Origin of the sequence: Pedobacter africanus, assembly GCF_040548825.1 — a bacterium.
Taxonomy (GTDB): domain Bacteria; phylum Bacteroidota; class Bacteroidia; order Sphingobacteriales; family Sphingobacteriaceae; genus Pedobacter; species Pedobacter africanus_A.
The window spans coordinates 1,787,571-1,902,913 of record NZ_JBEPSL010000001.1 but is presented as its reverse complement, the minus strand read 5'-3'; the positions used below and the strand labels follow the sequence as shown (position 1 = coordinate 1,902,913).

108 protein-coding genes are annotated in these 115,343 nt (G+C 43.9%); 69 read left to right on the top strand and 39 right to left on the bottom strand.

The window, feature by feature from the left end; translation table 11 throughout:
• Both ABIE26_RS07770 and ABIE26_RS07765 read right to left on the bottom strand, forming a co-directional pair.
• The gene (locus ABIE26_RS07770; RefSeq protein ID WP_310138237.1) at positions 1-969 is read right to left on the bottom strand and encodes a hypothetical protein; all 969 of its coding nucleotides are present in this window, start codon (positions 967-969) and stop codon (positions 1-3) included.
• A 170-nt stretch (positions 970-1,139) separates the two neighbouring features.
• Positions 1,140-1,358, bottom strand: a complete 219-nt coding sequence (locus ABIE26_RS07765; RefSeq protein ID WP_310138239.1) for a DUF6965 family protein — start codon at positions 1,356-1,358, stop codon at positions 1,140-1,142.
• 108 nt (positions 1,359-1,466) lie between these two features.
• Here ABIE26_RS07765 and ABIE26_RS07760 point away from each other — a divergent pair, with 108 nt between their 5' ends.
• The gene (locus tag ABIE26_RS07760) at positions 1,467-1,877 is read left to right on the top strand and encodes a DUF3606 domain-containing protein (protein WP_310138241.1); all 411 of its coding nucleotides are present in this window, start codon (positions 1,467-1,469) and stop codon (positions 1,875-1,877) included.
• Positions 1,878-1,893: 16 nt separating this feature from the next.
• Positions 1,894-2,292, top strand: a complete 399-nt coding sequence (locus ABIE26_RS07755; protein WP_310138244.1) for a tetratricopeptide repeat protein — start codon at positions 1,894-1,896, stop codon at positions 2,290-2,292.
• A gap of 110 nt (positions 2,293-2,402) precedes the next feature.
• Here ABIE26_RS07755 and ABIE26_RS07750 read toward each other — a convergent pair whose 3' ends face one another.
• The gene (locus ABIE26_RS07750) at positions 2,403-3,929 is read right to left on the bottom strand and encodes a PAS domain-containing sensor histidine kinase (RefSeq protein WP_310138245.1); all 1,527 of its coding nucleotides are present in this window, start codon (positions 3,927-3,929) and stop codon (positions 2,403-2,405) included.
• Positions 3,930-4,280: 351 nt separating this feature from the next.
• Here ABIE26_RS07750 and xth point away from each other — a divergent pair, with 351 nt between their 5' ends.
• Positions 4,281-5,069 (top strand): exodeoxyribonuclease III, encoded by a 789-nt coding sequence (gene xth, locus ABIE26_RS07745; RefSeq protein WP_310138248.1) that lies wholly within the window; start codon positions 4,281-4,283, stop codon positions 5,067-5,069.
• Between the two features lie 50 nt (positions 5,070-5,119).
• Entirely contained in the window at positions 5,120-7,261 is a 2,142-nt protein-coding gene (locus ABIE26_RS07740) for a PAS domain-containing sensor histidine kinase (protein ID WP_310138250.1), read from the top strand.
• Here ABIE26_RS07740 and ABIE26_RS07735 read toward each other — a convergent pair.
• Positions 7,236-7,610 carry a response regulator gene (locus ABIE26_RS07735; protein WP_310138253.1) on the bottom strand — a complete coding sequence of 125 codons (375 nt, stop codon included), beginning with the start codon at positions 7,608-7,610 and terminating at the stop codon, positions 7,236-7,238. The two genes, ABIE26_RS07740 and ABIE26_RS07735, sit on opposite strands and share 26 nt — an antisense overlap.
• Before the next feature lie 187 nt (positions 7,611-7,797).
• On the opposite strand from ABIE26_RS07735, the gene ABIE26_RS07730 reads away from it, so the two are divergent.
• From ABIE26_RS07730 to ABIE26_RS07715, 4 genes are all read left to right on the top strand, one after another.
• On the top strand, positions 7,798-8,172 hold the full coding sequence (locus ABIE26_RS07730; protein ID WP_310138256.1) for a nuclear transport factor 2 family protein: 375 nt from the start codon (positions 7,798-7,800) through the stop codon (positions 8,170-8,172).
• A 164-nt stretch (positions 8,173-8,336) separates the two neighbouring features.
• Positions 8,337-9,092, top strand: coding sequence for a sulfite exporter TauE/SafE family protein (locus ABIE26_RS07725; protein ID WP_310138258.1), 756 nt, complete (start codon positions 8,337-8,339; stop codon positions 9,090-9,092).
• A gap of 54 nt (positions 9,093-9,146) precedes the next feature.
• Positions 9,147-9,626 (top strand): TlpA family protein disulfide reductase, encoded by a 480-nt coding sequence (locus ABIE26_RS07720; RefSeq protein ID WP_354375536.1) that lies wholly within the window; start codon positions 9,147-9,149, stop codon positions 9,624-9,626.
• Positions 9,627-9,715: 89 nt separating this feature from the next.
• On the top strand, positions 9,716-9,907 hold the full coding sequence (locus ABIE26_RS07715) for a hypothetical protein (RefSeq protein WP_310138260.1): 192 nt from the start codon (positions 9,716-9,718) through the stop codon (positions 9,905-9,907).
• Between the two features lie 133 nt (positions 9,908-10,040).
• Here ABIE26_RS07715 and ABIE26_RS07710 read toward each other — a convergent pair whose 3' ends face one another.
• On the bottom strand, positions 10,041-10,214 hold the full coding sequence (locus tag ABIE26_RS07710) for a hypothetical protein (RefSeq protein ID WP_310138262.1): 174 nt from the start codon (positions 10,212-10,214) through the stop codon (positions 10,041-10,043).
• 1,301 nt (positions 10,215-11,515) lie between these two features.
• Entirely contained in the window at positions 11,516-12,064 is a 549-nt protein-coding gene (locus tag ABIE26_RS07705) for a hypothetical protein (RefSeq protein ID WP_310138263.1), read from the bottom strand.
• A gap of 166 nt (positions 12,065-12,230) precedes the next feature.
• Here ABIE26_RS07705 and ABIE26_RS07700 point away from each other — a divergent pair, with 166 nt between their 5' ends.
• The 5 genes from ABIE26_RS07700 to ABIE26_RS07680 all read left to right on the top strand — a co-directional run bounded on the left by ABIE26_RS07700 (position 12,231) and on the right by ABIE26_RS07680 (position 17,163).
• Positions 12,231-12,392, top strand: coding sequence for a bacteriocin (locus ABIE26_RS07700; RefSeq protein ID WP_310138265.1), 162 nt, complete (start codon positions 12,231-12,233; stop codon positions 12,390-12,392).
• Positions 12,393-12,503: 111 nt separating this feature from the next.
• Entirely contained in the window at positions 12,504-13,166 is a 663-nt protein-coding gene (locus ABIE26_RS07695; RefSeq protein ID WP_310138268.1) for a TetR/AcrR family transcriptional regulator, read from the top strand.
• Between the two features lie 128 nt (positions 13,167-13,294).
• Positions 13,295-13,639 carry a hypothetical protein gene (locus tag ABIE26_RS07690; protein WP_310138270.1) on the top strand — a complete coding sequence of 115 codons (345 nt, stop codon included), beginning with the start codon at positions 13,295-13,297 and terminating at the stop codon, positions 13,637-13,639.
• 61 nt (positions 13,640-13,700) lie between these two features.
• Positions 13,701-14,495: a GLPGLI family protein gene (locus tag ABIE26_RS07685; protein WP_310138272.1), complete on the top strand. Its 795-nt coding sequence runs from the start codon at positions 13,701-13,703 to the stop codon at positions 14,493-14,495.
• Positions 14,485-17,163 (top strand): TonB-dependent receptor, encoded by a 2,679-nt coding sequence (locus ABIE26_RS07680; protein WP_310138274.1) that lies wholly within the window; start codon positions 14,485-14,487, stop codon positions 17,161-17,163. The genes ABIE26_RS07685 and ABIE26_RS07680 overlap by 11 nt, the downstream gene beginning before the upstream one ends.
• A gap of 71 nt (positions 17,164-17,234) precedes the next feature.
• Here ABIE26_RS07680 and ABIE26_RS07675 read toward each other — a convergent pair whose 3' ends face one another.
• Positions 17,235-18,257 carry a GntR family transcriptional regulator gene (locus ABIE26_RS07675; protein ID WP_310138275.1) on the bottom strand — a complete coding sequence of 341 codons (1,023 nt, stop codon included), beginning with the start codon at positions 18,255-18,257 and terminating at the stop codon, positions 17,235-17,237.
• A gap of 172 nt (positions 18,258-18,429) precedes the next feature.
• Between ABIE26_RS07675 and ABIE26_RS07670 the strand changes: the two genes are divergently transcribed.
• Genes ABIE26_RS07670 through ABIE26_RS07655 form a run of 4 tightly spaced genes read left to right on the top strand, consistent with a single transcriptional unit; the run spans position 18,430 to position 26,550 of the window.
• On the top strand, positions 18,430-19,758 hold the full coding sequence (locus tag ABIE26_RS07670; protein WP_310138276.1) for a glycoside hydrolase family 16 protein: 1,329 nt from the start codon (positions 18,430-18,432) through the stop codon (positions 19,756-19,758).
• Positions 19,758-22,841 carry a SusC/RagA family TonB-linked outer membrane protein gene (locus ABIE26_RS07665; RefSeq protein WP_310138278.1) on the top strand — a complete coding sequence of 1,028 codons (3,084 nt, stop codon included), beginning with the start codon at positions 19,758-19,760 and terminating at the stop codon, positions 22,839-22,841. The genes ABIE26_RS07670 and ABIE26_RS07665 overlap by 1 nt, the downstream gene beginning before the upstream one ends.
• Before the next feature lie 17 nt (positions 22,842-22,858).
• Positions 22,859-24,484: a RagB/SusD family nutrient uptake outer membrane protein gene (locus ABIE26_RS07660; protein ID WP_310138281.1), complete on the top strand. Its 1,626-nt coding sequence runs from the start codon at positions 22,859-22,861 to the stop codon at positions 24,482-24,484.
• Positions 24,481-26,550, top strand: a complete 2,070-nt coding sequence (locus ABIE26_RS07655) for a glycoside hydrolase family 2 protein (protein WP_310138284.1) — start codon at positions 24,481-24,483, stop codon at positions 26,548-26,550. Before ABIE26_RS07660 ends, ABIE26_RS07655 begins: the two co-directional genes overlap by 4 nt.
• Before the next feature lie 7 nt (positions 26,551-26,557).
• Here the strand turns inward: ABIE26_RS07655 and ABIE26_RS07650 are convergent, their stop codons facing one another.
• The 13 genes from ABIE26_RS07650 to ABIE26_RS07590 form a co-directional block, all read right to left on the bottom strand.
• Positions 26,558-27,661: a D-TA family PLP-dependent enzyme gene (locus tag ABIE26_RS07650; RefSeq protein ID WP_310138287.1), complete on the bottom strand. Its 1,104-nt coding sequence runs from the start codon at positions 27,659-27,661 to the stop codon at positions 26,558-26,560.
• The gene (locus ABIE26_RS07645; protein WP_310138289.1) at positions 27,658-29,022 is read right to left on the bottom strand and encodes a hypothetical protein; all 1,365 of its coding nucleotides are present in this window, start codon (positions 29,020-29,022) and stop codon (positions 27,658-27,660) included. The genes ABIE26_RS07650 and ABIE26_RS07645 overlap by 4 nt, the downstream gene beginning before the upstream one ends.
• A gap of 26 nt (positions 29,023-29,048) precedes the next feature.
• On the bottom strand, positions 29,049-30,131 hold the full coding sequence (locus tag ABIE26_RS07640; RefSeq protein WP_310138291.1) for a dipeptidase: 1,083 nt from the start codon (positions 30,129-30,131) through the stop codon (positions 29,049-29,051).
• Position 30,132: 1 nt separating this feature from the next.
• Complete coding sequence (locus ABIE26_RS07635; RefSeq protein ID WP_310138293.1) at positions 30,133-31,071, bottom strand: 3-hydroxyacyl-CoA dehydrogenase NAD-binding domain-containing protein; 939 nt, start codon at positions 31,069-31,071, stop codon at positions 30,133-30,135.
• An 11-nt stretch (positions 31,072-31,082) separates the two neighbouring features.
• Positions 31,083-32,393: an aspartate aminotransferase family protein gene (locus ABIE26_RS07630; protein ID WP_310138296.1), complete on the bottom strand. Its 1,311-nt coding sequence runs from the start codon at positions 32,391-32,393 to the stop codon at positions 31,083-31,085.
• Between the two features lie 4 nt (positions 32,394-32,397).
• The gene (locus tag ABIE26_RS07625; protein WP_310138297.1) at positions 32,398-33,378 is read right to left on the bottom strand and encodes a 3-hydroxyacyl-CoA dehydrogenase family protein; all 981 of its coding nucleotides are present in this window, start codon (positions 33,376-33,378) and stop codon (positions 32,398-32,400) included.
• A complete protein-coding gene (locus ABIE26_RS07620; protein ID WP_310138300.1) occupies positions 33,375-33,773 on the bottom strand; it encodes a RidA family protein in 399 nt (132 codons plus the stop codon). Before ABIE26_RS07620 ends, ABIE26_RS07625 begins: the two co-directional genes overlap by 4 nt.
• Before the next feature lie 11 nt (positions 33,774-33,784).
• Positions 33,785-34,525, bottom strand: coding sequence for a glucosamine-6-phosphate deaminase (locus ABIE26_RS07615; protein ID WP_310138302.1), 741 nt, complete (start codon positions 34,523-34,525; stop codon positions 33,785-33,787).
• 20 nt (positions 34,526-34,545) lie between these two features.
• Positions 34,546-37,764: a hypothetical protein gene (locus ABIE26_RS07610; protein ID WP_310138305.1), complete on the bottom strand. Its 3,219-nt coding sequence runs from the start codon at positions 37,762-37,764 to the stop codon at positions 34,546-34,548.
• Entirely contained in the window at positions 37,754-39,517 is a 1,764-nt protein-coding gene (locus ABIE26_RS07605; RefSeq protein WP_310138307.1) for a RagB/SusD family nutrient uptake outer membrane protein, read from the bottom strand. Before ABIE26_RS07605 ends, ABIE26_RS07610 begins: the two co-directional genes overlap by 11 nt.
• A gap of 55 nt (positions 39,518-39,572) precedes the next feature.
• The gene (locus ABIE26_RS07600) at positions 39,573-42,746 is read right to left on the bottom strand and encodes a SusC/RagA family TonB-linked outer membrane protein (protein ID WP_310138308.1); all 3,174 of its coding nucleotides are present in this window, start codon (positions 42,744-42,746) and stop codon (positions 39,573-39,575) included.
• A 168-nt stretch (positions 42,747-42,914) separates the two neighbouring features.
• Positions 42,915-44,828, bottom strand: a complete 1,914-nt coding sequence (locus ABIE26_RS07595; protein ID WP_310138310.1) for an FAD-dependent oxidoreductase — start codon at positions 44,826-44,828, stop codon at positions 42,915-42,917.
• A 44-nt stretch (positions 44,829-44,872) separates the two neighbouring features.
• Positions 44,873-45,832 (bottom strand): hypothetical protein, encoded by a 960-nt coding sequence (locus tag ABIE26_RS07590; RefSeq protein WP_310138312.1) that lies wholly within the window; start codon positions 45,830-45,832, stop codon positions 44,873-44,875.
• Between the two features lie 163 nt (positions 45,833-45,995).
• On the opposite strand from ABIE26_RS07590, the gene ABIE26_RS07585 reads away from it, so the two are divergent.
• Positions 45,996-48,056, top strand: a complete 2,061-nt coding sequence (locus ABIE26_RS07585; RefSeq protein WP_310138315.1) for an alpha/beta hydrolase family protein — start codon at positions 45,996-45,998, stop codon at positions 48,054-48,056.
• A 13-nt stretch (positions 48,057-48,069) separates the two neighbouring features.
• On the opposite strand, the gene ABIE26_RS07580 is transcribed toward ABIE26_RS07585, so the two are convergent.
• Positions 48,070-48,486, bottom strand: coding sequence for a MarR family winged helix-turn-helix transcriptional regulator (locus ABIE26_RS07580; RefSeq protein WP_310138317.1), 417 nt, complete (start codon positions 48,484-48,486; stop codon positions 48,070-48,072).
• A gap of 47 nt (positions 48,487-48,533) precedes the next feature.
• On the opposite strand from ABIE26_RS07580, the gene ABIE26_RS07575 reads away from it, so the two are divergent.
• Positions 48,534-50,801 carry an excinuclease ABC subunit UvrA gene (locus ABIE26_RS07575; RefSeq protein ID WP_310138319.1) on the top strand — a complete coding sequence of 756 codons (2,268 nt, stop codon included), beginning with the start codon at positions 48,534-48,536 and terminating at the stop codon, positions 50,799-50,801.
• A 4-nt stretch (positions 50,802-50,805) separates the two neighbouring features.
• On the opposite strand, the gene ABIE26_RS07570 is transcribed toward ABIE26_RS07575, so the two are convergent.
• Positions 50,806-51,357, bottom strand: coding sequence for a dihydrofolate reductase family protein (locus ABIE26_RS07570; RefSeq protein WP_310138321.1), 552 nt, complete (start codon positions 51,355-51,357; stop codon positions 50,806-50,808).
• A gap of 382 nt (positions 51,358-51,739) precedes the next feature.
• On the opposite strand from ABIE26_RS07570, the gene ABIE26_RS07565 reads away from it, so the two are divergent.
• Entirely contained in the window at positions 51,740-52,912 is a 1,173-nt protein-coding gene (locus ABIE26_RS07565; protein ID WP_310138323.1) for a fibrobacter succinogenes major paralogous domain-containing protein, read from the top strand.
• Between the two features lie 367 nt (positions 52,913-53,279).
• Here the strand turns inward: ABIE26_RS07565 and ABIE26_RS07560 are convergent, their stop codons facing one another.
• On the bottom strand, positions 53,280-53,714 hold the full coding sequence (locus ABIE26_RS07560; protein WP_310138327.1) for a cold-shock protein: 435 nt from the start codon (positions 53,712-53,714) through the stop codon (positions 53,280-53,282).
• Positions 53,715-53,925: 211 nt separating this feature from the next.
• Here ABIE26_RS07560 and ABIE26_RS07555 point away from each other — a divergent pair, with 211 nt between their 5' ends.
• Positions 53,926-54,075, top strand: a complete 150-nt coding sequence (locus ABIE26_RS07555; protein WP_310138329.1) for a hypothetical protein — start codon at positions 53,926-53,928, stop codon at positions 54,073-54,075.
• Here the strand turns inward: ABIE26_RS07555 and ABIE26_RS07550 are convergent.
• Positions 54,058-54,771: a hypothetical protein gene (locus ABIE26_RS07550; protein ID WP_310138330.1), complete on the bottom strand. Its 714-nt coding sequence runs from the start codon at positions 54,769-54,771 to the stop codon at positions 54,058-54,060. The genes ABIE26_RS07555 and ABIE26_RS07550 overlap by 18 nt on opposite strands.
• A 174-nt stretch (positions 54,772-54,945) precedes the next feature.
• Entirely contained in the window at positions 54,946-55,998 is a 1,053-nt protein-coding gene (rsgA, locus tag ABIE26_RS07545) for a ribosome small subunit-dependent GTPase A (protein WP_310138333.1), read from the bottom strand.
• Between the two features lie 312 nt (positions 55,999-56,310).
• Here rsgA and ABIE26_RS07540 point away from each other — a divergent pair, with 312 nt between their 5' ends.
• On the top strand, positions 56,311-56,877 hold the full coding sequence (locus ABIE26_RS07540) for a DUF1572 family protein (protein ID WP_310138335.1): 567 nt from the start codon (positions 56,311-56,313) through the stop codon (positions 56,875-56,877).
• 3 nt (positions 56,878-56,880) lie between these two features.
• On the opposite strand, the gene ABIE26_RS07535 is transcribed toward ABIE26_RS07540, so the two are convergent.
• Together ABIE26_RS07535 and ABIE26_RS07530 are read right to left on the bottom strand one after the other, a co-directional pair.
• The gene (locus ABIE26_RS07535) at positions 56,881-57,399 is read right to left on the bottom strand and encodes a hypothetical protein (RefSeq protein ID WP_310138337.1); all 519 of its coding nucleotides are present in this window, start codon (positions 57,397-57,399) and stop codon (positions 56,881-56,883) included.
• 62 nt (positions 57,400-57,461) lie between these two features.
• Positions 57,462-58,301 carry a chromate resistance protein ChrB domain-containing protein gene (locus ABIE26_RS07530; RefSeq protein WP_310138339.1) on the bottom strand — a complete coding sequence of 280 codons (840 nt, stop codon included), beginning with the start codon at positions 58,299-58,301 and terminating at the stop codon, positions 57,462-57,464.
• Positions 58,302-58,716: 415 nt separating this feature from the next.
• On the opposite strand from ABIE26_RS07530, the gene ABIE26_RS07525 reads away from it, so the two are divergent.
• The 8 genes from ABIE26_RS07525 to ABIE26_RS07490 all read left to right on the top strand — a co-directional run bounded on the left by ABIE26_RS07525 (position 58,717) and on the right by ABIE26_RS07490 (position 63,481).
• Positions 58,717-59,274 carry a putative glycolipid-binding domain-containing protein gene (locus ABIE26_RS07525; RefSeq protein WP_310138341.1) on the top strand — a complete coding sequence of 186 codons (558 nt, stop codon included), beginning with the start codon at positions 58,717-58,719 and terminating at the stop codon, positions 59,272-59,274.
• 55 nt (positions 59,275-59,329) lie between these two features.
• The gene (locus tag ABIE26_RS07520) at positions 59,330-59,869 is read left to right on the top strand and encodes a YfiT family bacillithiol transferase (RefSeq protein WP_310138344.1); all 540 of its coding nucleotides are present in this window, start codon (positions 59,330-59,332) and stop codon (positions 59,867-59,869) included.
• A gap of 77 nt (positions 59,870-59,946) precedes the next feature.
• A complete protein-coding gene (locus tag ABIE26_RS07515) occupies positions 59,947-60,534 on the top strand; it encodes an FMN-dependent NADH-azoreductase (protein ID WP_310138347.1) in 588 nt (195 codons plus the stop codon).
• Between the two features lie 6 nt (positions 60,535-60,540).
• Entirely contained in the window at positions 60,541-60,885 is a 345-nt protein-coding gene (locus ABIE26_RS07510; RefSeq protein ID WP_310138349.1) for a YciI family protein, read from the top strand.
• Positions 60,878-62,134 carry an RNA polymerase sigma factor gene (locus tag ABIE26_RS07505; protein ID WP_310138352.1) on the top strand — a complete coding sequence of 419 codons (1,257 nt, stop codon included), beginning with the start codon at positions 60,878-60,880 and terminating at the stop codon, positions 62,132-62,134. The genes ABIE26_RS07510 and ABIE26_RS07505 overlap by 8 nt, the downstream gene beginning before the upstream one ends.
• A 132-nt stretch (positions 62,135-62,266) precedes the next feature.
• On the top strand, positions 62,267-62,497 hold the full coding sequence (locus tag ABIE26_RS07500) for a hypothetical protein (RefSeq protein ID WP_310138354.1): 231 nt from the start codon (positions 62,267-62,269) through the stop codon (positions 62,495-62,497).
• A gap of 27 nt (positions 62,498-62,524) precedes the next feature.
• Positions 62,525-62,983, top strand: coding sequence for a low affinity iron permease family protein (locus tag ABIE26_RS07495; RefSeq protein WP_310138357.1), 459 nt, complete (start codon positions 62,525-62,527; stop codon positions 62,981-62,983).
• Between the two features lie 135 nt (positions 62,984-63,118).
• A complete protein-coding gene (locus ABIE26_RS07490) occupies positions 63,119-63,481 on the top strand; it encodes a response regulator transcription factor (protein ID WP_310138359.1) in 363 nt (120 codons plus the stop codon).
• Position 63,482: 1 nt separating this feature from the next.
• Here the strand turns inward: ABIE26_RS07490 and ABIE26_RS07485 are convergent, their stop codons facing one another.
• From ABIE26_RS07485 to ABIE26_RS07470, 4 genes are all read right to left on the bottom strand, one after another.
• Positions 63,483-63,851, bottom strand: a complete 369-nt coding sequence (locus ABIE26_RS07485) for a YccF domain-containing protein (RefSeq protein WP_310138361.1) — start codon at positions 63,849-63,851, stop codon at positions 63,483-63,485.
• A gap of 119 nt (positions 63,852-63,970) precedes the next feature.
• Positions 63,971-64,297, bottom strand: a complete 327-nt coding sequence (locus ABIE26_RS07480) for a nuclear transport factor 2 family protein (RefSeq protein ID WP_310138363.1) — start codon at positions 64,295-64,297, stop codon at positions 63,971-63,973.
• Positions 64,298-64,302: 5 nt separating this feature from the next.
• On the bottom strand, positions 64,303-64,677 hold the full coding sequence (locus ABIE26_RS07475) for a nuclear transport factor 2 family protein (RefSeq protein WP_310138365.1): 375 nt from the start codon (positions 64,675-64,677) through the stop codon (positions 64,303-64,305).
• 84 nt (positions 64,678-64,761) lie between these two features.
• Positions 64,762-65,547 carry a methyltransferase domain-containing protein gene (locus tag ABIE26_RS07470; RefSeq protein ID WP_310138368.1) on the bottom strand — a complete coding sequence of 262 codons (786 nt, stop codon included), beginning with the start codon at positions 65,545-65,547 and terminating at the stop codon, positions 64,762-64,764.
• 66 nt (positions 65,548-65,613) lie between these two features.
• On the opposite strand from ABIE26_RS07470, the gene ABIE26_RS07465 reads away from it, so the two are divergent.
• Entirely contained in the window at positions 65,614-66,705 is a 1,092-nt protein-coding gene (locus ABIE26_RS07465; protein ID WP_310138370.1) for a DNA alkylation repair protein, read from the top strand.
• A 10-nt stretch (positions 66,706-66,715) separates the two neighbouring features.
• Here ABIE26_RS07465 and ABIE26_RS07460 read toward each other — a convergent pair whose 3' ends face one another.
• On the bottom strand, positions 66,716-67,180 hold the full coding sequence (locus ABIE26_RS07460) for a hypothetical protein (protein ID WP_310138373.1): 465 nt from the start codon (positions 67,178-67,180) through the stop codon (positions 66,716-66,718).
• A gap of 91 nt (positions 67,181-67,271) precedes the next feature.
• Here ABIE26_RS07460 and ABIE26_RS07455 point away from each other — a divergent pair, with 91 nt between their 5' ends.
• From ABIE26_RS07455 to ABIE26_RS07405, 11 genes are all read left to right on the top strand, one after another.
• Entirely contained in the window at positions 67,272-68,654 is a 1,383-nt protein-coding gene (locus ABIE26_RS07455) for a hypothetical protein (RefSeq protein ID WP_310138377.1), read from the top strand.
• Positions 68,655-68,795: 141 nt separating this feature from the next.
• On the top strand, positions 68,796-69,626 hold the full coding sequence (locus ABIE26_RS07450; RefSeq protein ID WP_310138380.1) for a COG1470 family protein: 831 nt from the start codon (positions 68,796-68,798) through the stop codon (positions 69,624-69,626).
• Between the two features lie 5 nt (positions 69,627-69,631).
• Positions 69,632-70,579 (top strand): ABC transporter ATP-binding protein, encoded by a 948-nt coding sequence (locus ABIE26_RS07445; protein WP_310138382.1) that lies wholly within the window; start codon positions 69,632-69,634, stop codon positions 70,577-70,579.
• A gap of 5 nt (positions 70,580-70,584) precedes the next feature.
• Positions 70,585-71,550 carry an ABC transporter permease gene (locus ABIE26_RS07440; protein WP_310138385.1) on the top strand — a complete coding sequence of 322 codons (966 nt, stop codon included), beginning with the start codon at positions 70,585-70,587 and terminating at the stop codon, positions 71,548-71,550.
• 86 nt (positions 71,551-71,636) lie between these two features.
• Positions 71,637-72,728: an acyltransferase family protein gene (locus ABIE26_RS07435; RefSeq protein WP_310138389.1), complete on the top strand. Its 1,092-nt coding sequence runs from the start codon at positions 71,637-71,639 to the stop codon at positions 72,726-72,728.
• Positions 72,716-73,021, top strand: a complete 306-nt coding sequence (locus ABIE26_RS07430; protein ID WP_310138391.1) for a hypothetical protein — start codon at positions 72,716-72,718, stop codon at positions 73,019-73,021. The genes ABIE26_RS07435 and ABIE26_RS07430 overlap by 13 nt, the downstream gene beginning before the upstream one ends.
• Positions 73,005-73,772: a DUF2931 family protein gene (locus ABIE26_RS07425; protein ID WP_310138393.1), complete on the top strand. Its 768-nt coding sequence runs from the start codon at positions 73,005-73,007 to the stop codon at positions 73,770-73,772. Before ABIE26_RS07430 ends, ABIE26_RS07425 begins: the two co-directional genes overlap by 17 nt.
• A 42-nt stretch (positions 73,773-73,814) precedes the next feature.
• Entirely contained in the window at positions 73,815-74,234 is a 420-nt protein-coding gene (locus tag ABIE26_RS07420) for a GNAT family N-acetyltransferase (RefSeq protein ID WP_310138396.1), read from the top strand.
• A gap of 103 nt (positions 74,235-74,337) precedes the next feature.
• On the top strand, positions 74,338-75,798 hold the full coding sequence (locus ABIE26_RS07415; protein ID WP_354375310.1) for a DUF3375 domain-containing protein: 1,461 nt from the start codon (positions 74,338-74,340) through the stop codon (positions 75,796-75,798).
• Entirely contained in the window at positions 75,795-76,367 is a 573-nt protein-coding gene (locus ABIE26_RS07410) for a DUF4194 domain-containing protein (RefSeq protein WP_310138401.1), read from the top strand. The genes ABIE26_RS07415 and ABIE26_RS07410 overlap by 4 nt, the downstream gene beginning before the upstream one ends.
• Complete coding sequence (locus ABIE26_RS07405; RefSeq protein WP_310138404.1) at positions 76,360-79,761, top strand: ATP-binding protein; 3,402 nt, start codon at positions 76,360-76,362, stop codon at positions 79,759-79,761. Before ABIE26_RS07410 ends, ABIE26_RS07405 begins: the two co-directional genes overlap by 8 nt.
• Before the next feature lie 50 nt (positions 79,762-79,811).
• Here the strand turns inward: ABIE26_RS07405 and ABIE26_RS07400 are convergent, their stop codons facing one another.
• Entirely contained in the window at positions 79,812-80,198 is a 387-nt protein-coding gene (locus ABIE26_RS07400; RefSeq protein ID WP_310138407.1) for a VOC family protein, read from the bottom strand.
• 102 nt (positions 80,199-80,300) lie between these two features.
• On the opposite strand from ABIE26_RS07400, the gene ABIE26_RS07395 reads away from it, so the two are divergent.
• From ABIE26_RS07395 to ABIE26_RS07370, 6 genes are all read left to right on the top strand, one after another.
• Positions 80,301-80,819: a hypothetical protein gene (locus tag ABIE26_RS07395; RefSeq protein ID WP_310138410.1), complete on the top strand. Its 519-nt coding sequence runs from the start codon at positions 80,301-80,303 to the stop codon at positions 80,817-80,819.
• Positions 80,820-80,860: 41 nt separating this feature from the next.
• Positions 80,861-81,523, top strand: coding sequence for an epimerase (locus ABIE26_RS07390; protein WP_310138412.1), 663 nt, complete (start codon positions 80,861-80,863; stop codon positions 81,521-81,523).
• Positions 81,524-81,554: 31 nt separating this feature from the next.
• Positions 81,555-82,595 (top strand): NAD(P)-dependent alcohol dehydrogenase, encoded by a 1,041-nt coding sequence (locus ABIE26_RS07385; protein ID WP_310138414.1) that lies wholly within the window; start codon positions 81,555-81,557, stop codon positions 82,593-82,595.
• A gap of 4 nt (positions 82,596-82,599) precedes the next feature.
• Positions 82,600-83,757 (top strand): hypothetical protein, encoded by a 1,158-nt coding sequence (locus ABIE26_RS07380; RefSeq protein ID WP_310138415.1) that lies wholly within the window; start codon positions 82,600-82,602, stop codon positions 83,755-83,757.
• Positions 83,758-83,763: 6 nt separating this feature from the next.
• On the top strand, positions 83,764-84,753 hold the full coding sequence (locus ABIE26_RS07375; RefSeq protein WP_310138416.1) for a hypothetical protein: 990 nt from the start codon (positions 83,764-83,766) through the stop codon (positions 84,751-84,753).
• Positions 84,754-84,835: 82 nt separating this feature from the next.
• A complete protein-coding gene (locus ABIE26_RS07370; protein ID WP_310138417.1) occupies positions 84,836-85,159 on the top strand; it encodes a hypothetical protein in 324 nt (107 codons plus the stop codon).
• A gap of 10 nt (positions 85,160-85,169) precedes the next feature.
• On the opposite strand, the gene ABIE26_RS07365 is transcribed toward ABIE26_RS07370, so the two are convergent.
• Both ABIE26_RS07365 and ABIE26_RS07360 read right to left on the bottom strand, forming a co-directional pair.
• Positions 85,170-86,585, bottom strand: coding sequence for a PLP-dependent aminotransferase family protein (locus ABIE26_RS07365; protein ID WP_310138418.1), 1,416 nt, complete (start codon positions 86,583-86,585; stop codon positions 85,170-85,172).
• A gap of 27 nt (positions 86,586-86,612) precedes the next feature.
• Positions 86,613-86,993: a hypothetical protein gene (locus tag ABIE26_RS07360; protein WP_310138420.1), complete on the bottom strand. Its 381-nt coding sequence runs from the start codon at positions 86,991-86,993 to the stop codon at positions 86,613-86,615.
• A 271-nt stretch (positions 86,994-87,264) separates the two neighbouring features.
• Here ABIE26_RS07360 and ABIE26_RS07355 point away from each other — a divergent pair, with 271 nt between their 5' ends.
• From ABIE26_RS07355 to ABIE26_RS07330, 6 genes are all read left to right on the top strand, one after another.
• Positions 87,265-87,846 (top strand): RNA polymerase sigma factor, encoded by a 582-nt coding sequence (locus ABIE26_RS07355; RefSeq protein WP_310138422.1) that lies wholly within the window; start codon positions 87,265-87,267, stop codon positions 87,844-87,846.
• Positions 87,847-87,944: 98 nt separating this feature from the next.
• Complete coding sequence (locus ABIE26_RS07350) at positions 87,945-88,916, top strand: FecR family protein (RefSeq protein WP_310138424.1); 972 nt, start codon at positions 87,945-87,947, stop codon at positions 88,914-88,916.
• Positions 88,917-88,963: 47 nt separating this feature from the next.
• Positions 88,964-92,362: a SusC/RagA family TonB-linked outer membrane protein gene (locus ABIE26_RS07345; protein ID WP_310138425.1), complete on the top strand. Its 3,399-nt coding sequence runs from the start codon at positions 88,964-88,966 to the stop codon at positions 92,360-92,362.
• 22 nt (positions 92,363-92,384) lie between these two features.
• The gene (locus tag ABIE26_RS07340; protein ID WP_310138427.1) at positions 92,385-93,890 is read left to right on the top strand and encodes a RagB/SusD family nutrient uptake outer membrane protein; all 1,506 of its coding nucleotides are present in this window, start codon (positions 92,385-92,387) and stop codon (positions 93,888-93,890) included.
• Positions 93,891-93,906: 16 nt separating this feature from the next.
• Complete coding sequence (locus ABIE26_RS07335) at positions 93,907-94,737, top strand: endonuclease/exonuclease/phosphatase family protein (protein WP_310138428.1); 831 nt, start codon at positions 93,907-93,909, stop codon at positions 94,735-94,737.
• 9 nt (positions 94,738-94,746) lie between these two features.
• Positions 94,747-96,783: a BACON domain-containing protein gene (locus ABIE26_RS07330; RefSeq protein WP_310138429.1), complete on the top strand. Its 2,037-nt coding sequence runs from the start codon at positions 94,747-94,749 to the stop codon at positions 96,781-96,783.
• A 258-nt stretch (positions 96,784-97,041) separates the two neighbouring features.
• On the opposite strand, the gene ABIE26_RS07325 is transcribed toward ABIE26_RS07330, so the two are convergent.
• Entirely contained in the window at positions 97,042-97,233 is a 192-nt protein-coding gene (locus ABIE26_RS07325) for a cold-shock protein (RefSeq protein WP_084240152.1), read from the bottom strand.
• A gap of 115 nt (positions 97,234-97,348) precedes the next feature.
• Between ABIE26_RS07325 and ABIE26_RS07320 the strand changes: the two genes are divergently transcribed.
• The 7 genes from ABIE26_RS07320 to ABIE26_RS07290 all read left to right on the top strand — a co-directional run bounded on the left by ABIE26_RS07320 (position 97,349) and on the right by ABIE26_RS07290 (position 103,981).
• Positions 97,349-97,906: an NADPH-dependent FMN reductase gene (locus tag ABIE26_RS07320; RefSeq protein WP_310138431.1), complete on the top strand. Its 558-nt coding sequence runs from the start codon at positions 97,349-97,351 to the stop codon at positions 97,904-97,906.
• Positions 97,907-97,976: 70 nt separating this feature from the next.
• Positions 97,977-98,486, top strand: coding sequence for a DinB family protein (locus ABIE26_RS07315; protein ID WP_310138432.1), 510 nt, complete (start codon positions 97,977-97,979; stop codon positions 98,484-98,486).
• A gap of 122 nt (positions 98,487-98,608) precedes the next feature.
• Entirely contained in the window at positions 98,609-99,340 is a 732-nt protein-coding gene (locus tag ABIE26_RS07310; protein ID WP_310138434.1) for a hypothetical protein, read from the top strand.
• Positions 99,341-99,512: 172 nt separating this feature from the next.
• Positions 99,513-101,837 carry a TonB-dependent receptor gene (locus ABIE26_RS07305; protein ID WP_310138435.1) on the top strand — a complete coding sequence of 775 codons (2,325 nt, stop codon included), beginning with the start codon at positions 99,513-99,515 and terminating at the stop codon, positions 101,835-101,837.
• Positions 101,838-101,842: 5 nt separating this feature from the next.
• Positions 101,843-102,655 (top strand): DUF4249 domain-containing protein, encoded by an 813-nt coding sequence (locus tag ABIE26_RS07300; RefSeq protein WP_310138436.1) that lies wholly within the window; start codon positions 101,843-101,845, stop codon positions 102,653-102,655.
• A gap of 88 nt (positions 102,656-102,743) precedes the next feature.
• Positions 102,744-102,983, top strand: coding sequence for a hypothetical protein (locus tag ABIE26_RS07295; RefSeq protein WP_310138437.1), 240 nt, complete (start codon positions 102,744-102,746; stop codon positions 102,981-102,983).
• A 101-nt stretch (positions 102,984-103,084) separates the two neighbouring features.
• Positions 103,085-103,981: an NAD(P)/FAD-dependent oxidoreductase gene (locus ABIE26_RS07290; protein WP_310138438.1), complete on the top strand. Its 897-nt coding sequence runs from the start codon at positions 103,085-103,087 to the stop codon at positions 103,979-103,981.
• 4 nt (positions 103,982-103,985) lie between these two features.
• Here ABIE26_RS07290 and ABIE26_RS07285 read toward each other — a convergent pair whose 3' ends face one another.
• The 3 genes from ABIE26_RS07285 to ABIE26_RS07275 all read right to left on the bottom strand — a co-directional run bounded on the left by ABIE26_RS07285 (position 103,986) and on the right by ABIE26_RS07275 (position 106,509).
• A complete protein-coding gene (locus ABIE26_RS07285; RefSeq protein WP_310138439.1) occupies positions 103,986-104,696 on the bottom strand; it encodes a murein L,D-transpeptidase catalytic domain family protein in 711 nt (236 codons plus the stop codon).
• A gap of 217 nt (positions 104,697-104,913) precedes the next feature.
• Positions 104,914-105,273, bottom strand: a complete 360-nt coding sequence (locus ABIE26_RS07280; RefSeq protein ID WP_310138440.1) for a hypothetical protein — start codon at positions 105,271-105,273, stop codon at positions 104,914-104,916.
• 192 nt (positions 105,274-105,465) lie between these two features.
• Positions 105,466-106,509 carry a hypothetical protein gene (locus tag ABIE26_RS07275; RefSeq protein ID WP_310138441.1) on the bottom strand — a complete coding sequence of 348 codons (1,044 nt, stop codon included), beginning with the start codon at positions 106,507-106,509 and terminating at the stop codon, positions 105,466-105,468.
• Between the two features lie 147 nt (positions 106,510-106,656).
• On the opposite strand from ABIE26_RS07275, the gene ABIE26_RS07270 reads away from it, so the two are divergent.
• The 8 genes from ABIE26_RS07270 (at position 106,657) to ABIE26_RS07235 (ending at position 115,204) form a co-directional block, all read left to right on the top strand.
• Entirely contained in the window at positions 106,657-107,667 is a 1,011-nt protein-coding gene (locus ABIE26_RS07270; RefSeq protein WP_310138444.1) for an LLM class flavin-dependent oxidoreductase, read from the top strand.
• 83 nt (positions 107,668-107,750) lie between these two features.
• Complete coding sequence (locus tag ABIE26_RS07265) at positions 107,751-108,353, top strand: phosphatase PAP2 family protein (protein ID WP_310138446.1); 603 nt, start codon at positions 107,751-107,753, stop codon at positions 108,351-108,353.
• A gap of 258 nt (positions 108,354-108,611) precedes the next feature.
• Positions 108,612-109,955, top strand: coding sequence for a deoxyguanosinetriphosphate triphosphohydrolase (locus tag ABIE26_RS07260; protein ID WP_310138448.1), 1,344 nt, complete (start codon positions 108,612-108,614; stop codon positions 109,953-109,955).
• A gap of 93 nt (positions 109,956-110,048) precedes the next feature.
• Positions 110,049-111,503 carry an aminoacyl-histidine dipeptidase gene (locus ABIE26_RS07255; protein WP_310138449.1) on the top strand — a complete coding sequence of 485 codons (1,455 nt, stop codon included), beginning with the start codon at positions 110,049-110,051 and terminating at the stop codon, positions 111,501-111,503.
• A gap of 55 nt (positions 111,504-111,558) precedes the next feature.
• Positions 111,559-112,371, top strand: coding sequence for a serine O-acetyltransferase EpsC (gene epsC, locus ABIE26_RS07250; RefSeq protein ID WP_310138451.1), 813 nt, complete (start codon positions 111,559-111,561; stop codon positions 112,369-112,371).
• A 2-nt stretch (positions 112,372-112,373) separates the two neighbouring features.
• Positions 112,374-113,246 (top strand): cysteine synthase CysM, encoded by an 873-nt coding sequence (gene cysM, locus ABIE26_RS07245; protein WP_310138452.1) that lies wholly within the window; start codon positions 112,374-112,376, stop codon positions 113,244-113,246.
• A gap of 27 nt (positions 113,247-113,273) precedes the next feature.
• Positions 113,274-114,527 (top strand): murein hydrolase activator EnvC family protein, encoded by a 1,254-nt coding sequence (locus tag ABIE26_RS07240; RefSeq protein ID WP_310138453.1) that lies wholly within the window; start codon positions 113,274-113,276, stop codon positions 114,525-114,527.
• The gene (locus ABIE26_RS07235; RefSeq protein ID WP_310138454.1) at positions 114,527-115,204 is read left to right on the top strand and encodes a pseudouridine synthase; all 678 of its coding nucleotides are present in this window, start codon (positions 114,527-114,529) and stop codon (positions 115,202-115,204) included. Before ABIE26_RS07240 ends, ABIE26_RS07235 begins: the two co-directional genes overlap by 1 nt.
• Positions 115,205-115,343: the final 139 nt, after the last annotated feature.

The following is a 115,343-nucleotide window of genomic DNA, read 5'->3' as shown; positions in this document are numbered from 1 at the left end:
TTAAAGCGCCTCGATTTCTTCTATGGTAAGGCCTGTACCTTTAGCAATATCAGCTATTGCCACACCCATGTTTTTAAAGTTACGGGCAATTTCCACAGCTTCTTCATGGCGGCCTATGGCCTCGCCTTTTTGAATGCCTTCAGCAATTCCTTCTTTTTTAAATCTGTCTAGTAAATATTCTTCAGTTCCCATAGGGATAGTTCTTCCGGTTAGTGCTTGAAGTTCTCTATCAAAAGTAATCATCATTTTAGGGTTTTCAAAATTCATATAGTACTTAATAAAATTCATAATGCCTTTGTGTTTAACTGGATCAAGTTTTCTTTTTACCAGCTCCCGGTTCAGTTCGTGTTTTATGGCTTTTAGTTCCAGGTCGGTTACCTTCTTTTTTCTAATGGCTGAAAGGGCAGCCAGGACAACAACAGCAAATGGGTTTGGATTAGCCTGTAAGGCGGCTTCCTGCTGATCCAGTATTGAATAAACATTGTATTCGTAAGTTAGTTTTGTACCTAAGAATGCATCAACATAAGGTTTAGGCCTGAATTTGTTATTGCTACCTGTTATAATGGCAAGAGCAGTGATGGATACATCGTACTTTTCCTTCATTAAGTACCAGTACCGGATCATCCTGGAACTAAAATCTTCTTTGCCTCGCTGGTTTTGAACTTCCACATGTATTGCAATCCATTTTTCAGTTCCATCTTTTAGATAAACCTTAATCAGTTTGTCTACATACCGTACTGTTGCCGCATTTTCTTCGTAAGGAAAGAAAGGGTCAAATTCTTTGTCCAGGTACTCACATTTTCTGCTAAAATCAAAAAGGGCATCTGCTTCCGGAAAGAAAAAACGCAGGAAGTCTTCTGAGACGTCCTCAACAATTGCCTTCCACAAGAAATCATCTCTGCGGCGGGGCTTTCTTCTGGCTTTTCTTTTCTGCTGCTTTGGTTTAGGAATGCTGGTGGTTAGTTCCAATTTTATAGGTTTTACAGCAACAAACCTAAGTCCTTGTTTTTCAGCTAACAAAACTATTTTCATTTCCGGAACACGTCCGGAAAAGGCTATGTTTTTTAGAATCGGATTTTGTTTAAGAGATTTTTAGAGGGCTAAACCAAATTATATTGGGTTGGGCAATTTACAGGTAATTATTGCATTGGTTCTACCAATTCCAAAAACCTTTCCAGCCGCCAGGCGCAGGGCTGTGATGTTTTCGCCTCAGGCGAATGCCTGAGCGTAGTAAGCTGCGTAGCTAAAAACTTTTCAATGTCAACTATAATTGTGCCTGGATATAACTCAAATGGCGCTTCTGGTAATTGTATGCCGTGTAGCCTGTTGGCTAAATCTTCTACTTGTTCTGCTGTCATGGGGGGCGAAGGTAGCAAACAATTTTGCACTTTTGAATTATAAAAGCAAGAACCCGAATTTGTAAACAATACCGGGCAGATTATGTTCTATAGCAAAAAGGAGGAACAATGCCCTGGTATAACGGAGACTACCCGCCATCTTTTAAAAACCAGCCTAAATATATTCGCGATAAGGCTACCGAAATAGCGAATGAAATATTGCAGGAAAGCGGTGATGAGGGTCTTGCTATTGCAACAGGCCTAAAGAAAGCCCGGGAATATTTTGAAGAACATCCCGAAGCGCTGGGTGATGACCAGCCTGACCCAGACGAAATACGGGAACAATACGCTATTGAAGACGATTCAGATACGCTGGAGCCTTTTGACGATGAAAACGAACATCGGATTATTGATATGGATGACCCTGCTGAGGTAGCCTATTGGGCAGCGCAGTTTCAGATAAGTGAAGAATACCTGAAAACCGTGGTTTTGCTGAATGGTAATGAGGTTAAGGAGATAAAAAAATACCTGAGCGTTTGAATCGCTTTTGTAGCCGATGAAAAAGCAAAAGAAAGTAGAATCGGGATTGTTCATGCAGGGAAGGAAATTTGAACAGGAGCAATTGTATGCAGAGGCAGCTAAACAATACGAAAAAATCTTAAAGGGCAATCCGGTTCATGTAGATGCCAATAACCGGCTGATGATCGTTTATCGGAAACTGAAACAATACCGAAAAGAATCGGTACTTATCAGTAAAGCTATTGCTGCTCATGAAAAGGAGATTGAAGCAAAGCAGCAGCAATGGATCAAAGAGCACAGCAAAATGGCAGAATTATCCAGGCCTTTAGCACAGAGCCTGGGTTTGCTAAACACCAAAGGCCTGCCGGTTCATGAAAATGAATTGTTAGACAAATGGAAACGCCGGAAAGAAGTTGTAGTTAAAAAGATAAAATAAACATGCCCCAATTACCAGATTTAGAAGTATTTGTGGTTGTTGTTGTTCTGCTATAATTTAGCAAGGATCTATTGTAGTACGGAAACTATCAAATAATATTTTATCATTATTTAACTGATCTCAAGATCAAAGAAAAAAGTAGATCCAACACCTTCTTTACTGTTGATCTGGAGTTGGCTATTGTGGTGGGCCAGAATTTCTGAAGCCAGGTATAGTCCTATACCGAAGCCAGATGCTGCCTGGTTATTGTTAACGCGATAGAACCTTTCGAAAATGCGTTTCTGATCTGATTCTTTAATACCGATGCCCTGATCGGTAACAGATATTCTGGCCTTGTTATTCAAAGATTCACATTTGATGAATACATTACCGCCATTAGGAGAATATTTGATGGCATTGCTAAGCAGGTTGCTCAGCACGTGGCTTAGTTTTTCTTCGTCGCCAAATACCTTCAGATCGTAACAGCCAAGGATATTTATGGTGTGGGTGGTGGTAAGAAATTGGCCTTCTTCAGCTACCTCGTGGATCATTTTGGAAAGCTCAAATTGTTTTTTAATGATCTGGAGTTTGCCTTCTTCCAGCCGGGTAACGTTGAGAAAGTCCTGGACCATTGCTGTCATCTTTTTAATCTTCACATCAGCTCTGGACAACAAGTTAATATAAAAGCTATCCTGATCTTTTTGTGCCTTTTGGAGAACCATTTGCAAATAGGCTGTTACCGCAGTGATGGGCGTTTTGATTTCATGGCTCACCATCGCAATAAAGGCGTTTTTCCGCTGTTCTTCCTGTTTCTTCTTTTCTTCAGCCAATACCGCCTCTGTGATGTCCAGTACTGTTCCGATAAATCTGGTACTGCCACCGGCAGATTTTAGGGTAATTTTTCCCTGTAAATGAAGCCAGCGTTCTGCCTGGTCGCCGGGCCTTATAATTTTGAATTTTGTGCTGTAGATTTCATTACTAATCGCCTTTACAGATGCATTCAACTCCTGATGGATACGTGTTCTTTCCTCTGGATGAAGTATTTTTAAAAAGCCGGCATAATCAATAGCCTGTTCATTCGAAAACCCCAGGATGCTGATCGCCTCGGGTGAGAGGTATAAATGGGATTCGGCAGGTGTGTATTCCCAGGTACCCATATTTGTGGAACTGATCGCCATCTTCATCCGTGCTTCACTCTCTTCAAGTTCCTGCAGCAGGCGTTCCTTACGGTTCATTTCCATTACCAGTTCTGTTACGTCTCTGGTAAAGCAGCGTGTATGGAGAAATTCTCCGTCTTTTCTCAATACATTCGAACTGATCAGTACATGCTTTATAGAGCCATCTTTACATTTGAGCCTGGCCGGGTAATTGTGCAGCGTCTCATTCTTGCTGAGCCTGGCCAGAATATCGTCTATCACATGCTGATCTGCGTGAAAACTTGTTATATGGGTGCCTATGTATTCTTCTTTTGTAAAGCCCAATGTATCAAGTTCAGCCTGGTTTGCCCAGGTTATGTATCCGTTTTTATCTACCCGGTGTAGCGGAATGGATGCATTTTCTATGAAATCTGTGAGTTCCTCAACGCGCGCTTCTAATGCCTGGATTTTTTCTTCACACACGACCGGATTTTCCTGTCTCTGCTTTAGTTCTTTCATCATATGGGAGAGCATCAATTTTTTGTAGAAGACGAAAGTTAGTTAATTTTTCTGAAACTTTTTGCCATTGCAGCGGTTAATGCGTGTGTATTTTATATAAAATAGTGCTATAATAAGGTTAGTTTTACCGTATGCGCTCCAAACGTATTTATGGATGCCGATTTTTCAAGAGATATTAAACGACGTATATTATTAAAAAAGGGTTTATCAGTAATCAGTTCCCGGGATTGTAAGTGGATTGCTTCAGCTATCAGGCGCACTGTAACTCGGCTCAGATTTTTTTTACTTGGTGTGAAACAATCTGTATTTCAGCATGTATTATATAACATTTATTAAAGGGTTGTCCAAAAGCTTATGAAAATCGCTACCTATAACATTAATGGTATCAATGGGCGGTTGCCTGTTCTGCTACGCTGGCTGGCAGAGGCGGAACCGGATGTGGTATGTTTGCAGGAACTTAAAGCGGAGTCTGCCCGGTTTCCTGAACATGCCCTGCTTAAAGCGGGTTATCAGGCCATCTGGAAAGGGGAGAAAAGCTGGAATGGGGTGGCTATTCTTTCAAAGGATGCGATCAGGGAACTCAGAGATGACCTGCCGGGTGAAGATGAGTCATTTACCCACAGCCGGTATATCGAAGGTTTTACTTTCGGGATGGTGATTGCTTGTTTGTATCTTCCGAATGGAAATCCTTACCCCGGGCCAAAGTTTGCGTATAAGCTGCGCTGGTTTTCACGCCTTACTGCACATGCGAATACGTTGATGAATACAGGTCTGCCGGTAATGCTGGTTGGTGATTATAATGTAATGCCCACTGAACTGGATACCTATAAACCAGAAAAGTATGTGAACAACGCGTTGTTCCGGAAAGAGATCAGGGCAGCTTATGCGGACCTGGTTTCCCAGGGCTGGACCGATGCGATTAGAAAATTATATCCTGACGAGCGGATTTATACATTCTGGGATTATTTTCGCAATGCTTATGGCAGAGATGCTGGATTGCGTTTAGATCATTTTTTGCTGAATCCGCTACTTGGAGGAAGGCTTAGTTCGGGGGGAGTGGATAAACATGTGAGGGGATGGGAGAAATCCAGTGATCATGCTCCGGTCTGGATTGAACTGGCCGATGCTGATCAGGCGCAGTAGATTCGGCATAAGAATTGCCTTCCAAGATGAAATAGTAAATATGGCAACATATGGCTGAAACCAAACGACCCTCCAGAGATACGCTTTCGGCGCTTGAAACGGCGCCTAATATGTATTTGATTCTTTCTCCTGATCTATATATCCTGACAGCAAGCGATTTGTACCTGCAGGCCACAAAAACGACCCGGGATGCAATTATAGGCAAACATATTTTTGAGGCTTTTCCGGATAACCCGGATCTGCCGGATGCAGATGGTGTTCAGAATATCAATGCATCACTTCAGGCAGTACTTCGCACTAAAAAGCCAGATCAAATGCCTATACAGCGGTATGATGTCCCCGATACCGAAAACCCGGGCAAATTTATCCGGCGGTACTGGGACCCCTGCCATTCACCTGTGCTGGACAGTGAGGGCAATATTTCTTATATCATCCAGTTGGCTACCAATGTGACAGATAAAATACTGGCCGAACGCGCGCTACATCAAAGTCACCTGGAAAATCTGGAAACGACCGAACAGGTAAGAGCGCTTAATGCTGAACTTCTTGCCACCAATGTAGAGTTGCGGGAGACCCAGCATCAGCTAAACCTGTTGAACGGGCAGCTGGAGGGTCGTGTAGCCAAACGCACGGATGAACTTCGCCAGGCCGTAGAGGAGCAGGCGGCTATTAATGAGGAGATGGAGGCCACAAACGAGGAACTAATCGCAACCCAGCAGCATCTGGAACACATCAATAGGGAGCTGACAGCCGAAGAATCACGCTTCCGTATGGCTGTAGAGTCAACGGGTTTGGGTACCTGGGATTATATTCCGGCCACGGGTGAACTTCAGTGGTCCAAAGAATGCCGGATGATATTCGGCCTTGATAACGATCAGCCGATGGATTTTGAAACCTATACGCGTCACATATTTCCCGAAGACCGTGAATTTGTAGCTTCCAGAATAAATTCCAGCCTTCAGTCTGAGTCTTCGGGCCGGTATGAAATTACACACCGGATCATGCGTTTTGACAATAAGGAGGTCCGTTGGGTAAAGGCGCAGGGCACGGTTCAGTTTCAGGCTGGAAAAGCTTCCCGTTTTTTAGGTACTGCACTGGATATCACTGAGCTCAAACAGGTAGAAGAAAAAAGTGGCAGGCTTGCGGCGATTGTAGCCACATCAAATGATGCGATTATAAGCAAAACACTGGAAAGCGTGATCACCAGCTGGAATGATTCCGCTGAACGGATGTTTGGTTATACTTCAGCTGAGATGATAGGTGAAACCATCTATAAGCTTATACCAGCTGACCGCCAGGATGAGGAGCCAATGATCCTGGAGCGCTTAAAAGCAGGGGACCGCGTAGAGCACTTTGAAACCAAAAGGCAAACCAAAGATGGTAGGCTGATTGATGTTTCTCTTACGATATCGCCCATTCAGGATAGCCGCGGGAATATTACGGGCTTCTCCAAGATAGCCCGGGATATCTCAGAACGCAAACAGAATGAGCTCCGCAAGAATGACTTTATCGCTATGGTTAGTCATGAAATAAAAACACCGCTTACTTCTATGAGCGCAATCTTACAAATGCTGCAGCGGAAGTTTGCTGAAAGTGAAGATGTTATGGTGCCCCAGTTACTGGACCGTGCGAATCTCCAGGTAAAAAAAATGACCACAATGATCAATGGTTTTCTGAATATCTCAAGGTTGGAGTCCGGTAAGATTCAGATCAACAGGCAAGCCTTTAACATCTGTGAGCTGATCAAAGAAGTAGTTGCTGAAATCAATCTTACCGGGATTAACCACATCATCAACATCCGGGAATGTGAAGATGCTGTAGTTATGGCAGACCGGGAAAAAATAGATTCTGTACTTAGTAACCTTTTGGGCAATGCGATCAAATATTCTCCCAAAGGCTCCGAGGTTACCATAGATTGCTATAAACAGGATTCGTATACCTATATTCGAGTGAGCGATAGGGGATTGGGTATTAGTGAAGCAGATTGTGCGCACATATTTGACCGCTATTATCGCGTCGAAAGTGATCCCATCAGTCAGGCCTCCGGGTTCGGGATCGGACTTTATTTAAGCGCTGAGATTGTTCATCACCACAACGGCAAAATTTGGGTAGAGAGTGAAATTGGAAAGGGGGCGCAGTTTTATTTTAGTTTGCCGCTTGAAGAAATCAGGAAGCCAGATGTTGGTGATTAACTAATCGCACAACTTTGCTGACAACCTCATCGATGTTAAATGGTTTGGCAATATGATCATTTGCCTGGCATTCCGCTGCAATCAACTCAATGTCGTTCGCGGTAGACAAAATAATCACCGGGATGGATGCCAGTTTAGGAACTTGTTTGATTTTCCTGCACAAGCGATGCCCAGGCTTACTGTTGATAAATTCATCTAACAGGATCACATCCGGAGCGAACGGGATAATAGCCGAAAGTTCCTGCGGTTCTGCCATGCTAAGCGTTTCGAAGCCATGATCTTCCAGGATAAATTCTACGATATGCCTGATGTCCTGGTCATTCTCGATAATCAACACTTTCTTTCTCACTTTAAGGAATTTTCACAAAGCTAATGATTTAATGTCACATGTTAAATTCGCATGGATAATATCTGGTTTTGCTGAATGATAATGAGGTCAAGGAGATTTTTTTTACATATAAACATTTAATTTAAGCAGTTTGTAATATAAATTTGTCCAGCTATGGAGATCCATAGGGGTATAAACAGATAAAATCATGGATAATAAACTAACTGAAAGCAGTATCCTGGAACAGGAAAACAAACTTTACAGGGCAATCAAAGATGGCAATATCACCCTGCTTGATGAGCTGCTCCATGATGACCTGTTGTTCATTCTTCCAAGCGGGGAAACAATAACCAAGGAGATGGATATGGATACTTATCGCGGTGGAGCATTAAAGGTTGACGAACTGCTATCAGAAATAGAAAACTTAAATATTATCGATGATCTGGCGGTGATCACATTGACCATGAAATTGAAGGGAAAGTTTAATGAGGGACCGTTTGAAGCTAACTTTCGCTATATCCGATTTTGGAAAAAATTCGGTGATGGGATTAAAGTAGTAGGCGGAAGCGGAAGAGCCATTTGAGCAGAATAATGATTGTTACGTTCTCTCGGTCATCATAGTCGGTCTAAAAAGACAGCTCGCGACATATTATTAGCACATTTCAATATTTAATTTAGTCTTAAAAAATGGTCTGATTTGTCTTTAAAACTAGGTTTTATCATCCTGAATCGTTATATTAAAGACTTATGGAGTTTATTTATATTTATGTTTTTGTAGTGAGTTTTATAGCTACGCTCGTACGTTCAACGTTTGGTTTTGGTGAATCTTTGGTTGCTGTTCCCTTGTTTATTTTGTTTATACCGCTGAATATCGCGGTCCCGCTTTCGGTTTTGATTTCAATTTTGGTTGCACTGGTTGTGGTTGTACAGGATCATCGCCAGATACATTTCAATAGTGCCAAATGGTTGATCTTTTTTGCTGTTCTGGGTATACCAATTGGTTTAGTCATTTTGATTTATTGCAGTGAGTTCTGGGTTAAGATCGCTTTAGGACTGCTGATCATTATTTATGCGCTGTATTCCATTTTTAAAAAAAACACATTGCATTTAAAGACCGATAACAAACTATGGCTTTTCATTTGCGGTTTTTTGTCAGGTGTATTCGGTGGGGCCTATGGCGTAAATGGACCGCCACTCGTGGTTTACGGGAACATGAGGAACTGGAGTGCTAAGCATTTCAGGGCAACGCTTCAGGCTTATTTCCTGCCAGCAAGTTTTATAGGTGCTGTTGGATATTTAGCAAATGGATTGATTACTGCCCAGGTAGTAAAGTATTTTGTGATTTCTTTGCCTGCTGTTATTCCAGCAATATTTTTTGGGCGGTATCTGAACCATACCATCAAGGAAGACTTTTTTAGGTATGTTTATTTTGCGCTTATTGCAATCGGCATTTTTTTAATTGTCAATTCATTTATGAAAGGAACATCCTTTATCCATAAATAAATCGCTTAATAAGAGAGTGAGCGTTTTCCGGAATCAAAACGGGTAAAAGAATATATCAGCTGGTTTAACAGAACCAAATTCAATAAAAACGAAATAAAATCTGTTTATCTGAAGAACGACACAATTGCCCCCGATTTTTCATTCAGCCAAATTAACGGAACCAAAGGGCAGCTAAAAGACTATAGGGGTAAATATGTTTTACTGGATTTTTGGGCCAGTTGGTGTAAACCCTGCAGGGAAGAATCACCCTTTTTAAAGGCCGCTTATAGTAAATTTAAGGACAACAAGTTTGTTATCATTCAGGTATCAATAGATAAACCACAGGATGAGGCGAAATGGCGAAAGACCATAGCCGACGATAATGTCGGGGAATTTATTCATACAAACCTATATCCAGATGATGTTGTTTATAAGAAGTATAATGTGGTATCCTTACCTACAAATTACCTGATATCACCGGAAGGGAAAATCATCACATCCAATTTAAGGGGCGAAAGATTGAATGCTGAACTGGAAAGAATTTTCAAACGGTAGATAGGAGCGGGTAATAGATATAAGGTAGAGGTTTATAAAACCTTTGGTGGTAAGGATTGTTCTTCAAAATACAACTCAATTTTATGACTATGGAAAAGCAAATTCGAGACCAGCAGTCTAAAGCATTGGAAGCAATACGAAAGAAACAAGGTTTATCTGATTTTCAGGAGACTGAAGAAAACGATCAAAAACATAAAAAGCCGGATACTGAAGATGATACTCCGCCAGCTGATGCACTAGCCCCTTTCAGACGTTCGGGGGAGCCGGGGTCAAGAAAGTGATAGAGGGTATTCTGCGGCAAAAACAGGGGGCTATTAAGCCAAATGCGGAATTGGTGACCATTGTACAATTGTTGTCCGTATAATTAAGCGGAAGGGAGTGAGTCTACTCAGCCTCCCGCTTCAGCTAACCCTATTAAAGTGATTTTACCAGCGTGATAACCGTATTTACCAGGCCGGTAACAACATTCGTTACCGGATTGATGAGAAAGCCCAGTAAATTGTTTAATGGACCACCGCCCTGGGTGTTGGCCATTTCTGTTTGGCTCATTTCCTGAACGCCAAGCTGGTTAAGTTCAATTTTTTTCATTTTTTGGTTATTTAGGATGATTCCCTACTCTTTGGGCTTTTCGGGTTCCGCCAGCTTTTTCAGCTATTTAAATTTACCACGCCAGAAGATTTTTCGGCTCATTCTTTTTGTTCAATTTGGACTGGGAGAGCCGAAGGGCATTTCTATTCTGGAAGATTTAAAACTATGGAAACTGTTTTGAAGCCATTTCTGGCCTGATACGCGAATTTATAAAGATGTGGCAGTAGGTTGGGGCAACCCACTGCCACTTTTATAACCTGCAATTAGTTCTTTTTTTGCTGTCCGGGAGCAAAAGGCTTTGCGGATTTTGAACCCGTTCCTTTCTTCGCCTGCCCCGGTGGCACTTTACCACTATTGCCAGCTGTTCTGGTCGTGTAGCAAGAACTAAAAAACAAAAAACTTGAAATGGCTAATGTAAAATAAATCGTTTTCATATAAGACTTTCAGATGAATTGCCAAATCTATGCCAAAAAGGTAAATAATAATTTACCGGCTAAAAGTACCATAATATTCGCTGTAAGGCTTGTCCTGATAATAACCTACTTCTAATTTCCCGTTTACCAGCACCATAAACTCTGCATCATCATTTCCAGCAACCCATTAACGCTGGTATTACCCATGTACCATTGTCATTTGCTGACTTTAAGTATATAAATATCCAATTGGATTATTGATGTCAAACTTACTTTTTCCATCCTCTTTTTGAGGATTGTTTTTTTTACAGGCCGCTACGGTAATCATCAGGAGTATTAAAGTCCTTATAGTGTTTTTTGTTAAATTTTTCATCTCTTTAGGATTTACTTGGAACAATGGAATCTCTCTGCCAATGTGAGATTAAAATCCGACTGTTTTTTCCTGAATGAGTGAATCAGTGCTATTGACTAGCCAATACCTGTTTTTGCTTAGTTTATAATCGGCAACCTATCCGGTAGCCACTTTGCCCCGAAACAGGGAAGAACCAGTTTCACTGAAATACGCAGCCCCCGCTCTCTTCTCATATTTACTTCTTTGTCCGAAGCATTTCAGCGCAATTCTTTATCGTTGTATTAAGTGCTTCATTTAATTTACGGGATTTCTTTTTAAGGCCACTTACGACAATTGTAAAACTATTTTAGATGCCGGTTGTGGGACGGGTAGAAATCTGCTTTATTCAGCAGCACTTTGAAGCTATGCTGAACTCCATTTGGCGCGTGCTCAAACCCGGAATTTTTAAAAAGCTCCGGCATAAAAGAACAATTGCAAAATAAGCTGATTGGTTGTAAATAAAGGCAAATGACATGGGAATCCTAAGACAAGGCATATTAATAAGCGTTTTTAACCGTTAGGGTATAGGTAGCCGGCGCTCCGGGAATTCCGCCACCTGTTACCAGTGTTTTAACCAGTGTTACCGGCGTGTTGATATTTACATGATATTTTCCGTTGGAGTCTACTGTTACCTCAGCGGTTCCCCCGGAGGTCTCGGTTGCTGAATAGTTAACAGCGCCCGTGGTTACAGCCGTACCCACAGTACAGAGAAGTGTCATATAACGTACAGTTGGATTGGCAGACATAATGGTGCTGGTGGTTAGCGCATATGTTCCAGCTCCCAGTGAGGCCTTAAAAACGAGCGTCAACGCACTGCCGGAATAAACGCCATGATTACCTCCGTCACCTGAAGTAGTAACCGTCATGCCCGCCAGGTCACTTGTTACAGTCTGGGAAGAAGCGCCTCTGGCATAGGTATAGTTCCCCAGTTTCCAGCTCGACTCGGTTGCGGGCGGTTCAGGTTTTGGGTTATCTTTTTTTCCGCCACAGGATAACAAAATCGTGGAGAAGGATAGCAAAGCCATGAATGCGACTGATCTTTTCATTTTCTTCATTTTATTCGTGGGGATAAAAGTAATCAAAGAATCAACCCGGTCGTGCTTTCGGGTGTAAAATACTGGTTTTCCGGTATGTTTATCTGCTATTTCTGTTTTCGGATTTCTATCTTATCTTAGTATAAGTACATTATTTATCAAAAAAAAGCAAAAATCTATGGAAACCTTATCTAAAACTGAAATGGCACAAATTGTAGGAGGAGCCCAATGCCCTCCATTTCCTAAATTTACAGATGAACAATTGAGAGGCTATCTGCTGGATGCCCAGTTAAAGGAAGAACTGGATCAATTGAACTTTGAATGGGATGCGAGTTTTTAAAGCGCATCATTTTTAATGCTTCCCATTAACAAACCAATGCTACCTGTTACCAGCCAGTAACAGGTAGCATTTTTATATGATAATATATTTTTTAATTATCCTTTAAAAAAAATGCAAATTGCATGGACAACAAATGATGCGATGACCAGAAAAACAACAGATGGCCCCTTAAGAAATAAGGAGAGAACCAAGAATAAGTTAATAGGAGCAGTAGGGAAAATCCTGATAAAAGAAGGTTTTACGGGTTTAAATTACAGACAGGTTGCAGCAAAAGCCAAAGTGGACCGGAAACTAATTCGGGAATACTTTGGGGGGTTGGAAGGACTGGTAAAAGCGTATCTGAACACCAAAGACTTTTGGCAGTCTAGTTCGGAAGAGATAGAAAGTTTAATAGAAAACACAGAGGGAGACATGGCGCATGCGGCGGCGCATATAGTAATCGAAAAACAGTTCGACTCATTAATGAGCAATGCTGAAGTGCGAAGCATAATTACATGGTCGCTTTGCGAAGATTTAAAACCATTGAGAGAGCTCAATAACGACCGTGAGAAATTGGCAGAATCATTTTTCAACGTAGCAGTTGATGATTATTTTAAGCGTAAAAACAAAAACCTCAGAGCGGTTATGGGCATTTTAATCAGTGCCAACTACTATATGACACTCATAAGCCATATGAACGGCAGTACAATTTGTGGAATGGATCTTCAAAAATCAGAGGATAGGGACGAAATAAAGAAGACCCTAAGGCAAATTATAGACTGGACTTATTCGTAGAGGTATCTAAGGTATATTTCTGTTAATGAATTAGTTATATGATTTTTGAACATTCTGGTTTAAAATAAAAATATATCCCCGATAGGGGAATTATTTTTTATATTTGCCGTACACAAAAAAAATACATTATGAAAAAACTATTAATGAGTATGGTAGCTGTGGCTGTTATGTCATCGGCTTCCTTCGCCAAAACGGGTGAAAAAACAACAGCGAACAAAGTAGCTGAAACAACAAAGGTTTACAGTGCTGTGGCCGGCAATTCCAACATGAAAATTGTAGGAGAAGCTGAAGAAATCAAGAAAGGGAAAAAGGTATTGTGCAGATTGACTGTAAAAGTATATAATGAGGGCGGTATACTTATGAGTACAAATGTGCACACGTATACCAGTTACGGAGCTAGTGATATGTTTTTCACCAATTGCGGTCAGTACTTTAGTCACATGATGGAAAGTTATAATAATTACTTGAACTAAACAGCAACAACTAACAGCAGCAAAGCGAGCCTTTTGGTTCGCTTTGCTGGTTTTTAAGAACATGAAACACTATTTACTATTTTGCTTGTTGCTGTGTGCTTCGTGGAAGGTGCAGGCACAAAAGTTACATGTGGTGTATGAATATATACCTTCAGCTGTTGCCACCTTTAGGGAGCATGTTTATTATGAAAATGGCATAAAAACCGCTATCCGGGATTCGATTTCGGTGAAAGCCAGTAAAGGAGAAGAGAAGAAGCCGGATGAGGAAGTATCTTCTAGTTTTTCACTGGTACTCAATACCGGCATTAATTACAGAAAAGTTGTTATTCAGAGCAGCGATAAAAATGAACTCCAGGAAACCAGGTCAGTCAAGAAAACCAATTATCTGGTGACCGATCAATTTCCCGGATTGGTATGGAATACCGACTACAAGGATACAGATACCCTGGGTAAATTCGTCTGTCATAAAGCGACAGCCAGTTATCGTGGTACCAGGCTTGTTGCCTATTATACCAATGATATTCCGGTGCCTGCAGGCCCCTACAAATTCGGCGGGCTGCCAGGGCTGATTGTGATGCTGTACAATGAAGGCGCCAATCCGAACTACTGGATGCTCCAGGAAGTCTCTTATCCGTATGAGGGCAGTGTTCCTTTGGACAAGAAATATATCTATTCCCTACCCAAATTAACCTTAGAGGATTATATCAAAAAAGAAGATGCACAGCTGGAAGAGCAGATGCGTATTATGGAAAGTAAAATGCCACCGATAAATGGGGTAACAGTTGAAAGGAAAAAGGTTAGGGGGACAGTGGAGCAAATCTATGAATGGGAACAAAAGGGCCCGAGTGAAAAATAGCTTCTGGTGGTACGGGCTGGTGCTACTCTGTTTGGGACTGGGTTTCCTGCCTTGCCATGCACAGGTGTTAGTGAGGGGGAAAGTGACTGCTGATGGCCGGCCCATCGGTGGTGTTCGGGTAGATCTTCGCCGCGACAGTACCTCCGCTTTCCTTGCCTATACTTTTACCGACAGCGAGGGACAATATCGCTTACGTACCGAGTATACCGGCAAAATGGCCTTGCATTTGAAGGCCCTGGGCTATGAACCAGCGATGCGGGAAGTTGAATTGGGGCAGGCGGATATGAAGGTGGACGTACAGCTTATAGCCGGCGGCGTAGAGCGCTTAAAGGAAATTGTCATCCATGCCAAACGTCCGTACAGGCTAGGCAGGGATACCATTGAGCTGAATGTACAGTCCTATCTGCAAGGCGATGAACGCACAGTAGAAGACCTGCTGAAGAAAATTCCGGGACTGGATATTGGTGCCGACGGCAGCATAAAAGTTGGGCAAAAGGAAGTAGAGAAGGTGATGATAGAAGGTGACGACTTTTTTGAAAAGGGCTACAGGCTGCTAACGCAGAATATGTCTGTAAAACCATTGGATAAAGTACAGGTATTGCAGCATTACTCCAACAATAAGCATCTGAAAGGGATTGAAAACTCAGATAAAGTAGCGCTGAACCTGCAGTTGAAGGAAGACAGCAAAAGCCAATGGCTCGGATCGGTATCTGCTTCCGGGACCCCCACCGAACCTACTTTTTACCAGGGCAGCATCAACCTGATGAACTTTGGAAAAAGGAACAAATATTATCTCCTGGGTACAGCCAATAACAACGGCGTGGATGCGGTGAGCAGCATCAACCATCTGCTGTATCCAGCCCAGGCCGATGAACCCGGACAGATTGGACTGGGCGTGTTTACGCCTGTGCTCATAGACTACACACCTGATTTGCCCGGTTTTGACTATAAAAGGACGAATTTTAATCGCGACAGGCTATTGTCATTCAATACCATCCTGAATCCTGCCAACCGGCTCAAAATAAAGTGGCTGGGTTTTGTCAATCCAACAAAAAAAAACTTCTATCAAAACAGCGTGCAACAGTACCATATTGCAGATATTCAGTTCACCAATACAGAGGTTGATGAACTGAATAAACGCATTGACAATTACTTTTCAAGATGGGAAGTGCAGTATGATATTGGTAAACGGTCTACCCTAAGCTACAGTGGAAACCTGGGGTCACTTAGAAAGCAGGATACCCATAACCTGTTGTTTAATGGAAGCAGTACTAAAGAACTGACCCGCACCAATGGCTATCTGACTAACCATAACCTCAGCTATACTTATAAACTTTCTGAAAGCGAAGCTCTTGTGAGCTCTGCCCGCTGGATTATGCAGAGATCGCCAATGGATTATAGTATTGATCGATACTATTACGAAGATTTGTTTCAGGTTGGCGGTATTTCGGGTGTATCACAACATGTAGAGAATAACCTTCAATATCTTGGCTTCACCTCACACTATGTGCGGAAACGAAAAAGCGGCGACTTTATGGAGATTGCCCTGGTTAATGAATACAAGGATCAGGATATGATCATCGATTTTGTACTGCAAGCTGATGATGAAACCCAGATCCGTCCTTCAGGATTTTCAAATCATGTGGGGCTTATTACCAATAACACCCGTGTCATTTCCAAATATACGATGAAACGAAATAAATGGGAGTGGACACCACAAGTCCATGCCGGGTTTGTACACAGCGGTTTTCGAACCTATGGAATTACCAAAAACCGGAACAACTGGTTGTTAAGCCCAAAGCTGTCAACAAAATGGGAGATACACCGCAAGGGAAAACTGGAGGCGGAGTTTTCGTTGCAGCAAACCAATGCTGACCTGATGGAGATTATTCCGCATTATTACAGCACAGGTATCCGTCAATTCGTTAAAGGATTAGACGACATGGCAACATTGAGCAATTCCGGAGCGGTATTGACCTATACCTATGGCAATATGCTGAATAGCTTTTTTGCCAATCTGTCTGTAGGACATCAGACGATGTTTGACTATATCAGTAACCAGAGCATTGTTAACCCAAACTTTAACCTCGCAGAGCAGGTACTGCTGAAAGACAAAAGAAGAACGTTTTATAAGGCACAGCTCAATTATTATTTAAAACCGCTGAATGGAAATTTCAGATTGGATGCAGGGGCTGATTTATCCGATTATCAAGCCAATGTAGTAGGGGTGGGCGACCGAAAGATACATTCCGGTTCCAATGACTACACCTTATCATTCAGGAGTGTCTGGAAATCCAGGTTCAATTTACATACCGGTTATCGTATGCAGACAACCACTTTGAGCAGCGAGCGGAAAAGCCGATTGAAAAATACCTATGGCTTTCTAAATATGTTTGTTAATGTTGCTCAGGGCATTCAGGCCAATTTGAACAATGAGGTTTATCGCTTCGGCGACTTTTTTAGCGTAGTTTCAAAAACGTATTATTTTTCAGATTTTTCGCTGTCATATGACGTAAAAAACATCAAAACCAGATTTGAGATCACCGCAAAAAACCTTTTCAATAACCGTCAATTTAAAAACGCTGTCATTACCGACACCTATCAGGCTGTAACCGAATATCGCCTGTTGCCCCGTTATGTTGCATTAGGAGTTAATTATAGTTTCTAGCTTTTAAAAGCTGTTCATGATTTGAACGGGCCTTTTTATTTGATATTCTGCCTGGTGGTAATGATCAGGAATTACAATGATTTTCGCAAAATTACGTGTGTGGGATTCCGCATTACAATCTGCTCCTTGCTTTTGATTGCTTTGCTTACTGTTGCGCCCATAGCCTCAAAATCTGTTGAGATGACGGTAATACCGTCTTCCAGTATTTCTTTCACCGCCGAATCATTGTACGAGATAAGCCCGATATCTTCACCTAGCTTGAATTTGGATGCTCTCGCCATTTTTATCAACATTACATCGTCGGTATCATAGCGGCTAAAGGTAATATAGGCATTGCCTTTTTTGAACCCGTTCTCTTCAACCTGGTGCTGAATGGCATAATCGACATTGTGTTCCATACAGAACCTTAGAAAACCATCCGCAACATGACGCGCATGAGTAGCCTCGTTTGGAGCAATGAGGATCAATTTCTGGTATTTGGAGAGGCTTTTCTTTAGTTCAGAGAGTGCATCATATATATCATTTTCAAAATCCTGGTATACAGCGGTATAATTTCCTTCTAAGCCAGACTGGTGATAATCAATCACGATGCGTTTTTGGGCTGGGATACGATTAAGAACTTCTGAAGAATCTTCTTTAAGGTAGGTAACAATGACAAAGTGAGTGTAATTGTTCAGGTTTTCCGTAATAAGATCGTTAAAAACCTTAAAGTTGTGGTGATGAAAATAAACATCTACGTTTGCCACATCTTTCAGCTGGTCGAACAAAGTATGGTAAAACCTGTCGCGCATTACATTCATTTTATCGAGCAGGAGGAATATGCGGAAGGAATGGTTTACTGATCTTTTCTTTACATAGTAACCTTTTCGGTATACAGCTTCGATAATTCCTTTTTCGAGCAGGTGGTTTAAACCTCTCAGCAGCGTTTCCTTGCTCATACCCAAGTCTTTTTCAAATTGCTTCAGGGAGGGCAAGCGCTCGCCAAGGTGTAACTGCTCGGAGTCAATTAGCTGGTTCACATGATCCACCAACTGCAGGTACTTCATGCGTTGCCCGCTAATCGGCTCGTTTTCAGGAATGAGATCTGTTTTCATACGGCAGCAAAAATATACAAATACCATATCAAACCAAACCAGATATGCTATTATTAAAAAAAAAGTTATACTAAAATACTGTATTTGAGATTGTTTAAAAAAATATTTGGAGGAATTAATTAAATAACATATCATTGCATTGGTGTTATTACCAGACCACACCAGACCAAATATGAAACTTGTAATTCACGCGTTAATTTGCGTCAGTATCTTCGGTATTGCCTGCAAAAAAATTCAACTGTATGGGAAGGAATCCCGACTCCTTGCCGTTAACATGGTCAACGATGCACCATTGGATGGCTATGTACTATCCTGGTCGGACGAATTTAATGCCCCTGCATTGGACACCACCAACTGGAAATACCGCGTCGGTGTTAGTCAGAAAAGTTACCAGCGCGCTGCGAATGTTCGCCTGGACAGTGGCAAACTCGTAATTGATCTTAAAACAGAAAATTTCGGCGGCAAGAGTCTTACGGGCGGCGGCATCATTACCAAAACTGCGAGCGGCTACGGCTATTATGAAGTAAGCGCCAGGCTTGACGGGGGCTACGGATGGCACGAGGCTTTCTGGACTACCGGAATGAGTGGTTTCGATGATCCCAACCCGATAAAAGCCGCGAATGCCAGAATGCTGGAAATTGATTGCTTTGAGCATTACGGTGAGTATGATGCTTATCACCTTACCTATGGAGCGATAGAATGGGGGCCTTATCCGGGTAATGTAAACCGTGGTTACCATACTTCTACCCCGGATCTGAGTGCAGGATACCATACTTACGGATTTGAGTACACTCCAGACTATCTTAACTATTACTTTGATGGTCTTTTATTGAAAACCGTAGATATGCGTGGCGTGCCTCAGCATAATTTTTACATGTGGCTCTCAGCGATCGCTACGAAAGCCGACGCAACGAGCTCCGGACATGTCTATTTTGATTACGTTCGCGCCTATACGATTTCTCCTTCCGAATACAATACCCGCAAAACAACTTTTATCAATGCGCTTGATGCCCAAAGGGGCCCAATGGCCTCCGGTGGCACTGACCTCTGGATTGAGGCAGAAGATTTTGTGCAAAAAAGCAACTGGACAACGGAACGTGATGTGCAGAATAGTTTGATCATAAAAGGCTTTACCAGTTACAGTGCCGGCCGCGATAGTACACAGCTGCGGGCACGGACAGGGATTACCGTGGCTACTGCCGGTACATATAAACTTTGGGTGCGTTCGCGTGACTTTACAACTGCTCCGGGCACCAGGAAATTTAAGGTGATTGTGAATGGAATTACATCGCCTACAGAATATGGTACACATGGCACCGATGGTTATGCATGGCAATCGGGAGGCACTTTCACGCTTGCAGCAGGCCAGAATATTTTAGACATATTTGACAGTTCCCAGTATCACGCCCGCTGTGATAAAATTCTGCTGACCACAGACCTGACCTTCATTCCATCTCTTATTGGTGGGGTATCCAATGTACTACACAACAATGATTTATAATGATGAAAAAATATCTATTCATACTTTCCGCTTTATTCTTTTTCTGCTTTAAGGTGAGCGCACAAACCCGAAAAATCACCGGAAAAGTGTCTGACGAGCAAGGTAAACCCATACCAGGAGTTGCTGTTAAACCAAAAAATAATGCAGCAGGCACCACAACAGATGCACAGGGAAGGTTTACGATCGCAGTTGCTGAAAACCTGACACAACTGGAGTTCAGTTCGGTATCTTTTGTACCACAAACGGTCACTATCTCCGGCAAAACAACCCTCAGTGTGGTGCTTAAGGAAGACGTTATAGGGCTGCAGGAAGTAGTTGCTGTTGGTTATGCCACTCAAACCAAGGCCAATTTAACCGGTGCGGTAAGTACAGTTTCCGTTAAAGAAGTGGAAGGAAGGGCGCTTACTTCCGCCGATCAGATTTTGCAGGGAAAGCTGGCCGGAGTAACCATTGTGCAAAGTTCGGGCAGGCCGGGAGATGACAATTCGCAGATCAGGATCAGGGGCGTATCGTCCATAGACAACAATAATGACCCCCTGGTGATCATTAACGGTGTGCAGGCGAACATCAACGATGTGAACCCGAATGACATCGAGTCGGTCTCTGTGCTTAAAGATGCGGCGTCTGCTGCTATTTACGGCTCCAGGGCTTCAGCTGGGGTAATCATTATCGAAACAAAAAAAGGAAATTCCGGCAAAGGGCTCCAGGTAGAATACAATGCAACAGGTTCTATGGTGAACGCCACAAGATTGCCTGAAACTGTAGATGCTTACACCTATGCTTCTTTGCTAAACGAGGCCAGGGCCAATGTGGCCTTAGGGCCTGTTTATACGCAAGCCCAGCTGGACCTTTTTAGAAGCCAGACCGATCCGAACTTCCCAAATACCAACTGGTACGACGTCTATTACCGAAAAGCTTACATGCAAAACCATTACCTGGGTTTAAGGGGCGGAGATAAAAATTATAAATTTTCCAACTCTGTAGGTTACCGGGATCAAAATGGAATATTAACCGGCACATCAGCCAAAAGATTGTCGTACAACACCAGCTTAAGCGGCAGTTTTATCAAAAACAAGGTAAGACTGAGCCTGGGCCTGGTGGGTTATTCAGAAACCGGGAAAGAACTGATCTCTGCTACCAATACTGTACTTGCCGAGATTTCGGGTTCTTTGCCTACTGCCTATGTTCAATCGATAGATACGATTTCCGGTAATCCGAATTTGTACAGCTATCCCGGCAGATTTCTGGGCGCTATGAATTTAGGCGGCGGTATAGAGAATAAACTGAATAGCCTCAATTCACGGGCCAGTGTAGAGGTTGAGCCGGTTAAAGGTTTGATTGGTAAGTTTTTATTGAGCAATAATAAGCTTAAAACAGATTACGTGAATTTTACACCCCGTTTTTTTACTTCGGGTACTTACGAAGAAACTTCGGTTAATCTGAGGGAATCTAGCCTTGAAAAAAGAAATACACAAAGTGACCTCAACACTTTTCTGGCCACCATAGAATATGGTTTGAAAAAGGGAAAACATGATTTTAAGCTATTAGCGGCTCACGAAAGGCTCGAAATGATTTACAATTATGATGCTGGAAGTGTAAAGAACTTGTCGTCTAACCAGCCAATTTTTAACTATGGGGATCCGACTTCTCCATTCCTCTCAAGTGCCGCCAATGAAACAGCTACAGCTTCGTTCTTCGGAAGGTTAAATTATTCATATGCCGGAAAATATTTGCTGGAACTGAATATGAGAAGGGACGGTTCCTCCCGCTTTGCGGATAAGCGTAAATGGGGTAATTTTCCATCGGTTTCGGCAGGATGGAGAATTAGTGAAGAAAGTTTTTTTGCCGGACTTAAAAAGAATATCTACCTCAAGTTAAGGACCTCATGGGGGCGTCTGGGCAACCAGAACATCTTTACCCAGTATGCATTTGCCGACCAGATGAGCGGGTCTGAATACTATGCCTTTGGAAACTCCATTGTTCCGGGTAGGGGTACTGTAATTTTGGCTAACAAAGACACCAGATGGGAAACAACAGAACAGTTTGATGTGGGCATGGACCTGGTTTTATGGAACCGGTGGAATTTCACTTTAGATTATTTCAACAAAAAAACCTTTGATATCCTTGCCCGCGTAACCATTCCCCCATCATTGGGCGTTACGGTATTGCCTTACCAGAATATTGGTAACATGGTAAACAAAGGCATCGAAATGAGTCTTGGGTACAATGCGCCGAAGAGAACCAATAAGCTTAACTATGGTTTTACGGTAAATGCAAGTTACATCAACAACAAATTAACCTCATTAGGAGGATTACCTTATGTAGACCACAGCCTCACCAACAGGAGTATGGTTGGAGCGCCTTTTTCTTCTTTTTATGGCTACAAAGTAGCGGGGATCTACCAGGTGTCTGACTTCACCTGGCAGAACAACAGCGACCCATCGGTGCCCCATGCCGGCAGAACGTATGTATTGAAACCCGGAATGCCCAATGTTTCTGGCGTAATGTCTAATCCGGCGCCCGGCGACATCAAAATCAGCGATGTTAAGAACGATGGCCTGATCAATGCCGATGACAAGACCCTGATCGGTAACCCCATTGCAAAACTGCTCTACTCGCTTTCGGCAGATCTGTCTTACAAAAACTTTGGTTTGAATGTAATTGCGCAGGGTACGGGCAAGGCAAATGCCTACATGAATGGCAACCTGATTGCCCCTTATTTTAACACAACCGGCCCATTGCTGCAAAGCATGGTTACCAACCGCTGGACGATTGATAACCCTTCCGACAAATACCAGCGCATTTATGTGGATAAGGGCAGGGATGCATTAATTACCGATTATAACATTTACAATGCTGCTTATCTGAGACTAAAAAGTTTGCAGCTGTCTTATACCTTCAACAGCGGATTCACCAAAAAGTTAGAACTGAGCCGTTTAAGATTGTTTGTGAGCGCCGAGAACCTCTTCCTGGTTTCCAGCTTCCCTGAAGGCTTTGACCCGGAAAGACGTGCTACCAATGTTACAGTCGCTTTTCACCCGCAGGTGGCTACCTATTCTATTGGCCTTAACCTTAATTTCTAACCCTAATTGTAAAAGATATGAAAACCATCAAATATATACTTTTAAGTGGCCTCATGTTTTTGGCGTTCGGCTGTACAAAGGATTTCCTGGACCGGAAGCCCATCGATTTTCTTGCACCCGACAATTTCGAAACAGAAAACGATATCAAAGAAGCTGTAAGTGGTATTTACCGGGCTTACATTTCGGATAAGAACGAACCCATCTATACCGACTTCATTGTTGATAACGGGTATTTTCCGGATTACCGGGATATGTGGAACAGAACGTATAATAATGAAACAAGTTATATTGGCAACAAGTGGTCAAGAAATTACAGGGTTATTTTACGGGCCAATACCGTTTTAACTTATATTGATAAGGTGAAGCTTACAGAGGCAGCACGCAACCAATACAAAGGCGAAGCGACTTTTTTACGCGCCCTGGCTTATGCCGATCTGTCGTTCTTTTTTGGTGGTGTACCCATGCGCCTAAAACCAGAAGGCCTGGAGGATGCGAATAAAGCATTGAGCACAAAAGCTGAGATTGTGGAACTCGTACTTAAAGACCTGGGAGATGCAGCTGCATTGTTGCCGATTTCTTATGCGGCTTCGGATAAAGGCAGGGCCACCAAAGGCGCCGCATTGGCCATTAAAGCACGTGTATTGCTATATAATAAAAGATATGAAGAAGCTGCCGCCTGCTGCGTAAGCGTTAAGGCACTGAATTATTACAAGATCATGCCCGACTATAAAACCCTGTTTTTGCCTGAGGGGGAAGCAGGTAACCTGGAAACCATTTTTGATATGCAGTTTCAAACCAATGCATTGCCCCAGGGGCTATCCAATTCCTGGTACGAGAGATTTTACCTGTTCTCGGGCTACCAGGTTTCCCATGATCTGTATGAGCAGTACTATTCTACCAACGGTCTTTCTATAAGCAATCCGAATAATAAATTGTACAATCCTGCCGTAAGAACTTCGGACCTGGTTGTTCCCTCCACCTATGTGTTAAATGGCGGGTACGACAACCGCTTTCAAAACCGTGATCCAAGAATGCACTTTAGTATCGTTGTGCCTTATACCATCGATTCGTACAATGCAACTACCAAAGCACCAGGCGTATTTTATCCAACGGATAAGAAAGCCGCTAACCTGACCAGTTTAAGGGTGAGGAAGTATGTAGACTATACCAATTACAATGTTCCGGGCATTTCGGGTGTAAACCCGGTTATTATCCGATATGCAGATGTGCTGCTGATGGAGGCCGAAGCCCTGGTTGAACAAGGTAATTACAATGAGGCCTATGTTTATGGTTTGATTAACCAGGTAAGGCAACGAACCAGCGTGATGATGCCTAAAGTGGAAACGGTGGAAGGAGCAGGGTTGTCGCAAGATGCACTAAGAAACGTGATCAGGCACGAAAGAAGGGTGGAGTTTGCCTTTGAGGGTTTAAGGATATTTGACATTATGCGCTGGGAAATTGGTCCGGATGCGTATAAAGACCTCAGGGGATTTAACCCTGCTAAACTAACGCGTTTCGCATCTGGTGGAATTGTTTATGAAATAAGTACAGCCCTGCAGCGCAGCCCTTTTGATGCTGCGAAGGGCTATCTTTGGCCAATTCCGAAAACGGAAACGGATGCGAATAAACTAATTGGGCAATGAGGTTATTGATAGTTGGCTTACTCTTGACAGCACTGCTGTTATCAGCTACTGAAGCAAGTGCGCAGCAAACCGATATCGCGCCCTTCATGTCTCTAAATGGTACCTGGTCATTTAAAACGCTGAAGAGCGCCGCTGAAATCCCCGCTTCGGTGCATCCGGACAGCGCTCAGACCCAGGGCTGGGCCCGCCTGCCTGTTCCGGGCAACTGGGATGTAAATGAGGCTTACAGCGAGTTTCGCGGGCTGGGTTTGTATCGCAGGGAGGTCTTTATACCAAAGGAGCTCGAAAAACAAAACCTGAGGATATGTTTTGAAGCGGTATATGAAACAGCCAAAATATATGTCAACGGGAATTATGTGGGGCAGCACAGCGGAGGCTATACTCCTTTTGAATTTGCCATTGATGATCTGCTGCGCTATGGAAAAAATAACACCATTGCCGTAGTGGCAGACAATACCTACTCACGCGGTGCCTGGTGGGCCTGGGGCGGAATCAGTCGCAATGTATCCATCAGGGGGAGTAAGGCGCTGCGCTTAACAGAGATCGCTATCAGTCCAACAACGAATCTGCAAAGTAAACAAGGGCAGGTAAAGCTGCGTTACCAGTTGCAAAGTAACGACCAGAAAGCACGTAAGCTGCGCATTCAGATGCGTGTGAGACCATTGCAAGCCCTGGCTGGTACTTTTCAGGCAGACAGCATTTCAGTGCGGGTGGAAATTCCTGCCGGTGCGCGCAGGTATGAAGGAAATTTAAGCCTTTCACTTGCCGGCAGCATACAGCTGTGGCATTTTGACTTTCCAAACTTATACCATTGCGAGCTCTCTGTGTACGAAGAAAACGAACTCCTGAGCCGTAAGGAAAGCCGCTTTGGCTTCCGTAAGGTGGAAGTAAAGGATAACCAGCTGTTCTTAAACGGGGAGGCGGTAAGGCTTTTTGGATTCAACAGGGTACATGACCATCGTCAATATGGCAATACAGAACCTTTCGCCCTCATTAAGCAGGATATTGACCACATGAAAAGTTTGGGTTGCAATATGACCCGGATGATGCATGCACCGTTGTCGGCCGAACTATTGAATTATGCGGATTCCGTTGGAATGCTGCTGATCGAAGAGATCCCGGTATGGGGCCGCGAAGACCCACATGCTTTTGAAGACAGTCCGGTAGCTAAACAGTGGCTGCGCGAGATGGTGACACGTGACTATAATCACCCATCGATCATCGGATGGAGTGTAGCCAATGAACTTGTACTTGACATTAAAGACTGGCGCAGGATGCGTATGAGTAAAGAACAATACCGGTACGTTACTTCTATGCTCCGGTATGTCAAAGAAGAGCTGGACAGTACCAGGTTGGTCACCTATGTTAGCCTGTCGGCTTTTCGTGAAGAGATAAGTCCCGATGAGGAACCAGCGGAATATGCAGACATCATTTGTTTCAACAACTATGGAGATTTTGTAAAAGCCGCGGGCACCATCCATCAGCGATGGCCTGACAAAACGGTTCTGGTAACGGAATTTGGACAGGGGCAGATCGGGGAGGGTATTGAGTGCAAACTTGACGACGGGGTATTGGATAAACTGAAAAACCTTGCAGCTTTGAAGTATGTAGCAGGAGCTTCTTTGTGGGCATATAATGACTACCGTAGCAATTATCGCGGTACACCGGCAAGTGGAAACCGAACATGGGGAGTAGTAGACGCAGCGCGTAAGGAAAAAAAGGCGGCCCAACAGATCCGCAAAGCTTTCGCGCCAGTTGCCGCGATAAAAGCGGAATGGAATGCGGCCCGAAAGACGATGCAGGTGGAAATTCAACCGCGTAAAGCAGGCGATCTCCCCTCATTTGCTTTAAGGCAATACAGGTTGCGGATGCAGCTGCTGACCAGGGACGAAAAAATTATTGGACAAGTTTCCCCTGGATTGCCGGATGTGATGCCTGGGCAGGCGCCCCTGCGGCAAGACATCGTGTACCGGAAGTCTACAGCGCAGGTATACAAAGTTCGGATACAATTGCTGAACCCAATGGGTTATGCCGTTGGCGAAGAAACTATTGTATTTATAAGGTAGCGAAACATTAACGCTTGCGGGCAGTTACCTCCCAGTAACCACTGAGTTGGTGATCCCTGATGGTAAGTGTCTGATCGTAAAAAGCTATTGTTGGGCAGATATGGAAGGGCAGCCCATACAGCAGGTCACCAACCTCCAGCTGCGTACCGGCAGGCACCGACAAAACCAGGTGCTCTTCGCTATGACTGAGCGGAGTGAGTCCCGGGCAATTCAGGAACGTGACCCTCTGAAGCAGGTTGTTTTCTGAGGCAATGGCCTTGTGGCCCAGGTCAACACAAACCAGTCCTGGTGCCGGTACTGAAATAACGCGGGTAAGAACAAGGGCCGCAGGTAAAAAAGGCTGTTCAGCAAGGCTGTTGAGGTAATTCTGATCCCAGTAAACGAAGGTACCCGGGCTGCATTCGGTATGCTCCCGGCGGGCATGAAATACAAAAGTAGGCGTACCGCCGGCAATGAGGCGATAGGGCAGTCCCGCAGTTTTGAGTTCGTTTCGCCAGGCTTCCACCGGTGCGAAGGCCGCGGTACAGGCCAGTTCCCGTTCATTGGGATTGCTGGCGTGGATATGGCCGTCGTAGGCATGCAGCCCCCTCAGTTCAATTTGTGGGGTGGCCAGTGCTTGCGCATACAACTCCCGGGCTTTTTTTCCGGGTGCAATGCCTGTTCGGTTCATCCCGATATTCAGGTCAATATATACCGGCAAGGTCAGTTTTTTCCGGACGGCGGCAGCAGAGAGCAACTCCAGCGTAGCCGGATTGTCAACCAGGCAGGAGAAAGAAGTGCCGGGATATTTTAGCATTAACGCAAGTAAACGCTCCAGTTTTGCTGCCGTTGGCTGATAAGCCAGCAATACATCCCCGGCAGAGCAGCCACCCAGCATCTCCGCTTCTGCAACGGTAGCACATTTAAAACTGGAGATACCGGAAGCGATCAGCAGCCTGGTAAGCGCTGCAGATTTATGGGTTTTCACATGCGGCCGGAGATGGTCGGTGCCACCGGCCAACGCCAGGCACAGCCTGATATTTTGGGCAACGCGGTCCGGATAAACCGCCAGTGCAGGTGTATCGAGGTTATTGTTATTGTGGATAAGGTACCAGGGGGATAATGGTTTCATAAGTTTTGTAAAAGTTTATGCAAACGTTGCCTGATCAGCGCTTCTGAAGGAGCTGCGAGGTAACTGCTGCGACATAGCCAGGTTTCATAACCGCCCAGGGCGAGTTCTTGCGCCGGTGGGACATATCCAGTATAACCATTGGCCATAGTGATGGTAAAATAACGCTTGAAAGGGCTTCTGGATTTTAGCCACAAGCCGGTTTCTGAAAAAAATTCTCCTCCTAAAGCTCCGATCATCCCTTGCCCGATACGGAAGGCCTGGATTGGAAAGCTGGTTACCGCCTGGTATTCCTGCAATAATAGGCATTCACGGGCATAGATCTGCCGCAGGTTTTCCTGGTCAATCTCACAAATGCTTTCCAGGCTGGCATTGGCAAGAATGCTTTTGGCCCTTTCTATTGCCTCAGGTGTGGTTTCGCGCCGGGGTACCGGTACCAGCTCAAATGCTGCAGCCAGGCAGGGTGAGGTATCCCAATGGAGCCCGTTTAAAGACGGTACCACGCGTTCGGCCAGTTCACGACCGATTAACCGGCTTTTTTGAAGTGTGCCGGTAGGGTAACGCCCCTGATCTTTGAAATCCCAGATATTTACGTCGCCGCTGGTGCCGTTGCTCATTATTGCGTTAAAGCCCGTCCCCGCTGCTAACAAACGCTGCACTTCTTCTGCAAAGCAGCCGAAATAATCTGCACTAAGCATACCGTTTTCCCAATCGCCCACATAATGCAGCGAATAATTGGCCAGCAGGCCGAGCCATTGCCCATCAGTACTTTGCAGGACCATATATGCCAGTTCGGGATCAACCGGTGCTACAGGTTCAAGAATGGCTGTTTCGCCTCCGAAGGGATTGGTCTTCACTCTTTCGGGTTGATCGGTTACCGGGTTGAATGCCTCGTAACCGGCTTCCATGTGGTAACGCCGGCAGCGCAGATGCTCCGGCGCCTTTACAGCGCCAAAAGCCAGCCGTGCAGGTCTGAGTTCCTGGCAGGCCAGGCTAACGGAGCGGGCAATCAGTCCGGGTAATTTTTGCCGGTAGGCATGATCGGCCGCGCCAAGCAGTAAACTGGTTACCGATCCGGTTGCATGGCTATGCGTAGCCGATAGCATGATGTTTTCCGCGGGCAGCCCGGTTTGGTTGCCAATTAAGGATTTAACTTCGTCGATGAAATCTTTTTGCATCGCACATATGTCTACCACAACAATTGCCAGGGTCTGCTGCCCGTTACAGAGAACAAGCGCTTTGGCATAAAGTTCATCATGCACCCTGCAGGCGTAATGGTTAATAAAATCTCCATTGATAAGTGTGCCCAGGGGCGGGGTAATGACCACTTTAGCAGTGGCTGCTTTGAAAGGTTCGTTAGACATAAGCATTTTGTGCTAAGCTGGCTGCGTCAGGCCCAGGCCCTGCGCAGGAAGTCCAACCAGTTCTTATAGAATATTTTTTCGATATCGGCAGGCTGATAACCACGCTGCATAAGTATCGTTTCATATTTGGTCAGGTCGGCAATGGAGTTCAGGTCCCAGGGGCTTTGTTCTGTGCCAAAAATCCCGTCAAGATCGCTGCCGATGGCGATATGGTTGGTGTTGCCGGCCAGCTGGCAGATATGGTCCCAGTGATCGACCAGTTTTTCAAGCCTGATATCCAGCTGCCAGGGATCGGAGACCATGTCGATAAAGCGGATATCCATTGCCCAGCAATCCAGCATACCTCCGATGACTGCCCCGCGGCCGATCAGCTGCCGGATCTGGTTGTCGGTTAGCTGCCGCTGTGTAGGGACAAGCGCCCTAACGTTATGGTGGCTGGCCCAGATGGGGCCCTGGTAAATGTCCATGGCTTCCTGAAAACCTTCATCTGTCAGGTGGGTAATGTCCAGGATCATATTGAGCCGGGCCATTTCCCGTAGCAACCCGCGGCCTTCCGGGGTCAGACCACCGGTCATTTTAGTGCCGGGGGCATACCTGCCGGGCCCAAAATGCGCAGGGCCAACGGCGCGCAAACCCTCGTCGTACGCACGCTGAAGATAACCCAGGTCAACCAGTGAGTCGGCCCCCTCCAAACTCAGGATATAGCCCACGGGTTTCCCGGCGGATGGTATGGATGCTTCGCTCCAGAGTGCAAGATGGGCTTCCAGGCCGGGAAGGTCCCGTACCTGTACCATTTCACCTGTCGCCTCCATCTCGCGGTACCAGGCCAGCTGTCCCTGGGTCATGGCCCAGGCCTGCTGCGGAGAATGCCAGCCCTGCAGGGTACTGCCCGGGGGTGTTACGCGGGAGAGCTGGGTTGCCACAACCAGCCCGATACCCGCTTTCCGGAGTTCGGGGAGGCATACTGTGCCCCGCCCGCGGTCGGGCTTATCTTTCATATACATTTCCCGCTGCCGGATCTCGGCCAGCGGACGGCTAAGGTCGCGGTTCCACTCCAGCGCGTTCATCGCCAGGTCCAGGTGGGCATCAATGATCAATGGTATATTCATATCAGGTAAACTGGCCGGGATACTGCTGCATCAGGTCCCGGATTTGAAAACTAAATTCACTAAAAGTATCCTGCCAGATGCGAAGCGCTTCTGCTTCATATTGGTAAAAACCTTGCCGGCTGGCCATGCCTGTATGCCCTTCGCACACCAGTTTCCCGAAGAAGGCAGGCACTTGGGTGTCTGCAGCCAGTTCAGGGTTAAGTTCTTTCATAACCAGGCCGTAGGCATAAGTGCCCATCAGATCCATGTACCGGAAATTTCCAGCGAAGGGAAGGTAATAGCCCGGATCATTGCGGCAGGCACGGTCAATATCTTCTACAGTAGCATAATCTTCGCGCAGCAGGAAAAATGCTTCCCTGGCCATGGCGGCAAACAAGCGTGCGCGAATGCCGGTTTCCCCACGGATAATATAAGGGTCCTTAGCCCAGTTAGCGGTAGCCAGTTTGCAGATTGCTGCAGCCAACTGCCCGTTGCCCTGCTCATTGACAATGACTTCCAGAAATTGTGTGGTATGGGCCGGCGCACACCAGTTCATACCCAGGATCCTCCGGGGGTTGCGCTGCCCGCTTTGCAGTTCAGTTAATGGAATGGCACCTGTATTGACACCGATGACTGCATCGGCAGCGAGGACTGCTTCCAGTTTACCGAGCCAGTATTTTTTCCGGGCCAGGGACTCAGCGGTAACAATGATGCCGAAAGCAAAGGCATTGCTGCTATGAATCTCTGAAGTGTGATGAACGGCCACCGGCGGGTTTAGGATTTGCTGGTGTTGTACCAATTGCCCCTGGTGGTAGGCCAGAAACTCCTGGCTGGCTGCAGGTTCATCTGTAAGTAAGCTTACCCTGTGCCCAGCCTGTGCCAGGCAAAGGGCCAGGGTAACACTCAGCTGACCTTCGCCTGCAACCAGCACAGGGGTATGGGAGAGGTATTGATTTGTCATATGATTAAGTATTAATCGTCAAGTGTGCTCAGTACGTATTCCGCGGCGGTTACGGCCCGGGAAATATCGGATTGCCCGTGTGCAGCGCTGATATACCAGAGACCACGGCCGATGATCCGGATGCCCTGATCGTGCATGCCGGCAATAAAGCGGTTCAGCTTAGCTTTGTCATAGCTGAAGGTATCGCGGTAGTTGCGGATAGCAGGCAGTGTGGTAAAGCCGGTGTTGAACATGGGCCCCGGTCCTTGTACCAGTAAATTCTGCCCGGTTTTCCGCGCGGCATTACGCAGGCAGGTCATCAGCTCCTGCCCGTAGCGGAAAAGGCGTTCATAAGGTTGGCTGCGCTGTAACTCACAGATCGTGGCCAGGGCCGCCGCCACTGTTGGATTACATGAATTCATGGTGCCGGCATGGATCACCTCGGAGTGCTCAATCAGCTCCATCCATTCACGTTTACCGCTAACCACGCTGATAGGGTAGCCGCTGCCCATTGCCTTGCCAAATACCGAGATATCCGGGCTGATCCCAAAGTACTGCTGGGCGCCGCCCAGGGCTAAGCGGAAGCCGGTGATCACCTCATCGAAGATAAGCGCAATACCATACCGGCTGCAGAGATCACGTAGCCCTTCAAGATAGCCGGGGCCGGGTAGGATGCAGCTGCTGTTACACATAACCGGTTCGGTAATGACAGCGGCAATTTCCTGATAGCGACGGGAAAGCGTATCTGCCAGTAGTGGCAAGTCATTCCAGGGGAGGATGATAAAATCTTCCCGGGAACGCGCGGACAGGCCTGCTGACCACGGAAAAACCTCTGGCTGCGCAGACGAACCCAGAGCTTCGGCCGAAGGGGCAGATATTCCCCAGCAGACATTGTCCATCCAGCCGTGATAGTGGCCTTCAAAGCGCAGGAACTTTGGTCGGCCGGTTTTGGCACGGGCAACCCGGAAGGCAGTTTGCACTGCTTCAGAACCATCCAGGCAGAAACGCATCAGCTCTCCGGAAGGAATCAGCGCCTGCAGGGTTTCGGCCAGTTCCAGCTCGCGGATGTGCTGACCGGCAAAGATCTGTCCCTGCTGGCTATATTCAGCAACTGCCTTCAAAACTTCCGGATGGGAGTGGCCCAGGATGAGCGGACCCTGGCTTAAGGTAAAATCAAGATATTCATTACCATCCACGTCGTAAATGCGGCTGCCCTGCCCATGCGTATAAAACAGCGCATGAGGGTGGTTATAGCGGCGAAATTCTGAGGAAACACCGCCCGCCAGCACTTTTTTGGAGCGGTTTAGCATTGCTGCCGATTGTTGATAGGAAAAAGTTGTCATTTTTTTAGGGAAGAGGGTTTACGGCAGGCGCACCGGGATATCGCCTGGCCAAATGGAAAATAGCTTTGTTAAATTCTGCAAATGAACGTTCCCAGGCACTGGCCGATTCTGCTGTATAGCTGTACAGGCCTTGCCGGCTCTGGGTGCCGCGGGCATGCCGCTCAACCATTTCCTGCATCGGTTCCGGCACCTCTGCTGCGTTGCTGAGTTGCGGGAAAAGACTGTTCAGCGTTTGCAGGTGGTCTTCCAGTCCTTCATAATCCATACGTTTGAACAAACCCATTAGTGTCATCCATGACCCGGCGTCGTAACGGAAGGCTTTATCGGCATCGGCTAGTGTGGTCAGTCCCTGCCCAACCAGAAACAGGGCTTCGCGGTATACGGCATACATCAGGCGGTTGGTGATAAAACCGCGGATGTCTTTTTTTATCAGGGTAGGTTCTTTACCCCACAAATGGGCCATATTGTAAATGACCTGCGCGTGCCGGGGGTTAGTTTTTTCCCCGCAGGTGATTTCCAGGAAACGGGTGGCAAAGGCTGGTTCAGCCCAGTGGATACCCAGGAAACGTTCGGGGCAGGCCACCAGTTGCTGCAGCTCGGTGATGGGTATGGCCGAGGTATTACTGGATATCACCGTTTCTGCGCCTACCACGGCCGTGATCTGCTGGTACACCTGTGCTTTGACCGCTACTTTTTCAATGACACATTCCTGTACCAGCGTACAATTACGGAGTGCAGTGTAGTCCTCGGATATGCTGATCATGGCACGGTAATCATTCGGTTCCCGGGTCAGGATACCTGCCTCGCGACAGGCTTCCAGCTGTGCCATCAAACGGCTTTCAAACCCGGCTTCATCTGCAGGTAAAGGCGCAATGGCAATTACGGGATGCCCGGCTGCCAGTAACGATACGATAATACTCGTTCCCATCAGGCCCAGACCAACCACGCCGATTGGCAGATTTTCCGTTTGGAGGTCTGAACTCATACGCTACCCTCCGGCAACCGCACGATGCAGTCAATTTCTACTTTGATGTTTTCTGCCAGCACCGATTGTACCGTGGTCCGGGCTGGTTTAATGCCTGGAAAATAACTGGCATATACTTCATTGTAACGTTCAAAATCCCCGATATCTGCCAGATGAACGGTGCATTTTACAATGTCATCCATTGTAGCACCGGCTGCAGTAATGATCGCTTTGATGTTATCGAGTGTAAGCCGGGTTTCCGATTCTATGGTACCCAGAACGAAGCGTGACGTTTTAAAATCAACGGCAGCCTGTCCGCTCACGAACAGAAAGCCGTTGGCCTTAATGCCGTCGGAATAGGCACCCGTAGCAAAGTCTGGGTTGCGGTCTGGGTGTTTGATCACAAATTTATTCATGTGTTGTTGTTTTAGTTGGCTGAAATAAGCTGGGCCGAGGCGCTGTCCAGGTATAAATGACAGTCTGGATGCAGCTGCAGGATGCTGGCCGGAAAGGAGTTGCTGACTGCGGCTTTGAGGGAATTCTTCACTGCTTCTGCCTTACGGCTATCCGGCACCGAGCAAATGATGCACTTCGACTTCATGATCTGGCGTACCGACATGCTGATGGCCTGCCGGGGCACATCGTTAAGGGTTGGGAACCAGCCTTCGCCCAGTTGCTGTTTCCGACAGTTTTCGTCTAAACTGACAACGATATAAGGGACTTCGGTATCAAAGTCTGCCGGCGGATCGTTAAAGGCCAGGTGCCCGTTCTCGCCGATGCCAACCAGCGCTACATCAATGGGGTGCCCAAGGATGGCTGCTGCCAGACGTTCGCATTCTGCCCCGGGCGCGGTTTCCCCGTCAATCAGGTAAACAGCTGCCAGTGCCGGAACTTTCATCAGGAAACGTTCTTTCAGGTAGCTGCGAAAGCTTGCCGCTGCCGTTTCCGGCAGCCCGATATACTCATCGAGATGAAACATGGTTACTTTACCCCAGTCAATATCTTGTTCCCGGATCAGTTGGTTTAATGTTTCAAATTGGCTGGTCCCCGTAGCCAGAATAATGTTTGCGTTCCCTTTCTCCGCAATGGCACTGCGGATCATTTGCGCTGCCAAAGTTCCTGCAGCCGCACCTAATTCCAGGTTGTCTTTTTTAATGCTGATTTTCATCTGTGTATGTGGCAGTATCGTTAATTTATAGTTTGTATTTTAAACCAGTCTGTCTGACCGGAAACGGTATTTATAGTGAAGGCAGATCCTTTGGCTATTTCTTTACCTGTACTCATGTCTGTAACATGCGCAGGCGAGGGGAGGTGGATCTGGACCGGGCCATTATACAGACTGTGTACACTTAGCATGTTACCACTATATTCTACATTATATCCTGGTTTAGTAAAAACATGAACTCCGGCCTGGGCAGCAATGTTGGATAACAAACGACCGTCGAGCGTACCCAGCATTCCAAAATATACACTGGTCCAGTTCCCGAAACGTTTTACGGCAACGGCAGGTTCGTTATCTTCATACCTGGCCAGTACGGTAGCCTGTTTATCCGATACAACAAATCGGTGCAAGCCCCGCATTAATCCAGGAGTAGCGGCGCCTTTGCCCATCGTAGCCAGTGTTGTTAATCCTACCCCGGTAATGCCCGACAATCCAGATAACAATGGGTCTTTGCCCTCCGAATACTTTACTACAGGCCACTTTTTAAGCAGGTCACCACGGATATCTATACCTGTCAGTTTACTGATGTGCCTGTCAGACAATCCTTCATCATGGATGTATCCCGAAGCGTAGTTCCACACAATTGTTTTTTTATCTTTTTGAAGCCTGGCAGCGATCTGACTTCTTTGCTCATCAGTTAATAGCCAGGCATCTTTAATAATAAACATTTTATAGTCCTGACATTTTTCATATTTCAGCACGTCGGCCAGGTATAAATCATCAAATACAAGCCCAGACGCACCCAGATCAAAGCCGGTATTCCCGTCAAGAGCACGTAAGGGACTGGCTTCCCAATATTGCGACTCGTCTGAAAAGACAACCGCGATTTCCGGCTTAAACGGTTTCTGGTTGAGCAGTTCTGTTTCCTGGTATGCTTTAACACCGGAAGCAATTGTTTCCAGCATTTCAGGATCCCTGAAATGTGTACGCCCAATGTCGTACATCCAGAAGCCTAATCCTTTTGTGATCATTTGAGCTGCTTCCTTTTTAAAGGAAGTTTCAAACATGGCCGGTGTATAATCTGTGCTTAGCCGCTGGGCGTAAGTTTCATCGGTAGCATTTCGCAGCCAGGTACGCAGGTCAAGTTCTTTGATCAGCATCTTTCCGTGCACCGCAAAGGAACTCAGCGCAACGTTGCGTAAGCCGCCGGATATTCCAGGTAAACGGCGTGCATAGCTGGGCTGGGGAATCAGCGCATCAAGATTTTTTGATTGCATAAATATAGGCTCGGTACCCTGGCCCCGGCCGCCACCCATTGCCCAGGTCAGTCCGATCACCGGCCGCCCCATAGCGTCTTTGAAAGCCCCGGCAAGCTGATCTCTTATGATCATGCCCCGCTCAGACTGGAATTTTTTGTGGTCGGCATATTTACGGAACACCAAAGGATCGTAGAAAGCATTCGGTATCCCTGCTGCATTATTGGGAACTGCGCTGTAATCCGGAATTTTGGCATTGTCGAAGTTCACGGACTTGTCGTTCCAAGCTTTTTTTAAGGCATCTGCATTGATGTACTTCGCTTTCAACCATTGCTGAAAGGCAGTCACCGCTGCGCTGGAATAGTCGGGGTGGTTACTTGTATTGAACTGCCCATCATGGCCGCCGGCAATATGACAGCCGATTACACGGTTGGCATACTTCGATTTTTTTAAGGCTTCAACAAACAGGCGGATTCCTTCTTTTGCATCATCCAGGGCCTGCACGCTAAACGGTGAGGGCCACCAACGGCCACCTGCCGGCAGAGCGTCTGTAAAGCCTTTAAATAGCAATGCATCACCATAACCCCGTTGTCCACTTGCATTCTGCCAGGTCTGATCAGGATGTTTTTCAATCCAGTCATCTGGCCAGCGCACCATAAAGCCGATTAAAAACTTACTTTCAGGTGCGTTTTTTGCCGCAAACTCAAATCTTTCAAGAACCTCGGTAAAGTTAAAGACTTTGTTTTTTGGCCATATGGCTACCCGACCCGGCAACCCAATACCGGCATCATTCAGTTGAACGCTATAGGTCTGCAATTTGATTTTACCGTAGGTTTCCATCGCTGCATAATCTCCGAAGTTACCTTTGCTGCCAAAAGCAAAATGCAGTATCGGCGGTACTACTTTCCCGTCTACCACCAGTCTTGAACGGTTATCAATGGTCTTAATTTCTGCACTAACAGGTTTTAAAGGTTCAGCCGGGGCGCGTTGATTACTGCTTGCCAGCGTTTCCATTGGAGCCAGATTGAAACTGCGGTTAATGGCAGGTAGTTCGATATCGTCTAATTTCACGGTAACCGGATTGCCCCGCAGTACAATACGAATGAAAAATCTGGTATTTTCCGTAGCCTGAAGTTTAGCTGTTCTTTTGATCCAGTCGCCTGGCGTAGCATTTCTAAGCAAAGTCTGCGCCTCACCATAATATTCATCTTTACCAGCGGTTACACGTCCTTTCTCATCTTCGAACAAAATCTGGCAGGCAGACAATTCTGAGGCATTGTAGGTATTAAAATACATCCTGACCAGGCAGGTTTCTCCTTTCTTCAAATCAAAAAGCTGTTTCGAGCGAATGTATATTTCTCCACCGCTGCTGAATTTTTCCATCTTAATGCTCCCGCTTCCTGCTCTTCTGGTACTTTTATCATAACTCACCTGTCCCTGTCCTTTTTCCTGCTCATGAAAAGTCCAGTCTGAACTGATATTATTGCTTTGGAAGTCGAAGTTTTTCAGCTCAGACCCAACAGGGTCTGGTTCGAATTCCTTTTGAATTGCCGGAAACAGCATCTCCATTTTCTTGCGTAAAACAGGATCGCCAATGTATTTTGGATCTGATCTTAGTGCCACTATGGCTTCTACTTTACCCCTTAGTGTCGGAGATTTATCTACCCATTCCCGCAATACCGATATCCCTTCTTCTCCAATCATCATCAGTGCCCGGGCTGCAGAAGAACGGGTAACTTCATCGGCAGTATCCTCAAAATTCAAAGCCCAGTTTACCGTATCCTTTTTTGCGCTTAAATAGGTTATCAGTTTTGCTTTTTCTTCGGGGCTGGCCTGTTTTTTTTCTATGATACGTTCACAAAATCTTACCCGGCTATATAGCGTTTCTTTGGTATTCTGGGCGTAAACAGGCGCCTGAGCCGCGATGAAGAGGCCAAGGCTGCAAAGTGGAAACAGAAGGTAAGCAAATGATCTTTTCTTAGTAGCCATATTCTGTATTTGAAAGATTTGGATTACTGTTGATTGCCGTCATCGGCAGTGGTAAGATCTCGCTGTGGTTCGGTTTAAATTCCATCGCCACACGTTGTATGTATAAAGGTACAATCGCATTTATCCAGGTAAAAGATGCATAACCAGCCGGTACAGGGGTTGTAGGTGTTTTTTCATAGAAAGAGTTGCCCCAGATCAATGATGTTGCCCCGGTTTTATAACGCATGGTTTGCGGCAGATTGTCGTATGGTGCAATTTTGTCCTTCATTTTTGTTAAAATGCTTCTGGTCTCCTGAATTTTTGTCCAAAGCATATTCCACCTGATCAGGTCGTATTTTCTGATGCCCTCACACCCGAATTCAAGAAAACGCTCATTAACAATTGCGGTGAAAAATGCCTCTTTTGACGAAGGTGTGATCCCAATTTGACTTTCACTACCTTTAAATGCACGTCGCCTGACTTCTTCAAATGCTGATTTTGCTTCAGCAGTCGGACCATTGTTCAATTCATTGTCTGCTTCGGCAAACATCAGCAATACATCAGAATACCTTAATATGGGTTGATTGATGCCCCATCTTATAGCTTGTGAGCTGGGAAGGGGGTTTAACCAGTCCAATCTGAATTTCCCATTTGCCCAAACCGCATTCGGCGTTACAATCATTGTGTTCAGATCAATCTGGTAGGGTGCGATAGTTACATCTCTGCGGGTATCCAAGGGATCAAATGCATAAAAGTACGACGGCAGGATCCTTATTACCCCATTTCCTCTTATTGCAGTAAATCCTATAGGAATGATTTTCGGTCCATCCATAAATCCAAGGTTACCTTCCTGAGCTTCTATCCCCATGCCGGCTTCAAACATAACCTCTCCGTATTGTTCAATTTTGTATTTCAGGATATTGTCCTTAAATACGGCCTGAAAACTTGGGTTTAATGTATGTTTTTGCCTGTTTTGCATAATGTCTAAGCATTCCTTTTTGCAGATCTCATAATACTTTAAGTATTCGGCGGTACGCTCCATTTTGCCTCCTTTTCTGAGTGAGTATCCTCCTGCATGAAGCGCCAGTCGGGCCCTCAGGCCTTTCACAGCTCCTTTGGTAATGCGTTCGTCAATTACCGAAGCAACGCCGTCTCCGCGCCAGGGCACCAGTGTAGCGGACAGTTCCAGATCCTTCAATACCTGATCATAGATTTCCTGGCGGTCGGTTCTTGGCAGGGCGATGTTTTCCTGGTCTATACTGGGAACGAAGGGCGCAGGTACATCTCCCCAAACCTTTATCAACTCAAAATAGAAGAGGGCACGTAAAGTCAGTGCTTCACCTAAAAGACGTTCCAATTCAGCTTTTTGAGTAGCGGAGCCATTTTTATACAAGTCAGATGAAGGTATGTTCTTAATGCAGTTGTTCGCCCGTTCAATACCTACATACAGCTGATCATACAATATGGGAAGCTGAATATTGGTGGGACTTACGTTGTATTTTGTAATGTCTGTGATGGAATTGTCACTTACGCCGGGGGTTCCGTTATTAAACATCCCCTCATCTGTATCTAAGGGAAAGCGAAATGGAATATTACTGCCATTGAATACCAGGGCCAGCACCTGGTAAACTCCCATTACAGCGCTCTTTGTGGTGGGCACAGAACTGAAAACATATTTCTCAGGAAAACGGCTGTCCGGCTCCTCAGATGCAAGGTATTTTTTACAAGAGGAAAACAGGATTGCAACCACCATTATGGCTAACATTGTTTTCATGGTACAGTGCTTATTCAAGGTTTTCATCTGGTTATAATTTTTTTTATTCATAACGTTATAGTGTAACATTTAAACCGAATATATATGCTTTGCTACGCGGAAATGCAGAATAATCTACCCCGGCAATAACACCTCCTCCGCGGTTGCTGACTTCCGGATCAAAACCGCTATACCGGGTGAACACATGCAAATTGTTTGCAGTAAAATACACGCGGACCTTATTGACAAAGATGCTTTTCAGGAGCCTGGATGGGAGGCTATAGCCCAGGGTAACATTATTTACCCTTAGAAAAGAGCCATCTTCTATTGCCCATGAGTTTACATAAAAAGAGCCGGTTCCGGTATGTGGCGTCCATATTTTTGCGTTCTGGTTTGCTTCTGCCAGCAATACCGGATCGGTTATCGGATTTCCGGCGCCATCAATGTTCCTCCAGCGGTCTTTCATTATGCCAAGCAAATTGGTGCCCTGCACCATTGCATTCGTGAATTCAATTTTATTCGCATTGAAAATATCATTACCTACAGAAAAATTAAGAAACACACTTAAATCAAAGTTCTTGTAAGAAAACTGGTTATTTATTCCTCCAAGATATTTTGGATTGGCATTGCCTATGATGGTACGATCATCCAGGCTAACCTGGCCTTCGCCTGTCAGGTCCCTGAATTTGATCATTCCTGGCTTTGCCGTTGTTCCAAAGAGCTTACCAACATCTGGTTGCCCGGATTTAAGCGTATAGGTTGTGCCCACCCAATCAAAATCATCTACTTTGTAAAACCCATCATTAACCCAACCATACATAGTTCCAACAGACTCGCCGACCTTGATGAGGTAGTCTGCCGGGGAATTTGCTATGCCGACACCTGAAAACCGCTCATCGGTGCTTTGGGAATTGGCAAGTCTTACGATTTTGTTTTTATTAAAAGCAACGTTAAAATCCATGTTCCATTTAAAGGCTTTATGATCGATCAGTGTTCCTGAGATCTGCAGCTCTAATCCTTTATTCAAGGTTTCGCCAATGTTTTGAAGTTGCGTTTTGTATCCCGAATTTGTAGCAATCGGGGCTGCCACCAACAAATCCCGAGTACTGTTGCGGTAAATATCAGCGGTTAGCTGCAGCCGGTTTTTCAGGAATGAAAGGTCCAGACCTATATTTCTGGAAATTGTGGTTTCCCATTTCAGGTTTTTATTTGCAAGAGAAGCAGGATAGGAGCCATTTACATCTGTCTCGTTTAAGTTGTAACGTCCTGCGCTGGTGTAAGTCTGGAGATAGAGGTAATCCTGTATCCTGTTGTTGCCAGCCGCCCCGTAACTGACCCTGAGCTTACCCTCTGTAAGCGGCGAGAATGATTTCAGGAAATTTTCCGAAGAAAATTTCCAGGCTATAGACGCAGAGGGAAAATAACCCCAGCGATTAGCTGCAGAAAACTTTGAAGATCCGTCGGCCCTAAGCGTTGCGGTAAACAGATACTTGTCATTAAAAGCATAGTTGACACGGCTAAAGAAGGAGAGAAGCGTGTTTTTATAGGTGTCATTTCTAGGGAACCCTGCCCGTGGAACGCCAATTCCAACCTGGGCCAGTGCTTTTTCGGCGGTAATGCCGACAGCGTAATTTTTCATTTGCAGCGCGTCCGTCTCGGTTGCTGCACCGTAAAATTCATTACCCAATAAAAAGTTCAATTTGTGTTTTGCGAAACGTTTATCGTAAGTGAGTGTGTTGGAAATATTATAGGATGACTGGTTGATGGAGTTTAACAGCAACACAGGAGTAAAATCTCCATAATACCGACCCAGATTTGTGAACCAATCCCAGAAAACGTCTTTGTTCTGGTTATAGGTGCCGTAGCCCCATGTAGAACGAAATGTAAGCGCATTGCTGATGGAATAGTCAATGTAGCCGCTTAAGTTCAACATTTTGTCTATATTCTTTGAATATTGGCCATTAGAAGTTGCCACAGGATTGCTGACCGTAAGTCCGTTCCCGTTCTCTGTTTCTACCAGGTATTCGTAATCAAAATCGTCTTCGCCGACATCGCCAATCAGCATTGGGCGATATTTTATGATATGTCTGAGATTGTTGCTGGAAGCACTTGATTCATTGGAGGTTCCTGCACCCATGATCTTTTGGTTACTATACCTGACATTAAAATATCCCTTTAGCTTAGATGTGATGGTATGGTTAAACCGAAAGTTCAAAGTCTGCCTTTTGTATCCGGAATTCAATACAATCATTTTTTGGTTATTTCCAGACAAACTAAGACTGAACTGGGTGTTTTTAGTTCCGCCCAATATGCTCAGGTTGTGGTTGTCCTGCCGGCCATCATTAGCTAACATTTTTTCCTGCCAATCGATACCGGTCTGGCCTTTATAAGACTGTATATCGGCCCAGGTTCCGTAAACCGGCAATTTTCCGTCTACGTAGCCTTTATCTCTTTCCCACTGCAAGGTCAGAAACTCATAGGGGTTTAGTACTTCGAGCTTCTTTGCCAGCCTGTTAAATCCATAAGAGCCGTTGTAGCTAACCTGGGTTTTCATTTCTTTTCCGCCCCTGGTAGTTACAACCACCACACCGTTTGCACCGCGCGCGCCATAGATTGCCGTTGAAGATGCATCTTTCAATACATTTACGGATAGAATATCCTGGGGCGACAAACCTCTCAGTCCGTTTTCCATAGGTATTCCGTCTATGATATAAAGTGGGGAATTGTCTTCGGTAATTGAAGTCCCTCCGCGTACCTTTATACGTACTTCGGCGTCTGGTGAGCCTTCTTCTTTGGTTACCTGTAAACCTGCAAGTCGTCCGGTAAGTATTTCTTCAGCAGAGGTTATAGGTACATCCTGAATTTGTTTGGACGAAAGCGAGGATATGGCCCCGGTTACATCGCCCCGTTTAACAGAGCCGTAGCCAATAGCGACTACTTCATTTAAACCAATTGAACTGGGCTGAAGTAAGATCACTACATTGGTTTCTGTATTTATCTTTACTTTTTTGATATTGTAACCCACAAACTGGACAGTTAGCTCGGTTTGTTTTCCGGATAAAACCGATAACTTAAATTTACCGTTAGTGTCTGACTGGGATTTTGTACCTGATGTTGTGGTGATGGTTGCGCCCGGAAGCGGGCCTTTGGTCTCGGCATCTAAAATTTGTCCGGTTAGAAGCCGGTCCTGGGCAGTGGCATGGAGCACCAGGCCAGAGGCCAGGATCATGAGTAACAGATTTCTTTTCATTAACTTGGTTAGGTTTGGTTTGGATTAAATATAGGGTAAACTACATTTCTTAGAGCGGGTTACGATCGATAAAACATCGAGAACGTTATCGATAGCGTTCTCGGAAGCGTTCTCGGGAATGGTTGGCCAGCACCGGGTTCGCTGGTGTGAAAAATCCTCAGATGGCCCTTAGGTACTCTCCAGATAGCAGCGAACCTCAAATATTCTGGCCAATTCGTCGCCGTTTGTTTTTCTTACGGTAATTCGGATTGCATCGGCCTCGATTGGTTTAACTTTATGTGTTACATAACGCAGGTAATTATCTGTAACCTCGGCAAGTACGGAATGTTTGCCGTTACGGATACATTCCACCAGGTAGCTGGCTACAGTTTCAGGTTGAGGACCCACAATCTGATCGGCCTGCACAATATCCTGTCCGGAAATTCTCAGGAACCGGTTCAGGCCTGTATCGAAAGTCAACTGTACTGTATCCAGTTTAACAGGCTTATCCCAGCTGAGCTCTATCCATTGTTGTCCGTTCTTCATTTCTGCACGCCACTGGTGTTTACTGCCATCCCTGACATCCCTGTTGTATCCGTCTATTACCTGTACAGCAGCCCCATCCTTAGTTTCTGAAGATGCTTTAACCTTGGCTTTTCGGGCCAGATCTTTCTCGTCGGTATTTTGAATCCCAAGTATTGCCTGGTCCTGCCTGAGCAGCAATTGCTGGAAATCAGAAATTTTAGAGGTATCATTTCCAAGGATCCTGGGTAAAATATCATTGCTGATGCAATAGGCCATGGCCGTTCCTACGGCCTGGCCCATGATGGCACATGTAGCCATGACGCGGGTTGACGATAATGCCACATGGGAGGCACTGATATTCCTGCCGGCCATAAGCAAATTACTAATGTTTTTGCTGTACAAAGACCTGAAAGGAATAGAATAAGGTTCTTTAACGTAGATGGCCCTTGTAGGTTTCATATTCGCTCCATTAAAGCCTTCAGGCGGATGGTCATCAATTGGCCAGCCTCCGTAGGCTACCCGGTCGGCAAATAGTTTAGGTTTCTGGATATCTTCCTGTTTCATAATATAGTCACCCACCAGCCGACGGCTTTCGCGCTTGCCCGGTAACATTCCGATCCAGGATAGGGCCCAATTTTCAGCTTCCGGATGGTTTCCTGAATTTTTGATATAATCCCATACGCCAAATAATACGCTCAGCAGATCATGACGGTTTTTTTGACCATCTCTTATGCTATCCTCCAGGCCGCCAAGTTCAAGCCACCAGTAGCCATATTCGATGGATATGATTTTCCTGTATACAAAATCTTTTGCAGTAAACTTACGCGCCCATTTTGGTGGAGTATAAGGCATTTTTCTTTCATGTTTCTGGGCCATGAATAGAATACTGTTACCCATAGATTTAGTGTCGGCTACATCTATTGCAAGAGACTCTCCCCACAATGATCTGGCTTCACGGCCAATCATGAACTCGGCACCTGCCAGGGCGGCCAGCGTACCGTCTCCGGTACAATCTGCAAAGTATTTTGCCGTGATTTCAGAACGCTCCTGGGTTGGCGAACATATGGCTATAACTTTGGTGATTTTTCCATCGGCAATCTCAGCATCACAAACCGTGGTGTCGAGCAATAACGTGAGATTCTTTTCTGAAATTACTTTATCATATAATATGAAATCCCACATCTCGTAAGACCTTTGCGGATTATCAACGGAATTGACCAGAAAGATTTCTTCCAGAATACCTGTTTCCCGCCATCCCTTCTCCAATATGGTAGCGCCGGAGATGTGCATCCTGATTTCGCTACTTGCATTGCCCCCCAGTCTTGACCGGTCCTGGATAAATATTACTGTAGCACCATTGCGCGCTGCAGCGATGGCAGCGCATATGCCCGACATTCCGCCGCCGGCTATGACCACATCGGCGGTGTATTTTTTGGTTTTAAAAACACCTTGACCTATGCTGTTACCCTGTGTTTCGTTATTGGGGGTATCCTGAGCAAGGATAGTCCCCGCAGGCAACAACATAGCTCCAGACCCCAGACCCAGGGTCTTTAAAAACGCTCTTCTTTTTGTTTCCATACTCATTTTTAATTTTTCAGGAATTCTGACCATCCTGATCGTGATTATTGATTTGTAAAAATTTCTTGCTTTTTAATGATGTCCAACGCTTTTTGCACCTGCTGCCCCTTCAATAGCTTAATGTGGTCCTTTAACATTTTACCCGTAGCCTGACTCACTGTAACATCTTTCAAATGGCCAAGCATTTCGTTTTGCAGCTTGAAATCCAGCCTGGGCATCATTGCAACGAGTTGCTCCTGATATTTCGGCATTTGCCACACCTTATCCGGTAGTTTTGCTATAGCAAAATAGGGGATGTATGCACTCCCTGAGCTCACTAACCTGATCAGTTGAGGGATATATTGCTCAACTTCTGCGTTCTGAATTTTTTCGAGCGCATAATATTGATAGTGGTAGTTGTCGGAAAGCATGAACTGGTTCAGTAATTGTTTGTTCATCAGGCTGTCTGTATACCTGGCTATCCTTTCGGCAATTGGTCCGTTGACGATGTGCCACAAGGTATGTGAACTATATACTGCTCCGGAAACGACTGCATTTTTTAACGATGGGTTGGTTGCGCCGGTTACCACATCAACCTTTACCCTGGAAGGGATGCTGGCTTCCCGGTCTACCAGGTCTTCAGCCTCATAGATGCCTAATGGCGAGGATTTATCTTTAAGCAGGCTATACATTTTTTCATGGTCCTGGGGGGTAAACGGCTGATGATCGAATTTGGTTAACAGGCTATCTGGCGGTAGTTCATACTTGCTGAAATTTCCAAGCAGATCCCAGTATAGCCCGATTGAAATATTGTAGCATATGCCTTCTTCACAAACCGGGGTAGTTAGGTAAGCATAAAAATACCCGGGCATATTGTGAAGGTGGTATAAATATACCGGAACGGCGCTGCCGTCTTTAGTTTTAGCAGTGAATGCTATTTTCCTGTCGGTCTGCCTGGCATTTGCCGCTGCTGTAAAAACGAATACCATCAAAATGAATGCAATTGCATTTTTAATTTTTGTCATTTCAATTGAATATCTGGTTAGGTTATTTGGCTTAACAACACACTAAAGTATACAGAATACCAGAGGGAGTAAGGGAATTACGGGAATAAAACACCGGCAACGTTCTCGACGTTTTTGTATGCAGAAGTTTGTATATAAGCCCGGTAAATGAGTCATTTGCTTTATGAAGAAAAAATTCATTGAACTATCCAGGCCATTCCTATCGATGGCAGCAATGGTATTCCTTTTTCCATTTACTATTTGTGCACAGGTTGATACGCTACCTGATGTTCTTCCAAAAAACCATAGTGATTTAATTGAAGCAAGATTAAGATATCAGGCATTCCTTCAGTTTATGCACCATCAACTGCCGATTAAAAATCCAGGGGAGCTGGAAGTTCATGGATCGGCATTAAAGCAACAGATCATCAAAAAGACAGGAGTGCTTACAGACCCTAAACTCGACTTTAATTTAACAGAAACCGGAAGCACTCAAATGAAGGGCTACCACATCAAAAATATAGCCTTTCAAACACGCCCTGGCGTATATGCTACGGCTAATCTATATGTTCCGGAAGGAACAGGGCCTTTTCCGGCTGTAATTCTTATGATGGGCCATTCAAAAAACGGCCGTTTTTACGAAAACTACCAGTCGGTAGCGCATAGTCTGGCCCTTAACGGGTATGTATGCCTTAGCATTGACCCCTGGGGATCCGGAGAGCGGACAACTACCCATGGGGTGTTTGAATATCATGGTGCAAATCTTGGCGGATCTTTACTCAATATTGGTGAATCTTTAATAGGAATGCAGCTTACAGATAACATCAGGGGAGTAGACCTGTTGAGTTCTTTGCCGTACGTGGATGCCAAAAACATAGGTGCTACAGGATCGAGTGGAGGAGGTAACCAGACAATGTGGCTTGCTGCAATGGATAACCGCATTAAAGCAGCTATGCCGGTAGTAAGCGTAGGTACATTTGAATCTTATGTAATGCGCTCTAATTGCATATGTGAATTATTGAATGACGGTTTAACTTTTACGGAAGCCGCCGGCGTATTGGCTATGGTTGCCCCCAGGGCGATAAAAATGTGCAATCATACACAGGATTCTTCTCCTGCTTTTCTTCCGGTAGAAATGCGCCGCAGTTTTAGTAACGCCCAACCCGTATTCAGGATGATGGGGGTGGAGGATCACATAGCCAACCAGGAGTTTGATAAAACACATGGCTATTGGAAAGAAGACCGGGAGGCGATGTTGGGTTGGTTCGATCTGCATTTGAAAGGTATTGGTAACGGAGCGTCAAAAAAAGAAATTCCGTTCGATCTGCTTCCGCAGGAAAAATTGATGACTTATGCAGCAGGAAAACGCGATAAAAATGTTGTCAGTACAGCCGGGTTTTGTATACAACGGGGAAATGAGTTAAGAAAAGCCTATATCGAAACGAAAAGGTTTGATGCGGATAAAAAACGTGAGGAGCTTAAAGCTATATTGCGCATCCAGGAACTGCCGGTGATAAAAGAGGTTCACCACTATTCCAGCGTAGCTATGTGGGAACGATTTACGTTGAAAACCTCGGATGGAAAACTGATCCCTTTGTTATGTTTGAAACCTGCAAACAGATCATCTAAATATGTGATAGTTTGCAATTCTGGCGGTAAAAAGAATATTCCGGCAAAGGTAATTGATGAACTCAGGCAAAAAGGAGTAGGTATTGCCGTTGTAGAGTTATCAGGAACCGGTGAATTGTTGTCTTCCAGGGAATTGAAGGACAAGACCATGGTTTTACATACCATTTCCCGTTCAGAATTGTGGTTAGGGAGAACCGTTTTAGGGGAATGGGTAGAAGAGCTCTCCATAGTTTCCGGGTATCTGAAAACCAGGTTAAAGGCCACCGAAGTTGCTATAGATGGCAGCAGGGAAGCCGCAATAGCTGCAATGTTTGTAAGTGCTTTAGGGGGCGATGTAAATAACCTTGTTTTACGTGATATGCCTGTAAGCTACTTGTTTGATAACCGGGATTCAATAGATTTCTTTAACATGGCCGTGCATCTGCCTGGCTTCCTAAAATGGGGTGACCTGTCTTTAGCAGCTGCACTTAACGGAAAAAATATGCGCATGATCAACCCGGTAACAATGTCTGGCCGAAAGTTAACTGAGGATCAATTAAAGGCGTATCGCCTGGAATTTGCCAAATTTAAGAAAATGTTAAATCAAACAGGTAGTGTGACATTGCTAAATCTTTAGCCGGTTCATCTACCTATAAATTTTTAACAACCTTTGAAAGTAGGGAGGTAAGACTTTTCAGTTCTGTACTGGTAAGCGTTTTAGATGCCTTTTGGGCAACTGTTTCCCGGAAATTTTCGGAATTATCAACGATAAACCGACCCTTATCGGCCACGCTCAGGTTGAAGACCCTGCGGTCTGCTGAGGATTGTTCCTGTTCAATAAGGCCATTTTCGATAAGAAATTTAAGTTGCCGGGAAATGGCAGGGGCACTGATGTTGAAGGCCTTTGCTATTTGTTTACCGGTGCATTGATCATGCCGGTATACATACGCTATTATATTGTAGTGAGTGGCCGTTACACCGTTGATGTCACCTTTATTCATGTTCGCCAATATGAAGCACTGCAGATCTGTAAATACTTCATAAAAAAGCTTTTCGTCCTTGTTCATTACAATATAATAGTTAACTTTGTTAAATATTATCAAAGTTAACTAAAATGACGGAGATTATCATCACAAATGCGAGGCAAAATAACCTGAAGAATGTTTCTGTTACCATACCCAAAAACAAGATTGTAGTTTTTACAGGCGTTTCAGGTTCGGGGAAATCCTCGCTCGTATTTGAAACGATAGGTGCAGAAGCGCAGCGCCAGTTTAATGAAACACAAGGCAGTTTTATCAGGAACCGGCTCCAGCATATCGGAGTGGCAGATGTAGATAAGATCGAAAACCTGAACGTACCTATTATCATTAACCAGAAAAGGCTTGGCGGAAGCGCCAGGTCGACTGTAGGAACGGCTACAGACGTTTACGCGTCTTTGAGGCTCCTTTTCTCCAGAATGGGAAAGCCGTTTGTAGGATACTCCAATGTATTTTCATTCAACAATCCATTAGGGATGTGCCCCGAATGCGAGGGGCTTGGCTTTGTGCAGACGGTAAAAGTAAATGCGCTTATAGATAAGCAGAAATCGCTAAACGAGGGCGCAATTCTGTTCCCGACTTTTCAGCCAGGTGGCTGGCGGCTGACGAGATATACGCTGTCTGGCTATTTCGATAACGATAAAAAGCTGGGCGATTATAGTGCAGAAGAAATGGACAGGCTGTTAAATGCCCCTGAACATAAGCCTAAAAAACCTTATCCGGAATGGGGGAAGACCGTGAAATACGAGGGCATAATCCCCCGTATTGAAAAGGCATTCCTAAAAAAGGAATCAAAAGAGAACATCACCCGGAAAGAGGCTTTAAAAAATATCATTGCAACCAGGCCCTGCCCGGTCTGCGGCGGTAAAAGACTAAACGATAAGATCCTGTCCTGCAAAATCAGCAATAAAAATATTGCAGACTGCACCGCGCTTTCTATTGACGGGCTTTTGGAGTTTGTCGGTTCGCTACATTCGAATACCTATGAAATCATACTTGATGAACTTAAAAAGAAGCTAAAGAACATCATGGGCATTGGGCTGCAGTACCTGACCCTGGATAGGGGTACAAATACACTTTCTGGCGGAGAAAGCCAAAGGATAAAAATGGTAAGAAACCTTGGCAACAACCTTACGGATCTGCTCTATGTATTTGACGAGCCAAGCATTGGACTTCATCCACAGGACCTGCAGAACATCGCGTCAATTATCAAACAGATAAGGGATAAGGGAAATTCGGTATTGATTGTTGAGCATGATCCCGATCTTATCAAAATAGCGGATTGGGTTATTGATATGGGGCCGCAGTCTGGCAAAAACGGTGGTAAGATTGTTTATGAGGGAACTTTTGAGGGCTTAAAAAAATCGAAAGGAAAAACAGGTTTATATTTTGCAAAGGCACCTAAGGCCAATAGCCAGCCAAGGAAAGCGCAAGGTTATCTGGAAATTGAAAATGGCCATCTCCATAATCTTAAAAACGTAAGTGTAAAAATCCCTAAAAATGTAATTACAGTAGTTACCGGAGTGGCTGGATCGGGCAAGAGTACGCTGATCAATAAGGTATTGCCCCAGTTTTATCCGGAAATAACGGTTATTGACCAATCCCTGTTTGCTGCCAGTATCCGATCCAACCTGCTTACCTACCTCCACCTTTCAGATGATATGAGGGAACGGTTTTCGAAGGCCAACCATGTTTCCCCGAAGCTTTTCAGTAAAAACAGCGAGGGTGCCTGCAAAAATTGCAGGGGAATAGGTGTAGAAAAAATTGATCTGGCATTTATGGACGATATAGAACAGCCCTGCGAAGTTTGCGGAGGATCGGGCTTTAAGCCGGAGGTTTTAAAATACAGGTATAATGGCAAGAACATCATCGAGGTAATGGACATGACGGTTGAGGAAGCCATTGAATTTTTTCCAGACAAATTGTATGAACAGTCTTTTACCATGCTGTTTACGCTGGGTTTGGGCTATCTTACTTTAGGGCAGCGGCTGGACAGTTTTTCTGGCGGAGAAAGGCAGCGCCTGAAATTGACCAGGGAACTTACACAATCCGATAAAACGATTGTTCTGGATGAACCAAGTACCGGCTTACATCCCAGTGATACCCAAAAACTCCTGGATTTTATGGACGCCATGACCGAAAAGGGAAATACGCTGATTGTTATAGAACATAATCTTGATGTCATCGCCCATGCAGATTGGATTATTGATATTGGTCCCGGAGCCGGACAATACGGAGGAAAGGTTTTGTTCTCTGGAACAGTTACCGACCTGTTGAAAGACAGGGTTTCCTTAACGGCAAAATACCTAAGACAGCATCTGGGCAAGCCGCTAATCAAAAACTGAGGTGCTATTGTTTCAAATAATGAAGCGCTACACATCCTGATTTGAAATGGATGGTATTGACCAGCTTTAAACTAAGATTTTCCTGAAGGCTTCCCGGATCCAGCAGTCGTCTTCCTCTTCCTACGATCCCCGGATGAACAACCAGGTTAAATTCATCGATAAGGTCTGCTTTGATCAATTCCGGAAGCATGCTGACACTGTCTACTGATATTTTTTTACCGGGCTGCTGTTTTAGCTTCAGCAGCTCTTCTGCAGGGTTACTGCGGATGATACGCGTTTTTTCATCGCCACTTTCCAAAGTTCGTGAAACCACAACACGGTCAATAGCGCTAAACCTTTCGGCAAATCTATTTTCAGCTGCTGTGCCGGATTGATCCCTCGCCACATCGCTCCAGTATGGAAACATGAGCTGGTAGATGACACGGCCGAAAAAGAAGAGGTCTACATCGTCCATCGTTCCGGTAAAGTACTCCAATACCTCTTCGGCCGGATTAAACATAGTGTGGTCACAGTAGCCGTCTATGCTAATGTTCATACCAAATGATACAGTTCTCATTTTATTGGTTTTTGTTTTTAAGACTATAAGCCAAAAATAAGCCAGGATTTGAAATATTTTGAGGGTATGCTGCGGCAAAAACAGGGGGTTGTTAAGCCAATAGTATTAGTCTAGCTTAACTATAAGATTTTCTATAACTGCGTAGCGGCCTTCTTTTATTCTTTCTTTCCTTCTTTCTTAGCACGGTCTGATAAAAATTCCTCGATTCCCATTGTAGTAGTTCTTTTTGTTATGTTAGCTACTTCTTTATAAATCGCGAAACGGTTTTACTGGTTAAAAGAGAAAATCACAAGCTCATGGAAGCGCTGAGGTAGGATGCTGATGAACACCTGAAGTTATGTAAGATCTGTTAATTATATTTGATTAACTAATTATCTGAATTATGAAATCTCTCCTAACGTTTGTTTTATTCATTATTTTTTCCCTGACTAAATTATTTGCCCAAAATACTACCGAAGCGGTAACAATGGAGGGCGATACCGTTCAGTTGTTTACAAATAAGACCTGGAAATTTAAACCCAGGCCAGCCGCTGATGTTTACGACATAGACAGCAACAAGTACAAAACTGTCAGAATTGGCGACCAGGTTTGGATGGCCGAGAACCTTAAAACAACCAGGTTTAAAGATGGTACGCCAATTACAAATGCAAAGACACTGGAACAATGGAGGGGCAGTCTTGCGCCTGCCTATGCGGCTTATAATAACGACAGTTCGCTTGTTGCTGAAAATGGACTGTTGTACAACTGGGGTGCTGTAAGCAGCAATTCCTGTTTATGCCCCGAAGGATGGCGGGTGCCTACCAAAGAAGATTATGAGACGATGCTCAGAGCCAATACCAAAAGCCTTTACTATAACGTAAATAATACGGGCGGATTCATGGCCAGGTTAAGCGGAGCAAGATATATGAGCAATGCTGGTCAATTTCTAAGTTATAACTTCAGTGCCCACTTTTATACTTCCAGTATCACAGCAAAGAATGATCCCTATTTTCTATCACTTACCCCAATTTATTCGAACACTGAGGTGAGGGCTTATGATGGTACAAACCCAAAAGAATCCCGCCTTTTTGGGCTGTCGGTAAGATGCATCCGCATGGAACAACCCTTTCAAACTTTTTCCCAGCACCCCTCTGTACAACCTCAAAACCCATCGGCAGGCGGTGCTACAGTAGTTAAACCACAACCTAAACCAGGTTATACAGCAGTGTATTCTGCTAGCAGCGACGGAACGCAGGGCACTAAAATTTTATATTTTGTTAAAAATGGTGTGGTTTACGCTGCGGATCAGTCCAATAATGTTTCTACACGTGTACTCAGGTACATTGTAGGTGAAAAGGTGTTTGGTGCTGATGCGAATACCGGTGCCAGAACCAACACGGTTTTATATTATATAGTAGGCACAAAAGTGTACGCTGCAGACCTGCAAACCCGGGAGCGTACCAATACCGTACTGCATCATATCGTAAATAATGTAGTTTATGCAGCAGAAGCCTATACCGGGGCAATAACAAACAGGAAGCTCAGGTTTATTATTGGTGGCGAAATAACGGATTAGTTTGCTTGTTTAGACATTAGGTTTCCAAGAGGAAGTAAGGGAAGTAAATTGCCATACAAATCCGGTCTAAACGGGCTTTGAGCAGGTTTAAATCAGGTGCCGAAAGCGGCACCCTTTAGCCGAAAATGCTATGAAACGCGCTTCTGCAATCTTTGACAATTTCAATTGGCAATCCTTCTTTTATATGAAAGCGGATTTTACCTTCCACTGCAAAACACCTAAGATAGCTGGTTAAGGCCCCAGGCTGACTATCCGACTGGAAAAAGAGTTGATATACTTTGGCTATCTCTGCAAGCTTTTCATTGAAAAGAGAGGTCTGAAATGGTGTGACAGCAACGCCTTTTGGGAATATGAACATATGGTACAATTAATTATTTTCTATTTTTTTTACCCTTACGGCATTAGGTCCTTTAGGTCCTTTTTCAAGGTCAAATGTTACCTTGTCATTATCTTTTATGGGTTCCAAAAGAGCGTTTTTATGTACAAAAATCTTGTTCCCGAATTTGTTTTCAATAATGAACCCGAACCCTTTTTCAGCGCTGTAATTTGTTACAATGCCTGCATTCTCTTTTTTGGACTCATCAGCCGGAGCTGCGCCCAGTTGGATGTCTTCCAGTTTTATTTCACCGCCTGTGGGTTTAACTGGCTTGTCGGTAAAGTTGCCATTCTCGTCAACGTAAGCGATCATATCTTCAAATGAAGTAGTGCCGCCTTGTTTACGGCTTTCCATTTTCTGGGCCTTTTCCTGTTTCTTTTTTGATTTTTTCTTATTTCTTTCTTTTTTGGCGAACGATTCACCCATAGAACTCCTTTTTTATTGTAAAGCCTTAAATGGCAAAAATCTGATTTTGGAGTATGGTGTTTAACCACATCCTTAAAATGTTATTCAAAATACGGGGGCTGGAGAAGCAAAGACTGAAGGGGAGAAACTATTCCAACTATATCAGGCAAAGACAGAACCTTGTTATTTTTGACAAAGATACATTTAAATAACCGGAATAACTAATTTATAGATGGAAGCTGCCGGGGGACTGCAGCCCGACTATTACAAAAAAACAGATGCAGATACTCCTTACCTGGAATTTTCGATCACCACCAGGGGTGGAAAAACGATAAAAGTAAGTGTTAAAGCACGAAAAGAATCTTTACAATCCGATAGTTAAACCCAGGCCAACATCTATAGTTCCAGTTTTTTGTTTAGATGATGGTGCCGTTATTGTAGCGCCATTAGCAGTAGCAGTATATCCTTTAAAGTTCACATTTGAATTGTTGAAATCGCCGTATAATTTTAATCCTAAATTGCTGTTCAGCTGATACTTAAATGCCATACCTGCCAGATAAGCAAAAGAGGTTGCCGATTGGGATTCCTGGCTTCCGGACGAAGATCCAATACCCGGAATACTATAATTTGCATTTACTTCCGGGGTTGAGGTAAACTGAACACCTGCGGCTTCCCTGAATTCTATTGCAAAATTTTCACTTTTTGATAAAGCAAATGTTTGGGTTAAACCAGCCAGAACAGACCCCATTTTCCATGTACCTGTATTAATAGACATGCTACCTCCTGAACCATCTGGTAACGTATAATTTAATGCGTCTTTAGCAATTCCGTGAATTTTTCCCTTTAAAATAACAATTGCACCTACAACTTTAGAGAATTGATATTGGTACCCCAAATCGACATAAAAACCTGTTGCAGCCAGTCCTGCTTTTTCATCACTGGCTTTTTTTAAGCCAAAATCCCCAATGGGAAAGCTTGGCCCTAATCCAATAAACAATGATGATTTTTTAGCAGCAGATTGAGCGAAAATGGTTACTGAACAAAAAAGTAAAAGAGCAGAAAATAGGAGCTTTTTCATATTGAAAATTTAGCGTTTGTTTTTACAAATGTAGCAGGTATTTTGTATTATCAAAATATGGCCAATTGATGTGAATGTACTGGGTAGTTTGTTGCATATGCTTAAAATAATTCTTTAAAGGGTGGGCAATTGCACCCACCCTTATGATTGAAACCCTTGGTGAATCCAAGTAAACTAGCGCTTTTTTACCCACTTGGCCTCTTCTGTGATTTTTGAAAAGGATCTTCCTCTTTTACGCTTTTCGTGTTCTGAGGCGGAAAAATGCCAGGATTCTCTGCGCAATTTGAGGTAACTATTGTAAGCTTCAGTTGCTAAGTAACCATTGTTTACTGCTGTTATAACTGCACATCCTGGTTCATCTACATGCCGGCAATCGGCGAAACGACAGGATGCTGCAAAATCTGAAACATCAAACATAGCTGTCAATACATCTGAATCGTCTGTAGCTAAACCAAATTCTCTGACACCAGGAGTATCGATCAGAACACCGGAACCGTTCATCAGTATCATTTCTCTCCGTGTTGAAGTATGCCTTCCTTTACCGCTAGCGCTGCTTGTTTTGGAAGTGGCAAATACCGTCCGCCCGCACAACGCATTAATTAAGGAGCTTTTCCCTACACCCGAAGATCCAACAAATACTGCTGTTTGTCCCTGTGCAATAGATTTACGTACGGGAAGCAATGTTTCCGGAATATGGATGGTGGTGAAGAATATAGGCATTTGGAAGTAAAGATGCGCTAATGACTGATTTACTTTACGCCTGTTAAATTCTAAATCCGATTTGGTAAGTATCAATATGGGCTGAATACTTTCTTCCAGTATCTGAACCATAAAACGCTCTATCCGGCGAACATTGAAATTGGCATCAAGGCTTTGAACGATAAAAGCCTTGTCTACGTGAGTAGCTATGGCCTGTTTATCTGATACTGTGCCACTTTTTCTTCGGTATAAAGTATGAACGCGGGGTAAGATGTCGACGATTAACCCCTTGTCCTCGTCAAAAGGCTGAAATATAACCCAATCGCCCGTACAGGGAAGTTCAAATGAAGGCCTTCCGTAAAGTAAATTACCGGTTAGTTCGCATAACAGCAGGCCCTGTTCTGAGATAACCTCGTAATTGGTTTTGTTTACTGCAGATACGCGGCCATGATAAAGATGTTGATATGAAGAGTTTTGCTTGAGCTGGAACAGCTTATTGCTCCAACCATATAATGATAAGTTATTCACTTTCTGTAATTTAAAATGATGAAATAAGATTGTTTAATTCTTCCTTATCCGAATGGCTTGCCGCATATAAATCACCTCTGGTAACATTAGAGATACCAAACTGACAGGCTTAAAAACAAGGCACCCGGAATCAGGCAATCATTTCAGCCGCTAAACTGCAATATGTGAATAGTTGTTGCATGAACAACAAATGTAAGAAATATTATGGAATTAGGTTTAAAACCCAGCACTATCAGCAAGATGACCAGGTGGTCCACACTTTAGTTCATAGATACGTATATTAGCAGAGTTCATTGATATCAGATCAAGGTTATGAAAAACGACTATTTAGACAGTGTTATCAAGCAGTTTTTATATTATAAAATGCTTGGCGAAAAAACTTTTGACCAAATCAGGGAAGATCAATTGTTTTTTCAGCCCAACCCGGATAACAATAGTATTGCAATGATTGTAAAACACCTGGCGGGCAATATGCTTAGCCGCTGGACAGATTTTTTAACAACCGACGGAGAGAAGTCCTGGCGTAACCGAGACGCGGAGTTTGAGAATGACCTGGCATCTAAGGTGGAGCTGCTCCGCTTATGGGAACAAGGTTGGAAGGCTATGCTGGATACGCTCGGTTCACTGTCTGCCGGGGACCTGGACCAAATCGTTTATATCCGTAACCAAGGCCATACCGTGATGGAAGCCATCAACCGCCAGCTTGCTCATTATCCTTATCATATTGGGCAGATTGTTTATATCGGTAAGATGCTGGCCTCAAACTGGCAATCTTTATCCATCCCCAAAGGCAATTCGGCTGAGTTTAATGCCGAAAAATTTGCGCAGGAAAAGCATCGCGGACATTTTACTGATGAATTTTTGGATCCAAAGGCTTAGCATTTAAAACGCTACCCCAAACTGGAAACCGATACCAAACGAGGAAGGCTGCTCATTGCCAAACCTTGCCGGAAGCGGGATGGCCACAAAAAAGCTACTGCCTTTATTCTTTTTAACCGTTTTATTGATAACCGGGGTAAATCCGTAACGTCCTGAAGTTTCAAAGGCTGCCCTACCTGCAAAGGTAAAGCCATTGCCCAATACAACCAGTACGCCAGGATGGAAAAGCACATTGCTGACTTTGCTGGTACTGCCTGTAGCCCGGATAGTTGGAACGATCTCACTGGAAAAACCGATTCTGGCGCTTTTCCAGATATTGATCCCAATGGGCATGCCAACCACATAACTATCTTTAAAGTTGGTGTGTGTGCCATCCGAACTAAAGGTAACTATGGGATGCACGATACCTATATAGCCGGCCAGTTTAGGATAGGTTTGGGTTGCCTGACCAAAAGTGATAGAAACGCTTGTAATGACCAGCAGTAATAAACCGGTGAAAATTTTATGTATTTGTGTTTGCATAGCACAAGATTATGCGATGCTCTGCTGCTAAAATAGAACAAATTTTACTATTGGTACAGAACTTACTTTTTAGCCCTGTGTTTCTTAAATTCAGACGGAGTAAGCCCGGTTTCAAGTTTAAAAATCCGTGTAAAATGGCTCTGATCGGAAAACCCGGTGAGGTAGGCGACCTCTGATAATGAGTAGTCTGAGTTCTCTATGTACGCAATAGCTTTTTCAATCCGTATTTTGCGAATGTATTCACCGAACGAAAGGTTGTCGAAATATTTAGAAAATTCTCTTGAAACATATGCCGGATTTATGTTTAGCTCGCTGGAGATTCCAGAAAGGGTTAAAGCCAGGTTGGTATCTATCTGATCCTGTATGATGGTTTTTAATTCTTTTGCCCAGGCAGGAATTCTTGTATCTTTTCCTTGTTTTAAAAACTTTTGATACACATTTACCAGCAGTTGCTCTACCGGGCTTTCGGTATGCCGGACATCCTGAAGATGTTTAGCCCAGGTATACAATGCATCATAAATCACCATACCAGCCTTTAACAGTTCCTGGTCATCTTTAATGTTATGCGCCATCCCCGCGGCAATTGCCCATAAACCTGAAGCCTGGCTTGCAAGGCTATGCCGATCGGTATCTGCCCCTCTGACAATGGGCGCCATGATCTGTAAAGCCGGATCATTGAGCTTATATTTTTTGATCAAGGCATCAAAAGTGCATTGCCCATTTTTATGGGTCAGTTCTACACCAACCACATCAAATGGGATAGCATTTAGTTCGCCTGCTTTTTCTATAACAGCATCAAAAGGCACGTAATAGAAAAGGGCATCGGGATCTATAAAAGTTTTTATGAGCCAGGGGCAGGCTATCCGGTCAATCTTCGGTCTTTCTCTGGTGATCCATTTCATAACTCAAAACTAATTAGAATTAACGAAATATATCCCCTCATTAAATGCTATAAAATCGGGCCATTTTCAGCGCTATGGGCAGCCCTGAAAGCCACGCGTCCGCCTTCGGGAAGTTCAGCCTGGATTCAGACAGAATCAGCAGTTGCAACCAGTTCAGCGTTCGCCCATACGGCCCGGGGGTGATAATGCGTTCATAGCAAGTTTAAGTCAATTGCGGATTAATGACCAATAGCTTTATTATTTGTTTAAACTTTATTTAAAACTTTTTGATGGCACCAAAGGTTAATTGCTGTAACCTATAAGATATTAATTCTTAACACATCGAAAATTAGATAGACATGACAAAAAAACAAATTACCCCATCAAGCCCAGCTTGTTCTGATTACAGTTAAATATTCAGTGGAAATAAAAGCTAATGAAAAATACGCTCACAAGAATCTGGAAAGGAAAACAAAGCCTTGAAGTCTTTTCTCTGGAAAATCATCAGTCACAACTAATAGGGGGAGGAATTGTTTATGGTTTAACAAATGGTCCTGCTACAGCCATGAAATATCAGGTTGTTCTGGACAAATGCTGGAAAGTGAAGGCTGTAAAAATTACTTTGCTTACCAAACCCTATACGCTTCTTGTACTGTCTGTGGATAATTATAACAGATGGTTTGACCAATATAACAGGCATTTACCTGACTTGGATGGTTGTGTAGATATAGATATCTCTGCTACACCTTTTACCAATACTTTACCTATCAGAAGACTGAAGTTGCAGGTTGATGAAACACAGCAACTGAAGGTGGTTTATATTAAGGTGCCGGAACTTACTGTTTTACCGCTGATACAATATTATACCAGAATTTCGGAGCGGCGCTATCGCTATGAAAATGTCCATACAAATTTCAGATCGGAACTCTTTGTAGACCAAGAAGGACTGATGGTTACATATCCGGGGCTTTTCGAATGTGTTTACGCGCTTTAGAATTCCGGATGCACCCTTACTGAAATCATTGTGTTTTTATAGCTAATTTTAGGCAATGGAAAATGATTTAGAAAAGTTGAAATACCCGACTGGCCGCTTTGTTGCTGCCAGGCAATACAATCCGGATACTTTGGCATCCTGGATAGGTGGCATCAGATCGGCACCTTTGTTGTTCGATTACTGCATCGAAAATCTGGATGAGGCCCAATTGAATACACCTTACCGTCCGGGTGGCTGGAATGTGGCACAAGTGGTGCATCACGTTGCCGACAGCCATATGAACGCTTACATCAGGCTGAAGCTGGCACTCACAGAAGATACACCCACCATCACTCCCTATGACGAAAATGCCTGGGCCGAAATGGCGGATGTACAGCTTGTGCCGCTAAATGTATCGGTAACCTTGCTGCATGCCCTGCACAGAAGATGGACAACATTGCTGGAGCACTTAAAAGAAGAAGGCTGGACAAGGACCTATTATCATCCGGAAAGTAAGGAGTACATGCCGGTATGGCAAATGACCAATCAGTACAGCTGGCATGGTGCGCATCATGCAGAGCAGATTATTTCTTTAAGAAAAAGAATGGGATGGTAGGTTAAAATTTATACCGCTGAAGCTGTCCCCGGACTGAGAATTGAATCGTTATTAAGCAAACATTAATATTTTAAAAAATGAGAGCTTTGCATATTATTTCAAGTCCCAGGGGAAAGCAATCCTATAGTAGAGGACTCAGTTCGGCCATCGTTGAAAGACTGCTGGAAAGAAACATCGTAAAAACGGTTGTTGAAAGAAACCTTATCGAGAATGTTACTCCTCACCTGGATGAAGTATTGGTAAAGGAATTTTATAAAATTCCTGAGAAAACAGATTCCAATCCGATATTGAGTTATGCTGATTCTATCTTTTGTGAAATCAAAGAAGCTGATGTGATCGTTATAGGTACACCTATGCACAACCTTGGAGTTTCTGCTCCCTTAAAGGCCTGGATTGACCAGTTGGTTCGTTTTGGCATCACATATGGATATGGCAACGATGGGAAAAGATATGGCTATTTAAAAGGCAAAAAAGTTTATCTGGCCATTGCCTCCGGAGGCAGGTCAGCAGATTGGCCTGAAAATTTCGAATTTATAGCCTCCTATATCAAAGCTGTTTTTAATGCTTATCTGGGAATTACTGATATTTATACCTTTAGAATAGAAGGGACGGCATCGAATAACTTTGAGGCCAATTATGAAGAGATTATTAAAAGTTTAAAATAGAATCATATGAAAGAATTTGCATTAATTTTCAGAATAAAGGATATCAGCGATTTTCGGCCTTCACCGGAACAAATGCAGGAAAGGATGAATTGGTTAGCCGGCATTGCTTCTCAAAACAAATTAGTGGATAAAGGCAATACGCTTCTTCCATTTGCAGCAAGTGCAAAAACCGTAAAACCAGGTAATGTGATAACCGACGGTGCTTACACTGAAATCAAAGAATTTATCAGCGGTTACATTGTTGTAAAAGCTGACACCATTGATGAAGCAGTAGAAATGGCGAAAGGCAATCCGATTTTTGAGCAGGTAGGTGGAAATATTGAAGTGAGAGAAGTCTTAAAGCGTGATTGATCCAAAATCACATAGGGAACTTTTACCCCATTTGTTCCGACAGGAATACGCTAAAATGACGGCCGTGCTTTGCCGTCATTTTGGCCTGGTACATATCGAAATTGCCGAAGATATTGCCAGCGATACATTTCTTAAAGCATCTGAACATTGGGCCGTCCATGGCATACCCGATAATCCGACAGCATGGTTATATACGGTAGCCGGGAACAAAATCAAGGATTATTTTAAACACAGATCTGTTTTTGAAAACAAAATCAAGAACGATATAAAACCTGATGAAATTGAAATAGGAAAGGATTGGGAATTTAATAATGAAATCATTGCCGACAGCCAGCTGGTAATGATTTTTGTGGTTTGTAATCCCGCCAATTCGGTAGAGGCACAAATCTCGCTGGCGCTTCAAATTCTATGCGGTTTTAGTGTAGAAGAAATTGCCAACGCCTTTTTGACAAACAAAGAAACCATTAAAAAACGTTTGCAAAGAGCAAGGACGAATCTGCGAAATGATAATTTTCAGATTAAGCACTTAACCGAAACTGATATAAATGCAAGGTTGGACACGGTTCTAAAAACGCTGTACCTGCTTTTCAATGAGGGCTATTTTTCCAAAACCAATAATCAGCTCATTAGAAAAGAACTTTGTGCTGAAGCAGTCAGGTTAACATTGTTTTTAACTGAAAATCCATTGACCAATACCCCGCAGGTAAACGCCTTACTTGCTTTAATGTGCTTTCAGAGTTCGAGACTCGATGCAAGAACAGGTATAGATGGCGAAGCCATTCTTTTTGATCAACAGGACAAAAGTATTTGGGATAAATCACTTATTGACAGGGGAAATTATTATTTAATCAATGCCTGCAATGCCGGGGAAATTTCAAAGTATCATTTAGAAGCAGGTATAGCCTATTGGCATACAACCCCCACTGATAATAACAAATGGGAACACATCTTGCAATTGTACAACAGACTTATACTTATTGAACATTCGCCTGTCATTGCTCTCAACAGAGCCTTTGTTTTCTCTAAAGTATATGGCAATGAAAAAGCGATCAAGGAGGTGGAGTGCCTGAATCTTTCTGAAAGCAATTATTACCATGCATTATTAGGTTATTTGTATTCCAATACAGATAATAATGCATCAATTGAGCATTATATAAAAGCAATCAATCTGACCAAATCCGGAATAGCGAAAAAGACGCTTAAAAAACAGATCGACAGCTTGTTAAAAATCGAGAAGAATAACCCTTAAGAACTTATTGGAATAACGGTGTTAGGGCATATTCAATAGGTATTTTTTAAGACGCCAGGATCTAAACGTTAAAAGAATCTTTGAAACATTATCATTTTAACATTGTTCTAATGGCAACTAAATGATATCACTATGGAAACTTCAAATCACGATAGCGTTCAACCGCTAAAAACAAGGGACGATAAGCGTGAGCACAACATAGATGCCACCAAAAGTATTTCACAGATGCGGGAAGAAGCAGAAAGCAAAAAAAGTGATAAGCTGGCAGATCAACCTGGTGAGCAGGAAAACGGTGCAGACGATGACGCTATGAACTATAAAAGTGATCGGGAGCATGGCAGTTACAATCCTGAAAATATCTAGGGTTTAGTGTTTCTATCTTTACATTTTATGAAGAATAAGACGGAAAGTAAATTTGAACAGGTGGCTTCCAGGATCACCTGCTGGACCGGGAGTTCGCTGGCCTTTGGTATTGCGGTAGGGGTAGTCATTACCTGGGTTGTTTCCGGGCCGGTTTTTGGGTATTCAGATACCTGGCAGCTGGTCATCAATACCGGAACAACTATTGTGACCTTTCTTATGGTGTTCCTGATTCAAAAATCACAGAATAAAGACGGTAAGGCTATACAGCTAAAGTTAAATGAGCTGATTGCCGCAAGCAGATTTGCCAGCAACCGCATGGTAGATATTGAAGACCTAACCGAAGCTGAACTGGATATACTACACAGGTATTACGCGAAATTATCTGAGAAAGCTGAGGCGGATGACGATATACATCAATCGCATTCCATTGATAAGGCCAAGGAGGTAGCGGAAGCAAAAAGCAGGCATGCAAAACACATAAAATAATTGAATTCATTGTGGTAGATGAAAATGGGAAATAGTTGTGGATAACCCATTAAAGGTTGATAAATAACCTAAACTTCTGCAAGCTAATTCAGTTAACTATATAATTGTATAGTTATGATTCTAAAGTGCTGAGCTATGAAAAAGTGTATTTATGTTGTAGAAGACAACGCTGCAATCAGAGATGTTATCGAATTTATGCTTACAGAGGATGATTACGATGTGGTAATTTCTCCAACAGTTCATGATTTTTGGGCACATATGCAACTTCGCACCCCGGATATGGTTGTGCTGGACATTAAATTGCCGGATGGTAACGGTCTTGAAATCTGTAAGGAGCTTAAAAGCAATATTAAAACATATGCCATTCCAGTAATGATGATGTCGGCCAACAACTACCTGAGCAAAGTGAAATCGCATTGCGCAGCAGACGAGTTTATCAATAAGCCCTTTGACTTAAACGATTTTGCACATCGCATTGAGTATCACGTTGCAAGTTAGGTTAACCTATAGACTTTCCGAAAGGAGAGAAGGCCAGGTTCATTAACTTGAAATGTTGCCTTCCGAAGGGTATGCCAATAATAGTGATGCAGAAGAGCAGGCCAAAAAACAGGTGTGTAAGTACAATCCAAAAGCCGCCGAATACAAGCCATATGATGTTCATTATGGTAGACAGGCATCCGGTATTTGAAGAAGTATCTTTAATTCTGACCCCAAAAGGGGCAAGGCCTACAAAAGCAAATTTAAAGCATTGTATGCCAAATGGAATGCCCACAATGGTGAGGCATAAAATTAAGCCTCCAATGATATATTCAAAGAAGATAAATATTCCGCCAAAAACTATCCAGATAATATTCCCAATTAAATTCATAAGATGCAGCCTTAAATCATGTTGTTACTTGGGACTTAAGACATCATAGTCTTGCCGATGTTACAAATCTTTTGTAGAATGATTGAAGCTGCATTATGCCTGGCAAAACTCATCACGGCTTATTTCAAAACCGGCCTCGGGTCAAATATTACCTTGATGCTTACTATCTTTCCGTTACTTACAGTATACCATCCTGCGGTTAATATACTGGTGCCACCCATGTCTATATTGTAAAGCAACGCTACATCATTTTCATCGGCAACGGCTTTTTGTACCTCATATTTGAACTTCATTTTCTTCATGTCTTCGATGTATACGTCGGCACCTTCTCTTGATCCCAATACACCTTTAAAGTTCATGTTACCATCAAGACAGTTCTTAGCAGCAGCAAAATCTTCCTGATTTAATGCATTAATAAAAGTGAGTACTATGTCTTTGCTTTTCATCTATATTACTTTTTTAATTCGGATTCGGTATGCATAGCGCACACCCAACTATCTTGCTCTTTGACCCAGGTTGATGTGCAGGCACATTTTTCGGAAGACTTCTGACCATCGGCGCTATATGCCAATTCAATAAGATAGGCTATAACAGCACTGTCTTCACCAATAATTTCACTTTCGGTTTCAGAAATATTCAACACCTTCAGTTGATTCCCTTCTGCCGAGTCAAACATTTTTTTAAAAGAATCTTCGTCCACACTTCTTACGCCATTTTTACCTGCCACAATACAAGGGAAGCGGGTAAGGCTTTTAACCGTATCAAAATCGTGGGTTTCCATCGCTTTCCAATACTTTTTTTCCAGATCCAGAATTTGATTTTTCATAGGTACAGGATTTGTTTTCAGTAGTCTTATTTTTGAATAGTGTTATAACAAAGCAGATTGGATATGGTTTGTTATAACACATAGTCATTTCCAGGCTTGGCTAATTACGGCGCTTATAGGAGCAATCATTGGCTCCGCTCCAAATTTTTCCGATAACACTGCTTCTATAGTAATGACGATTTCATCTATCCAGGCAGGATTGATTTTTTTTATTTCCTGAAAAACAGCGCCGCTATGCACAAGACCAACTGCAGCTGCGCTGGCACTGGCGCAAACCGAACTCTTTTGCACCTTTTCAATTGATATTTCTGAAAATCCCGCCTGTTGTAATAATGGTTTTATGATAGCTTCATCATTCATGGAAGTTGCCAGATTGTACGCGTCAGGTAGCGCACCCTCAATATATTGTTCTGCCACCAGGCGGGCAATATAGGAAGGCCCATTATGCTCCAGTTTATCCCAGGTGCTTATCAAAAACATACCGCCTGGTCTTAACACACGATAGGCCTCGTCAAATGCTTTTTGTCTGTCGGGCACAAACATATAACCAAAACAACACACCACAAGGTCTATACTATTATCATCAAAAGGAAGTTCCTGCGCATCTATGGTTTGCCACACAATGTCAAGATCACTTGGCTTTTCTTTGGCAACAGCAAGCATATCCTCATTAATATCTGAAGCGATCAGTTTGGCGGAAGCCGGAATTTTTTTGCGCAGATGTTGTGTAACCCGGCCTGTTCCGGCGGCTATTTCGAGCGCAAGCGAAACTGAGGAAGGGTGGATGCGTTTTGCTACTTCAACGGCATAAGGTTCAAAAAACATAGGGCCCAGAAATTCATCGTAGTGAATGGCACTCTCTTTTTCCATAGGTGATTGTGTAATAGTCAAAAATACTGAAAATAACGGTATCATTGCATTTTGATAAAAGACAATATGGAACCGCTAAAAGAAATGTTCAACCTTGAGTTCTACCAGCATTATGCCACTGTATTTTCTGATGCAGACAGAAATTTCAATGCTCCTGCGTTCTTAAAAGATGTTACAGCCAATTTGCATGAACTTGAACTGAATGGACGGCTCCGGAACACAGCTGTGGTTTTGCAAAAGCATTTGCCCAAAGGGTTTGAAGCAGCTGTTGATGTCCTGTATAAAGCTGCGCCAGCCCTAAAAAGAGGATATACCGCATTGGTATTGCCTGACTTTGTGGGGCTTTATGGTAAAGAACATTTTCAACGTGCTATGGAAGCACTCAGGGATTTTACCTCGCTGGGATCTTCAGAATTCGCGATCAGGGAATTTTTAAGGATGGATCTGGATAAGACGCTGAAAGTAATGCAATATTGGGCTGAAGATAAAGATGAGCATGTAAGGCGACTTGCTTCTGAAGGCAGCAGACCACGATTGCCCTGGTCGTTTAAACTGGAACAACTGATTAAAAATCCTGCACTGACAACCGGCATTCTTGAACGATTGAAATCCGATGAGTCGGCTTACGTACGAAAGTCGGTAGCAAACCACCTCAATGACATTTCTAAGGACAATACCGGTTATATGCTGCAGCTGGTAAAAAGCTGGGACAGCAGTAATCCTCATACCAGCTGGATCATTAAACATGCGAGCAGGACACTCATCAAAAAAGGTAACCAGGAATCACTATCGTTGTTTGCCTTTGAGAAAGCTGTAAAACTGCAGATTGATAATTTTATACTGAGTTCAAACCTGCTTCATTTAGGGCAAACTCTTCAGTTCGGTTTCGAACTGAAGAGCTTAAAAGATCAGCCGCAAAAGCTGGTTGTAGATTACGCCGTTCATTACATAAAAGCTTCAGGGGAACAATCGAAAAAGGTTTTTAAGCTAAAGGAACTTACACTAAGGCCGCATCAGGTGCTGCAGATTACCAAAAAGCAATTGTTTAAAGACCTAACCACCCGTAAACATTACTCTGGAACGCATATCCTTGAAATTATAGTAAACGGCAAAGTATTCGGGACTAGAGAATTTGATCTTTTTTGCCAGTGCAGGTAAATTGCTGCGCTTAAAAAGGCCTGAAAGCCGGCCGGCTTGTTAAGGGAGAGAAAGACCAGGGGATGGAAGAAAGTATAACAATCAGGCCAATGGTAAACCATAATGCCATGATGTGATACTTTTGCTGCGCATCTTGTGTTTTACTGACTTTTTCAGACGCGATGCTGATCATGAAGACTGCAATCGTCATCATGGTAATGTGTTCCATTCCGAAAAACCTGATTTCCCTTAAGTGTACCGCTGTCTTAAAATTATTCAGAAAATAGCTGACCATGGGGCTGATGAAATATAGAACAACACCAATGCTAAATTGAATCTGTAAAATTTTTACAGCAATAAGCATAACGGCCTTGTCGAATGCAGAGAAATCCTGTTTCCTGAACTTGCCCCGGTATGCTCTGTAAATGGCAAAAAGAAGCGAAACAACTACCAGCCAACGGACCAAAGAATGTAAAGGAAGCAATATCTGGTACATAATCATGCGAATATAAAATAAATATCACCAACCAGGGGGTAACATTGTGAGGCGGGTATTGATATATAGCTAAACTAAACAATGTAAAACCATGAAAACAAGAATTACAATAATTGGTCTCCTGCTGATGTCGGTACACATCAGCTTTGCACAAGACAACAGGTTATGGTTATCGCTCGGAGCCGGTGCTGCCAATACTCCCAAAACCGGAAAGGACAATTTGATGGGCAACGGTTATAATATAGAAGCTGAGGCTTTTGTTCCTTTTTATAGTAAGAGCGGTTTTTTGCTGGGGGGAGTTTTAAACGGAAACTATACCGGCATCCGTAACCTCTCGCCCGATAATGCCACAGTAGCCGGGAAATACCAGGTATATGGGGGCTCTGTAGCTGTAAATAATGAAGCAGATGGAAAAACATCTGGTAGCTTTTCCGGCCTATTGGGGTTACAGGCGGTATTGAAAGCTGGAAATTTTAGCATTGCGCCCTCGGTTAATGCAGGTTATCTGCGTTTTAATCAACAAGGGTATACACAAACCGGCGCCGCTACCATGAACAACGGGCAGAGCGGGGAAATGGCACTGGTAAAAACGGAAAAACAAAGCAATGAAGGGCTGGTATTGAAACCACAATTAAAAGTAGGGTATGCGCTGGCGCCTAATTTTACGTTATTTATAGCTTCTGCCTATACCGCAGGGCCAGCGTTACAGCATACTTCAGAACACCTGGTTCCACAGGGAGGATTTAACGATAAGAACACCTATGAAAGCAGTCAGCTGGCTAAAGGTACCTGGGAAAGCCAAACTACGGAAAGCAAGTATCGCTTCGCCAATTTTAATGCAGGTATAATGCTGGCATTAGGTAAACGGAAAGCTCCAAAAGGCGCAGGTGCAGCTTCGTCCTCTTATGCGGCAGGTCGTTTATCCATGACGCCAACCAGTACCAGACAAACACCAAATACGAGCTTTGGGCAAAAAGTAAGCGCTACTACAGCAGCAATGGCCCGGCCAGGTAACCCCATCGGCGGTATTATAGTTAAAGGCGGGAAAAATCCGGGTGGCAATGCCTTCAGTTTAATTACCGACCAAAATGGTAAAATTAACTTTACTGCCACAGAAGCGGGTACTTATACGCTTCGCATCACCAGCCCGGAAACAGAAGGAAGTGCCGATAGTTCGACAAAAAGCCACAGAAAAGGAAAAGGCAGAACATATACTGCAGGCAGAAAGAACGAAAAGCCAAACGTTGATGCGATGGCCAGTCCTGGTAACCCCATTGGAGGTATTATAGTTAAAGGTGGAAAAAATCCGGGTGGCAACTTGTTTAATTTGACCAGTAATGAAAACGGAGAAGTAACTTTTACGGTTAACGAGCCGGGAGCATATGAACTGCAAATTGTTGCTCCTGAAACATCGGGGAAAAGCATCAGCTCAAAGGGGGTGTCATCTGTGAAGCCTGCAAAGTCGAAACATTAGTATATGCAGTTATACTTTTTTGTTAAAAAATGTTAAATCAATTTGAGAATTTTATTTTGTTTTTTTGATTTGTATTCATCTTTCTAACCTATTGAACAGGCATTTTTTTAGACTATTATTATAAATTCTAGTGTATAGATCATGTTAGGCAAATTTTCACTCAGCTCTCTTTTCTTATTTATTTTTACACCGGCCCTTGTGCTGCATGCCCAGAGTCCGGCTCCCGGTGCGGATGGTCGAACCGCTTTTACTGCAAAGCTGGTTAACATTGAAGCAGCAACGAACGAGACCTTTCGTTACAATGCAACGCTGCATAATGGTGCCGGTAAAGTAGCTGTTTTCGAGTTTAAAACCAATCTGCCAATTGGCTGGATGATCAGCTACAAGGTTGACGGGAGCCAGGTAACTTCGCTAAATATGGATCCCGGAGCCACCCGAGACGTATCTATTGAGGTTAATGCTTCGGCAACTGCAGCGCCAGGAAAATACAAATTGCCCGTAAAAGCGATATTTAATGCCGATACGTTATCCCTTAACCTGGAAGCGGTTGTGAAAGGGGCTTATGGTATCACATTGACCACACCAACAGGAAAACTGAGCGAAGAACTTACTTCAGGAAGTCATAAGGAAATACAACTGGAACTTAAGAATTCAGGTACCCTGCCTTTGAATGACGTTGAATTTTCTGCTCAATTGCCTACCAATTGGGAAGCCACTTTTGAACCCTCAAAAGTCAAACAACTGTATCCCGGGAAGGTGCAGGCTGTAACGGCAAAACTGAAAGTGCCCGACAAGACGATAGCAGGCGATTATGCAGCTACTTTTACTGCAACAAATAGTAATGGGAATTCCCCGGCAGCTTTCAGGATGGTGGTAACAACGTCCCTGCTCTCTGGATGGATTGGCATACTGGTTATCCTTATTGCTGTTTCGCTGGTATATTATCTCATCCGAAAATACGGCAGAAGATAAAGAAGATGATGGATCCTATCATACAACTCCAGGGCCTGAGCAAATGCTATGGTTCTAAAAAAGCTGTTGATAAGCTTAACCTCGACATCTATAAAGGAGAGATCTTTGGTTTGCTTGGACCAAACGGAGCCGGTAAAACCACCACCATATTGATGATGCTGGGCCTTACAGATCCAAGCGGTGGTTCTGCCTTTGTATGTGGTTACAATGCCACAAGCAACCCAATTTCTGTGAAGAGAAAAGTAGGTTATATGCCAGATAGCCTGGGTTTTTATGATAACATGACGGCCCAGGAAAACCTGAGCTATATTGCCAGGCTGAACGGGGTTCCTGAAAAAGAGATCAGAAAACGCACCGGGGAACTCATGGAAGTTGTAGGCCTTTCTTCGGTATCGGATAAGAAAACGTCAACCTTTTCGCGGGGAATGAAACAACGTTTAGGCCTGGCTGATGTTCTGATTAAACAACCGGATGTAATTATCCTGGATGAACCCACGCTTGGCATTGATCCCAGTGGTGTGAAGGAATTCCTCGCACTTATCAAACGTTTAAGTAAAGAGCAGGAACTCACCGTTCTGCTTTCCTCGCATCACCTGCATCACGTGCAACAGGTTTGTGATAGAGTAGGGATCTTTGTAAAGGGTAAGCTATTGGCGCATGGAAATATCGATGCCTTATCGGGTAGTCTTTTTAACAGTGAGGGGCTTACTGTATCCATAAAATTAGCAGCTGTCATACCCCAGCTCTGGCCAGTGAAAAAGGAGTTGGAACAATGGGAGGGCATTAAACAGATCAGGGTAAATGACAGCACTGTAGAGTTTGAGTGTAAGCAAGAGATGACCCCGGCCCTGGTTCGTTTTTTTGTTGAAAAAGGTTATGACATCCTTGGCGTATACCAGAAAAAATACGGTCTGGATGACATCTATGAAAAATATTTTGAAGACATTAATTGAAGACAATGAAGAGTCAATCACTTTCCCGTCCTTTTAGTGTGATGCTTCACAAAGAAATGGCAGACCATATCCGAAGCTGGCGTTTTATCGTACTTATTGGCCTGATCATACTTACGTTTGTTGCATCAATGTACGTATCCCTGGGCAACATCAGGTCTGCGCTGAGCAATGCCAATGATCCGGATCGTACTTATTTATACCTGAAACTACTTACCACTACAGACAATTCCATACCGCCATTTCACGTTTTCCTGAGTTTCCTTGCCCCTTTACTGGGAATTAGTTTGGGTTTTGATGCCATTAATGCAGAACAGAATACCGGAACACTTACCAGGCTTATGGCACAACCTATTTACAGGGATAATATATTGCTGGCCAAATTTGTGAGTGCTCTTATGATGGTGGGCGCCTTGTTCCTGGTTCTGGCTTTACTGATGATAGGTGGGGGGCTGCTCCTGACAGGGGTAAGAATGGAACCCCAGGAATTTCTTCGGATATTGGGACTCATCGTCATCACGATTGTTTATGTAGGATTTTGGTTGAGTTTATCTATTGTTTTATCAGTCAGGTTCAGGCAGGCGGCAACCTCTGCACTCACCGCCATTGGTTTATGGTTGTTTTTTACAGTATTCTACCAAATTGTTGTTAATCTTATCATCCGGTCCTTTTTACCTGACCCCGCTTTTTTGAGCCAGGACCAGATTCTGCGTTACAATGAGTTGATATTGGATATATTGCGCATTGCACCTAACCAGCTTTATACAGATGCCAGCACCACTATGCTGATGCCTTCGGTTAGAAGCCTGGGGCCAATGACCATGGAGCAGATGGCAGGAGCAATACCTGCGCCTCTGCCATTCAGGGAAAGCTTAATGATTGTCTGGCCACAGCTAAGTGGTTTGATAGGGGTAACGGTAGCTTGCTTTGCGCTTGCCTACTACCTGTTTATGCGCCGGGAGATCAGGAGTTAAGTAAATTAACCCTGATAATTTCATATGCATTTATAAATTTGCCGGGATTATTAATTTTAAATACCTTGCCGCAACAGCAAATTTAAATGGATACGAATAATACCAGCACCTCAGTTCTGCAAACAAAACCACATTTCCATATTCTGGACGGTTTAAGGGGCATCGCTGCCCTTGCCGTTGTCGTATTTCATTTTATGGAATGGGCCTATTCCGATTTCAGTACCAACTTTATTGCACACGGCTTCCTGGCCGTCGATTTCTTTTTTTGTCTGTCAGGATTTGTGATTGGATATGCTTACGACGACCGGATAACAAAGATGGGTGTTCTGGAATTTTTCAAATCAAGGATCATACGGCTGCATCCCCTGGTGATAGCCGGATCGGTATTGGGCCTCCTGGCATTTTTATTTGACCCATTTGCTGGCAGCCCCGAAGCTTACAGCACTGGTAAGATTGCCCTCTTATTTTTGTGCTCAGCATTGCTTATTCCTTTACCTGTAATGGCCGACCGTGGCTTTAACCTGTTTGGTTTAAACGCCCCCTCATGGTCCTTGTTTTGGGAATATATAGCCAATATAGTTTATGCATTGGTGCTTTATAAGATCAGCCGCAGGTACCTGTGGGTATTGGTCATCATCTCGGCAGGGGCGCTCTGCGCGGTAGCTTACCGTTCCGGTAATTTGCTGGGCGGTTGGAGTGGCCCAACCTTTTGGGACGGAGGAGCCCGGATATCCTATTCTTTTTTAGCCGGACTTTTGATTTATCGTTCCAACTGGATCATCAAAAACAAGCTTGGATTTATTGGCCTGGCCATATTGCTGTTCCTGGCTTTTGTTATGCCATTTTCTAAATGGAACCCGGTAACTGAACCTCTGGTGGTACTGTTTTACTTTCCTTTGCTCATCGCTTTGGGAGCCGGGGCTACGTTAACACCGGGTTTACAAAGGCTTTGTGTCTTTTCGGGAAAGATCTCTTACCCTTTATACATGACGCATTACGCGGTTTTATGGATGTTTGGCAATTATTACACCAGTCAGAAGCCCGGCACAATGCAACTTACTTTTATCATCATTGCCGGTATGGTCCTGCTCACGGGGGCAGCTTACCTGGTAATGGTACTTTACGACATCCCTCTGAGGAAATATTTAAACAAAAAACGCCTGCAATGGAAGAAATGAATGAGGAAATAAAACAAAAGAACAGTACCATTTCTATTGTTTTAATTGCGGTAAATATGTTGCTGCTGCTGATTTTTTTCAATATAGGTAAAGCAAGCGAGGACCAGCAAATGGTAAATATAGCCTGCATGGTATGGGGAGCAACAGTTTTAACAGGTATTTATGCTTTTGGTTATCATGGCAAGGGATATAGAATTGCCAAATGGCTTTTTGGAATCTTGTTACTGATAAGCATTGCTTCTATAGCCCTTGTTTTATATTTAGCAGCTTTAGGACATGCTTTTAAAAACTAAGGGACTGGAAATTAACCTGGTAAATAAAATTTATGCAGTCATCACTATTGCATTGATGCTGGCTACCGCCTATAGGTTTGTAAGCTATAAAAGCTGGGAACGCTATAATTATACCGCCAGTGTTTTTGCTCCGGAAACATTTCCGGTTTATGTGAGAGAAGCTTATTTTATCTTACCGGATGGTGATATTGAAGGCCTTGAGCATGAAGCTGTAAATAACTTTACCAGCAGCTGGGATACAGATTACAGCAGTTCAGATCCCATAGAAAGGCAATTGCTGCCAAAGCAGCTGGTGCTGAAATATTTTTCTTACCGGGACGCGCAATTTTACAGGGATACGCTGGATTTGCCGGAACAGAAAATGAAAAGGATTTTTAAAATAGCTGCAGCCACCAAAAAGGACCTTGTGCTTTCATCTTATTGGGGTAAAATAAAAGGGCTAACTTTTGTAATAGGTATTGCCAATAACGGAAACCTGTTGGTTGGGCTAAGAGGAGTATATCTTGAAGAAACCCTTTTAAAAACCAGATTAAAGGCAAAAACTCCGGGCAAGGAAGACACTTATTATGCAGAACCCTTATCAAGAGAAGCTTACTTTAAAACGGTGTTCAGTAGATTGTCTGATAGTGTAAAAACGCAATTGAACAATGGTTTTGACTCCGGAGCCAATTATATTGATACACCATCCCGTTACATTGAAAACAACAGGAAACTCTGGATATACCAGAAGAAAAATGGCTTTATAGAATGATTTATTAGGTTCATATGCCGATATTAACAATTTATTTTTCCAATGAGTATAAGAATAGCAAAAGCGGACGACGCACAACGGATTTGTTATTTGCTGGGCCAGCTGGGTTACCCGACAAATCCTGATTTCATGAAGGCTAAGATTAGTCAGTTGATTAACCGCCCTGATCATTTATTGGTAGTATATGAAGAGACAGAAGTAGAAGCTGTAATGTCGGTTCATTTTATGCCCCAGCTTCCTTTGCGGGGAGATTTTGCGATTATCAGCTACCTGGTGGTAGATGAAAATATCAGAAGTAAAGGTATCGGAAAGAAGCTGGAGACCTACTGCGTGGAGCAAGCCAAAGCCAGGGGTTGCGACAGGATACAGCTGCACAGCAGCCTGAAAAGGACCGGTGCTCATAAGTTTTATGAGCGGGAAGGGTACATTGAATACCCCAAATATTTTACTAAGGATTTGTAAAATAGCCGCTTAATCTGATTGCTTATTGAATTTAATAATTATTTAACATCAGCCATCGAAATTCTTTAGTTTTGGAGAATTGTGTTTTATGATTTTGATGCCTATGGTGAACAATGAAAAAATAATAGAAGTTTTAAATACCTCGCCCAGCGTAGGGATGCTGAAACTCCGCAACAGGGAGATCGTAATCGAATTTTTAATTGAGACTTTTATCAATGGGCAGGCAGTTGTATCGTCAGACCAGATCCACAATCAACTGGCCGATTATCTGGATTATAAACAGGTAGAACTTGATGAAGACATCGATATAGAAGTATTTGATACTTATGAAGTAAAAGCCAGAAAATATATACGGAAGTGGACCGACAGCGGCTATCTGACGAATTACCAGGACGACAAGGGTGAAGTGTTTTACGAACTTTCTGCCCATGCCAGCAAAACGATAGACTGGCTAACAAGTCTGGAAAAAAAAGAGTTCGTTGGGGCCGAATCCAGATTCAAGGATATTTTTAGCCAGCTAAGGGACCTGGTCGAATTTACAGACGATGATCTGCAAAAGCGTATAGACATTTTAGAACAAAAAAAACAGGAAATTGAACAACAGCTCAATGGCTTGCGCAGCGGCGAAACAGTAAAAGTTTATGAAGACTTCGAAATCATTCCCCGTTTTAACCAGTTGAACCAGTCGGCAAAAGAACTACTTTCCGATTTTAAGGAAGTGGAAGACAATTTCAGGGAAATTACCCGTCATATTTATCTGAAACACGCTGAGGGAAACCTGACAAAAGACCATATCCTTGAGTTTACATTTGATGCACTGGATGAGCTTAAAGAGAGCCAGCAGGGTAAAAGCTTTTATGCTTTCTGGTCCTTTTTACTTAACCCGGACTTACAGGAAGAATGGGGAGAACTGAGCAGGTCGCTGTTTAACCGTTTGGAAGATAAAGATATTGTAGCCGGAGACTTCTTTCTGAAAGACATGAAGAAATTCCTGCATGCCTCCGGGCAGAAGGTGTATAAGGCAAACGACAAGATGGCCGAAAAGCTGAGCCGGGTAATCAGGGAAACCGAGCACTCCAAAGTACATGCTACACGAAACCTGATCCACGAAATCAAGACACTCCTGATCGAGCTCGGAAAGAAAAAGAAAAAACCAGACACCGGCTTTATGCTCGAGGCAGAACCGGAGATCAATTTACCATTCGACCGTAAGCTTACGCTGGAGCAAACTGAAGAGATCATGTATAAAAACCGTCCAAAAAGGGCAGATACGGATATTCTGCAGGCCACACATCTCGTGAAGCTTTTTGGACAGAAGCGGGTAGACAGGGAACTGATCAAAACCAATATAAAAAAGATACTGGCCGATAAATCGCAGGCAAGCCTGGCGGAAGTGATAGAAATGACCGGGGGACTTGCAGAAGGACTGCCCGAGTTGTTTGGTTACCTGTCGGTAAGCAAAGATTTTAAGCACACCATTAACAAAGATAAAGTAGAGCGGATCTTATTTGATCGTGAGGCCCGTAAATCTATTCATATACCCGAAGTAATATTAACTAAATGAGCAATTTGCAAAATAGGCTGAAACCCTATTCAAAAGCAGTGGTTAAACTGCTCAAGAATGGTACAGTTTACAGCAGTTCGTCCGTATGGGAGGAATTGCTGCACTACCAGGAAGAAATACAGGAATACATCAATGTAATGGGCCTGGAACTGATTGTGAGAAAAGACGACGGACTGGCCTTTGTAACCCAGTTTGAAGACGAGGATGGAAATACCCTGGGCCTGGTAAGCAGGCGACAGATCGGCTTTGAGGCATCCATCGTTCTGGTGGTACTGAGGCAGCTGCTGGAAGAATTTGATCACAATCCTACCCAGGTTCAGGCTACAGAGAAATTCATCAGCCATACCGGCATAAGGGAGGAAGTTGAACTCTTCCTGCCCGAGAAATACAACCGCGTAAAATTATTGCAGGAGCTGGACACCTGTATCAAAAGGCTAACCGAGCTTGGCTACCTGAAAATTGTGAAACAGGAGGCCGATCCTTTGTACCAGATACAGCGCGTAATTAAAGATAAAGTAACCATAGATATATTAAAAGATTTTAAATTGAAGCTGGAGGAATATGTATAGTCTGTTTAGTACCAGTTCTGATAAAGCAGGTTTCAGACTGCAATACATGGAAGTATACAACTGGGGTACTTTTGATGGAGAAATCTTTCGCATTTCACCTAAAGGGAACAACTCTTTACTTACCGGAGCAAATGCCTCAGGTAAAAGTACCTTTATTGATGCTTTGCTAACCTTGTTGGTGCCTGTTAAAAACGACAGGTTCTACAACCAGTCGTCGGGTGCAGAGAAGAAAGGTGACCGCACCGAAGAAAGTTATGTGTACGGCCATTACGGCAATATTCAAAAGGAAGGAGAGAACAGTACCACAACCCAAAAACTGCGCGACCATACCGCGTATTCGGTTTTGCTGGCCTGTTTTGAAAATACAGACGGGCAGGTGGTAACCTTGTTCCAGCTGCGCTGGTTCAGCAATAATGAATTGAAGCGTTCATTCGGAATTGCCCGCATGCCTTTAGAAATTGAAAAGGATTTTACTCCGTTTGACGGCAAAGGAAACTGGAAAAAGCGCCTGGAAAAATTGTACAATACCGGGATCCAGAAGAAGCGTATAGAGTTTCAGGACGGACCGGTAAAGTATGGCGAGCGTATGGCCCAGTTGTTAGGGATGCGTTCTGTAAAAGCATCGAGCTTGTTTAACCAGGTGGTTGGGGTAAAGGTGCTTGACGATCTTGATGATTTCATCAGGGTAAACATGCTGGAACAACTGGATGCCGAGTACGAGTTTCTGCAGCTGAAAGATAATTTCATGACGCTCATGGAAGCCAAGGTAAATATTGAAAAAGCCAAAGAGCAGATTGCCCAACTGGTACCGATCAACGAATTGGCCCTGCAACTGGAAGAAACAGGAAGGAAACTGAAGACACTGGAAGCAGACAAGGAGATAGCTGTATACTGGTTTACCGCAAAAGGAACGGAGCTTACGGCCAAAGAGCTGGAAGCATTGAAGGCCAGAATGACCGTATTGAACGATGAAATTACAGCCCTGAAGGCCAAGGAAGAAAACCTGAAGATCCAGGAACGTGACCTGGCAATTGCAATTGCCAATGATGAAGTAGAGATGCAGATCGAAAAACTGGTTGAAGATATTGCCAAACTGGAACGCAGCCGTGAACAGTCTAAATTCCGGGCCGATAGTTACAACGCACTTGCCTTCGGCCTTGGCCTGCCCAAAGATCCGAGCCGCACTGTATTTGATGAATCGAGGTTACTGGCAGGGCAGAAGAAAAAAGATTGTGATGCACAACGTCAGGCGGAAGATGAGCTGGTAAGGGCCGCCCGTAACGAAGAAGACCAGCTTAATGCCCAGGTAGAGGAACTGAAAACTACGGTACAGTCTCTCCAAAAGACCAAGAACAACATTTCGGGGCGCGAAGCAGACATCAGGGAAGATATACTCGCCCACATTGGGGCAACAGCCGATGAGCTCCCATTTATTGGCGAGCTGGTAAAAGTGCGTGAAGAGGATAACCAATGGGAGCCCGCCATTGAAAAAGTGCTCCATAATTTTGCAATGCGCATTATTGTACCGGAAAAATATTACAAGGAGGTGAATGCCTATGTGAACAGGACCAACCTGCGTGGACGAATCACTTATCAGCGTTACCAGGGCTATACTTCTATGGGCAGTTTGCGCCGTCAGGTTTATGACGACAACCAATTGGTGAATAAGCTTGAATTTAAGGAATCGAGCAATTATGCTGAATGGCTGGAAGAGATGATTGCCGGACAATTTGATTATGCCTGCGCAGAGAGCCTGGATGAGTTTAACCAGTTTTCTGAAAAAGCGTTAACCATAGAGGGGCTGATTAAAGGCGTAAAAGGTAAGCACGAAAAGGACGACAGGGCACATGTATCCCGCAGAGAAAACTTTGTACTGGGCTGGGACAATAAGGAGAAAATAGGCTTGCTGAAAAAGGAATTGGAATTACTGCAGCAGCAACAGGAAAAGAACAAGGAGCAGATCAAACGTTTTGTTAAGGGGCTGTCTGATATTGACCTGACCAAAGACAGGCTGTCTACATTCTTATCTCAATACAACAGTTTTGATGAAATCAACTGGGCGGTTTTTGCCAATGAGATCCAGCAAAAAGCAGCCATGAAACAAAACCTGGAAAAAGCCAACAATAAAAACAGGGTCTTAAAAGAGCAGTTTAAATCTGTAAAGGTATTGCTTGGGGCAAACACTCAGGAACTGGAAGTTAAAAACAGGCAGAAATATAAACAGGAAGACCGGTTGGAAGACCTTCAGCATGAGCTGGACAGGCATAGGGCAACACTAGGTATATTCCGCGAGAAAGAAGTTGATATTTCAGGCTTTGAGGAAGCACACCCGCACCTGAAGGAGGTTGATTACGCCGGCTTCACCATTGCGAACGATGCTTTCAGGGAACACAACCGGAATGAAACCACCCGCCTGGAAAGGGAAAGGAACAGCAAGGAACATGCTGTAGCCATCAAAATCAATGCCTTCAAACATCCATCGGAAGAGATTACCCATAAGTTTAAAAGCTGGCGTGCCGATGTAAATATGCTGCCTGAGGCTTCAAATCTGGAGTTTATTGGAGAGTACACCAACTTTTTAAAGCGTCTGCAGGAGGATAACCTCCCTAAACACGAGAAAAAGTTTGATGAGTACCTGCAGGAAACCATCACCAATAAGATTGCCGATTTCAGGTTGTTTTTTGAGAACTGGTCAGACGCTATTAAAGAGAACATCAATGTATTGAACGATGCTTTACAGGGGATTGACTTTAAAACCAGTCCTAAAACGTATATCCAGTTGGTTATTCCGCCGCGGATTAACGAGGATGTCAGGGAATTCAGGGGCTTGCTGCAAAAAGCAATTCCAAATGTTAAGGCAATCGAAAACCTTGCAGATGGCAAGCGCCAGCATTTTGAACAACATATTGAGCCATTGATCCACAGATTGGAAAAGGAAGAATGGCGCAAAAAGGTGATGGACGTAAGGGGTTGGTTTTCCTATAAAGCCGAGGAGTTTTATAAGGAAACAGGTACTAAGTTCAAAACCTACGAAAACATGGGACAGCTGTCTGGAGGAGAGAAAGCACAGTTAACCTATACCATTCTGGGATCGGCAATTGCCTATCAGTTTGGGTTAACGAAAGAAGGGCTGCAAACCAATTCCTTCAGGTTTATTGCCATCGACGAGGCATTTAAGGCCCAGGATGAGGAGAAAGCAAGGTTCCTGATCACATTGTGTAAACAATTACACCTGCAGTTGCTGGTAGTAACGCCAAGCGACAATATCCATATCGTAGAAAACGACATTTCATTCGTTCATTTTGCAGAGCGCAGAAATGAGCGGAACTCATGGCTATACGATATGCCCATTGAACAGTTCCTGGAAGAACGTGAACAGTTTGGTGCCGCATAGTCGGCCCTTAGCAATAAAAAAGCAGAACAATATGTTCTGCTTTTTTATTGCTATTCCGGTTCGTCTACAGGTTCCCAAAGTTCGATAACATTTCCTTCGGGATCGAGTACGTGAACAAATTTTCCATACTCATATTCAACGATCTCATCAATCATGGTCACATTGTCCCTTTTTAGCTCCTCTACCAGTGCAGCAATATTTTCTACCCGGTAATTGATCATAAAGGGTTTGGTAGAAGGATCAAAATACTTGGTATCCTTTGGAAATGTGGACCAAACAGTAGACCCTTTTTTTGAGGGATCATCGGCTTCCCGCCATTCAAACATTGTTCCATATTCACTGGTAGCCATCCCTAGGTTTTTGGCGTACCAATCGTTCATTGCCTGCGGATTTTCGCATTTAAAAAATACGCCGCCAAGGCCGGTTACTTTTTTCATCAGTTTTATGTTTTACATGAATATACGAACAAAAGAATTAATGTTGACCTAACATTCTGTTTCATCTGTACTGCTAACTTTCAATCTGCTAAAAAGAAGACCATGTTATCAACACCCAAAGGGATCACCGTGGAGAGGGACACACATTTTATAATAGATACCCCCGAAAATATTACTGCAACATACAAACGCCAGATGCTCGATCTGATAGATCTGGGCGGTCAGGTTAAGCGCGTACGGGCCGAACCCGGAATAGAAAATGCACAACTGATAGGACTAACAGTTTATCAAACGCAGGTAATTGCTACCTGTTGTTTAAAAAATCCGCTTCATGACTACAAACAACAGATTTTTAAAAAGGCACAGGCAAGCAGAAGTCCGGATCTGTACAATGTAGAGCTGGGGTATATTACCACCCATCCCGATTTTGAGGGCGAAAAGTACTGCCAACACCTGTTAAAAGAGTTTTTCTTTAAAATCAGCCACCTGAGTATGTTTGCCACTACCAGAAAACCTGCAATGAAACATATCCTCGAAAAATACGGCTTTTACCAATTGGGTGTGCGTTATGGCGATCAGCTTGATCTGGAACTGATGTTATATGAAGGGGCTTTTGGATAACGCGATTTTGTTGTTCCGCTCAACAATCTTATTTTTACCTTATGGGACCAATCAAAATCATCATTACAGGAACAACCGGTATGGTTGGCGAAGGGGTCTTGCTGGAATGTCTTTCAAGCCCGGATATTGAAGCGGTACTTAGCGTAAGCCGTAAACCTTCAGGGGTTAAGCATCCAAAACTGAAAGAATATATTGTGGCCGATTTTCTGGGCTTGCAAACTGACGATCCTGGACTCAGGGGGTACAATGCTTGTTTCTTTTGTGCGGGCATCAGCAGTATCGGAATGTCTGAAACAGATTATACCCGGATTACCTATGATACCACGCTGCATTTTGCAAAAGTAGTATCCGGCTTAAATCCGGAGATGACTTTTATATATGTAAGCGGAGCAAGTACAGACAGTACAGAAAAAGGCAGGGTAATGTGGGCACGTGTAAAAGGCCGTACTGAAAATGACCTTCAAAAGCTGCCTTTCAGGAAAGTCCATAATTTCCGGCCAGGTATGATGAAAGCTGTTCCCGGGCAGCAACACCTGTTAAAGCTTTATAAATATTTTGCGTGGATGTACCCCATCGTAAAGGCCCTGTTCCCCAATTCGGCAAGTACCCTGCAGCAGGTTGCTCAGGCAATGATCATTTGCGCAACTACAGACATTAGAAAACCCATTATGGAAGTGAGTGACATCAACTCCATGAAAAAATAAATGATACCTTTATACGATAAAACAGATAGTTATGATACAAACAAAAGGATATGCAGCCCAAAGCCCGGAAACTGATCTGGCTCCCTGGAATTTTGAACGCAGGGAGGTTGGTGCGCACGATGTTCAACTGGAAATATTATACTGTGGCGTTTGCCACTCAGATTTGCACCAGATCAAAAATGACTGGTTCCCAGGAGTTTTTCCGATGGTTCCGGGCCATGAAATTGTAGGCCGGGTAATAAAGGTAGGTGCACATGTGAAAAATTTCAAGACAGGTGAGCTTGCCGGTGTGGGTTGTATGGTAGATTCCTGCCAGGTTTGCGAAAATTGTAACGAAGGCCTGGAGCAATACTGCCTGGAAGGAAATACACAAACCTACAATAACCTGGATAGGAGTGGTGTGCCTACTTACGGTGGTTATTCCAACACCATTGTGGTGCGCGAGGAATTTGTACTCCACGTATCCGACAAACTCCCGCTTGCTGCTACAGCACCATTACTTTGTGCTGGTATTACCACTTATTCGCCATTAAGGCATTGGAAAGTAGGAAAAGGGCATAAACTGGCGGTTTTAGGACTTGGTGGCCTGGGCCACATGGGTGTTAAATTTGGTGTCGCTTTTGGTGCCGAAGTAACAGTATTGAGTACCTCTCCTTCAAAAGAAGCAGCGGCAAAGGCTTTAGGGGCACATCATTTTGTGGTGACCTCCGATCCGGCGCAGCTCAAAGCTGTAAGGGGCACTTTCGATTTTATCCTGGATACAGTTTCGGCCGAGCACGATATGAACCTTTACTTATCGCTTTTAAGAACCAATGGTACACACATTTGTGTGGGTGTTCCTTCAGTTCCTTATGCCATCCATCCCTTTGCCTTACTTGGCGGCAGGAAAAGCGTAGCAGGATCGGGTATAGGCGGGATTAAAGAAACCCAGGAGATGCTTGATTTTTGTGCAGCACATCAGATCGTTTCAGATATAGAACTCATCGACATTAAGGACATTACCCTGGCCTACGACCGTATGTTGAAAGGGGATGTAAGGTATCGCTTTGTTATTGATATGGCAACCTTGTAGTAAGATGAAGAAGCCGATTTTATTAGCCCTCTTTTTTACAGTAATGACATGGCATGCGCTTGCCCAGCAAAAGGCAGAAATTCCTGCAGGCTTACCTGATGCTATCTATTCGGGAAAACAAGGAGGATTACATGTACAGGGCGTTGTGGTAGATGAAGTAAATAGGTATGTCTATTTTTCTTTTACTGACAGGCTGATCAAAATGGACCTTTCAGGCAAACTGATAGGAAGTGTGATTGGGTTTGCCGGGCATCTTGGTGACCTTGATTTTGATGAAAAGAGCGGAAAGATATATGGTTCACTGGAATATAAAAATGATGCAATCGGCAAAGGGATCAGAAAGGAACTGGGACTGAAAAATAAGAATGAGACCGGTTTTTACATCGCTATATTTGACGGTTCCCATATCGTACGCCCCAACATGAACGCAGAAAAGGAAGATTTGCTGCGTACCGTTTATTTGGCAGAGCCGGTAAAAGATTATGAGGCCAGCGTAAAGGTGGGAACAGAAATAAAGCCCCATCGCTTTGCCTGTTCAGGTATAGACGGGGTTGCTTTTGCCCCGGAGATAGGGGGGACAGTGGCTGGTAAAAAGTACCTGTATGTAGCCTACGGTGTTTATGGCGATACCGACCGGGATGACAATGATCACCAGGTCTTATTAAAATATGATGTTGCCAACTGGGATAAGTATGCACAGCACCTATCGCAGGACCAGTTGCACCATTCCGGGCCAGCAAAACCCCTCGAAAAATATTTTGTAAAAACCGGTAGTACGCGCTATGGTATCCAGAACCTGGCATACGATAGCCATACCGGGAATTTTTTCGCGGCAGTATACCGTGGCGCAAAAACACAGTTTCCGAATTACGACTTGTTTGTGATTGACGGGCAGCGGAAACCGGCAACCAGCCAAATTGTATCAGACAACAAAGAAATGAAAGTTAAAACACTTTCTTTATTACAGGCCGGACCACAGGATCCAAAAACAGGTATCAGAGGATGGAATTTTCAATGGGGAGCTACAGGATTATGCCCTTTGGGTAAGGGACTGTTTTACATCTCACACAACGAAAAGACCAACGATAACCAACAACAAACCACTGTTTTTAAATACAGATGGGTAGGAGACACTCAAAACTCATTTATAAGAGTAAAATAAATTTTTATGCGGATTAAAATTTCAATAACAGTAGCGCTGTTATTCCTTGTTATATTTAACACTAGTGCCCAGAAACTTGTAGGCGGAATCGATGTTCACGCCTTTGCAGATAACCGGGAGTATTCCAAATCAAGCCGGTTCTCCCAGAGTATACTCGGGTTAAGGTTTTCTCCGGAAATAGGCCTGGTGCTGGATAGTGTTCATCACATCAGGGGAGGTTTTAACGCCTTGCACGAATTTGGCTCACCGAAATTTGTGAACAAGATTGATCCGGTACTGTATTACAAGTTTGATAAAAAAGAGTGGAATTTTTACATGGGCATGTTTCCCAGACACAACCTGATTTCCGATTTTCCCCGGGCACTGCTTACAGATACGCTTAATTATTACCGCCCAAATGTGGAAGGCATGCTGTTAAAGTATGAAAACAGCAACTGGAAACAATTGTTGTTTATTGACTGGACCAGCAGGCAGACTGCCACAGACAGAGAGAATTTTATCTTTGGCCTTTCGGGCAGCTTTAAGAAGGACCTATTTTTTATTTCGCACTATGCCATGATGCTGCACAATGCCGGCGCAGCTATTGCTGTTCCGGACGACTACGTAGAAGATAACGGAGCTGCTGCTGTAAAAGTGGGGATAGACCTTTCAAAGAAAACATTTCTTGATTCACTGACCATCAATACCGGAGGTCTGATGTCTTTTGAGCGTATACGCAGACTTGGGGGATGGAAAACGCCTAAAGGTGTGCTGCTGGAGATGCAGATGGAATACCACAGGATTGGTGTAACCAATTCTTTTTATGCCGGTGAAGGACATAACATTAGATATGGCGATCAGTTTTATACTGCAAAAAGATACAACAGAACGGATTTGAGCTGGCGCCCCCGGATCTACAAGGGCATAGAAGGCAAGTTTACTTTATCGTTTCACTTTCTGGAAGGTGTAATAGACAGCCAGCAAAGCCTGGCTGTTCGGTATAATTTTCAGCTCTAGATAGCAGGTTGGGCTTACATTCTTTTTAAACTATAGGAATAATTTGTAGCTTAGTGTATAGTATACTTTAACGCAATTATTGATGCAGAAAAACATAGTCATACACACTAAACTTTCTAATTACGGTGAAATTGTAAGGATACCGGTCTCTTATTCTATTATTGAAGAGGATAATAACGAAAATATAAAACTGATTACCTGCAAGGTTGCCCTTGATGAATATGAAATGCCGGAATGGCTTTCGCCTACAGAATTTACCATCAGACAGGTTTATAAAACCGACAGTGGCAAAGGCGTAACTGTGGCCGAATTAGGTAATATTGCCTGCAAAAATATCGATTCTGCCAATTTTATCAGTACTACTCATGAGCACATCAAAGTAGCCGAAAAGTTCCCGAAGAAGTAAAAAAATTATTTTATACAAAATGCTTAACCATATTGCCTAAACGCTTTAAATGAAAATCCAGTTCATCATTCCATTTTAAAGCAAAATTCAAACGCAGGCAATTGTGAAACTGGTTGTGCTGTGTAAACATCCTGCCCGGTGCAAAGCTTATTTTCTGTCTTATTGCCAGATCGAACAGTTTTGCCGTGTCTATGTTCTTTTCCAATTCCAGCCACAACACAAAACCGCCCTGAGGCTGGGTGATTTTGGTGTTTTCGGGAAAATAATCTTCAATTGCTCTTTGGTATTGCAGGCAATTGGTATACAGCTTTTGCCTCAGGGTACGCAGGTGATGGTCGTAGCGTCCGTATTCCATAAAGTCGGCAATTACCTCCTGGTATAGTGGTGGCGTTGATATCGTGTGCAACAATTTTTGCCTGATGATTTTATCTTTATACCTGCCCGGTGCTACCCAGCCCACACGATAACCAGGGGCCAGTGATTTGGAGAATGAACCACACCACATTACGATACCCGCTTCATCATATAATTTGCAGGGAGCCGGACGCTTTGCACCAAAAAAAATGTCTCCATACAGATCGTCCTCAATCAGTGGGATGTTGTAACTGGTAAGCATTTTTACCACTTCCTTTTTATGCTCATCCGGCATGCAGCTGCCTAGCGGGTTGTTGAAGTTGCTGATCAGACAGCAGGCCTGAATGCGGGGCAGAACTTTTTTTAATGCTTCAATTTCTATTCCTGTTACCGGGTTAGTCGGAAGCTCAATAATTTTGAGGCCCAGTTCTGTCGCCATTTGCAGTATTCCAAAGTAAACCGGGCTTTCGAGTGCAATGGTATCACCAGGCTTGGTTACTGCGATAAAACAATTATAAATTGCATTCATGGCCCCGGAGGTTGTGACGACGTCCTGCTCACTGAGTTTACCTCCCCATGTAAAAGACCATCTTGAAATATTTCTCCTCAGATTGAGGTTCCCTTGTATCGGTTCATAACCCGTTCCGCTGTCGTCCATACTACGGATGACTTTAAGCACGCCCTTATTCAGCTTGGCAACAGGCAACAGGCTCTGGTCTGGAACACCTAATGAAAACTGGGTGATGGCCTTATCCTTCAGGGTGTCGAAAACCCTGATGATGAGGTCTTCGGGATGATTTTCCTTGTCTTTCAAAACTGGCTTACTGGTTGCCGGCAACAAAAGTCTTCTGCCAGTAGGCTTACTGACATAATATCCGGATTTAGGCCTGGATTCAATCAGCGATTTACCTTCCAGTTCCAGGAATGCCTGCTTAACGGTATTCAGGCTTACATCGTATATTTTTTGTACAGTCCGGATAGAAGGAAGCTTATCCCCGGTTTTAAGGGTCTGTGCGGCAATTTGCTGCTCCACTGCGCTTGCTATTTTTCGGTACAATATTTCTTTTGCCATGCTCTGCTGATTTTTAATTTAATGTAACTAACTGCATTGATTAAGCCAGTCTACCAGCCTTTTGATCGCGTTTTTTAGTGGTTGGACTGCCGATACAGTACCAACCGCCGGGCCCCAGACACTCGCAAAGCGGTTTACTGTAAAGTGATTCAGGTCTTCGCCAAGGCAACCGGTTTCAAGACTGCTGCCCATATTGATCCTGAACGTGGGTTGTCCGCTGCTATTGATGTTTACAAATGAGCAGGCAATAATATCACCGTTCTGCTCCGCCAGGCCAACGGGTAAGCCAAAATCGGTAGTCAATTCGTCTGTAGAACCATTTAAATAAAGATTAATAACTGCTGTCAGATCAGATAAGTATACTTCACGAACTTTGATGCTTGTGTTTTTTATTGCTGTTGTTTCCATATCTCAAGGCTTTATGCTACAAAATTAGGCAGCCACTGGTGTAGTATACAGATACAAAAACGTTATTTTTTATGGGTACAGTTTGGCTTTCGCAGATAGTTCTCTTTTTTATTTTCTTTTATTTATTTTAATTTGATTACAAAAAGTATAAATTACATCAACCAAACACCAGTACCCAATTGACAAACCAAGCCCATATTCTTTAACAAAAACTTAACCCAGCGCAAATACTTGAATATATAGTTTTGCGAAGCATAACAATTCCAGTTCAATGAGTACCACACCTTCTGATGTAATTTGCGGACAAGCTGATCATTTTACCAGCATTTTTAATGCGTACTGGAAAAAGCTGTATGTAATTGCCTACAGACGTTTACGGGATGAAGAGCTTGCAAAAGACATTGTGCAGGATGTATTTGTTTATTTCTGGAAGGAAAGGCACAAAATTGAAATAAGTGGTTCTTTGGAAGCTTATTTAAGAAGATCGGTTCAGTATCAGATTATTGCACATTTCAGAAAACATACCATTCATTCGAAAGCCCTGGGCTTTCTGCTGGAGAAGATGAACGAAGTGGAAATAAATATCAGGGATATTTTAACAGAACAGGATTTTGCCAACACTGTTAACTCAGAGGTTAAGGAGATGCCAGACACCATGAAGGAAATTTTCAACCTGCGCTTTAAAGATCACTCTGTACAGGAAATTTCCCAGAACCTGGGGCTTGCAGAAAAGACTGTCAGAAATAACATTTCTATTGGCCTGGTTCGCATCAGGAAGGCCATTTCAAGAGATTTCCCGGAAGACTTTTCTGCAATCTGCCTTGCACTTTACCTGATGCTAGGGGCAAAATAGTCGAGGTCTAATTTATTTTATTTTTTTTCGGGACAAACAGGGAACGAGTTCTACTCTATAGATAAAAGGGGGATATATATCCCGACAGCAATATAGAAATGAACGCAAGTCAACTTAAAAAACTGCTTACTGCTTATTTGAAGAATAGGCTGAACAAGACCGACAAAAACCTGGTCCAGAATTGGTACGATGCTTTTGGCGAATCGGAGGCAGGTGTACCGGGTTTAGGAAACCAGCGTGAAGAACAGCTGTTGAAAGACGATTTACTGAACCGCATACAAGTTCAGCTGAATCAGCCGGAACGGCCTGTGTATCGGTTAATGTCCTTCAGAAATATGGCTGCCTCCATTGTCCTGGTTGCCGGAGCGGGGCTTGCCACCTGGTTTTTTCTTGCCAAATCAGCTCAGGAGCCTAATGCAGGTATAAATCAGTTTCAGGTCATCACCACCATTTCAGGTCAAATGAAAAAAGTGATTCTTCCGGATAGTTCGGTTGTGCATCTGAATGCCAATTCGAGGATAAGGGTCCCGCATCGTTTTTCATTAAAAGACAGGCAATTTTATCTGGAAGAAGGAGAAGCGTTTTTTGAGGTAACAAAAGACAAAACCAGACCTTTTATTATCCACAGCGGACAGCTGAACGTGAAGGTGCTCGGCACTTCATTTAATGTCCGTTCTTACCGGCAGCTTTCAGATATAAAAGTAACAGTTACCACTGGTAAAGTGCGTGTTAGTGGCAACGGAATGGTTTACGGAACATTAGTTCAAGGCCAGCAGATCACTTACAATAAGGCGAACAGGGCGGTACAGCGCTCAGAAGTCCGCCCCTCAGATAACCAGGCCTGGATCAATGGAAAGGTTTATCTGGAAAAGGCAGATTTTGACGAGCTTGCTTTAACCATGCGTAACATGTACGGCGTAAGTTTAAAAAATGAAACCGCCAATAAGCTAAAATATCAATACAATTTAACCATACGATCAGACCGTTCTCTGCAGGAAACCTTAAAGTTGATCTGTGCCATCAATGGCCATCATTACAAGAAAAAAGGAAAAGAAATACTGATTTACTGAGCGCCGGTAATTCAAACGATAACAAGCTTTAAACCAATCTTACACATATGAAACAAAACTTACTGCAAATGCAGAAGGCAATGCGTATTACATTATTAGCATTTGCACTTGTGTTTTCGGCCTCACAACTGCTGTTCGCAGTCAGCGGCCGGGCGCAGGTTCTTGAACAGCGATTGAACATTTCAATAGACAAAGGAAACCTGTATCAGGCAGTCAAAAAACTGGAAAAAGCAGGAAAGATGGAATTTGCATTCGACAATGCAGTTCTTACCCTGGAGAAGTTCAATGTAAACAATCTGGTATTTAAACAAACACGTTTGGCTGAGATACTGGAAAAACTATTTGCCGGAACAAACATCGGTTTTAAAACCGAGGGTGGCTCCAGTATTCGTTTCTTTAAAAAGCAGAAACCCGGAAAAATCAGCGGGAAAGTTACTGACGACAAAGGCGAAAGCCTGCCAGGAGTAGGGATCAGGGTACCCGAGCTGAACCGTAGCTTTACCACCGATTCCGCTGGTAACTACGCTATTGCAGCTCCTCCCGGGCGGTATACGATCGAAGTCAGCTATATTTCTTTTAAGACACAACGCTTCACCAATGTTGAAGTCCGGGAGTCGGTAACCACCACGCTAAATGTAGTCATGATCGCACAGGCCGGCAACCTCGATGAAGTAGTTGTAATTGGCTATGGAACAGTTAAAAAAAGTGACCTTACGGGTGCTGTTACAGTGTTGAAAATGAAAGATATAGAAAATGTACCTGTAGTAAGAGTAGACCAGATGTTGCAGGGGCGCATAGCAGGTGCAGAGATTGTAAGCACAAGCGGTGAACCTGGTGCCGGGACCTCCATACGCATCAGGGGTACACGTTCCATTTCGGCTACAAACGAACCGCTTTATGTTGTTGATGGTGTGTTGGACGCAGTGAGCAGCCTGAACGACCTGAACCCCGGAGATATTGAATCTATCCAGGTGCTTAAAGACGCTTCATCTACAGCTATTTATGGATCAAGAGGAAGCAATGGTGTAATTTTAATCACCACCAAAACCGGTGGTACGGATGGAAAAACCAATTTCACCTTCCGTTCAGATCTGGGGCAGTCTGTTTTGCCCCGCTTTCTGGATCTGATGAATGCCCGGGAATTTGCGGAGCTTCAAAACGACCGTTTCTATTTCAGCAGTACCGCAAATCAAAGCAAACCAATCGAAGAATATCCCTATAAAAACCCGGCTGCCCTTGGCGAGGGTACCAACTGGACCAAAGAAATTACTAGGACTGCACCTTATCAGAACCATACTTTCTCAATGGCCGGAGGCGATAAATCCACCAATTACTATTTCTCTGCCAACTATAACGATACAGGGGGCATTATTCTGAGCAGTGGCATGAAACGCATCCAGTCCCGCCTTAACCTGGATAAGACTTTTAATAAATATGTAAAGTCCGGAGTCCGGCTAAACTACTCCTACATCAATCAGGATGTAAATAAGGTAGATGTCGGAACGAGCACACTCTGGTATCGCTCAACGGTGTTTCTGGCACCAACCATAGCAGCCTATAAGCCCGATGGTAGCTTAAACGATTTCAATACACAATGGTATACCGGAACTTTATTTGATTCTCCGCTGGCCAATTCCCTGCTGCAAAAGAAAGACCAGGTGAAGAAAACACTTTCGGCCATGCTTTATGTGGAGGTAAGCCCCCTGAAATCCCTTAAATTAAAAAGTTCAGTATCATTTTATGATTACAACAGGTTCGACGATACCTTTTATCCATCCACATTACCCACAAGGATGAGTAAGAATACCGGAGCTTATGCTTACAAAAGAGGGTTTAAGGACAACAACATCCTGAATGAAAATACGATCAGTTACAAAAAGGTGTGGAATAAACGCCATAACCTGGATGCCGTATATGGCATTACATTCCAGACCTTCTGGACAACCGATCTGTACGCCAGCGGCGATGGTTATTTTATAGATGACATCGAAACAAATGATCTGGCAGCAGTTCCAACGAAAGAAACCCTGAATGCCGGGTCGAGCCTGGAACGTCAGCACAAGATTTCCAACCTGGCCAGGGTAAACTACAATTACGGTGGTAAATATTACCTTACTGTTACCGCAAGGGCAGATGCAGCTTCAAACTTTGCTGCGAATCATAAATGGGGTTATTTTCCATCGGCTGCAATAAAGTGGAATGTACTCAAAGAAGATTTTATGAAGCCTTTAAAAGGTGTCAGTGAGCTGGCACTTCGTCTAAGCGGAGGGGTTTCCGGTAATGACGCCATTTCTAAATACCAATCCCTGGCACGCATGTCCTCAAATGCCAATGGGTATATATTCGGCGGACTTACACCAGTGGCCTATTACCCAACACGCATCACCAATGAGGGGCTGACCTGGGAAAAGACAACTTCCTACAATGCCGGTCTCGACGTCGCCATTTTAAAGAACCGCCTGGCCTTTACCCTCGATGCTTACACCAGCAACACTACCGATCTGCTGCTTACCGTGCAATTGCCTACCCATGTAGGCTACACCAGCAGGTTAACCAATATCGGCAAAACATCCAACAAAGGACTCGAACTTGCCATAGATGCCAAAAACATTACCCGTAAAAATTTTAGCTGGTCTACCACGATAACCTTAGCGCACAACAAACAAATGGTGGAAGATATCGGGGGGCTGGACAAAATCTCGGCCTATAACAATGGTTTTGGTGCCCAGTACATGATGTACGGGTATGTAAAAGGTAAACCGCTAAATGCACTATGGGGAATGCAGTATGCGGGCGTATGGAAATCGCAGGCAGAAATAACCCAAAACCTTAGCGATAAAAAATATGCTTCCTCGGCTGTCAACTTTTATCAGCCCGGCCGCCAGCGTTATATAGACCAGAACAACGATGGGATACTGGACAACAGCGACCTGGTTTACCTGGGAAATGCAGATCCAAAACTTTATGGCGGAATCCAGAACAACTTCAACATTTATGGTTTTAATGTCGGTTTTTTCCTGAACTATTCAATCGGCGGAAAAATCTATAACCCTGTTGAACTCTTTATGGGCACGGGTACTTACCTCTCAAATCAGTTCAGGTATATGGTAAATGCCTGGCATCCGGTGCGTAACCCTGCTTCAGACTATCCAAGAGCAGATTCCAAAGATGACATCCCTAACGACCGCTTTGTGCATAGCGCCAGCTTCCTGAGGTTAAAGAATGCTTCGATAGGCTATACGTTTAACCTTTCCCGGCCTACCAATAACCTGTTAAAATCGCTTACACTTACAGCAAACGGCAACAATATCTATCTGTGGAAATACTACAATGGCTACGACCCGGAAGTTTCTACCGAAAGTGAAGGTTCAACCCTCAGAAGAATGGATAATGGTGCCTATCCAAATAGCCGTACCCTAACTTTTAGTGCGGAACTAAAATTCTAATACACAACATTTAAAGTATAACATGATGATGAAAAAATATACCTTAATCCTACTCGCGCTCCTGGCCTTTTTAGGCTCCTGTAAGGATGCACTTCTGGAAGAGCCCGGCAGCTTTGTATCACCCGGGCAGTTCTTTAACAATGAAAACCAATGCATAGCAGCCCTGAACGGATGTTACATTCCTTTCACCAGCATCTATAATTCGGGATTAATTATTGCCAATGAAGCCACTACAGACCTGGCCTATCTGAATTCGGCACAGCTGGATGCCAAATTCGAAATCTCACCGGCCAACCCCGGAATGGGGCAGGCCGTATGGACACAGGCTTACAAAGGGATAATGTTCTGTAATTCCACAATCTCGGGAATTGAAAGGTCGCCGGTTAATGAAGACCGGAAAAAAGCGCTTCTTGCAGAAGGTGTAACCTTAAGGGCAATGTATTATTATATCCTGACCAGCACATTTGGTGATGTTCCTTTTTATACCGAAGATGTCGCTACCCTGGAGATCCTGGAAAAAGTTACCGCCCTGGGCAGGACCAATGCCATAGAGATCAGAAAGACCTTGATTGCAGAATTGCAGCAGTATGCAACCAGTTTGCCTGCGAAAAGAACATCCGATGTGACAGACAACAGGATATCTGGCCCGATGGCATACCTGCTCATTGCAAAAATGGCAATGTGGAACAAAGACTACCCGGCGGCATTGACCGCTCTGAAGGAAATTCAGAAGGTATACGGGCTGCTGAACCAGTATCCGCTTACAGATACCTATTTCAGAAATAAAAATACCCCGGAGTCCATATTCGAAGTGCAGTTTACCTGGTCGGCCTCCGGGCTTAAAAAAACGACCAATGTTGCCTGCTTTTTCACGCCAACAAAAAAGGCGTCGACAGACATATACGATGGTGTTTCGATCCCCGAACTTGGCGCCAAAGCCAATCCCTATGCTTCAATTACACCCTCGGCCTATTTCGTTTCTTTATATGAACTGGACGATCCCCGCCGCAACATCATACTGGCCTATACCTATGAAGACAAATGGTTTACGAGGCCGCAAAGTGCAAACGGTACCGGAAAACCATGGATGGGCGCCAAATTCTGGTGCCCGGGAATGGATAATGCAGCGGATGGCAACAACCAGAAAGTATTCCGGTATGCAGATGCCTTATTGCTGATGGCAGAATGTGCCAACGAAACAGGGGATACGCAGCTGGCCTTAAACAGCATCAATGAGGTGAAAGGCAGGGCATCTGCCGACTTTAAAATGACTGGCTACCCCGGCAAGGATGAATTTTTTGAAGAGGTAAAAAAGGAAAGGGCAAGAGAGCTCATGGGAGAATATACCCGCAAATGGGATCTGGTACGCTGGGGCATTTTTTATGATGCCGTAAAAGCAACTTCAGCCACCGAATACGCAGAGATCAACAACAATATCAGACGCTATCATGAATATTACCCGATCTCAGACAGCGAAGTGATGCGTTCATCAGGAAACCTCTCAAACCCCGCTTATACCGGTCAGTAATTAAATCAAACATAGAATGAGAACATTAACTAAATACAGCACACTGTTCCTGCTGCTCGCAATCTGCCATTTCTCAGTACGGGCACAAAATAAGACAAGGATCATTAGCTACAACATCCTGGAAGGTATGAAAACAGATACCACTAAAGGAAAACAGGATTTCGTGAAATGGCTAAAGTCCGAAAACCCGGATATCCTTGCGCTGCAGGAATGCAATAAGTTCACGCAAAAATCGCTCGAGGAACTTGCCCGCAGTTATGGACATCCTTACGCGGTACTGCTCCGTGAACAGGGATATCCGGTGGCTCTTACCTCCAAATACCCGATAGTAAATGTAGAAAAGGTAACAGACAATATGCATCATGGTTTTATCCTGGCCAAAATCAAAGACCTGAACATTATTGTATTGCACCTCTCGCCACATAAATACTGGAAAAGAAGAGAAGAAATTGAGGTGATCCTGGCTACAATTGCTGCTGCCCGGCAACAGGAAAAATGGGTAATTATGGGCGACTTCAATTCATTGTCGCCATTGGACAAAGACAATTATGCAGATGGAAAATATGCCGAACGCTTAAAAGAATCGGCAAAAAAATACAGTTTTCACGAAAACCTGGTAGAGGGCAAATATCTTGATTTTGAAGTGCAGAAAAAGATACTTGAATCTGGCCTGCACGACACCGCAAAAGAAAAGGCGAAGGGAAATGAGCCCAGGGCCAACAGGATAGACTATATCTACGTAAGTAAAGACCTCATGCCCTATGTAACAAAAGCCCAGTTCATCAGGGACGACTTTACGGCTACGCATTCAGATCATGTGCCGGTTATAATGGAGCTTAAAAGATAAAATTGAGTCATGAAAAAAGTTTTGTTTTATGCGTTATTGCTGCTTATCGGGATAAGCAGCTGTAAAAAAGACGAGCTGGTCAGGTTTAGTACCGACCTGGCCATCAACAATAAAATTATCCGCCTGGCAGATAGTGCTGCAAGTACCCGCGTGCTGGTGTACGCTGATGACAGCTGGAAAGTGCAGACAGAAGGCGATGCATCCTGGATTAAACTGGATAAAGAAGGAGGAACAGGAAAAGGGGAGTTTTTGGCTACAGTGGAAAGCAATGCCGGAAATCTGCCCAGGTCTGTTAACATTCTGATCAGCGCCGGCAACAAAACAGATACCATCAGCCTGCAGCAAAGGGGGATTGTTGCCGCCATCAATATTACCGACGCCAATGCCAATGGGATCGCGGCCGGAGGCCTGATGAAAACTGCCATAAGCACCAATGTGCCATTTGAGGTGATGAAGCATGAAGAAGTGTATACTTCTGGCGGCACCAACTGGATCACCGGTTTAACCATTAACGGTAAAGACCTGAATTTTACGCTGGGGCAGAATAATCAGGCTGAAGCCCGGGAAGCCCTCATCAGGCTATCCTATAAGGATGCGCTGGGTACTACCGTAAAAGACTCCATTCTGGTTACCCAAAACCCAAAAGGAAATTACGATCAGGCAGTACTTAAAGACTTTGCCTACGTAAAAGCCATGCTGGCTGTCGGTGAGGTAACGGAAGATATTTATATCGAGGGTGTTGTGGTCAGCGATAAAGGCAATCCGAACATCGCACTCAATGCAAACAAAGCTACCAACAAACATGAAGTAGATAAGACCGAAAATGCCATCACCGCCTACATACAGAGTATGGACGGGAAGTCGGGTCTGATGATCCGGACAAAAACCGGCGGAGATAACATCTACGGAAATGGAGAGGTGGTTAAACTCTGGCTGAAGGGGACTACGTTAAGAAAAGAAATCAATCCTTCCAGAACGGTTTTAGAACAGGTGCAATCGGTAAATATCATTTCAAAAGTTGCCGGCAATCCGCTGCAGCCCCGGGAAGTGTACATGAAAGACCTGACGGACAATGATCTTTATACTTATGTGAAATTGAAAGAAGTAGAGATCAGTGTGCCTTCCGGCAGCTTCTTTAACATCAATGAAGGCTACAATTTAAGAACAGATGTATACCCGACAAACATCAGGGACATTAATGGCAGCAGCATGTATATGCTTACCAATATTGATGTTCCCTATCGCAGGGATGGCAAACGTGTTCCACAAGGATCGGGCGACATTACAGGCGTTTTGGTACATGAAAAACTGGCCAGATATGGCAACGATATCGGTAAATATGCCATCAGGCACCTCAAAAGAGAGGACATTGCTTTAAGAGAAAACCGCGAAGATGGCTTTTCCAATGTTTTGGTGGAATGGAGCAGGTTTAAATCCGAGAATATTACAGGCGCTACAGAAGCAAAGAACCCGATGACACCCGATATTGGCAGCGGCACCTTAAAACAAAGCGAAAAGGGTTCATTGGATTTTAGCGCAAACGGCATTTCTGGCGCCACAGATTTTAACGGGTTGATACAGGAGCCAACAACGGTAAAAGGTGCAATTACGAACGGAGCCTGGATCAGTAAAAACTGGTGGAGCGATGCCAGGGGGAGAGGAAGTTCCTGGAACATTACGGTTTCAACTGTTGGTATTACCAAGCCCATATCATTACAGATTGAAGGCAACAGCGATATTGGCGGTGCTAGGAATTTTATTGTGGAATGGTCTGCTATCGGTACCGAAACGGGTACCTGGAACCAGGCAGGGGAGTTTACCTTTGAAGATGTGGTGAATTTTTCCAATACCCTGCTCACCCAGGTGCCGGGACTTAAAGTCCTGAACTTTCAGTTCCCGACGGCAGCCCTGGGCCTCACAAATTTATACATCCGGATCCGGGTTAAAAATAAACTGGTAGGCACGGCAACAAGCCCTACAGGCGGAACGCTTGCGGCTGCCGGCATAACCCGTTTGGGGCATATATCTATAAAGTACAATAAGTAAGGAGGGCCTTTACAAAATATTTTTTCTAATTTATTTGGAACAAAAATATTTTGTTGTACCTTTACGTCGAGAGCGTTAATTTAAGCGGGGATAGCCATTCGTGGTTTTTATTCCCGCTTTCTTTTTTACCCCTTTTTTCTGACGCATTAAACATTATATTTCGTTTACAATTGTACCCGTCATTACAGGCATTGCTATAAAATACAAAAGCATCCCTGTAAGAGATGCTTTGGCTCAAGTCGGTACCGACTCTTTAATTTACAGTAATTTAACCTTAGTTGCGTTAAGGCCTTTTTTACCGTTTTCTACTTCATAAGTTACCTGGTCCTTCTCTTTGATCTGGTCTATAAGTCCGCTTACGTGTACAAAGATTTCCGGCTCTCCGTTATCGGGTACGATAAAGCCAAATCCTTTTGAATCATTGAAAAATTTTACTGTTCCTTGTGGCATTGTTTTTAATTAAGTTTTGATTATGGATGAATTAAGGTATTAACCATAAAATAAATCTAGCAAATTATTAGCACATTTATTAGGTTTATCTTTAAATAACTAATCAGATTTTTTTATGCCACACATTGTCATCATATCTTCCAGCGTAAGAAAGGGCAGAAACAGCCACAGAACCGCATTATTTTTTCAAAATTTTATAACATCAAATGCAGTGGCCTCCGTAGAGATCCTGGATCTGAAAAACTATGATTTCCCTATATTCGAGGAAAGGCTCCGTTTTTTTGAAAACCCTACTATGCTGATGCTGGAATTTGCATCAAAAGTGAAAAATGCAGATGGCGTGATCATTGTAACGCCCGAATACAATGGTGGTTACCCCAGCAGTTTAAAGAATGTGGTCGACCTGCTTTACGATGAATGGAGAAAGAAACCCGTAGCCATCGCTACCAATTCAGCCGGACCTTTTGGAGGTACTCAGGTCATAACCTCATTACAGTTCTCTTTATGGAAAATTGGCGCCTGGACAGTCCCTGCCATGTTTCCGGTGCCCAAAGTGCAGGAAGCATTTGACGAAAACGGTGTGCCTGCAGATGAAGCCGGAACCCATAAAAGGGCAACCATATTTATCAATGAACTGCTTTGGTGCATGGAGGCAAAAAAAAGAATGGAATAAAAAACACACTGCCATAGGGTTGTCAGTAGCCCCTGTTTTCTTTGTTTCATAAAACAAAAAGAAACAGATTATGACAACACCAGAAATCACCACCGAAAACACATTGTTTATCTCTGCACAGGATTTATTAAATCACTGGCTTGGCCACAGGAGGCTTACAAGACGTGTAATTGAAGCTTTTCCTGATGATAAACTGTTTGATCACAGCATTGGAGGAATGCGCCCATTTGCTACCATGGTCAAAGAACTGATCGATGTATCCGGCCCGGGAGTTCAGGGAATTGCCACTTCAGACTGGAGCAATAGTACTGGCTTCGATGAGCATTCAACGAAAGGAATCGCGTCAAAGGCTGCTTTGCTGGATTTGTTTGATGAAAGCACGGAGATCATCGCCAGCTATTTGCCGTCAATTCCGGCAGAGCGGTTTCAGCAAAGCGAAAAAGCTTTCGGTATGTATGAAGGCATCATCTTCGACCTTATTCTTTATTTCATTGACAACGAAATCCATCACCGCGCCCAGGGAACAGTATATCTGCGCAGTTTGGGCATCGAGCCACCAGCTTTTTATAACAGGGACTAAATCCTGACGTCTGTAAAAAAGGGGGGCGATGCTCCCTTTTTTATTATTGTATCTTGTTGCTTACAAAGCAATTTTTGGGATGCTATTTGTGTAATATTGGACACACACAAATAGAAACCGATATGAAAAAACTAATCATCATCGCCATGGCTTGCTATGGCCTGAGCGCCCGGGCACAATCCGGCGAATCCAAAAATTTTATTTACCTCTATTCAGATTCTGTCATTCATGCCAGAAACATCACCCTACGGCCCGACGCCTTCGGCTCGTGGCAGCTCAGAGCCGATTCCAGGCGTATCCCACCTCAGCAGGTAAAATTTTTCAGCAATAAGGATGGCTTTTTTGCCAATACCAGGCGATTGAGCTTTGCCGGGCTAACAGCCTTTTCTGAACGCGTTATCGAAGGCCGGATCAATCTTTATCAGCAAACCAGTTACGAACCCGGTCTGTACAACGATTATCATCACCCGCATCACCCGCATTACAGCAGAAGGCAGCCCGTTGATGTCAGGATGTATTACAATAAAGGTTTTGGCGATCTGCAAAAAGTAAATTACCATAATCTGAAGCAGGATATGGCCGATCATCCTGAAAGTATGGACCTGCTGGCCGGCTACAGAAGAAGCATGAACACCGGCAAATTAATGTATGTAGCAGCTGGGGCATCTATTGTGGCCGGACTCGTCTCGTTTTTAGTGGGTACCGAAAAAAGCAGTATGGCGGCTACAGAAAGGGGCTATACAGCAGGCTTCGCCCTGATAGGAATAGGGGCAGGTTTTGCATTGGGCGGATACGCAGTGTCTGCAAAAGCAAACAGGCACCTGGAAAATGCGATAGAAGCCTATAACCGTTAAACTTAAAACTCAACCCGTACCACCACTAAAAAAGGTACGGGTTCCTTGTTTAATTACACTTGAAAGGCGTTTTTCGACAATTCAAATGCTATTTAAACACTTCGTAAGGTTTTTTATGGTACACTCGATTTGAACAGCTAATTTTGGGCCGTTTAAAACACCTCATATATACATGAAAAGAATTTTTATTTTTCTATTATTCGTTGTCGCCGCACCGGTTGCTTTGCTGGCACAGCAACGCTTTACGATAAGCGGTACCGTCCGTGATGCTTCATCCGGAGAAACATTGATCGGGGCAACTGTAAAACTGCAATCTGCCGCCCATAAAGCTGGTATTGCAACCAATGCCTACGGGTTCTATTCGCTCACTGCCCCTGAAGGTACTTACGACCTGCTGGTGAGCTATAGCGGCTACCGCAGTTTTACCCAAAAAATTACATTAGATAAAGTCCTTAAAGTAAACATAGAACTCACCGCCGCTGCCGATTTGCAGGAAGTGGTGATCAGCGCAGGCGACAAGAAGAACGAAAATGTAAAAAGTCCGCAGATGGGCCTTTCCAAAATAGACATGAAAACGCTCGACAATGTGCCGGTATTGCTTGGCGAAAAAGATGTGTTAAAAACCGTACAGCTATTGCCAGGCGTTAAAGCCGGCGGTGAAGGAAATACAGGTTTTTTTGTACGGGGAGGTGCTTCAGATCAAAACCTGATCCTGCTCGATGAAGCTACGGTTTACAATTCTTCACACCTGCTCGGTTTCTTTTCTACCTTTAATGCCGATGCCATAAAGGACGTTAGTTTATACAAGGGAGGGATGCCTGCACAATATGGCGGACGTTTGTCTTCCGTACTGGACGTGAAGATGCAGGACGGTAACGATAAGGAGTTTAAGGTAGAAGGCGGGCTGGGCCTCATTGCATCAAGAATAAAGGCCGAAGGTCCCATCGTTAAAAATAAAAGTTCATTTATGGTAAGTGCCAGGCGTACTTATATCGACTTGTTATTGAAAGCATCAGGAGATTCGGCACTTAAAAACAATACCCTGAATTTCTACGACATCAACGCCAAAGTAAACTATAAATTTGACGATAAGAATACCCTGTTCCTTTCCGGCTATTTTGGACAGGACAACATTGGCATAAAAGACCTGTTTGCCAACGATTGGGGCAATACCACTGCAACCGTACGCTTTAACCATGTGTTTAACAGCAGGTTATTTTCCAACACCTCCTTTATTTATAACAAATACAGCTATGCCATTGAACTGCTGGATGAGAACAGCAATGCGAAAGTAAATTCACTGATCAGGGATTACAATTTTAAAGAAGACCTGCAATACTATGCCAACAATCACATCTTAAGATTTGGCTTGCATGCCACCCACCACAGGATAGCCCCTTCGGACATCAGGGTGTCGGCCAATTCCAGCTTTAATCCGCTCTCTATAGAAAACCGTTATGGCCTGGAGTTTTCTGCTTATGTGTCCGACGAATGGACGGTTACCGACCGTTTAAATTTATTGTACGGACTGCGGTTGAGCCAGTTTTCGTTACTTGGTCCAGGAACAATGCCTACCTATAACAGCGCTGGCGAGGTCACCTCATCGGCCAGCTATAAAAAGGGCGAATTTGTAAAAAACTATTTTAACCTTGAACCACGCTTCTCTGCAAGTTATAGCCTGAATGATAAAAATTCAATCAAAGCATCGTACAACCGCAATACGCAGAACATACACATCCTGAGCAATTCAGGTACCGCTTCACCAACCGATCAGTATGTGATGAGCAGCAACAACATTAAACCTGAAATTGCAGACCAGGCAGCCCTGGGCTATTTCAGGAATACGGAGGACAACGGATTTGAGTTCTCTGCAGAAATCTATTACAAATGGATGCAGAACCAGATCGATTATAAAGATGGCGCGGAGCTTACCGCAAATGCAGACGTAGAGTCGGAATTGTTGTATGGAAAGGGTAGGGCCTATGGACTGGAACTCTACGGTAAAAAAACAAAAGGGAAATTTACCGGATGGGTAAGTTATACATTATCCAAAACAGAGCGTCAGTTCGACCAGATCAATAATGGAAAATATTTTAATGCGCGGCAGGACCGTACACACGACCTGGCCCTGGTTGGCATGTATAACCTGGGCCGGAGATGGTCGGTATCTGCCAATTATATCTACAGTACAGGGAACGCAGTTACTTATCCGGCAGGGAAATACAATATCGGTGGTCTGAACACCTATTATTATACCGAAAGGAATGCCAACCGCATGCCGCATACTTCCCGTCTGGATATCGGTGCTACCCTGAAGGCTAAAGAAACAAAGCGCTTCCAGTCCAGCTGGACATTCAGTGTCTATAACGCCCTGAACCGTAAAAACCCGTATGCTATTCAATTCCGGGACAAAGAAAATGACCCGACACGCACAGAAGCCGTACAAACCAGTCTATTTGGAATCATCCCTTCCATCACCTATAACTTTAAATTTTAAGAGACATGCTAAAACACATCAAACTGCTTAGCCTCCTTATTGCCCTGGCATTCAGCCTCAGCTCATGCGAAAAAGTAATCGACGTGAAATTAAATACTTCTGCAACCCAAATGGTTATAGAGGGAAGCATCACCAATCAGAACGGTCAGCAATTGGTTAAATTAAGTCAATCGGTGCCCTATACCGACAACAATACTTTTCCGGCAGTTAGCGGTGCAACAGTAAACGTAACCGATAACCAGGGGCATTCCTGGACATTTACAGAAAGCAGTCCCGGAAATTATACCTTTGGCCCTTTAAAGGGAGAGCCGGGCCGTACCTATACACTTACCGTAAGTGTAAATAATACGGTATACAAGGCTGCTTCTACCATGCCGGATTCTGTAAACATCGATTCTCTGGATGTCAAGATCTTTAATTTTGGCGGTGAGGACATCAAGCAGGCACAGGTGCACTATACAGACCCTGCAGGCGTAGCAAACCAGTATAGATTTGTCATGAAAGTAAATGGTGTACAATCCAAACAGGTGTATGCCGAAAACGACCGCTTTACCAATGGTAATCCAGTTCCTACAGTTTTATTTTTCAATGGAAACAATGACGATGATGATGAACTGAAGAGCGGCGACAAAGTGGATATTGAGATGCAGTGTATCGATAAAAACATCTTTAATTATTGGTTTACCCTTAGTCAGCAAAGCCAGAACGGCCCCGGCGGAGGTACAATACCGGGAAATCCACCTTCCAATATCAATAATGGTGCACTTGGCTATTTTAGCGCCCATACGGTCAATAAAAAACAAATGGTAGTGAAGTAAGTTACATAAAAATGAGTCGTCAATCGCGTTTCACAATTTCTATTTGATATATTTGTGCTCTTTTAATAAAAGATTCAATAACAATAATATGATTGACGACTCTATGCCACATTTAAAATTTAACCCGGAGCTTATTCAGATAAAACCCATTTCAGCACTTAAGCCGGGCGATAAATTACTGAACCTTGGCGAAGTACTTGAAATAGAAGAAAGTCCGGAGATATATGCCGTGATTATTTACCGGTTGACCCAAAAACAGGTCTTTAAATTTGAAAGGGATACCAATTTATATTTAATTAACGAAGATCAGGCTGAGGCATCAGTATAAATTGACAAAAAAACAGCAATCCAAATTAATGCAATGTAGTTGCATCTTTATACTTTTGGTGTATTAAATAATTTACTGAAAATTCATTAATACCTAAAAATATGAAATACGATGTGATCATTATTGGTGGAAGCTATGCCGGTTTGTCCGCCGCTATGTCATTGGGCAGGGCCATCAGGAAAGTACTTGTAATAGACGAAGGTAAACCCTGTAACCAACAAACACCCCATTCGCATAATTTTTTAACACAGGACGGAAGTACTCCAGCCGCTATTGCTGCATTGGGCAAGGACCAGGTATCGAAATATCCAACTGTGGTTTTCCAGGAAGGCAGGGCCATCGGGGTAAAAGGGACAGACGGAAATTTTGAGGTCTCAACTGCTGCAGGCGAACAGTTTTATGCCGGGAAATTGATCTTTGCTACAGGAATAAAAGATACGATACCAGCTATTCCCGGCTTTTCAGATTGCTGGGGCATATCGGTGATCCATTGCCCGTATTGTCATGGTTACGAGTATAAAACGCAGCAAACAGGTATTTTTATGAACAACGATATGGTGGTGGACTTTGCCGGAATGATCAGAAACCTGACCGATAAACTCACTGTTTTTACGAACGGAACAGCGTTAATCAGCCAGGAAAACCAACAACGGCTTGGTAAAATGGGGGTTAAGATAGACGAAAGGGAGATAGAACAAATCTTGCACAACAAGGGCAACATCAGCAGTCTGGTATTTAAAGACGGTACTTTTACCCTGAATGCCTTGTACGCCAGGCTGCCGTTTGAGCAGCATTGCAGCATACCAGAAACACTGGGATGCAACTTTACGGATATGGGCTTCCTGCAGGTGAACGATCTGCAGAAGACAAACGTTACTGGTATATTTGCAGCAGGGGATAATGTAACACCTTTCAGGTCTGTTGCTGCCGCGGTAGCAGCAGGCAGCAAAGCCGGCGCAGCAATTAACCACGAACTTGTAGCCGAAAAGGCATGGTAACGGTTTATTTACTGGCCAGTACGGTATCAGCATCCTGAACCAGGTACCTTGAAGTATAATTCTGTTCGCTTACATTGATGAATAGCACCGTTCCTTCTTCAAGTGTGCGGACTACCATACCGGCCAGCTCCTGAGGTACTGCCGGGCAACCCTGACTGCGTCCCAAACGTCCGAGTGCATTTATGGTTGCCTGACTGACATAATCTGCTCCGTGAAGAACAATGGACCTTTTTCTGGCATTGGAATTAAAACCTTCATCCATCCCATCCAGTCTCAAAGAAAGTCCATGTTTACCATAATAACTTTCCCCAGTTATAAAAAAACCGATGCTGCTTTTCAGGGATTCGCTGGTATTGGAAAAGAAAGTGGCTTTGTCCGCCCCGCTACGCTCCCCGTGGGCCACCCATGTATTTAAAACTAACTTTTTTTGCTCCAGATCAACAATCCATAGTCGTTTACTCGTACTGTTCTGATCAAAATCAGCGATACTTAAAATGGATTTACTGTCAGAGAGCCTGCCGGTATTCTTTAGATTATAATATCCGGTAAGGGCTTTTTCTAAAACAGCAAATGATAAACCGCTTGCAGCAAGTTCTGCTGTTTCATAAAGCGTCCTGGCCCTGGTGTAATGAATGGTATTGCTGTCTGTAACGATATGGTCTTTTACAACCTTTCTGTCGATCGGTTTCCATCCGATGGTAATAAATGCAAGCATTAGGATAACTGATCCCGCCCCTCCAAAAAAACTTCCCCTCATAGTTGTTGTCCTGTTCTCTTTTCTGTTTTGTTTATGTTTATTTGTTTAAACTTTTACAAATATAGAGATATATTCTGTAATAATACTCATTTTTAAGCTGTTACACTAATGTGACTTAACGCGGTTACAACGGTAATATTGTGCCAGGTTGTGCGGGATATCTAAAAACCGGCAATTAACGCTTCTCATCCTGCATCAGGTTGATGATGCGTTCTTTGTCTTTCACCTGGTCTTTTAAAGTACTGATCAGTTCCTTGCAGGTCCTCAGGTTGGCCTTCAGATCGCCATACTCTGACACAGGTTCTGCAAGCATATTGTCCTTGTGATTTTGCTGGTAACCTTTGCCTTCATTAAAAAGTACACAGGGCGATATTTCAAGCTTTTCAGCGATCAGAAGGATGTCCTTGTATTTAACAGATTCATTGAGCAGGCCCAATCGCAGTCCGTCAAATGTCTTCCCAATACCGTGTGCAAGCCAGCTTAACGATCTGTTTTTATCTTTCAGGATTTTATCTATTGTTGCTTTTAAGGCCATATCTTTCTTTTTATTGCAAAGTAATAATTTGTCGTAAAATTTTTCACAAACTTCATCTTTTTTTGATTTTTGCTCAAAAAATTTATGAGAAAAAAATGCAGGATATTTATAATATTTTTTTAATTTTACCCCCGAGAGCGTTAATTTGCGGGGGCAAAGTCTATTCAGACCTGTCTCCGCTTTTTTTTGCCCTTAAAGTTTTACCTGCCGGATGATGTTTTTGATGTTCAGCTCAATGATATCTGTCATGTTACGGCAATCCAGATACTGGCGGTCAGAGAAATATCCGGCCATTCCTGTCTTCAGTTGCTCAATGTTTTCATTTGTGGTAAGTCTCTCTGAATTAGATACATCACGCAAATCAGTTAACCTATGTCTTTCACTTCTGACCCGGTGTAATATGGCCGACTTTTCTTCCTGCTGATACTGCAGATAGGTTTTATCAGTCAGCTGTTCCATACCCAGCTTCACGTAAGGAAAATTTTCTTTAAAGAACTGTGGAAGGTACACCTTGATATTTCCTTCATAAAACTGCTGATCAAAATCTATGGCCCTTATCCTGAACTGGATATCATCAAAATCCGGGGTAATCTGCATCACAAAATTATAGGCCCTCATGTCGCCAAGCAACATGATCAGACAGCGCTCATTAAACTTCACAAATTCCTTGGCTATCCGGGTCGGATTATACTCGGGGTTATGCAGGTAGGTTTTTGCAAATACATCGCCCGGAATCCCTGCAATGTGCTCTTCAACCAGCGTTTCCCGGTCAACCAGGTAATTGACCTGGTTAGGGGACAGGATCTCCTCCAGTTCCAGGCCATAAATTCGCGACGCATCAGCTCTTTTGATATAGAAATAATCATAAACATCATTCAGACGGTTTACAATTCTGATCCTGAATGGGTGGGTGTTGCCAAATGTGCAGTACTCTATTTTGTCGATGTATTTATGCTGTACAATACGCAGGTTACCCGATGCTTTCAGGTTGGCATAAATAATTTTTAATCCGTTCTGCAGTTCCTCCAGCCGGTCTGCCGCGTAAATCGGTCCCTCCCAAAGCGAATCTTTGCCGTATTTATCCATAATCGGATAGGCCTCGGTAAACATCAGCAAATCGTTATAACTGATGGGCAACCTCGATTCACGCTGATAGCTTTTAAGGTATTTTTGTAAGGCCGGCGATACGGGAAAAATAGGTTTCTTTTTAGATATCCTTACATCACTCTGTTCCATTGTTGCTTATTTCAGTTCAATTTACCATATAAAATGATAAATGCCTAGTTTCATTTGAATTTCATAAGGGTGTAGATTTAAAGTCATATCGCATTCCGGTTACAAGAATTCATCGGCGCATCCCGTAGTTTTGCGTCTTTGTTAGATATGATGAAGAAACTACTCCATAACACGCCCTTTTCAGTACTTGATCTTGCAACCGTTATAGAAGGCAAGACCCCTGCAGATACTTTTAAAAACAGTGCTGATCTTGCTCAGCATGTCGAAAAATGGGGATATAACCGCTATTGGCTTGCCGAACACCATAATATGATCAGTGTGGCGAGTTCGGCAACCGCTGTTGTGATCGGGCATATTGCAGCTGCTACAAAAACCATAAGGGTAGGCTCTGGCGGGATCATGCTGCCTAACCATTCCCCACTCATTATTGCAGAACAATTCGGAACCCTTGAATCCTTATTTCCCGGCCGCATAGATTTGGGTTTAGGCAGGGCGCCTGGCACAGACCAGGTTACTGCAATGGCCATCAGGGGCGAAAGGTTTAGTGCTGCAAATAACTTTCCGCAGGATGTGCTGAAGCTGCAGGCCTATTTTTCTGCAGAGAACAACAAAAGCAGCGTTAGGGCTATACCTGGTGAAGGATTGGATATCCCCATCTGGATATTGGGTTCCAGCACCGATAGTGCACACCTGGCTGCCGCCTTAGGTTTACCGTATGCCTTTGCAAGTCATTTCGCACCTGCACAATTCATGACCGCCATTCATATTTACAGACAGAACTTTAAGCCCTCTGACTACCTGAAGGAACCATATGTGCTGGCCTGTGTAAATGTTGTGGCGGCCGATACTGATGCCGAAGCGAACAGACTTGTAACTTCCCTTTACCAGTTGTTTATGGGGATAGTAACCGGAAAACGCCGTTTGCTGCAACCTCCGGTAGACAATATGAACAACATATGGGATGTATATGAAGAGGAGCAGGCAAGCCAGATGCTGGCTTGTACCTTTGTGGGGAGTAAAGCCACCATTAAACAGGAACTGCAGCAATTTCTGGATAAGACCGGAGTAGATGAACTCATGGCAACAGCGCACATTTTTGAGCATAGTGCCCGTCTGCGTTCTTACGAGATACTGGCAGAAGTTTTTAAAGCAGATTAAACTGCAGGTTTTTATTTTTGTTCAGTTTCTGTATATAATTTGCTTATCTTAAGCAGCGGAAGAGGCTCAGCCAATTAAAACTCATGATGCGCATTTACTATAAATATTTTTTTGCCCTGCAATTTTCTTTGGTGTTCCTGTTCGGACAAGTATCGGCGCAATCGGGTCTGCAACGGCTGGACGATCAGGTGCTGATTGATCTTGCTGAAAGCCGGACACCGGCAAAAACCGGTTTCTTCATGTTCTTGTCAAAGCACAATGATGTGGTGAATGTAGGAGTTCCGCTTGGTCTCCTTGCCGGCGGTATAATTGCGGACGACAAAAAGATGCGCCAGAATGCTTTATATGTAGCCAGCAGTTCGGCAGTGAATGCCCTGGTTACCATGCTGATCAAAAAAGTGGTAAAAAGGCCAAGGCCTTTTCTGGCCAATGTTAAAATTCAGGCAGTCTATCAGCCAACTCACTACTCATTTCCTTCTGGACATACGTCTACCTCCTTTACCACGGCTACAGCACTTTCACAGGCCTATCCAAAGTGGTATGTTGTTGTCCCTTCCTATTTGTGGGCAGGCTCGGTTAGTTTTTCCCGGTTGTACCTAGGCGTGCATTATCCAACAGATGTTGCAGCGGGTGCCTTGCTGGGAACCGGAACAGCTTTTTCTCTGCGCTCCATGCGACCGGATTGAGCGCTATGGCAGCCATTTATATATAGTTGAATCAGTATTCAGCCTGTGCTTTACCTGAGTTGCTGTTTTATAGAACTTTTTTAGGTCTTTTCTAGGTCGTTCCTAGGTCCTTTCTAGGTCGAATGACCTAAAAAAGATTCAGGAAGGATTAAGCAAAGATTTAATACTGTATTTTCTACCGGCAACTCTGCCAGAAGGCAGGGGAAACTCTGGTAGAAATACTTACATTCGCGTTTATTTTATAAGACGAATTTATATATGATCTGGGAAAAGCTATTATCATCCAAACGTTGGGGAAATGAAGACAGGTTTATGGGCAACCAAAAAGAATCAAGGTCTGAATTTCAGCGGGACTACGACAGGATCATTTTTTCTTCACCATTCAGGAGACTGCAGAACAAAACACAGGTTTTTCCTTTACCGGGCAGCGTATTTGTCCACAACAGGTTAACGCATAGCCTGGAAGTGGCCAGTGTAGGCCGTTCATTGGGTACCATATTTTACAATAAGGTAAAGGACAAAGATCCCGGAATAGACGATTCCTGTCCGCTGTTGTGTGAAATAGGAAATATCATTGCTTCGGCATGCCTGGCACATGATCTTGGCAACCCGGCTTTCGGGCATTCCGGGGAATCCGCGATTTCACACTATTTTACCACCGGAGAGGGTAAAATTTACCAATCACTGGTAACTGAAGCCCAGTGGGAAGACCTGATCCATTTTGAAGGAAATGCAAATGCACTCCGGATCCTTACCCATCCCTTTGCAGGTAAGGGAACAGGCGGCTTCGCATTAACCTATGCTACCCTGGCTGCAATTGCAAAATATCCATGTTCATCGGTAGCAGGGCATAACAAACAGCATATCTATACCAAAAAATATGGATTCTTCCAGTCGGAACAACAGGGCTTTAAAAAGATTGCTGCCGAAATGGGTTTGTACAAAGTACAGGAATCACCACTGATCTATAAGCGGCATCCATTGGTTTATCTGGTTGAGGCAGCAGATGACATCTGCTACAACATTATTGATCTGGAAGATGCACACCGCTTAAAAATACTGAGCTATAACGAGGTAGAATCCTTGTTGCTGCCTTTATGCAGGGATGAAAGAATGCCTGCACGTTTGGCTGGGATAGAAGATGACGATGCCAAAATCACCTTAATGCGGGCAAAGTTCATCAGTACACTGATCGGTTTATGTTCCGACCTGTTTTACAGTGAACAGGAAACGATATTGAACGGCGATTTTAATAAAAGCCTGATGGATGCCATAGCTGAACCTTTTTTATCGGTAATGAAAGAAATTGAACGCGTTTCAATAGAAAAAATCTACAATTACAATTCTGTTGTGCAGATTGAAGTGGCGGGCTATAAAGTAATGGGCGGTTTGCTGGAGGAATTTATTCCGGCCTATTTGCAGAACAGTTCGAAATACCACAAAAAACTGATAGAACTGATACCTAAACAATTTTTAACGCAAGGAACGGATACCTACAGTAAAATCCAGACCATCCTCGATTTTGTATCGGGTATGACAGACATCTACGCCGTTGAGTTGTTCAGAAAGATCAAGGGAATCTCATTCCCTTCCATAAGCTAGGGACAGATTTTGCCATATGAATAACATGTTTAGGAAAGATTAATTCTTAAACTCATATAAATTTTAGCTTTGCTTTAAATTGAATATATACTGATGAATGTAGAAAACTTAGAGCCTGCTGCATTATGGAGTAATTTTGCAGCGCTCAACGCTATACCCCGCGCTTCAAAAAAAGAAGAACGCGTAATTGAATTCGTTATAGCCTATGGCAGGCAGCTGGGCCTGGAAACCATTAAAGACCATATTGGGAATGTGGTGATCAAAAAACCGGCTACCAATGGCATGGAAAAAAGGCAGACTGTGATTTTACAATCCCATCTGGATATGGTACACCAGAAAAATGGCGATAGCAACTTTGATTTTGATACACAAGGCATCAGCATGTATGTTGATGGCGATTGGGTAAAAGCTGATGGCACTACATTGGGGGCAGACAACGGAATTGGTGTTGCTGCAATTATGGCTATACTTGCAGCAACAGACATTGCCCATCCGGCATTGGAGGCGCTGTTTACGATAGACGAGGAAACCGGTATGACAGGAGCCAAGGAACTTGATCCTTCTAATTTGTCGGGTACAATTTTACTGAACCTGGATACGGAAGAAGACGATGAACTGACCATTGGCTGCGCAGGCGGTATTGATACCACAACGCAGTACAATTACAGAGAGCAGCCAGCAGGCAAAGACAGCATTGCATTCCGCATTGCTGTAAAAGGGTTACTTGGCGGCCATTCGGGAATGGATATCCATAAAGGGCGTGCCAATGCAAATAAGCTGATGAACCGTTTTTTGTATAACGGAAACAAGGTATTGGAATTGCAGCTCAGTAGCTTAGAGGGTGGTAGTTTAAGGAATGCTATACCCAGAGAGTCCACGGCTGTCGTTACCGTATCGACGGGGCAAAAAGAAGCCTTTCTTTCTTTTGCAGCAGATTTTTCTGAGGTCATCAAAGCTGAATATCAGGCTATGGAACCGGGAATAAGCATTAGCGTAGCAGAGACTGAATTGCCTGATAGGGTTCTGGAAAAATCGGAATACCATAAAATCATCAATGCTTTATACGCAGTTCCGAACGGGGTATTCAGAATGAGTCCGGACATTGCCGACCTGGTAGAAGCATCGTCTAACCTGGCAAGGGTAAGCATTAAAGGTGGCGAGTTCATTACAAAATCTTTGCAGCGCAGTAGTGTGGAAAGTACAAAAGAAGATGTGGCGATTGCTGTTGGTGCAGGTTTTGAAAATATGGGTTGCAATGTAAGCACCAGTGGCGATTATCCGGGATGGAAACCCAATGCGGATTCCAAAATACTGGCCCTGATGCGGAGCCTGTACAAACTGAGTTTTAATGCAGAACCGAATGTGAATGCCTGTCATGCAGGTTTGGAATGTGGTATTTTAGGCGCGCATTTACCTGGTATGGATATGATTTCATTTGGGCCGACCATTCATGGTGCCCACTCTCCGGATGAACGTGTACAGATCTCATCTGTAAATAAGTTCTGGAATTATCTTTTAAAGGTACTTGAAGAAATCTCTGCTCGTTAATTAATTATTAATTTCATTTCTTTGTATTATCTGGTAACGCTTAAATCATGATGCAATGAACGAGGAACTTTATCTTCATATTTTTAACAAGCAGAACAGCATTGAGCCCGTTCCCTCTAATCAGGAAATAGCCGAGTGGGTGATCAGTCTGATGAACCTGCTGTACCCCGAACGGTTAACCACCCCCGATTACTCTGTAAATGAGATTAAACGCAGGTTTGCGCGGCAGGAAAAGGAGCTCATTAAAATACTGAATGCAACCAAGGCTTGTGAAAATTTTGACAATGAGGCCATCGTTGCTGAGTTTTTTGCCGGACTTCCGGAGCTTTACAGGAAGATGAATACGGATATTACCGCGATTTTGAATGGAGATCCGGCAGCAAAAAGCGAGTTTGAAGTGATCAGGTGTTATCCCGGCTTTCTGGCGATTGCCATATACCGGATTGCACATGTGTTGTTAAAGGCCCATGTACCGCTCATTCCAAGGATAATTACCGAGTATGCACATTCGATTACCGGTATTGACATTCATCCTGGCGCATTGGTTGGCGAGTATTTTTATATAGACCATGGTACCGGTGTTGTTATCGGAGAAACAACTGTTATAGGCAATCATGTAAAACTTTACCAGGGGGTAACCCTGGGCGCTTTAAGTGTAGAGAAATATATGGCAGACATTAAGCGTCACCCAACGATTGAAGATCATGTGATCATTTATTCGGGGGCCACCATACTTGGTGGCGAAACGCATATTGGTGCAGGTTCGGTGATCGGAGGAAATGTATGGCTTACTAAAAGTGTTCCTGCCGGGTCGACGGTATACCACCAGTCGTCCATAAAAGTTATAGAAACAAAAGATCCTAAATAAAAATGGCAGGCATAGTAGAATTTGTAGGAAATACCCCGCTGGCAGAGATCAGGAAATTAAACCCGAATCCTGAGGTCAGGATTTTTGCAAAACTGGAAGGGAACAACCCGGGTGGGAGCGTAAAGGACCGGGCTGCCTTAAATATGATCCGCAGTGCCATGGAGCGTGGGGAAATCAAAAAGGGTACCCGTTTAATTGAGGCCACAAGTGGAAATACGGGAATAGCCCTGGCCATGATTGCCAGTATTTACGATCTGGAGATAGAATTGGTGATGCCGGCAAGCTCTACAAGAGAGCGAACGCTTACCATGGAAGCATACGGGGCTAAAGTAACCCTGTTGGAATCAATAGAGGTTTGCCGCGATTATGCGGAGGAGCAGCGCGATAAACACGGATATTTTTTATTGGACCAGTTTGCCAATCCAGACAATTACCTTGCTCATTATAAAACCACAGGACCAGAAATATGGCGGGATACAGCGCATAAAATTACTCATTTTGTGAGTTCTATGGGCACCACCGGAAGTATTATGGGCAATTCCATGTTTTTGAAGGAGCAAAATCCGGAGATACAGATCATTGGGTGCCAGCCTACGGAGGAATCCTCTATTCCCGGCATCCGCCGCTGGCCTGCTGCTTACCTGCCTAAAATATTTGATGCCAGCAGGGTAGACCGGGTAATGGATGTTTCGCAGCAGGAAGCTACAGAGAAAGCGAGGGCGATGGCTAAAGCAGAAGGGATCTTTGCAGGGATGAGCAGCGGCGGTGCATTGGCTTGCGCTTTAAGGCTGGCTACGGAACTGGAATCGGGCTTAATTGTATTTATTGCGTGCGACCGTGGCGACCGGTATTTGAGCAGCGATTTGTTTGGATAGGGGTAATCTGTTATTTTTGGTTATATAATGAAACTACAGGGATTACTTTTACTATGTCTTTTGGTTTCTGCGAGCAGTGTGGCTTTTGCCCAGACCAGTGCAGAACTGAAAAGAAACAAAGAGGCCATACAGCGGGAGATTGATTTACTTCAGCGAAACCTTAACGAAACTTCGAGCAGCAAAAAACTGACCTTGGGTCAGATCAGGGCTATCAACAGCAAGATCAGGTTGATGCAGAACAAAATCTCGGTCATCAACTCTGAAGTGAAGAACCTGGATAACCAGATCCATGAGAATACCAATGAGGTACATTCCCTGAAAAGCCAGCTTGGCCAGTTAAAGAACGAATACGCCGGAATGGTAAGGTTTGCACAGCGCAATAAGAATGCCTATGATAAAATGATGTTCATTTTTGCATCTGAGAACTTTAACCAGGCCTATAAACGCATCAAATACTTTCAGCAGTTTGGACAGTACCGTAAAAAACAGGCTGATTACATACAGGGAACGCAAAAGAAGATAGAGTACAAAATTGTAGTGCTGGATAAAAATCTGAAGGAAAAGAACAATTTGCTGACCGAGCAGCAACAGGAAAAGGTTAAGCTGGGCAAAAATAAAGTGGAGCAGGCCCAGATGCTGAACCAGATCAGCAGACAGGAGAAACAATTCAGGCAGGACATTGCAGCGCGTAAGCGTAAGCAGGCTGAGATAGACCGGGCCATCAGAAACGCGATACAACGTGAAATTGAACTTGCCCGCAAAAAGGCAGAGGAGGAAGAGCGCCTGGCCGCACAGAAAGCAATAGCAGAGGGACGTCCGGTACCGGTAGCCAAAGAGAAAACCACCAGCAATTATTTAACAGCTTCACCGGAGTCAGCAAAGCTATCGGCCGGATTTGAGAATAACCGGGGGCGTTTGCCTTGGCCCGTAGGCCGTTATTCTATCGTAGAGCGTTTTGGTAACCATACCGAAGGTCAGGCAAACTATACCAATGACGGTATTAATATTTTAACGGAACAGGGGGCAGCTGTTAAGGCTGTATTTGAAGGGGAGGTCTTGTTTGTAAGAGAACTTTATGGTACTTATATCGTGGCCTTACGTCATGGCGAGTACTTTACCATTTATCAAAACCTGAAAACTGTAAACGTAGCTAAAGGCAATAAAGTAGAAACCAAACAAACCCTGGGTGTAGTAGCCTCTAAAGAAGATGGACCAATACTGCATTTTGAAATTATGAGGGGGCAGACCAAACTGAACCCTGAAGCCTGGATCGCCAAATAATGCTGGAAATTGTATATCAGGATGATCATCTCATAGCAATCAATAAACCGCATGGACTGCTGGTCCATCGTTCATCCATAGCCAACGATGCAAAGGAGTTTGCATTACAAATGCTGAGGGACCAGGTTGGCCGTCATGTTAGTCCGGTGCACCGTTTAGACAGGAAGACAGGAGGGCTGTTGTTGTTTGCTTTTGAGAAAGAGGTGGAGGTTGCCATGCAGCAGCAGTTTATGAATGGAGAAGTCGAAAAAAAGTACCTTGCTGTATTGCGCGGCTATGCCCCCGATGAGATGGATATTGATTACCCGCTGGCCAAAGAGAATGGCACCATACAGGAAGCCTTTACTTCGTTTGTAACCCTGAAAAGGGCAGAACTGGATGTAGCCTTTGGAAAGCACCCAACTTCCAGATACTCACTGGTTGAAGCCAGGCCGACCACAGGCAGGATGCACCAGCTGCGCAAGCACTTTGCGCATATATTTTACCCGATAATAGGCGACCGGAAACATGGCTGTAATAAGCAGAACCGATTTTTTAAAGAGCAGTGGGAAATGACCACAATGTTGCTCCACGCATCAGAATTGAACTTTATTCATCCCGTTAACCAGCAGCAGGTACGCCTGAAGGCAAATGTGCAAAGTGAATTTTTGCGGGTGATGCAACTGATGCATTGGTAGAACTTTTACACCTTAAAAAGAGTTATCCACAGCAATCCGGACGAAGCATAATTTTATTCTTTTGCTAGTTAGGGAGTTACAAAAAAGCTCAGATTTTCCATCTTAATGTTAGTAAATTTTATCATCTTCGCAACCCCAA

Excerpts from the sequence above, each read along its gene's own strand:
- ABIE26_RS07495 (WP_310138357.1), top strand. The coding sequence starts at position 62,525 with ATGAAGAATAAGACGGAAAGTAAATTTGAACAGGTGGCTTCCAGGATC.
- ABIE26_RS07270 (WP_310138444.1), top strand. The coding sequence starts at position 106,657 with ATGATGAAGAAACTACTCCATAACACGCCCTTTTCAGTACTTGATCTT.
- ABIE26_RS07465 (WP_310138370.1), top strand. The coding sequence starts at position 65,614 with ATGGAACCGCTAAAAGAAATGTTCAACCTTGAGTTCTACCAGCATTAT.
- ABIE26_RS07615 (WP_310138302.1), bottom strand. The coding sequence starts at position 34,525 with ATGAAAATCAGCATTAAAAAAGACAACCTGGAATTAGGTGCGGCTGCA.
- ABIE26_RS07645 (WP_310138289.1), bottom strand. The coding sequence starts at position 29,022 with ATGTCTAACGAACCTTTCAAAGCAGCCACTGCTAAAGTGGTCATTACC.
- ABIE26_RS07765 (WP_310138239.1), bottom strand. The coding sequence starts at position 1,358 with ATGACAGCAGAACAAGTAGAAGATTTAGCCAACAGGCTACACGGCATA.
- ABIE26_RS07370 (WP_310138417.1), top strand. The coding sequence starts at position 84,836 with ATGCAGAAAAACATAGTCATACACACTAAACTTTCTAATTACGGTGAA.
- ABIE26_RS07555 (WP_310138329.1), top strand. The coding sequence starts at position 53,926 with ATGGAAGCTGCCGGGGGACTGCAGCCCGACTATTACAAAAAAACAGAT.
- ABIE26_RS07540 (WP_310138335.1), top strand. The coding sequence starts at position 56,311 with ATGAAAAACGACTATTTAGACAGTGTTATCAAGCAGTTTTTATATTAT.
- ABIE26_RS07515 (WP_310138347.1), top strand. The coding sequence starts at position 59,947 with ATGAGAGCTTTGCATATTATTTCAAGTCCCAGGGGAAAGCAATCCTAT.
- ABIE26_RS07265 (WP_310138446.1), top strand. The coding sequence starts at position 107,751 with ATGATGCGCATTTACTATAAATATTTTTTTGCCCTGCAATTTTCTTTG.
- ABIE26_RS07450 (WP_310138380.1), top strand. The coding sequence starts at position 68,796 with ATGTTAGGCAAATTTTCACTCAGCTCTCTTTTCTTATTTATTTTTACA.
- ABIE26_RS07620 (WP_310138300.1), bottom strand. The coding sequence starts at position 33,773 with ATGAATAAATTTGTGATCAAACACCCAGACCGCAACCCAGACTTTGCT.
- ABIE26_RS07565 (WP_310138323.1), top strand. The coding sequence starts at position 51,740 with ATGAAATCTCTCCTAACGTTTGTTTTATTCATTATTTTTTCCCTGACT.
- ABIE26_RS07575 (WP_310138319.1), top strand. The coding sequence starts at position 48,534 with ATGACGGAGATTATCATCACAAATGCGAGGCAAAATAACCTGAAGAAT.
- ABIE26_RS07705 (WP_310138263.1), bottom strand. The coding sequence starts at position 12,064 with ATGAAAAGATCAGTCGCATTCATGGCTTTGCTATCCTTCTCCACGATT.
- ABIE26_RS07715 (WP_310138260.1), top strand. The coding sequence starts at position 9,716 with ATGGAAAAGCAAATTCGAGACCAGCAGTCTAAAGCATTGGAAGCAATA.
- ABIE26_RS07500 (WP_310138354.1), top strand. The coding sequence starts at position 62,267 with ATGGAAACTTCAAATCACGATAGCGTTCAACCGCTAAAAACAAGGGAC.
- ABIE26_RS07635 (WP_310138293.1), bottom strand. The coding sequence starts at position 31,071 with ATGACAAATCAATACCTCTCCCATACCCCTGTGCTGGTTGCAGGCGAA.
- ABIE26_RS07255 (WP_310138449.1), top strand. The coding sequence starts at position 110,049 with ATGAATGTAGAAAACTTAGAGCCTGCTGCATTATGGAGTAATTTTGCA.
- ABIE26_RS07475 (WP_310138365.1), bottom strand. The coding sequence starts at position 64,677 with ATGAAAAATCAAATTCTGGATCTGGAAAAAAAGTATTGGAAAGCGATG.
- ABIE26_RS07275 (WP_310138441.1), bottom strand. The coding sequence starts at position 106,509 with ATGGAACAGAGTGATGTAAGGATATCTAAAAAGAAACCTATTTTTCCC.
- ABIE26_RS07590 (WP_310138312.1), bottom strand. The coding sequence starts at position 45,832 with ATGACAAAAATTAAAAATGCAATTGCATTCATTTTGATGGTATTCGTT.
- ABIE26_RS07760 (WP_310138241.1), top strand. The coding sequence starts at position 1,467 with ATGCCCTGGTATAACGGAGACTACCCGCCATCTTTTAAAAACCAGCCT.
- ABIE26_RS07365 (WP_310138418.1), bottom strand. The coding sequence starts at position 86,585 with ATGGCAAAAGAAATATTGTACCGAAAAATAGCAAGCGCAGTGGAGCAG.
- ABIE26_RS07750 (WP_310138245.1), bottom strand. The coding sequence starts at position 3,929 with ATGATGAAAGAACTAAAGCAGAGACAGGAAAATCCGGTCGTGTGTGAA.
- ABIE26_RS07485 (WP_310138361.1), bottom strand. The coding sequence starts at position 63,851 with ATGAATTTAATTGGGAATATTATCTGGATAGTTTTTGGCGGAATATTT.
- ABIE26_RS07445 (WP_310138382.1), top strand. The coding sequence starts at position 69,632 with ATGATGGATCCTATCATACAACTCCAGGGCCTGAGCAAATGCTATGGT.
- ABIE26_RS07380 (WP_310138415.1), top strand. The coding sequence starts at position 82,600 with ATGAAGAAGCCGATTTTATTAGCCCTCTTTTTTACAGTAATGACATGG.
- ABIE26_RS07320 (WP_310138431.1), top strand. The coding sequence starts at position 97,349 with ATGCCACACATTGTCATCATATCTTCCAGCGTAAGAAAGGGCAGAAAC.
- ABIE26_RS07655 (WP_310138284.1), top strand. The coding sequence starts at position 24,481 with ATGAGGTTATTGATAGTTGGCTTACTCTTGACAGCACTGCTGTTATCA.
- ABIE26_RS07235 (WP_310138454.1), top strand. The coding sequence starts at position 114,527 with ATGCTGGAAATTGTATATCAGGATGATCATCTCATAGCAATCAATAAA.
- ABIE26_RS07345 (WP_310138425.1), top strand. The coding sequence starts at position 88,964 with ATGAAACAAAACTTACTGCAAATGCAGAAGGCAATGCGTATTACATTA.
- ABIE26_RS07625 (WP_310138297.1), bottom strand. The coding sequence starts at position 33,378 with ATGAGTTCAGACCTCCAAACGGAAAATCTGCCAATCGGCGTGGTTGGT.
- ABIE26_RS07300 (WP_310138436.1), top strand. The coding sequence starts at position 101,843 with ATGCTAAAACACATCAAACTGCTTAGCCTCCTTATTGCCCTGGCATTC.
- ABIE26_RS07335 (WP_310138428.1), top strand. The coding sequence starts at position 93,907 with ATGAGAACATTAACTAAATACAGCACACTGTTCCTGCTGCTCGCAATC.
- ABIE26_RS07460 (WP_310138373.1), bottom strand. The coding sequence starts at position 67,180 with ATGTACCAGATATTGCTTCCTTTACATTCTTTGGTCCGTTGGCTGGTA.
- ABIE26_RS07640 (WP_310138291.1), bottom strand. The coding sequence starts at position 30,131 with ATGAATATACCATTGATCATTGATGCCCACCTGGACCTGGCGATGAAC.
- ABIE26_RS07610 (WP_310138305.1), bottom strand. The coding sequence starts at position 37,764 with ATGGCTACTAAGAAAAGATCATTTGCTTACCTTCTGTTTCCACTTTGC.
- ABIE26_RS07550 (WP_310138330.1), bottom strand. The coding sequence starts at position 54,771 with ATGAAAAAGCTCCTATTTTCTGCTCTTTTACTTTTTTGTTCAGTAACC.
- ABIE26_RS07385 (WP_310138414.1), top strand. The coding sequence starts at position 81,555 with ATGATACAAACAAAAGGATATGCAGCCCAAAGCCCGGAAACTGATCTG.
- ABIE26_RS07430 (WP_310138391.1), top strand. The coding sequence starts at position 72,716 with ATGGAAGAAATGAATGAGGAAATAAAACAAAAGAACAGTACCATTTCT.
- ABIE26_RS07330 (WP_310138429.1), top strand. The coding sequence starts at position 94,747 with ATGAAAAAAGTTTTGTTTTATGCGTTATTGCTGCTTATCGGGATAAGC.
- ABIE26_RS07375 (WP_310138416.1), top strand. The coding sequence starts at position 83,764 with ATGCGGATTAAAATTTCAATAACAGTAGCGCTGTTATTCCTTGTTATA.
- ABIE26_RS07710 (WP_310138262.1), bottom strand. The coding sequence starts at position 10,214 with ATGAAAAAAATTGAACTTAACCAGCTTGGCGTTCAGGAAATGAGCCAA.
- ABIE26_RS07355 (WP_310138422.1), top strand. The coding sequence starts at position 87,265 with ATGAGTACCACACCTTCTGATGTAATTTGCGGACAAGCTGATCATTTT.
- ABIE26_RS07520 (WP_310138344.1), top strand. The coding sequence starts at position 59,330 with ATGGAAAATGATTTAGAAAAGTTGAAATACCCGACTGGCCGCTTTGTT.
- ABIE26_RS07535 (WP_310138337.1), bottom strand. The coding sequence starts at position 57,399 with ATGCAAACACAAATACATAAAATTTTCACCGGTTTATTACTGCTGGTC.
- ABIE26_RS07400 (WP_310138407.1), bottom strand. The coding sequence starts at position 80,198 with ATGAAAAAAGTAACCGGCCTTGGCGGCGTATTTTTTAAATGCGAAAAT.
- xth (WP_310138248.1), top strand. The coding sequence starts at position 4,281 with ATGAAAATCGCTACCTATAACATTAATGGTATCAATGGGCGGTTGCCT.
- ABIE26_RS07290 (WP_310138438.1), top strand. The coding sequence starts at position 103,085 with ATGAAATACGATGTGATCATTATTGGTGGAAGCTATGCCGGTTTGTCC.
- ABIE26_RS07280 (WP_310138440.1), bottom strand. The coding sequence starts at position 105,273 with ATGGCCTTAAAAGCAACAATAGATAAAATCCTGAAAGATAAAAACAGA.
- ABIE26_RS07695 (WP_310138268.1), top strand. The coding sequence starts at position 12,504 with ATGCAAATTGCATGGACAACAAATGATGCGATGACCAGAAAAACAACA.
- ABIE26_RS07285 (WP_310138439.1), bottom strand. The coding sequence starts at position 104,696 with ATGCTTGCATTTATTACCATCGGATGGAAACCGATCGACAGAAAGGTT.
- ABIE26_RS07690 (WP_310138270.1), top strand. The coding sequence starts at position 13,295 with ATGAAAAAACTATTAATGAGTATGGTAGCTGTGGCTGTTATGTCATCG.
- epsC (WP_310138451.1), top strand. The coding sequence starts at position 111,559 with ATGAACGAGGAACTTTATCTTCATATTTTTAACAAGCAGAACAGCATT.
- ABIE26_RS07740 (WP_310138250.1), top strand. The coding sequence starts at position 5,120 with ATGGCTGAAACCAAACGACCCTCCAGAGATACGCTTTCGGCGCTTGAA.
- ABIE26_RS07630 (WP_310138296.1), bottom strand. The coding sequence starts at position 32,393 with ATGACAACTTTTTCCTATCAACAATCGGCAGCAATGCTAAACCGCTCC.
- cysM (WP_310138452.1), top strand. The coding sequence starts at position 112,374 with ATGGCAGGCATAGTAGAATTTGTAGGAAATACCCCGCTGGCAGAGATC.
- ABIE26_RS07325 (WP_084240152.1), bottom strand. The coding sequence starts at position 97,233 with ATGCCACAAGGAACAGTAAAATTTTTCAATGATTCAAAAGGATTTGGC.
- ABIE26_RS07685 (WP_310138272.1), top strand. The coding sequence starts at position 13,701 with ATGAAACACTATTTACTATTTTGCTTGTTGCTGTGTGCTTCGTGGAAG.
- ABIE26_RS07755 (WP_310138244.1), top strand. The coding sequence starts at position 1,894 with ATGAAAAAGCAAAAGAAAGTAGAATCGGGATTGTTCATGCAGGGAAGG.
- ABIE26_RS07435 (WP_310138389.1), top strand. The coding sequence starts at position 71,637 with ATGGATACGAATAATACCAGCACCTCAGTTCTGCAAACAAAACCACAT.
- ABIE26_RS07360 (WP_310138420.1), bottom strand. The coding sequence starts at position 86,993 with ATGGAAACAACAGCAATAAAAAACACAAGCATCAAAGTTCGTGAAGTA.
- ABIE26_RS07395 (WP_310138410.1), top strand. The coding sequence starts at position 80,301 with ATGTTATCAACACCCAAAGGGATCACCGTGGAGAGGGACACACATTTT.
- ABIE26_RS07390 (WP_310138412.1), top strand. The coding sequence starts at position 80,861 with ATGGGACCAATCAAAATCATCATTACAGGAACAACCGGTATGGTTGGC.
- ABIE26_RS07600 (WP_310138308.1), bottom strand. The coding sequence starts at position 42,746 with ATGAAAAGAAATCTGTTACTCATGATCCTGGCCTCTGGCCTGGTGCTC.
- ABIE26_RS07455 (WP_310138377.1), top strand. The coding sequence starts at position 67,272 with ATGAAAACAAGAATTACAATAATTGGTCTCCTGCTGATGTCGGTACAC.
- ABIE26_RS07350 (WP_310138424.1), top strand. The coding sequence starts at position 87,945 with ATGAACGCAAGTCAACTTAAAAAACTGCTTACTGCTTATTTGAAGAAT.
- ABIE26_RS07665 (WP_310138278.1), top strand. The coding sequence starts at position 19,758 with ATGATGAAAAAATATCTATTCATACTTTCCGCTTTATTCTTTTTCTGC.
- ABIE26_RS07595 (WP_310138310.1), bottom strand. The coding sequence starts at position 44,828 with ATGGAAACAAAAAGAAGAGCGTTTTTAAAGACCCTGGGTCTGGGGTCT.
- ABIE26_RS07405 (WP_310138404.1), top strand. The coding sequence starts at position 76,360 with ATGTATAGTCTGTTTAGTACCAGTTCTGATAAAGCAGGTTTCAGACTG.
- ABIE26_RS07530 (WP_310138339.1), bottom strand. The coding sequence starts at position 58,301 with ATGAAATGGATCACCAGAGAAAGACCGAAGATTGACCGGATAGCCTGC.
- ABIE26_RS07605 (WP_310138307.1), bottom strand. The coding sequence starts at position 39,517 with ATGAAAACAATGTTAGCCATAATGGTGGTTGCAATCCTGTTTTCCTCT.
- ABIE26_RS07490 (WP_310138359.1), top strand. The coding sequence starts at position 63,119 with ATGAAAAAGTGTATTTATGTTGTAGAAGACAACGCTGCAATCAGAGAT.
- ABIE26_RS07425 (WP_310138393.1), top strand. The coding sequence starts at position 73,005 with ATGCTTTTAAAAACTAAGGGACTGGAAATTAACCTGGTAAATAAAATT.
- ABIE26_RS07260 (WP_310138448.1), top strand. The coding sequence starts at position 108,612 with ATGATCTGGGAAAAGCTATTATCATCCAAACGTTGGGGAAATGAAGAC.
- ABIE26_RS07560 (WP_310138327.1), bottom strand. The coding sequence starts at position 53,714 with ATGGGTGAATCGTTCGCCAAAAAAGAAAGAAATAAGAAAAAATCAAAA.
- ABIE26_RS07525 (WP_310138341.1), top strand. The coding sequence starts at position 58,717 with ATGAAAAATACGCTCACAAGAATCTGGAAAGGAAAACAAAGCCTTGAA.
- ABIE26_RS07470 (WP_310138368.1), bottom strand. The coding sequence starts at position 65,547 with ATGGAAAAAGAGAGTGCCATTCACTACGATGAATTTCTGGGCCCTATG.
- ABIE26_RS07420 (WP_310138396.1), top strand. The coding sequence starts at position 73,815 with ATGAGTATAAGAATAGCAAAAGCGGACGACGCACAACGGATTTGTTAT.
- ABIE26_RS07585 (WP_310138315.1), top strand. The coding sequence starts at position 45,996 with ATGAAGAAAAAATTCATTGAACTATCCAGGCCATTCCTATCGATGGCA.
- ABIE26_RS07415 (WP_354375310.1), top strand. The coding sequence starts at position 74,338 with ATGGTGAACAATGAAAAAATAATAGAAGTTTTAAATACCTCGCCCAGC.
- ABIE26_RS07700 (WP_310138265.1), top strand. The coding sequence starts at position 12,231 with ATGGAAACCTTATCTAAAACTGAAATGGCACAAATTGTAGGAGGAGCC.
- ABIE26_RS07480 (WP_310138363.1), bottom strand. The coding sequence starts at position 64,297 with ATGAAAAGCAAAGACATAGTACTCACTTTTATTAATGCATTAAATCAG.
- ABIE26_RS07305 (WP_310138435.1), top strand. The coding sequence starts at position 99,513 with ATGAAAAGAATTTTTATTTTTCTATTATTCGTTGTCGCCGCACCGGTT.
- ABIE26_RS07310 (WP_310138434.1), top strand. The coding sequence starts at position 98,609 with ATGAAAAAACTAATCATCATCGCCATGGCTTGCTATGGCCTGAGCGCC.
- ABIE26_RS07410 (WP_310138401.1), top strand. The coding sequence starts at position 75,795 with ATGAGCAATTTGCAAAATAGGCTGAAACCCTATTCAAAAGCAGTGGTT.
- ABIE26_RS07295 (WP_310138437.1), top strand. The coding sequence starts at position 102,744 with ATGATTGACGACTCTATGCCACATTTAAAATTTAACCCGGAGCTTATT.
- ABIE26_RS07580 (WP_310138317.1), bottom strand. The coding sequence starts at position 48,486 with ATGAACAAGGACGAAAAGCTTTTTTATGAAGTATTTACAGATCTGCAG.
- ABIE26_RS07240 (WP_310138453.1), top strand. The coding sequence starts at position 113,274 with ATGAAACTACAGGGATTACTTTTACTATGTCTTTTGGTTTCTGCGAGC.
- ABIE26_RS07670 (WP_310138276.1), top strand. The coding sequence starts at position 18,430 with ATGAAACTTGTAATTCACGCGTTAATTTGCGTCAGTATCTTCGGTATT.
- ABIE26_RS07440 (WP_310138385.1), top strand. The coding sequence starts at position 70,585 with ATGAAGAGTCAATCACTTTCCCGTCCTTTTAGTGTGATGCTTCACAAA.
- ABIE26_RS07650 (WP_310138287.1), bottom strand. The coding sequence starts at position 27,661 with ATGAAACCATTATCCCCCTGGTACCTTATCCACAATAACAATAACCTC.
- ABIE26_RS07675 (WP_310138275.1), bottom strand. The coding sequence starts at position 18,257 with ATGAAAACAGATCTCATTCCTGAAAACGAGCCGATTAGCGGGCAACGC.
- ABIE26_RS07340 (WP_310138427.1), top strand. The coding sequence starts at position 92,385 with ATGATGATGAAAAAATATACCTTAATCCTACTCGCGCTCCTGGCCTTT.
- ABIE26_RS07660 (WP_310138281.1), top strand. The coding sequence starts at position 22,859 with ATGAAAACCATCAAATATATACTTTTAAGTGGCCTCATGTTTTTGGCG.
- ABIE26_RS07730 (WP_310138256.1), top strand. The coding sequence starts at position 7,798 with ATGGATAATAAACTAACTGAAAGCAGTATCCTGGAACAGGAAAACAAA.
- ABIE26_RS07315 (WP_310138432.1), top strand. The coding sequence starts at position 97,977 with ATGACAACACCAGAAATCACCACCGAAAACACATTGTTTATCTCTGCA.
- ABIE26_RS07570 (WP_310138321.1), bottom strand. The coding sequence starts at position 51,357 with ATGAGAACTGTATCATTTGGTATGAACATTAGCATAGACGGCTACTGT.
- ABIE26_RS07510 (WP_310138349.1), top strand. The coding sequence starts at position 60,541 with ATGAAAGAATTTGCATTAATTTTCAGAATAAAGGATATCAGCGATTTT.
- ABIE26_RS07725 (WP_310138258.1), top strand. The coding sequence starts at position 8,337 with ATGGAGTTTATTTATATTTATGTTTTTGTAGTGAGTTTTATAGCTACG.